The organism is Fulvivirga sp. M361 (assembly GCF_007097395.1).
Classification (GTDB): Bacteria; Bacteroidota; Bacteroidia; order Cytophagales; family Cyclobacteriaceae; genus Fulvivirga.
This window is the reverse complement of the sequence record NZ_VKDC01000001.1, coordinates 180,515-295,857: the sequence shown is the minus strand read 5'-3', so window position 1 is coordinate 295,857 and position 115,343 is coordinate 180,515. Positions and strand designations below refer to the sequence as shown.

The 115,343-nt window shown below is 42.0% G+C and carries 89 protein-coding genes and 1 pseudogene (2 of these 90 running past the window's edge); 37 read left to right on the top strand and 53 right to left on the bottom strand.

The features are described 5' to 3' along the window. Positions 1–401: the 3' portion of a GNAT family N-acetyltransferase gene (locus tag FNH22_RS01175; RefSeq protein WP_255517950.1), read on the top strand. 64 nt of this gene lie to the left of the window's left edge; only the last 401 of its 465 coding nucleotides appear in the window; its start codon lies beyond the left edge, outside the window; its stop codon occupies positions 399–401. 57 nt (positions 402–458) lie between these two features. On the opposite strand, the gene FNH22_RS01170 is transcribed toward FNH22_RS01175, so the two are convergent. From FNH22_RS01170 to FNH22_RS01150, 5 genes are all read right to left on the bottom strand, one after another. Further along, on the bottom strand, positions 459–803 hold the full coding sequence (locus tag FNH22_RS01170) for a hypothetical protein (protein ID WP_143396456.1): 345 nt from the start codon (positions 801–803) through the stop codon (positions 459–461). A gap of 5 nt (positions 804–808) precedes the next feature. Further along, positions 809–1,564 (bottom strand): MerR family transcriptional regulator, encoded by a 756-nt coding sequence (locus tag FNH22_RS01165; RefSeq protein WP_143396455.1) that lies wholly within the window; start codon positions 1,562–1,564, stop codon positions 809–811. Positions 1,565–1,719: 155 nt separating this feature from the next. Beyond that, positions 1,720–2,139: an MGMT family protein gene (locus tag FNH22_RS01160; RefSeq protein WP_143396454.1), complete on the bottom strand. Its 420-nt coding sequence runs from the start codon at positions 2,137–2,139 to the stop codon at positions 1,720–1,722. Beyond that, positions 2,140–2,535 carry an ester cyclase gene (locus FNH22_RS01155; RefSeq protein WP_143396453.1) on the bottom strand — a complete coding sequence of 132 codons (396 nt, stop codon included), beginning with the start codon at positions 2,533–2,535 and terminating at the stop codon, positions 2,140–2,142. 3 nt (positions 2,536–2,538) lie between these two features. Beyond that, positions 2,539–3,360, bottom strand: coding sequence for an RNA polymerase sigma factor (locus tag FNH22_RS01150; protein ID WP_143396452.1), 822 nt, complete (start codon positions 3,358–3,360; stop codon positions 2,539–2,541). Positions 3,361–3,533: 173 nt separating this feature from the next. On the opposite strand from FNH22_RS01150, the gene FNH22_RS01145 reads away from it, so the two are divergent. After that, on the top strand, positions 3,534–4,442 hold the full coding sequence (locus FNH22_RS01145) for an SMP-30/gluconolactonase/LRE family protein (RefSeq protein ID WP_143396451.1): 909 nt from the start codon (positions 3,534–3,536) through the stop codon (positions 4,440–4,442). 194 nt (positions 4,443–4,636) lie between these two features. Here the strand turns inward: FNH22_RS01145 and FNH22_RS01140 are convergent, their stop codons facing one another. Further along, on the bottom strand, positions 4,637–6,166 hold the full coding sequence (locus tag FNH22_RS01140; protein WP_143396450.1) for a SulP family inorganic anion transporter: 1,530 nt from the start codon (positions 6,164–6,166) through the stop codon (positions 4,637–4,639). Positions 6,167–6,501: 335 nt separating this feature from the next. On the opposite strand from FNH22_RS01140, the gene FNH22_RS31920 reads away from it, so the two are divergent. From FNH22_RS31920 to FNH22_RS01120, 5 genes are all read left to right on the top strand, one after another. Then, on the top strand, positions 6,502–6,648 hold the full coding sequence (locus FNH22_RS31920) for a hypothetical protein (RefSeq protein WP_185154032.1): 147 nt from the start codon (positions 6,502–6,504) through the stop codon (positions 6,646–6,648). Between the two features lie 21 nt (positions 6,649–6,669). After that, positions 6,670–7,398 carry a hypothetical protein gene (locus FNH22_RS01135; RefSeq protein ID WP_143396449.1) on the top strand — a complete coding sequence of 243 codons (729 nt, stop codon included), beginning with the start codon at positions 6,670–6,672 and terminating at the stop codon, positions 7,396–7,398. A 9-nt stretch (positions 7,399–7,407) separates the two neighbouring features. After that, positions 7,408–7,971: a Crp/Fnr family transcriptional regulator gene (locus FNH22_RS01130; protein WP_221420185.1), complete on the top strand. Its 564-nt coding sequence runs from the start codon at positions 7,408–7,410 to the stop codon at positions 7,969–7,971. 101 nt (positions 7,972–8,072) lie between these two features. Beyond that, positions 8,073–8,945 (top strand): alpha/beta fold hydrolase, encoded by an 873-nt coding sequence (locus tag FNH22_RS01125; RefSeq protein WP_143396448.1) that lies wholly within the window; start codon positions 8,073–8,075, stop codon positions 8,943–8,945. Positions 8,946–9,096: 151 nt separating this feature from the next. Beyond that, entirely contained in the window at positions 9,097–9,606 is a 510-nt protein-coding gene (locus FNH22_RS01120; protein WP_221420184.1) for a GNAT family N-acetyltransferase, read from the top strand. A gap of 224 nt (positions 9,607–9,830) precedes the next feature. On the opposite strand, the gene FNH22_RS01115 is transcribed toward FNH22_RS01120, so the two are convergent. Next, the gene (locus tag FNH22_RS01115; RefSeq protein WP_143396446.1) at positions 9,831–10,388 is read right to left on the bottom strand and encodes a DUF2911 domain-containing protein; all 558 of its coding nucleotides are present in this window, start codon (positions 10,386–10,388) and stop codon (positions 9,831–9,833) included. A 50-nt stretch (positions 10,389–10,438) separates the two neighbouring features. Beyond that, positions 10,439–11,926 carry a toxin-antitoxin system YwqK family antitoxin gene (locus tag FNH22_RS01110; RefSeq protein ID WP_185154031.1) on the bottom strand — a complete coding sequence of 496 codons (1,488 nt, stop codon included), beginning with the start codon at positions 11,924–11,926 and terminating at the stop codon, positions 10,439–10,441. 605 nt (positions 11,927–12,531) lie between these two features. Here FNH22_RS01110 and FNH22_RS01105 point away from each other — a divergent pair. Both FNH22_RS01105 and FNH22_RS01100 read left to right on the top strand, forming a co-directional pair. Continuing rightward, complete coding sequence (locus FNH22_RS01105; RefSeq protein ID WP_143396444.1) at positions 12,532–13,113, top strand: TIGR00730 family Rossman fold protein; 582 nt, start codon at positions 12,532–12,534, stop codon at positions 13,111–13,113. A gap of 138 nt (positions 13,114–13,251) precedes the next feature. Further along, on the top strand, positions 13,252–14,502 hold the full coding sequence (locus FNH22_RS01100; protein ID WP_143396443.1) for an aspartyl protease family protein: 1,251 nt from the start codon (positions 13,252–13,254) through the stop codon (positions 14,500–14,502). On the opposite strand, the gene FNH22_RS01095 is transcribed toward FNH22_RS01100, so the two are convergent. Beyond that, the gene (locus FNH22_RS01095) at positions 14,493–14,966 is read right to left on the bottom strand and encodes a hypothetical protein (RefSeq protein ID WP_143396442.1); all 474 of its coding nucleotides are present in this window, start codon (positions 14,964–14,966) and stop codon (positions 14,493–14,495) included. The genes FNH22_RS01100 and FNH22_RS01095 overlap by 10 nt on opposite strands. Before the next feature lie 99 nt (positions 14,967–15,065). Here FNH22_RS01095 and FNH22_RS01090 point away from each other — a divergent pair, with 99 nt between their 5' ends. Further along, complete coding sequence (locus FNH22_RS01090) at positions 15,066–16,181, top strand: NAD(P)/FAD-dependent oxidoreductase (RefSeq protein WP_143396441.1); 1,116 nt, start codon at positions 15,066–15,068, stop codon at positions 16,179–16,181. Positions 16,182–16,254: 73 nt separating this feature from the next. On the opposite strand, the gene FNH22_RS01085 is transcribed toward FNH22_RS01090, so the two are convergent. The 13 genes from FNH22_RS01085 to FNH22_RS01025 form a co-directional block, all read right to left on the bottom strand. After that, positions 16,255–16,572 (bottom strand): hypothetical protein, encoded by a 318-nt coding sequence (locus FNH22_RS01085; RefSeq protein ID WP_143396440.1) that lies wholly within the window; start codon positions 16,570–16,572, stop codon positions 16,255–16,257. 166 nt (positions 16,573–16,738) lie between these two features. Then, positions 16,739–17,260 carry a hypothetical protein gene (locus tag FNH22_RS01080; protein ID WP_143396439.1) on the bottom strand — a complete coding sequence of 174 codons (522 nt, stop codon included), beginning with the start codon at positions 17,258–17,260 and terminating at the stop codon, positions 16,739–16,741. A 466-nt stretch (positions 17,261–17,726) separates the two neighbouring features. Continuing rightward, a complete protein-coding gene (locus tag FNH22_RS01075; protein WP_143396438.1) occupies positions 17,727–18,938 on the bottom strand; it encodes a hypothetical protein in 1,212 nt (403 codons plus the stop codon). After that, positions 18,931–20,343, bottom strand: a complete 1,413-nt coding sequence (locus FNH22_RS01070) for a type IX secretion system membrane protein PorP/SprF (protein ID WP_185154029.1) — start codon at positions 20,341–20,343, stop codon at positions 18,931–18,933. The genes FNH22_RS01075 and FNH22_RS01070 overlap by 8 nt, the downstream gene beginning before the upstream one ends. 10 nt (positions 20,344–20,353) lie before the next feature. Continuing rightward, positions 20,354–23,335, bottom strand: coding sequence for a DUF2341 domain-containing protein (locus FNH22_RS01065; RefSeq protein ID WP_185154028.1), 2,982 nt, complete (start codon positions 23,333–23,335; stop codon positions 20,354–20,356). A 12-nt stretch (positions 23,336–23,347) separates the two neighbouring features. After that, positions 23,348–24,448 (bottom strand): M43 family zinc metalloprotease, encoded by a 1,101-nt coding sequence (locus tag FNH22_RS01060; protein ID WP_185154027.1) that lies wholly within the window; start codon positions 24,446–24,448, stop codon positions 23,348–23,350. Positions 24,449–24,456: 8 nt separating this feature from the next. Further along, positions 24,457–27,714: a PKD domain-containing protein gene (locus FNH22_RS01055; RefSeq protein WP_143396434.1), complete on the bottom strand. Its 3,258-nt coding sequence runs from the start codon at positions 27,712–27,714 to the stop codon at positions 24,457–24,459. Continuing rightward, on the bottom strand, positions 27,714–28,178 hold the full coding sequence (locus FNH22_RS01050) for a hypothetical protein (RefSeq protein ID WP_143396433.1): 465 nt from the start codon (positions 28,176–28,178) through the stop codon (positions 27,714–27,716). Before FNH22_RS01050 ends, FNH22_RS01055 begins: the two co-directional genes overlap by 1 nt. Next, positions 28,175–28,750, bottom strand: a complete 576-nt coding sequence (locus tag FNH22_RS01045) for a hypothetical protein (RefSeq protein ID WP_143396432.1) — start codon at positions 28,748–28,750, stop codon at positions 28,175–28,177. Before FNH22_RS01045 ends, FNH22_RS01050 begins: the two co-directional genes overlap by 4 nt. 10 nt (positions 28,751–28,760) lie before the next feature. Then, a complete protein-coding gene (locus FNH22_RS01040) occupies positions 28,761–29,900 on the bottom strand; it encodes a hypothetical protein (RefSeq protein ID WP_143396431.1) in 1,140 nt (379 codons plus the stop codon). Positions 29,901–29,923: 23 nt separating this feature from the next. Then, positions 29,924–31,915 carry a hypothetical protein gene (locus FNH22_RS01035; protein ID WP_143396430.1) on the bottom strand — a complete coding sequence of 664 codons (1,992 nt, stop codon included), beginning with the start codon at positions 31,913–31,915 and terminating at the stop codon, positions 29,924–29,926. A gap of 43 nt (positions 31,916–31,958) precedes the next feature. Further along, positions 31,959–38,615, bottom strand: coding sequence for a hypothetical protein (locus FNH22_RS01030; protein WP_143396429.1), 6,657 nt, complete (start codon positions 38,613–38,615; stop codon positions 31,959–31,961). Next, positions 38,615–40,288 carry a hypothetical protein gene (locus FNH22_RS01025; RefSeq protein ID WP_143396428.1) on the bottom strand — a complete coding sequence of 558 codons (1,674 nt, stop codon included), beginning with the start codon at positions 40,286–40,288 and terminating at the stop codon, positions 38,615–38,617. The genes FNH22_RS01030 and FNH22_RS01025 overlap by 1 nt, the downstream gene beginning before the upstream one ends. Positions 40,289–41,216: 928 nt before the next feature. Here FNH22_RS01025 and FNH22_RS01020 point away from each other — a divergent pair. Beyond that, the gene (locus FNH22_RS01020; RefSeq protein ID WP_185154026.1) at positions 41,217–41,690 is read left to right on the top strand and encodes a transposase; all 474 of its coding nucleotides are present in this window, start codon (positions 41,217–41,219) and stop codon (positions 41,688–41,690) included. A 317-nt stretch (positions 41,691–42,007) separates the two neighbouring features. Here the strand turns inward: FNH22_RS01020 and FNH22_RS01015 are convergent, their stop codons facing one another. Beyond that, complete coding sequence (locus FNH22_RS01015) at positions 42,008–42,889, bottom strand: UbiA family prenyltransferase (RefSeq protein ID WP_143396426.1); 882 nt, start codon at positions 42,887–42,889, stop codon at positions 42,008–42,010. Between the two features lie 53 nt (positions 42,890–42,942). On the opposite strand from FNH22_RS01015, the gene FNH22_RS01010 reads away from it, so the two are divergent. Then, entirely contained in the window at positions 42,943–44,037 is a 1,095-nt protein-coding gene (locus FNH22_RS01010) for a type III polyketide synthase (RefSeq protein ID WP_143396425.1), read from the top strand. Beyond that, the gene (locus FNH22_RS01005) at positions 44,037–44,747 is read left to right on the top strand and encodes a methyltransferase domain-containing protein (protein ID WP_185154025.1); all 711 of its coding nucleotides are present in this window, start codon (positions 44,037–44,039) and stop codon (positions 44,745–44,747) included. Before FNH22_RS01010 ends, FNH22_RS01005 begins: the two co-directional genes overlap by 1 nt. On the opposite strand, the gene FNH22_RS01000 is transcribed toward FNH22_RS01005, so the two are convergent. Continuing rightward, the gene (locus FNH22_RS01000) at positions 44,698–46,008 is read right to left on the bottom strand and encodes an ATP-binding protein (RefSeq protein WP_143396423.1); all 1,311 of its coding nucleotides are present in this window, start codon (positions 46,006–46,008) and stop codon (positions 44,698–44,700) included. The two genes, FNH22_RS01005 and FNH22_RS01000, sit on opposite strands and share 50 nt — an antisense overlap. 233 nt (positions 46,009–46,241) lie before the next feature. Between FNH22_RS01000 and FNH22_RS00995 the strand changes: the two genes are divergently transcribed. Next, positions 46,242–47,117 (top strand): pirin family protein, encoded by an 876-nt coding sequence (locus FNH22_RS00995; protein ID WP_143396422.1) that lies wholly within the window; start codon positions 46,242–46,244, stop codon positions 47,115–47,117. Between the two features lie 399 nt (positions 47,118–47,516). Continuing rightward, positions 47,517–49,034: a tail fiber domain-containing protein gene (locus tag FNH22_RS00990; RefSeq protein WP_185154024.1), complete on the top strand. Its 1,518-nt coding sequence runs from the start codon at positions 47,517–47,519 to the stop codon at positions 49,032–49,034. A 305-nt stretch (positions 49,035–49,339) separates the two neighbouring features. Here FNH22_RS00990 and FNH22_RS00985 read toward each other — a convergent pair whose 3' ends face one another. From FNH22_RS00985 to FNH22_RS00975, 3 genes are all read right to left on the bottom strand, one after another. Further along, entirely contained in the window at positions 49,340–50,116 is a 777-nt protein-coding gene (locus tag FNH22_RS00985; RefSeq protein ID WP_143396420.1) for a LytTR family DNA-binding domain-containing protein, read from the bottom strand. Further along, on the bottom strand, positions 50,113–51,129 hold the full coding sequence (locus tag FNH22_RS00980; RefSeq protein WP_143396419.1) for a sensor histidine kinase: 1,017 nt from the start codon (positions 51,127–51,129) through the stop codon (positions 50,113–50,115). Before FNH22_RS00980 ends, FNH22_RS00985 begins: the two co-directional genes overlap by 4 nt. 65 nt (positions 51,130–51,194) lie before the next feature. After that, positions 51,195–53,489, bottom strand: coding sequence for a fasciclin domain-containing protein (locus FNH22_RS00975; RefSeq protein ID WP_143396418.1), 2,295 nt, complete (start codon positions 53,487–53,489; stop codon positions 51,195–51,197). A gap of 174 nt (positions 53,490–53,663) precedes the next feature. Between FNH22_RS00975 and FNH22_RS00970 the strand changes: the two genes are divergently transcribed. The 5 genes from FNH22_RS00970 to FNH22_RS00950 all read left to right on the top strand — a co-directional run bounded on the left by FNH22_RS00970 (position 53,664) and on the right by FNH22_RS00950 (position 58,611). Then, the gene (locus tag FNH22_RS00970) at positions 53,664–54,614 is read left to right on the top strand and encodes an ABC transporter ATP-binding protein (RefSeq protein ID WP_185154023.1); all 951 of its coding nucleotides are present in this window, start codon (positions 53,664–53,666) and stop codon (positions 54,612–54,614) included. Further along, positions 54,611–56,161, top strand: a complete 1,551-nt coding sequence (locus FNH22_RS00965; protein ID WP_143396416.1) for an ABC transporter permease/substrate-binding protein — start codon at positions 54,611–54,613, stop codon at positions 56,159–56,161. The genes FNH22_RS00970 and FNH22_RS00965 overlap by 4 nt, the downstream gene beginning before the upstream one ends. Positions 56,162–56,230: 69 nt before the next feature. Further along, a complete protein-coding gene (locus FNH22_RS00960; protein WP_143396415.1) occupies positions 56,231–57,115 on the top strand; it encodes an AraC family transcriptional regulator in 885 nt (294 codons plus the stop codon). 74 nt (positions 57,116–57,189) lie between these two features. Next, complete coding sequence (locus tag FNH22_RS00955; protein ID WP_143396414.1) at positions 57,190–58,020, top strand: oxidoreductase; 831 nt, start codon at positions 57,190–57,192, stop codon at positions 58,018–58,020. Positions 58,021–58,158: 138 nt separating this feature from the next. Continuing rightward, complete coding sequence (locus FNH22_RS00950; RefSeq protein ID WP_143396413.1) at positions 58,159–58,611, top strand: hypothetical protein; 453 nt, start codon at positions 58,159–58,161, stop codon at positions 58,609–58,611. 3 nt (positions 58,612–58,614) lie between these two features. On the opposite strand, the gene FNH22_RS00945 is transcribed toward FNH22_RS00950, so the two are convergent. Beyond that, entirely contained in the window at positions 58,615–59,727 is a 1,113-nt protein-coding gene (locus tag FNH22_RS00945; protein WP_143396412.1) for a tetratricopeptide repeat protein, read from the bottom strand. Positions 59,728–60,041: 314 nt separating this feature from the next. Between FNH22_RS00945 and FNH22_RS00940 the strand changes: the two genes are divergently transcribed. The 6 genes from FNH22_RS00940 to plsY all read left to right on the top strand — a co-directional run bounded on the left by FNH22_RS00940 (position 60,042) and on the right by plsY (position 69,194). Further along, complete coding sequence (locus FNH22_RS00940; RefSeq protein WP_143396411.1) at positions 60,042–61,160, top strand: amidohydrolase family protein; 1,119 nt, start codon at positions 60,042–60,044, stop codon at positions 61,158–61,160. A 148-nt stretch (positions 61,161–61,308) separates the two neighbouring features. Further along, positions 61,309–61,761: an LEA type 2 family protein gene (locus tag FNH22_RS00935; RefSeq protein ID WP_143396410.1), complete on the top strand. Its 453-nt coding sequence runs from the start codon at positions 61,309–61,311 to the stop codon at positions 61,759–61,761. Positions 61,762–61,883: 122 nt separating this feature from the next. Then, complete coding sequence (gene tpiA, locus FNH22_RS00930; protein ID WP_143396409.1) at positions 61,884–62,645, top strand: triose-phosphate isomerase; 762 nt, start codon at positions 61,884–61,886, stop codon at positions 62,643–62,645. Positions 62,646–62,686: 41 nt separating this feature from the next. Next, positions 62,687–63,523: a 50S ribosomal protein L11 methyltransferase gene (gene prmA, locus FNH22_RS00925; RefSeq protein ID WP_143396408.1), complete on the top strand. Its 837-nt coding sequence runs from the start codon at positions 62,687–62,689 to the stop codon at positions 63,521–63,523. Positions 63,524–63,622: 99 nt separating this feature from the next. Further along, positions 63,623–68,452, top strand: a complete 4,830-nt coding sequence (locus FNH22_RS00920) for a hypothetical protein (protein ID WP_143396407.1) — start codon at positions 63,623–63,625, stop codon at positions 68,450–68,452. A gap of 94 nt (positions 68,453–68,546) precedes the next feature. Beyond that, positions 68,547–69,194, top strand: coding sequence for a glycerol-3-phosphate 1-O-acyltransferase PlsY (plsY, locus tag FNH22_RS00915; protein ID WP_143396406.1), 648 nt, complete (start codon positions 68,547–68,549; stop codon positions 69,192–69,194). Between the two features lie 407 nt (positions 69,195–69,601). Here the strand turns inward: plsY and FNH22_RS00910 are convergent, their stop codons facing one another. The 7 genes and pseudogenes from FNH22_RS00910 to FNH22_RS00875 all read right to left on the bottom strand — a co-directional run bounded on the left by FNH22_RS00910 (position 69,602) and on the right by FNH22_RS00875 (position 76,928). Continuing rightward, positions 69,602–70,012: a TolC family protein gene (locus FNH22_RS00910; protein WP_255517954.1), complete on the bottom strand. Its 411-nt coding sequence runs from the start codon at positions 70,010–70,012 to the stop codon at positions 69,602–69,604. Positions 70,013–70,043: 31 nt separating this feature from the next. After that, a pseudogene (locus FNH22_RS32830) lies at positions 70,044–70,752 on the bottom strand (TolC family protein). Between the two features lie 89 nt (positions 70,753–70,841). Continuing rightward, positions 70,842–73,985: an efflux RND transporter permease subunit gene (locus tag FNH22_RS00895; RefSeq protein WP_143396402.1), complete on the bottom strand. Its 3,144-nt coding sequence runs from the start codon at positions 73,983–73,985 to the stop codon at positions 70,842–70,844. A gap of 4 nt (positions 73,986–73,989) precedes the next feature. After that, complete coding sequence (locus tag FNH22_RS00890) at positions 73,990–74,523, bottom strand: efflux RND transporter periplasmic adaptor subunit (RefSeq protein ID WP_255517953.1); 534 nt, start codon at positions 74,521–74,523, stop codon at positions 73,990–73,992. Positions 74,524–74,534: 11 nt separating this feature from the next. Then, positions 74,535–75,152 carry a hypothetical protein gene (locus tag FNH22_RS00885; RefSeq protein ID WP_143396400.1) on the bottom strand — a complete coding sequence of 206 codons (618 nt, stop codon included), beginning with the start codon at positions 75,150–75,152 and terminating at the stop codon, positions 74,535–74,537. A 39-nt stretch (positions 75,153–75,191) separates the two neighbouring features. Further along, positions 75,192–76,283, bottom strand: coding sequence for an adenylate/guanylate cyclase domain-containing protein (locus FNH22_RS00880; protein WP_143396399.1), 1,092 nt, complete (start codon positions 76,281–76,283; stop codon positions 75,192–75,194). A 33-nt stretch (positions 76,284–76,316) separates the two neighbouring features. Then, entirely contained in the window at positions 76,317–76,928 is a 612-nt protein-coding gene (locus FNH22_RS00875; protein ID WP_143396398.1) for a TetR/AcrR family transcriptional regulator, read from the bottom strand. A gap of 385 nt (positions 76,929–77,313) precedes the next feature. Here FNH22_RS00875 and FNH22_RS00870 point away from each other — a divergent pair, with 385 nt between their 5' ends. Next, complete coding sequence (locus FNH22_RS00870) at positions 77,314–78,450, top strand: DUF2911 domain-containing protein (protein ID WP_143396397.1); 1,137 nt, start codon at positions 77,314–77,316, stop codon at positions 78,448–78,450. 72 nt (positions 78,451–78,522) lie between these two features. Here FNH22_RS00870 and FNH22_RS00865 read toward each other — a convergent pair whose 3' ends face one another. The 7 genes from FNH22_RS00865 to FNH22_RS00835 form a co-directional block, all read right to left on the bottom strand. Further along, on the bottom strand, positions 78,523–80,037 hold the full coding sequence (locus FNH22_RS00865; protein WP_185154021.1) for a GH3 auxin-responsive promoter family protein: 1,515 nt from the start codon (positions 80,035–80,037) through the stop codon (positions 78,523–78,525). A gap of 144 nt (positions 80,038–80,181) precedes the next feature. After that, the gene (gene lptB / locus FNH22_RS00860; RefSeq protein WP_143396395.1) at positions 80,182–80,913 is read right to left on the bottom strand and encodes an LPS export ABC transporter ATP-binding protein; all 732 of its coding nucleotides are present in this window, start codon (positions 80,911–80,913) and stop codon (positions 80,182–80,184) included. An 11-nt stretch (positions 80,914–80,924) separates the two neighbouring features. After that, on the bottom strand, positions 80,925–82,634 hold the full coding sequence (gene recJ, locus FNH22_RS00855) for a single-stranded-DNA-specific exonuclease RecJ (protein ID WP_143396515.1): 1,710 nt from the start codon (positions 82,632–82,634) through the stop codon (positions 80,925–80,927). Positions 82,635–82,708: 74 nt separating this feature from the next. Then, positions 82,709–83,353 (bottom strand): Ezrin/radixin/moesin family protein, encoded by a 645-nt coding sequence (locus FNH22_RS00850; protein WP_143396394.1) that lies wholly within the window; start codon positions 83,351–83,353, stop codon positions 82,709–82,711. 64 nt (positions 83,354–83,417) lie between these two features. Next, positions 83,418–84,818, bottom strand: a complete 1,401-nt coding sequence (gene fumC, locus FNH22_RS00845; protein WP_143396393.1) for a class II fumarate hydratase — start codon at positions 84,816–84,818, stop codon at positions 83,418–83,420. Positions 84,819–85,154: 336 nt separating this feature from the next. Beyond that, complete coding sequence (locus FNH22_RS00840) at positions 85,155–86,327, bottom strand: hypothetical protein (RefSeq protein WP_143396392.1); 1,173 nt, start codon at positions 86,325–86,327, stop codon at positions 85,155–85,157. Between the two features lie 138 nt (positions 86,328–86,465). Then, on the bottom strand, positions 86,466–86,825 hold the full coding sequence (locus FNH22_RS00835) for a transmembrane 220 family protein (RefSeq protein WP_143396391.1): 360 nt from the start codon (positions 86,823–86,825) through the stop codon (positions 86,466–86,468). Positions 86,826–87,011: 186 nt separating this feature from the next. Between FNH22_RS00835 and FNH22_RS00830 the strand changes: the two genes are divergently transcribed. Genes FNH22_RS00830 through FNH22_RS00820 form a run of 3 tightly spaced genes read left to right on the top strand, consistent with a single transcriptional unit; the run spans position 87,012 to position 89,561 of the window. Then, complete coding sequence (locus tag FNH22_RS00830) at positions 87,012–87,719, top strand: LiaI-LiaF-like domain-containing protein (protein ID WP_143396390.1); 708 nt, start codon at positions 87,012–87,014, stop codon at positions 87,717–87,719. Then, on the top strand, positions 87,720–88,799 hold the full coding sequence (locus FNH22_RS00825; RefSeq protein ID WP_143396389.1) for a sensor histidine kinase: 1,080 nt from the start codon (positions 87,720–87,722) through the stop codon (positions 88,797–88,799). Positions 88,800–88,814: 15 nt separating this feature from the next. Further along, positions 88,815–89,561, top strand: coding sequence for a LytTR family DNA-binding domain-containing protein (locus FNH22_RS00820; protein WP_143396388.1), 747 nt, complete (start codon positions 88,815–88,817; stop codon positions 89,559–89,561). Between the two features lie 672 nt (positions 89,562–90,233). On the opposite strand, the gene FNH22_RS00815 is transcribed toward FNH22_RS00820, so the two are convergent. Genes FNH22_RS00815 through FNH22_RS00800 form a run of 4 tightly spaced genes read right to left on the bottom strand, consistent with a single transcriptional unit; the run spans position 90,234 to position 100,699 of the window. Continuing rightward, the gene (locus FNH22_RS00815; RefSeq protein ID WP_143396387.1) at positions 90,234–90,587 is read right to left on the bottom strand and encodes a hypothetical protein; all 354 of its coding nucleotides are present in this window, start codon (positions 90,585–90,587) and stop codon (positions 90,234–90,236) included. Next, positions 90,571–91,038, bottom strand: coding sequence for a hypothetical protein (locus FNH22_RS00810; RefSeq protein ID WP_143396386.1), 468 nt, complete (start codon positions 91,036–91,038; stop codon positions 90,571–90,573). Before FNH22_RS00810 ends, FNH22_RS00815 begins: the two co-directional genes overlap by 17 nt. Further along, positions 91,039–97,401, bottom strand: a complete 6,363-nt coding sequence (locus FNH22_RS00805) for a DUF6443 domain-containing protein (protein WP_143396385.1) — start codon at positions 97,399–97,401, stop codon at positions 91,039–91,041. A gap of 10 nt (positions 97,402–97,411) precedes the next feature. Then, positions 97,412–100,699, bottom strand: coding sequence for a hypothetical protein (locus tag FNH22_RS00800; protein ID WP_143396384.1), 3,288 nt, complete (start codon positions 100,697–100,699; stop codon positions 97,412–97,414). Between the two features lie 1,334 nt (positions 100,700–102,033). Between FNH22_RS00800 and FNH22_RS00795 the strand changes: the two genes are divergently transcribed. After that, entirely contained in the window at positions 102,034–102,636 is a 603-nt protein-coding gene (locus FNH22_RS00795) for an HAD family phosphatase (RefSeq protein WP_143396383.1), read from the top strand. A 369-nt stretch (positions 102,637–103,005) separates the two neighbouring features. Here FNH22_RS00795 and FNH22_RS00790 read toward each other — a convergent pair whose 3' ends face one another. Next, positions 103,006–103,551, bottom strand: coding sequence for an RNA methyltransferase (locus FNH22_RS00790; protein ID WP_143396382.1), 546 nt, complete (start codon positions 103,549–103,551; stop codon positions 103,006–103,008). 102 nt (positions 103,552–103,653) lie between these two features. On the opposite strand from FNH22_RS00790, the gene FNH22_RS00785 reads away from it, so the two are divergent. Beyond that, the gene (locus FNH22_RS00785; protein ID WP_255517947.1) at positions 103,654–104,709 is read left to right on the top strand and encodes an MBL fold metallo-hydrolase; all 1,056 of its coding nucleotides are present in this window, start codon (positions 103,654–103,656) and stop codon (positions 104,707–104,709) included. 42 nt (positions 104,710–104,751) lie between these two features. Here the strand turns inward: FNH22_RS00785 and FNH22_RS00780 are convergent, their stop codons facing one another. The 4 genes from FNH22_RS00780 to FNH22_RS00765 form a co-directional block, all read right to left on the bottom strand. After that, entirely contained in the window at positions 104,752–105,354 is a 603-nt protein-coding gene (locus tag FNH22_RS00780) for a DinB family protein (RefSeq protein ID WP_143396381.1), read from the bottom strand. Between the two features lie 12 nt (positions 105,355–105,366). Next, the gene (locus FNH22_RS00775; protein WP_143396380.1) at positions 105,367–105,699 is read right to left on the bottom strand and encodes a helix-turn-helix transcriptional regulator; all 333 of its coding nucleotides are present in this window, start codon (positions 105,697–105,699) and stop codon (positions 105,367–105,369) included. Next, complete coding sequence (locus tag FNH22_RS00770) at positions 105,692–106,114, bottom strand: SRPBCC domain-containing protein (RefSeq protein WP_143396379.1); 423 nt, start codon at positions 106,112–106,114, stop codon at positions 105,692–105,694. Before FNH22_RS00770 ends, FNH22_RS00775 begins: the two co-directional genes overlap by 8 nt. Positions 106,115–106,263: 149 nt before the next feature. Then, a complete protein-coding gene (locus tag FNH22_RS00765) occupies positions 106,264–106,467 on the bottom strand; it encodes a hypothetical protein (protein WP_143396378.1) in 204 nt (67 codons plus the stop codon). A gap of 389 nt (positions 106,468–106,856) precedes the next feature. Here FNH22_RS00765 and FNH22_RS00760 point away from each other — a divergent pair, with 389 nt between their 5' ends. From FNH22_RS00760 to FNH22_RS00745, 4 genes are all read left to right on the top strand, one after another. Beyond that, positions 106,857–107,438, top strand: a complete 582-nt coding sequence (locus FNH22_RS00760; RefSeq protein ID WP_143396377.1) for a hypothetical protein — start codon at positions 106,857–106,859, stop codon at positions 107,436–107,438. A 486-nt stretch (positions 107,439–107,924) separates the two neighbouring features. Next, on the top strand, positions 107,925–111,173 hold the full coding sequence (locus FNH22_RS00755) for a S41 family peptidase (RefSeq protein WP_143396376.1): 3,249 nt from the start codon (positions 107,925–107,927) through the stop codon (positions 111,171–111,173). Positions 111,174–111,228: 55 nt separating this feature from the next. Then, positions 111,229–111,588, top strand: coding sequence for an MmcQ/YjbR family DNA-binding protein (locus tag FNH22_RS00750; protein ID WP_143396375.1), 360 nt, complete (start codon positions 111,229–111,231; stop codon positions 111,586–111,588). Between the two features lie 93 nt (positions 111,589–111,681). Continuing rightward, positions 111,682–112,284, top strand: coding sequence for a hypothetical protein (locus FNH22_RS00745; protein WP_143396374.1), 603 nt, complete (start codon positions 111,682–111,684; stop codon positions 112,282–112,284). On the opposite strand, the gene FNH22_RS00740 is transcribed toward FNH22_RS00745, so the two are convergent. Next, positions 112,285–113,931 (bottom strand): amidohydrolase family protein, encoded by a 1,647-nt coding sequence (locus tag FNH22_RS00740; protein WP_143396373.1) that lies wholly within the window; start codon positions 113,929–113,931, stop codon positions 112,285–112,287. Between the two features lie 217 nt (positions 113,932–114,148). After that, positions 114,149–114,319, bottom strand: coding sequence for a hypothetical protein (locus FNH22_RS31915; RefSeq protein ID WP_185154020.1), 171 nt, complete (start codon positions 114,317–114,319; stop codon positions 114,149–114,151). 145 nt (positions 114,320–114,464) lie between these two features. On the opposite strand from FNH22_RS31915, the gene FNH22_RS00735 reads away from it, so the two are divergent. After that, positions 114,465–115,343, top strand: partial view of an alkaline phosphatase gene (locus FNH22_RS00735; RefSeq protein WP_143396372.1) — the 5' portion only. 684 nt of this gene lie beyond the right edge of the window; only the first 879 of its 1,563 coding nucleotides appear in the window; it begins with the start codon at positions 114,465–114,467; the stop codon falls past the right edge of the window.

Here is a 115,343-nt window from a genome sequence, read left to right as displayed (position 1 = left end):
GTTATTTGCAAGAAGCAGAGATTTACAATGATTATAATATCCCGCCACTCCTTCAAACACTGGATTCGATCAGAAGTGATTTTGAAAAAGGAGTATTTCTTAAAATGAACCATAATCATCAGATCATAGGTTCGGTACGATCATACATAGCAGGTTCTACAGGTAACATTGGAAGGCTAGTCGTCCATCATAGATTTCAGAACCAAGGACTTGGTAAACAACTTATGCTGGCGATCGAATCCGAGTATAATAATGGTGTAAGCCGCTTTGAATTATTTACAGGGAGTAAGAGCACTAAAAACCTGTCATTCTATCAGAAATTGGGATACGTAGAATTTAAAAGGCAACCTGTGAATGACCGATTGGAGTTAGTTTTTCTCGAAAAAAAAGTGTTGATCTGAGATAATAAAACTGCTAACAGCAGTTTATCTGTTTAGCGCTTACGGGCATTCCATTCCTTACACAGGCTTGGGGTCCAATGGATATATGTTGACCTCAGAATATTCATGCTCTAATCCTGGGATCCCCTTTAGCAGCAGTTTTAGTTCTTCCATATTTTTTGCCTGAAGAATCATATAACCTTCTAACAGACTTGTTCGCTCATCGATGTTGACTTCTTCTTTTTTTGTCAAAATATGCACATTCTTGCCAATCGCACTTCCGCTAATAAATCTTTCATCTTCAGAAAATTGGCTCAGATAGCGACCCCAATTTTTGTAATGGTCAAACTTTTTCTTTTCGTCCGTTTCCAGGTGATCTCTAAGACTACCATTGTGTATTAAGACTAAATAGCTATTCATCATTTTTTTTAGTGTAGATCGTTATCACAAAATACCTGGATAGCTTCCATGATGAAATGCGCCAGACCCGGGGCATATTTTTCATAGTAGCTTTTGAAACGCTCATCTTCCGTATACATCTTGCCTAATCCAAGGTATCGTTCTTTCGATACTTCATAGAAGAAATTCAAATGTCTGAAGTGAAGTTCAATGGTCTGTTGTACATCAGTGTGAGCTGGCGGCAGGTAGCTCAGGTCCGCAAGGAGTTGGTTAATTTCCTCCCCTTTTTTTTGTAAATCCTTCCAGCCTCCCTTTCCTATTTTTTTGATACGATCTTCAGCTTTTATAAGCTCGTTCCGCCCCCATTTTTCAATGACTTCCTTTCGTTGGGACCTCACTTCTTGAACATTCAATCCTTTATAGATATCTTCATCTGTCATGGTACTTTCCTTTAGTTTTAAATCATGAATGGTTTTATCTACCGTGGCAATAAGGAGTTTTAAATTCCCTAATTTCTCTTCCAGTTTTTTCTTATGGGTTTCCAGAGTCACAGTCAGGTCAAAGGAGGGGTTGTAAATGATAGCATGAATATCACTCAATGGAAACTCCAGCTGCCGGTAAATCAATATTTGCTGTAGCAGTAATAGCTCTTTCCTCTCATAAAACCGATATCCTTTTTTGCTCCTGAAGGATGGCTTTAACAGACCGATATGATCATAATGGTGCAGCGTCCTAACACTCACACCTGCAAGAGATGACAATTGTTTGACCGAGTACTTTGTCATAGATTGAGTTTTTTATGTAAATGTAATCTATGACGTAACGTTAGAGTCAAGCAAAAAATGATGTTTTTTAAAGCCGGGTCAAATGAAGGAAATAAAAGTGGATCAGGGCAGAAAAGTACAGATTGTTCTTAGTGGTTAATTAGACATCCATTTTTTCAAAAGGAATAAAGTATTTCAGGGCCAGCATCTACCTTTATCTCACCTTTTTTGGTAAATGAAAAGCCGACACCTTCTTTTTCTAATTTTGTCGCACATTGCTCAACATGCTTAGAATTGATCATCAGTGAATTAGATCTAATTACTCGCCACACAGGGATAGTATGATCAATATCCGTGCTGAATAATGTTTCTGTGATCTTCTTTATACCATTTCCAGTGCGCATGGGACACGTGACATCCGTGCCAAAATCGTCGGATAACTTTATACATAGTGATTCGATGGTGGCTACTTTTCCTATTGGAATAATTTTGACAGCTTCTTCGATCATTTCTATAGAAGGATGAAGCATCTTAGCTGTACCATAAAACTTTTGCATCTTTTCAGGCACATTGACAATTACAGGGTCTTTCATCATCTATATTTTCATTTGAGTCATGAACTGATTACTATCGTAAAAACTTTTGATTTTGGTGATCCTTTCGTCTTTTGTCCGGATAAGATCAAGGCCGGTAATGGATACCGTTTTATTGGTAGGTTCAGCGCCATAGAAAGTACCCCTGTTTGTTCCTTGCATTAACCACTCCAGCACAAACAGTTCTTTGTCGGATGAACTTTCTATCAGGGAGATCACCTCGAAAGAAACATCGGGAAAGGCTTTCACGGTCGTTTCAATAGAGCTTGATATGATTTCCAAAGCGTTCCCTTTTTGTGTTGCATCTTCATAACTGGATGTGGAGGCTAATAGGTCAGCTAGTTTCTTAGGATCATGCGTGTCCCAGGCTTCAACATATTTTTCGATAAGTATTCTCATAGGTCAGGTAGTAATAGCATTAATGGTTTTTTTCACTTCGTGTAAAAGTGTTTCGGGGGTTTGCTGGTTTGGGACAGAGCGGAATACTGACACTGCTCTATCGAGTGAGTCGATTTTTTCTACCAGGTCAATACTTCTTTTTGTATGCTGAGCGAACCGCAGGTTTTTTGGGTCGATCATATTCTCTTCTATGAGAAAATCAATTTTCTTTTTACACCGGCAGGGGTTTTGCGGGTTAGTCAGCCCACATTTGGATTGCAGAAAATTCCTGATCTTTTCCCTTGATCTCGATAGCTGCTTTCTGAAATTTTCGGCAGATATTTCAAGAATATTGGCCCCTTCCACGCTGTTTATTTCCAGTATTTCACCCAGGATGTAGATGATCCTACCTTTTTTATTTAGACAGAGAAGCAGGCCATGTGTACAACTGACTTTTACTTCTTCTTCCAGTAGCAATAGTTCGCCTTCATTTTTTGCATGTAGAACAGCATTACTTTGCCCCCTGTCTATTAAGGAAGCATAATCTTCAATGGATGTATAAATGGCCCTGGATAACTTCTTTTTTTCTGTGAGAAGGTAATTAGAGGCAATACGATATACCCAGGTTTGAAACTGGCTTTCTCCTTTAAATGTACTCAGGTGAGTCACTATTTTAATCAATATTTCCTGTGTGGCGTCTTTAGCATCATCAGGAAACAATAACATTTTTAAAGACAGGTTATAGACCAGGTCTTTAGCCTCTGTAATGATATTTTCCAGGGCAGTCTTATCCCCGGAAAGCGCCTTTTCAATTATACTATTTGACGGAGCATTCATAATTTTCATTCTATAAGTTAGACGATAGTCATGAGCGTAGTGTGACACAAAAATTAAAAAAAGACCTGAATAACAGGGATATGCATCGTATGTACTTGTTCTTACTAAACGTTTATTCCCATTTTCGTTAGGTCTTTCTACACTCAGGTGCTAACTTTTCAAGTAAATTAAACTGACAAGTTATGTTGTTAAAAACAGTTCATTTATTATATTTTACTCTCATCGTTTTCGTTTTTACATCCTGTAGTAAGGCTCCGAAAGAAAAAGAAGTACAAAAAGACCCTGAAGAAAAAGTAGAGGTTGCTTTCGATCTGCTTTGGGCCACCGATACTATCTTCAAAACACCGGAATCTGCATTATATGATGCTGAACGTGATGTGATCTATGTCTCTAATATCAATCAAAATCCAAGGCAAAAGGATGGAAATGGATTCATCTCTAAAATTAGTAAGGATGGTCAGCCCATAGAAGTGGAGTGGGTCACCGGAATGAGTTCTCCCAAAGGGATGGGGCTCGTAGATACTACACTATATGTAACGGATGTAGATGAGGTGATTGCCATTAATGTTCTTTCTGCCGAGATCATTCAAAGATACCCGGTGTCCCCGGTAGGTATGCTGAATGACATAGCTATAGACGAAGCCGGGCGAGTGTTTATCACTGATATGGATTCCAGCAAGATCTTTGTGCTTGAAAACAATGAGATCAGTCTTTGGAAAGAAGGTTTGAACAAGCCCAATGGTATTTATGTAGAGGCTGACAGGATCTTAATTGCATCATCAGGAGATGGAACATTCAAGGCCTACGACCGGACTACAAAAGAAGCCACTTTACTTGGCGATGGTATGAGTAAAGGAGACGGCATTGTTAAAACTTCCTTGGGAGATTATGTGGTATCGGATTGGAATGGAGAAATATTCCTTGTACAGGGGGAGGAAGTTATTTCAATTTTTTCCAGCAAAGAACAGGAAATACAAACAGCAGATATCGGTATCATCGATGGCGAGGATATCATCATGGTACCCACTTTCTTTGACAATCGCGTGGTAGCCTATCGGTTGGCTATAAAAAATACTACTTCTGCTAAGTAGTAACTAGCTGTAAATGGGCTTAACGCCAAATACTAGGTTTACTTTTGCGGTTCTGTTCCTCCTCGTAGGTTAACACAGCATCTGATATCGTTGCTACATTAGCCGCTGGCCCTCATCGGTCATTCTGTGAAGGAGGGCTATATGTTTAAAGATCAATCAACAATGAAGGAAGAGGGCCAGGACCGTTAAAGTATTTAAATATCGTCTACGGCCAATTTATAAGTAGGGTCTTCCAGGATATTTACATCAATTATTTCTTCTGCATTTTTAAGCAATCCTTTGCAATCCTGACTTAGGTGTTTGAGATGGATCTTTTTCCCAACCTTTTGATATCGTTCGGTGATCTTGTTCAGTGCCTCAATGGCAGACATATCTACCACTCTGCTTTCTGCGAAATCAATGATCACTTCTTCAGGGTCATCCAACACATCAAATTTTGAATTAAATACGGTTACAGAGCCAAAAAATAACGGACCGTAGATCTCGTAATGCTTTATTCCATTATCATCAATGTATTTTCGGGCACGGATACGTTTTGCATTGTCCCAGGCAAATACGAGGGCGGCAATGATCACACCTATGACCACAGCAAGTGCCAGGTTGTGAAGTACCGCAGTTACCAGGGTGACCAGTACCATGACAAAGATGTCTGATCGGGGCATTTTATTAAATGTTTTTAAGCTGGCCCATTCAAATGTCCCGATGGATACCATGATCATAAGGCCTGTCAATGCTGCCATAGGCAATTTTTCGATGAGACCCGCACCAAACATGATGAAGACCAATAGCATAACAGCTGCTACTATTCCCGATAACCTCGCCCGTGCTCCGCTGGAGATATTGATCAGGCTCTGTCCTATCATAGCGCAGCCCCCCATCCCTGAAAATACTCCCGAGAGGATATTAGCCGTACCTTGTGCCACCGCTTCTTTGTTACCGTGCCCACGTGTTTCAGTGATTTCGTCAATGATGTTGAGCGTGAGTAAGCTTTCAATAAGCCCTACACCTGCCACTACAATGGCATAAGGAAAAATAAGTACCAATGTATCCCAGGTAAGTGGTATAGAAGGAAGGTGAAAAGGAGGGAACCCACCCTGGATAGAAGCAATGTCACCTACCGTTTTTGTGTCAATGTCAAAGAAAATCACGACGCCGAAGACCACCAGTATTGCTACCAAAGAGGCAGGGATAGCTTTACTTATTTTTGGGAGTCCCCAAATAATGAACATGGTAAAAATGACCAGCCCAAGTAATATGTATAGAGGAGTTCCTGTAAGCCATGCGCCGGTTTCATCTTTGAACTGGTCCAGTTGTGACATAAATATGATAATAGCCAGGCCATTTACAAAACCAAATATAACGGGATGGGGTACCAGGCGCATCAGCTTACCTAAACGTAATAAACCGGCGGCCACTTGAATAATACCTGCCAGTACCACTGTGGCCAGTACATATTCCACTCCATGCGAATGGGCCAGTGCAGCAATGACAACCGCCACCGCCCCGGTAGCTCCTGATATCATTCCGGGCCGACCACCCAGGATGGAGGTGACCAAACCCATCATAAAAGCGGCGTATAGTCCGGTAAGGGGTGAGAGCCCGGCTATCAGAGCAAAAGCCACAGCCTCAGGTACTAAGGCCAGGGCTACCGTAAGGCCGGAAAGCACTTCATTTTTATAGTCTACTTTCTGCGATAGGTCGAATAAATTGAAATATCTTTTCATTTGAGTTTGTATAAAGTCAAATAGCACTACTGAAAATAGTAGTTTCTATTCTCCAAGTATGGATCAATAAACCTTAGATTGTACTGTTTTACAGCTTCGTTTGGATCTGACGCGTTTAGCGTTACTTAATTTAAGGCTGCAAGGTTAGTGATTTTATTTGTATTCCCGGGAGTTTTGGTAATAAAACAGTCCCATTACATTGGTAATTATTGGGTTTACACGTTGAATGACAAGTTTTTTGTGGCTATCTTACCATTAAGTATCGAATACAAGTTAAATAAACCCGGAGTGGTTTTATTCGTAATGAGTACAGGGAATCGCTTAATCAGGCAATAATGGAATTACCGAATTATATTGAAAGTGATAGTAGTGGAAGGCTAAAATTGAATTTTTCCAAAGGGATCAAATCCGAAAAAGGAAAAGAACTATTAAAAAAGGTGGCAGCGTTTTCTGTCGAGCTGGATAGGTCCGATAAGGAATAGTATGCTATAGCATAGCCAATAATGCCTTGGAACGTATTCATTTTCCCCCTCGTAGCCGGATATTACTTTTTATCCACTTGTAAGCGTTACAAATACATCAACCAGCGGTTGGATCGGCAAAGACTTATTTTTAACTCTATTCTTTGTGGCATTCTATTATTCACCTTCTCTTATATTTCCTTGCACCTTGCCTACTACGCTTATGCCAAGCTGTCCTTTCACCTGGTTTTCTTTGACCGGTTAGGGTCGCATTTCAAGTACGAATACCTGGATGCGTCATTACTATCCCTTTTTCTATCCTGGTTCTTAGCTCAAATTATAAATACACGTTTGGATGATACCACAGAGCTTTACACCACCATCAAAAAGGTAGGTACAGATCTGGAGCGAATTATAGCCAAATCATACCTGGACTTTGAACTGATACAGTTTACTTTAACCAATAATAAGTTCTATATAGGCATTGCCACTGAAATACCACCGCCAGGAAGTTTGGCTTACCTTAGCATCAAGCCATTTTATAGTGGTTATCGTTCCGAAGATACTAAGCGGCTTGTGTTTACGAATAATTATTCCAATGCCTATGAATCTTACTTGGATAATGATCCGGAAAATGATATGTCAATGACAGTGATCATAAAAAGTGAAGATGTAACTACGGCTACTCCGTTTGATCTTGGTATTTACACTCATTTTAATAGTAAAAGCATCAAAAAAATGACTTCTGAAAAGCATGATAATAAAAGTTAATACTCTAAAATGATCAGATCGTTTTTAAATCAGATACACCCCGTAGAGCGTGAGATCCTGGATGAATACCTCAGTCATTGGCAAGAGTACTCCATTAAAAAGAGATCATTGATCACCACTGTCGGGCGAACCGAGCGGTGGATGTATCTCGTACAGGAAGGTATTCAAAAATCCTATTACCTGACCGATGAAAAGGAGCACGTAATTGCCTTCACATACAGCCCCTCTTTTTCGGGTATTTTAGAGTCATTTCTAACACAAACCCCTTCTAAATATTATTTGCAGTCTATTACGGATAGTAAGTTTCTCAGGCTTTCATTTCAACAGCACCAGGAATTAATGCAGGAATTCAGACCGATAGAGACATTATTTAGAAAAGCTGTGGAAATGTTTGCTATCGGCATGTTGGAAAGGCATTATGAGTTAATGGCGTATAACATAGAAAAGCGTTTTAAATCATTTGTTCTGAGGAGCCCACACCTGCTTAACAAAGTGCCACATAAAGACCTGGCTTCCTACCTGAGAATTGACGCTACTAACTTTAGTAAACTACTGGCTACTGTGAAAGTCTGAAATCTTGGTATGTACCAAGATTCTTAATGCTTGCACCAGGGATATTTGTATCAAAACTCATTATGAGATTTCTTTTCCTGGTACTAACCTTAATAAGTGTCATGCAAAACATTGTAAATGCACAAGATTGGCTGGATACGGTACAATATCCATTCAAAAGTAATTTTATTGATCTTGGATCCGGAAAAATGCATTACCTGGATGAAGGTGAGGGCGAGGTGATATTATTCGTTCATGGAACACCGACATGGTCTTTTCTCTATCGAAATTTTATCAAGGCCTTTTCTAATGGATATCGTTGTATAGCCCCCGACCACATTGGGTTTGGCTTGTCAGATAAACCGGGAGATTACATGGGTACCCCAAAGCAGCATGCTGAAAACCTGGCGGAATTCATTGAAAAGTTGAACCTGGATAATATCACTTTGGTAGTCCATGATTTTGGAGGGCCCATTGGCCTGGGGTGTGCCCGGCAACACGCAGATAAAATAAAACAAGTGGTGCTCTTCAATAGCTGGTTATGGGCAACGGAGATGAACCCCGAAGCCCGGAAAGTAGACAAGATAATTAATAGTGCGATGGGTAAATTTTTGTATTTAAGGATGAATTTTTCACCTCAGGTATTATTGAAAAAAGGGTTCCATGATAAGAAGAACCTTCCTAAAAAAGTGCATAAGCACTATATTAAACCCTTTCCCAACAGGACCTCCAGGCTTTCCCTATGGAATATCGGTAAAAGTCTGGTCGGTTCGTCGGATTGGTACCAGGAGCAATGGATTGGACTTTCAGCATTAAAAGAAAAGCCATGGTTAATTTTATGGGGGGTGAACGATCCTTTTTTTAACAGGGAATATCTGAATAAATGGAGGGACAGTTTGCCTGACGCAGTGGTAAAGGAGTTTGATTGTGGACATTTTGTGCAGGAAGAAGCTACGGAAGCTTCCATAGCTGCGATAGATGATTTTATCCGATAATGGGGGTAGGGGGTGTTAGTTGGCCCAAAAGACGTTCTTTTTGCCTAAAACAGGCCTTTCAATGTTACATTTTCTTATGGTGTAGTATCTTTAACCATCAGTAAAGATTACCATGAAGACATTTCCCCTTTTAAAATCAAAAAGGCTTCGATTGAATAAACCTGCCGTAGCAGATATTGCTGATATTATGAAATATGCCGGAAACAGCAAAGTAGCTGAGACGACGCTCAACATGCCGCATCCTTACCTGGAGGAACACGCTATATACTGGATCAATATGGCAAATGAAGGGTTTGTAAACAGGGACCAATTCGTGTTTGCTGTTCGATTAGCCGGAAGTGCACAGTTAATTGGTGGGATAGGTCTAAACCTGGAATCACGCTTTGATCGTGCTGAAATGGGCTACTGGATAGCCGAACCTTTCTGGGGTAATGGCTATGCCTCTGAAGCAACGAAGGCGGTTGTGAAATTTGGCTTTGAACAGCTAAAGCTCAATAAGATCTATGCTACCCACTTTTCCGGTAACCTTGCTTCCGGTAAGGTAATGCGTAACTGTGGCATGACGAAAGAGGCCGAGCTCAGTGAACATATAAAAAAAGGAGGAAAATACTTTGACCTCGTTCAGTATGGGCTTACGAAAAACGTATATACTTCATCGTGATTACTTGAGCTATTATCACGGGCTTTTTTCATCCTGGTTTACTATTTATATACTCTTATGGTAAGTTAAGCCGGAGATGGAAACGTTTTAAGAACAATGTTTTGGTAGCTTTTATGGTCAGGTTCCAGGATGGGATCCGTAAAAAATCCCCTGATGCGGATGGTATCTTTTGCATGTTTGTTACCTCTGAACCTTGTTAAGGTAATATAAGAAGGTCTTTGCTGTTATACCTTTTCCATAGCGGTTATAGGCACCACTACCAATGTTTTTTCCCACATTAATACCATGTGGATCTCTTCGCTCATCTGTTCCAGTGAAATAGTAAATTGTTCAAACAGGTCTTGCGTAGTTATAGCTGGCACTTCTACCGTGAGCACGTCGTTGGCTGCTGCCCGATTGGCTTTGCCGGAAAAAGGTTTGATACCCCACTGGCCAATCTCACTGTTAAAGATCACATCCCATCTGTCTTTGTGAGGGATGGTAAACAGACTGTAGGAGCCCGGTTGCAATATCTTACCTTCAATATTTAAAGATTGGTTTGTTGTGAAAACAGTGGCTTCGTTAGCTCCGGTTCTCCATACCTCATCATAAGGTACCAATTTTCCAAATACTTTGCGGTCGTGTTTATAAGGACGGCAATAGTCAACCTTTATATCTAATCCGCTTTGTTGATAATGGGCTATACCTGTCGGGCTGAATGTTTTGGTATAAAAGCGCATGGATACTGCTGCTATGGCAATAATTGCAACGGTCACCCCTCCAATAATGATTAATTTCCTCATAGATTGTGACTGATAGGATGGTCTGTTATACTCTGTTTTTAAGGCCAGGGTTACTGTTTATCGTGATCAATTTTTTCACGTAGCCGGCCATTTTTGTAATAATAGTGCCATATGCCTGATTTTTCACCTTTTTTATAAGATCCTTCCGCTTCTTTTTTTGCACCCTGGTAGAAAAATTTCCAATTGCCTTCCCTAAGACCCACTTTGAACTGACCCTTTTCCGCTATATCCCCATTCTCGAAGTAATAGATCCAGTTGCCTTCCGGTACGCCATTGGCAAAGTAACATTCTATTTCCTTTTGTCCACTCGAATAATAGTTGATTTTTAAACCGGTTCCATCTTTTAAATCACCGGGGTCGAGTGTATTCCCTTCCTGAGTATAGAATTTGGATATGTTCCAAAGCTTTCCTTTTTTCCAGATTTCTTCCTGCATCAGTTGTCCGTTAGGGTGAAAAACCCCCCAAAGTCCACTTTCAAGCCCTCCGATAAAACTGCCTACATTTTTTAATTTACCGTCGTTGTAATAGCTGAACCATTGACCTTGTTGTTCACCATTTAAATAGGTACCTTCTTCAGTGACGAATCCTTTTGAATTAAAAAACCTCCAGTTGCCAGTAAGAAGGCCGTTTTCATATTTTCCTTGTGACTTTAACTTTCCGTTGCTATGGTAGTCAAGGTAGGTGCTGTCCTGCCAGCCTTGCTTATAGAAGCTGATTTCTGCGATCTTGCCACTGTTGTAATATTTGACCCAGCGGCCTATGGCTATGCCCATTTTATAATGGCTTTCTGACATCAGACTCCCATCCCGGTGATATTCACGCCAGACACTGTCAGGGATACCTTTAACATAGTGCTCAATACTTGCCTTTCGGCCTATGTCATAATTCTCTCTCCATGTTTTATCTTTCAGACCCTGATGATATGTACCTGTTCGTAACACATTGCCGAAAGGATTATACTCAGTATACTCACCGTGTAGTGTATCATTCTCATAGGTCATCACAGCCAGCGGTTCACCATATGTATTAAAAGTACGTGTAACACCATTTTTTAGGCCATTATCATAGTATTCTACTTTTTCGGTTTGTCCGCCGATATATTTGTGTACCCATTTGCCTGATCGTTTTCCACCTTTAAACTGGCCTTTGACTTTTATTTCTTTAGAGGAGTAATATTCTGTGTATCGTTCGGGCAGGCCGTCTTGAAAGGTAATGCTTGATTTTACCTGACCCTGAAGGTAAAAAGTATACCAGGTGCCTATACGTTTTCCCTTCTCGAATAGCCCTTCTTCGATTTTAGTGTCTGATGAATTGTAATACTGCCATTTGCCTTGTTGGACCCCTCCTTCCATATCGCCAATAGCGTAAATGCTGCTATCCGATGAGAAAAGTGTAGAAGGCTGTCCTTTACTTACTACTGTAGTGAGAAAAATTAAGGCCGGGGTTAAGAAACATCGCATGAATGAATGTCTTTTTAAGATCAGGTTGCTGTTAGAATTATTTTTAAAATTAGCCAGCTCTTCTATATTTGCAAGCATACTTCTAAACTCGAATAACATGGAGGCATTATTTCTGGTTCTTGTATTGTTTGTTTTGGCTATTATTTCACCAATTATTTTCCCAAATAAAATGGTGAGTAATAACAAACATGATGTCGACGGCCACACGGACGGCGAATAACATTTGCCACTGTTATACGGGTTATAGCAGGGTTTGTTCATTCTTATCTATTAAGAGAGCACCTAAGGTATAAGGCGTGATTCCCATATCTCAAACTACCGGTGGATGCCTTGTCTACAACGAGAAAAGACTAATTTGAAGAATAGGAGTATTACCCGGCCTTTCCTACACCAGTCAATATACTTTCTTTCCATTTTTTATACTGTCATGAATGATATTCGAATAAAGAAGCAATCTGCTGGCGTCCGGGTTCAAACCAGGTTGGCTTCATAGTGCGATAGAGAAACTTCCATAATCGTAACCTTCTTCGTGACTAAAGTGTTTTAGTCTTTGTATGTGGCATAGAGAAATTATGAGCTTTCTGACAATATAAGTGAAAGGCCATTGAACTCTGATACTGGTTGTCCTGGTCATACTACCGGTTTTAATTACCTTTATCGGATTATCCTGTCAGGGACTAACTATGAAAAATATATGTGTCTTTTGCGGGTCAAGCAGTGGCCATAATGAACTATATCTGAGGACGGCTGAGAGGCTGGGCGAACTATTGTTCCAAAGGAGTATGCGTTTGATCTATGGGGGAGGTAATATAGGTCTGATGGGGGCCGTAGCAGATAAAATAATGTCTCTTGGGGGTGAGGCAATAGGTGTAATTCCGGACTTTCTCATGAAAGCGGAAGTGGGTCATGAAGGACTTACAGAGCTCATTGTGGTAAAGTCTATGCATGAGCGCAAACAAAGAATGGCAGAATTGGCGGATGCCTTTGTGGCAATGCCCGGTGGATTTGGTACACTTGAAGAACTGGCTGAAATACTTACCTGGGTACAACTGGAGTTAGTACGTAAACCTGTGGCAATATTGAATATTAATGGTTATTACGATCTGCTGATTTCACAGTTAGATCACATGGTGGCAGAGGGATTTTTGAAGCCACAGAACCGACGTTTACTTATTGACATATCTGAACCTCAAGATGTTCTTGACACGTTACATTCTTTTTCCTTTGGCGACCATTCCTTTTGGAATAAGTTGAATAAAACGTAACAGGTGCATTCCTCTGATTGTTATTTTTAAATATCCCCCAAATTAGGTTATTTGATGGTGGTGTTGGGGATTTACAACCCTGAGTAAGCTCATTTATCATGTAAATTCTTTAATTTTTGAACGGAGTAGTTTCCATATATGATTCTATTTTACCGATGTATTATACTTATAGCTTTGTTGTTCTGTTCAACGCTAACAGGCTTTTGCCAGACACAACCTTTGGGCTTTCATATTGTAGGGCCAAATAAGAAGGTCAAGATTCCTTTTGAGACATATAATAATCTGATTGTCATACCGGTAATACTGAATAACCAATTGCCATTAAAGTTTGTGCTGGACACCGGAGTTCGTACAACAATTCTTACCGAAAAAGCCTTTAGCGATATATTGAACCTTACCTATAATAAAAAATATTCTATAGCAGGGCTGGGAGGAGATCAAATGGTGGAGGCGTATGTTACTTCGGGAGTATCACTCACATTACCACCCGGTATAAAAGGCAATGGACATTCTATGTTGGTACTGGCCGAAGATTACCTTGAGTTGAGTAATTACCTGGGTATCCATGTTCAGGGGATACTTGGATATGAATTATTCAGTAGGTTCATTATCGAGATAAATTATGATTCGCGTATGCTTACCATCACTACGCCTGAACACTTTAAGCGAAAAAGGTCATATGATGAAATACCAATTACCGTAGAAGATACTAAACCCTATATAAATGCGCATCTCACCTATTATGATGGGAATGAGCTTCCGTTGAAACTGATGGTTGATTCCGGAGCCAGTCATGGGCTGTTTTTAGAGGAAAGTTCCGACCCGCGTTTATACATACCGGAAAAAAACATTAGTAGTTCCTTAGGCAGGGGCTTGGGTGGGGTACTGAAAGGGAAGATCACACGCCTGAAGAAACTTAAGCTGGGCAAAAGACATTGGACTGATCTTATCGCAACATTTCCGCAGGAAAATAGCTTGCTGGATAGTTTAAAAAGTAGCATGGCGTTTCGGAATGGATCCATTGGCGGGGAAATATTAAATCGCTTTAAAGTCGTCTTCAATTTCCCACAGGAAAAGATGTATTTGAAAAGGGGTAAAGCCTATAAAAAAGCCTTTAGCTACAATATGAGTGGATTGATCGTAAAGGCCAAGGGAAGTACGTTGAATACATTTGAGATAGTATCTGTAAGACCTAATTCATCCGGCGAACGGGCAGGTTTCAAAGAAGGTGACGTTATAAAATCAATCAATAACATTGGTGCACAGAGCATGTCACTGACTAATATAATTGCATTTTTAAATGCAAAAGAAAACAAAAAACTTCGTATCAGAGTACAGCGTGGAAAACAAGACTATTTTAATACTTTCAGGCTGAAACGTCAGATCTGATTTTTGAACAACTCATGAAGTTCTCCTTTACCTCTTTTATAAGTTTTGTAGAGATAAACCTGCATCCTTTTGAAGCGCATGGAATTGAATATAGACCGTTGCAGCGTATGCGGAGTGAGAGATTGCTTTAACAGGTAGTCCTGTACATCCCCCAGATGCGAGTCATGATAGTTGGAGTTCTTTATGATCGTTATAGGGATGTTTTTTGTTTTAGCATGAGAATTAAGCTTCTTTATGAGCTTAACAAGGTTGAACTTTTCCAGGTTGTCATCAATAAGAATACATGACGGCTTGAACCTCATGATCTTTCGGAAGATGCCTGAAAGGTTAAAGTCAATTTGTGTTTTATAACGAATATTCTTGACGGCTTTTAAGTTATCATAAATGTGACTTAATTCAAGAGGATTGTTACCTATCAAATATATATTCAGAGGGTCAGAAGTTTTTGAATTAATGGCAGCCATAATAATCAATCAACGGTCATAGTTTAACGATAAAGGCTTCAATTAGTTCAATATAATTAACATTTCTTTTTGTTAATTTTCAGTAATAAAAAGAAGAATTTGTCACAGATAACAGTTGTAGGAGGAGGACTGGCCGGATTGGTGTCCTCTATACTTTTGTGCAGGAAGGGATTACCCGTAACCTTGATCGAAAAGAAGCGTTATCCGTTTCACAGAGTATGCGGTGAATATATTTCCAATGAGGTATTACCATTCCTGATAGCGCATGATCTTTATCCTGAAAATATCAATCCTGCCAGTATTTCCAGCTTTATGCTCACCTCAGTAAATGGTAGTAAAGCTGACCTGCCGCTGGACCTTGGGGGTTTTGGGATAAGCCGTTATGCATTAGATCATTTTTTGTATGAGCAAGCATTGGCTGCCGGCGTAGAATTTTACCATGAGACGGTTACTGACATTACCCTTGAAAATAATGGTTTCAAGGTAATCACCGAACGTCAGGTCGTGGAGGGGCAGGTGGTTATAGGAGCTTATGGAAAACGCTCCCGGCTGGATAAAAAATTTGATCGGGATTTCATAAAAAAAAGATCACCTTATATTGGTGTAAAATATCATATCCGGTATGATGCGCACCCCCGTAATGCCGTAGCCCTGCATAATTTTAAGGGGGGGTACTGTGGTATTAGTCGTGTAGAAGATGAGGTATATAATTTATGTTACCTCAGTGAGCGCACTAGTCTGAAGGTGCACGGACAGATCGACGCTTTGGAGAAAGAAGTGCTTGCCGAAAATCCATTCCTAGAAGATATTTTTAACAATGCAGAGTTTCTATGGGATAAGCCTGAGGTGATCAATGAGATTTCCTTTGAAACGAAGCAGCCGGTAGAAAAGAATGTTTTAATGTGCGGAGATGCTGCGGGTATGATTACCCCTCTTTGCGGGAATGGCATGGCCATTGCTATCCATACAGCCAAACTAGTGGCTGAAATAGTGACCAAACATATTACTAAAAGTGATTTTTCAAGGGATGATATGGAAAGGGAATATGCACTCCGGTGGAATGCACTTTTTAAAAACCGTCTCAGAACGGGTCGACAAATACAGCATATGTTTGGAGCACCATGGCTTTCCAATACTGCCGTAGGCATTTGCCGGTATGCCAGGCCTGTGGCTAACTACCTGATGTCAAAAACACATGGCACGCCTTTTCATTGAATTCAGTTTGAAGCGCCTGATCGCCCCTGCCTGGAGACGTAGTGTCGTGTCACATCCCAATTGACGTTAAATACTAGAGGCTGAATTCTATTTCAATGTTGGGAAGTTCTTGACCTGTTAGCAATAGGCAAGGGGCATGTGACACTTTTTCAGGGTTGGTAAGCGTGTTTCGGCCTTTAGGGATAAAGTTAGTGAAGATTTTTCTGGCCGTGAGATAACGTCTGTTCTCATTGGTAGAGTAAATACGATCTGCCGAAAGTTGATGAAGGTGTCCAAAAAGTTGGTGATGTTTCAAAGCGCTTCTTTTTAAGCACTTACGCTTATTGAAAGCATTGAAGTCCATGCGATCAAAGTAAGTAATCCCTCCGGTTTGTAGCATGTGGGCTTTCATACCAAACCCTACCGCTTTGTTTTCCTTTCCCCTTACGATAGGCCTCAGGTAAGGCTTGTGGAGGGAGACGATACGATCAGCTACTTTGGCTCCGGGGTGTTAAACAGGTAATCTTGTTGCTGGTATATCTTTCTAATGGTTTTGATATAGCGGTATTGGAGATCCGTTAACAGGATATCCGGGTGACTATTGAGTAAGTGCTGAGTCCTTTATTCAATAAATGCAGCAAGCTTCTTTTTCTTACTTTGTCTTTCTTATAGCTTTTTCGTTTGAGTCTATAATAGGTGAGTTGTTTCCTTTTCTGATCAATGTACTTATTCCTGGGACGCTTCGTGTTGGTCAGAGCGCACAGTTTAAACAACAGCTTTTCATACACCCACTGATTAGCTTCCCAGAGTGGCTTGATATCGGTGGGAAAGCGGATGTAGCTTTCATAACAAGTAGCATCCACAAACAGGGCATTGGTGTTTTCAACGTCACCCTTCCAATGGGTGAGTAGCATAGCTTGTAATTGATTCAGGTTGGCATGCTCGGAGATATAGGAACGTATTCTGGAAGGCAGGTTCATATCTTTAATGTACTGATCAGCCCCTAATACTTTCTGACAGAAAAACTGGAAAGGCCAGTCGGTATTGAATCGTTCTATTAATTTCTTATCACTACAGTTAAGATAATGTTTGAGAAACATCAGCCCAAACATGTCCTGATTACTCAGCTATCGAGGCGCTCCCTGACTGCCTGGTGGGGGAAGATATTCCCCCAAGGCTGCTAGAGGGAGGCTGGAATATAATTTGCCGATTTCCAGTTTCTTGAAAATGTGCCATTTTGGATCTAAGATGTCTTGGGGTTAGAAAATCTCTTGCTGCATGCTAAACTCAGGTGTTTACTTTTGTTTAGACACCAGAAGTTAACAAAATGAAAACCCCGAAAAAAGCGATATAAAGCTTGTCTCAGGGTTTTTATGTCAACGCAAAAAGATAATAATCAATTAGTTAATACCTTCCGAGAGTAGCCCTGTTAAAAGTCCTCAAGAGGCCCTTAACTCTCAGAATATCTGTCTATTAATCAATCCAAAGCCTAATTTCACTTTTGAGGCCCATCAAAGTGCTCTACGAGGAACTTGGCAAGAAACTTACCAAAGAAAATCACCCTCTCTAAAACTTCAAATTAGTCAACTCCTGCTGTATCAACCTGGAAAGAATATGAAAATCCGACTTATCAAGCTTTTCATCAGTCATTTGAATAAGGATCTTATGCAGCAATTCGTCGTAGTGCTTCTCTTTAGTATCACGATCCATTTCTATGGACTCTTTTACCTTTAAAAAATCGATAAAATAGACGTCCACCTGGTCTTTCTTACGTTGGGCCAGGCGTTTTTTTGCGGCCTGAATGGCTCCGTAAATAATGGCCAGGATGGAGACGAACAGTGCAAGGGCATCGGAGTAACGTTCCAGGAAGGTAGGCTCATCTCGTCGCAGGTAAGCATCCGTTCCAGCGTGTAGCGGGTAGAGTAGAACCTCCTGGTCAAAATGTTCATTCACTGCCCGGTACATTCTGTCATAGCCCAGCAGTTTTAGTCTATGCTGAAAGATATACTGGCTTAGTTCATGGATAGTGTTTTCACCAAGGTTAGATGAGCCTACCAATAATGTTTCGGTAGCTACGGTGTTCAATATATGGTGGCTGTCCATGCCTGGTATACCGGGTAGTGTGAATTTTCGCAAAGCGGGGTTATTCAACAGCATGAATTCGATCCAATCATCGTCGAGGCTGATGCTTTCCCATCCTTCCTGTTCCAGCTTTTTCGCCCTTTCTCCGTAAAATGTTCCCCAGAAATGGATCAGATCGGATTGGGCATTATCCGAGAAGCTAACTGAATCAAAAGCGCCAAGCAGAAGCATCTCTTTCAGGTTGTTTTCAGTCTCGCCATCAGGCACTTCAATGCCGATAGTTTTGCTCTGGAACCGGTAACGAATGGATTGCTCTTCCAAACCGTCCTTCTCGAAGAAAAACATCAGTCTTGTGCAAAGCGGCAGGATGGTTCTGAGTTTACCTGAATGTTCACCTAATTCACCGGGGATAAACATACTGTGGTTCAACACAAACGTAAGATCTGCTTCGCCATTTGACACCATTTCACTAGCCTCTACAGCATTGTTCACTTTGATAATTTCAATCTCAAAATCACCCTGCTGCAGGAATTCCTTCAGGTGACCTGCGGCATAGTTATAGCTATAGTCTTTTTCAGGAACGGCCAGTCTGTATCTCTTTTTCGGTGCAATAAAATCACATCCATTGAACAATAGAGAAAGTACAACTACTACGATCCAGGGGGCAACATTTATTTCGGGTAATCCTCTAGTCATGCTTATAGATCCATGGAGTGCCTTGAATGATCGATGAGTTCAACTTTTTAACAAATTCAACTGCGTCGAGCAGTGTTTCTTTGTTATTGGATGAAAGTGTATAGACCAGGTAGTGTGTATCATCGTTATTTTGAATAATGGACGTTTGCAGCTCGTGTGTCCTGATCAGCAATTTTTGATAATTTTTAGCATTCGTAAGTTCATCAAATGAACCTACTACCACATAATAAGCAGATGAACTGTTTTCAAAATCCTCTTTCTCCGGATCTACCGATGTTCTTTGGATCAGCTGCAATGTTTCCATACGCTGGGCAGCAATAATTTTTTGCAATTCCTCTATTTTCTGCTGTTCGTACTGTATGATGGCCTCATCCTTTTTCATTTCATTTTCCAGACGGTCCACCTGCTGTGTCAGTTGGTCAATCTTCTCTTGTTGTAATTTGGCATAATCCGAATAATCAGGCTGGGTGCTAACGGGTGGTTGAACGACTACAGGCTCCTGTACCTTCTCCTTTTTCCCAAACCGATACCCTACCACGAACTCATGGGATTCTCCACTATTATCCCCAAAACTTCCAGTATTCATTTCATAGGAGTATCCTATGGTGATCTTATCATAGACAAATGTACCCAGCGAAAAAGCCCAGTTCTCTGTTTCACGATAGGTAGCACCAGCCCAGATATTGTTGTCATAGGTGAATATTGCATTGGCTTCAAGCTGGGAAGGAAGCCCTTGAGTGGCCCTTATTAGTACTTTTGGCTCTATGCTTATCTTCGGAAGTACGTCAAACCTGTAGGATGCTGAAGCGATGTATTGCCTGACCAATTCAAATGCCAGCGATTCCGTTCCGTCATTATTCTCATAGTCAAACCGGCTTGCGAATAAATCATGTGCGCCAAAACCTGCCCGCAGGCCTTTAAACTTGTATCGAATACCTGCGCTGGCTTCAGCCGATGAGTTGTTTTCACGTCCTGAAAACAGGCTGTTATCAAACACCTGCTGCTGTGAATTTACTTTGTCAAAATCGATCCTGTTTTGCAGTACGCCCAGCGAAATACCAAAAGCGATCCCATGGTCTTCACTTAACGGGACACTATAAGAGAATGTGCCCATAAAAGTAGTGCGTGAAAGGATGTTCTCGCTGTCATTGATCAAGATCATTCCTACTCCCACACGATCATTGATCGGACCATCTACCGTCAGGAACTGCGTCTGTGGGGCATTTTGAATACCTGTCCACTGCTGCCGGAACATTCCGAAGATCTGTGTATAATCGTTTTGTCCAAAATTGGCAGGGTTATGCAGGTTTCCATTAACAAAATGCTGGTTATACAATGGGAATTGCTGCCCGGTTGCTCCCAGGAAGTTCATACCTAGCAATATTGATAAAAGTATCTTTCTCATCATAACCCGTTTAATTTCCATTGTTTCTTATGATCGTCAATGCTCCCTTGAAAGCAGCTCCACTGCTTTCCGAGGTGATCACATAGTAATAGGTACCATCGGGAAGAATATCGCTACCTCTGGTTCCCTCCCAGTCATTATTGTAAGTAGTGCTGGAAAACACTTCTACACCATTCCGGTCAAATACCTGGACGACAGGATCCGGGATCACATCAATATTGGTGATGACCCAGAAGTCATTCGCCCCATCTCCGTTGGGGGTCAGGACGTTGCTGATGTCTACGTCAAAATTCTCATTGACAAAGATCGTAACACTATCCCGGTCAATGCATCCGAGAAAGTTAGTGCCCTCAACAGTATAGGTGGTAGTAACCGTTGGCGTAGCAATGGGATTGGCGATCAAAGCGTTCGTAAGTGTCTCTCCGGGAGACCATCGATAGGACTGCCCTCCGGAGGCGGTCAGTTGGACACTGGCACCACCTTCGATCGTCTGATCATTACCGGCAGATACCCCCTGAAAATCGATCACCGTAATGGATTTTGAGATCTGGTCAACACATCCCTGGTCAGACGTAGCCGCAAGGGTGACCTGGTATACACCGGAAACGCTATACGTAAAATTAGGATTGATCTGTGTACTGCTTTCACTATTACCAAAATCCCATTTATAACTGATCCGGCTTCCGTTAAAGAAGGTAGTATTATTAATAAGGACCGACTCCCCCAGACAGGCATCATTGACATCAAAATTGGCGACCGGCAATGGGTCCACTGTGACGGTTTGTGCAATAGTGTTCAGACAATCACTATCAGATGTTGCCTCAAGGATGACCATATAATTCCCCGGGTTAATGTATTGCTTCTGTGGATTCTCGCTAGTGGATGACGTACCATCACCAAAATTCCATAGATAGGAAATGATACTTCCTGTACCTAATGTACTTTCATTCGTGAACAGGGTGATCTCACCATCACATGTGGGAGTAGAACTAAAGGCAGGCTGCGGAACTTTATTGACGGTGACCGGAATGGTTACTGAACCACTGCATTGGTTATTACTCGTTACCGTAAGTGTAACATCAAAAATGCCTGAAGCATCAAAAACGATGGTCGGATCAGACACGGCCGAGTTCCGCCCGGGCGCAAACTCCCAGAAGTAGGATTGTATAAAGCCCGAGGTAACAAATGACTCATTCTGGAATTGAAGTGGGGAACCGGCACATACTTCATTTACGATAAAATCCGCCACCGGGATCTCATTGGCTTCCACCTGGAAAGGATCTGTGAAACGTGGATCACATACACCGTCCTGCACTTCCACCCTATATAAGGTATTGGTAGAAATGTCATTAAAATCAAGCGTAGTGGTAGTATTGGCCACATCCCTCCACGTGATGCCTCCATTCGTTGACGTTTGCCACCTTAGCACATCCCCGATATTATTGGAAAGGGTCAGGGTGCCTGAATTGGTACCTGTACATACATCGGCCGGGCCAGACAAAACGCCAGGATCTGTTTCAGTATCTACCGTTATCTTTACCCGGTTAGAGGTTGCGGATGGACATGACCCGTTGCTTACCCTCACACGATAATAGGTAGTGAGGATCAGGTTGGTATATTCTAAGGTTGACGTAGTGATATCCAATATGCTCCAGGGAGATTCACCGGTAAGCGATGATTCCCAAACAAAAGTGCTCCCTGTATTTCCTGATAGCGTAACCACTCCGTTATTGTCACCAAAGCACACCTCTGCATCACCGGTGATCGTTCCGGTTACACTCGTGGCATTAACCGTTACAGTAGTGCTAGCCACTGCTGAAGAGCATCCACCTAAGCCATTGACTATTACGGTATACAAATCGGTATCGGCAGGTGTGACGTTCGTTAGCACCAATTCCCTGGTACTCCCTACTACTCCCCCGCTGTTCTCCCATGTGTAGGTGGCTCCACTCACCTCTGTGGCAGAGAGCGTAACATTATTACCCTGGCAGGCAACTCCGCTGTTAGAAGCGGTAATATTGGTCACGGAAACGGTTTCACTCCCTAAAGAAACTGTAGGCGAGTTCGAAGTATATTGACGTACTCTTACCCAGCGAATATTAATGTTGGAATTAATGTCTATGTTACCAAGCGCTATGGAAGAAGATAATGGAAGTGTAAAGTCTGTATTCGCCCTGGAATAGGTCCCTCCCGGCCAGCTAAACTGTTGATTTCCTGCGCCAGGCCAGTTAAATGACCAGACCCCTGTGGTTTCACCTGCGCTCTGAGACAGGATAGAGCTTTCTTCTGTAAAAGAAAAGCAGGCTCCGGCAGCAAATTTTGTCAGCCTTAAAGACTGAAAAGGGCTGGCTTGCTGAAAGGTCATGGCATATCCCTCGCTGCCATTAAATTGCCCAAAGAGCATCTCACCGTTATCAAGGTTTCCGGGAAGGTCATTCAGCCACAATTCGATCACATGAGGATTGGGAAATGTACTATTGCTGATCAATTGATCACCCGAAGAAAGGGTAAGTTGATCATTGGCAGTGGTAGGCGTTCCGCAAATCGCCCAGATTGTGCCATTTACGGAAACATCCTTAAAATCGTCAAAAAAGTCAAACACAAAATTAGCTGAACTGGACAATCTTGCCGAAGGATTACCATAATAAAGATAGATGGTACCGGAAGAATTGGCAGCAATGGAAGGTATTTTCACCCAAATGCTTGAGGCGTTCGAATTGAATGTTTCTGTCTCGATCCAGTAAGGCAATGCGCTTCCTCCATTATCGAGCAAACGAATGTCATCTCCGTCGATCTGCATTTTACCGTCCAGGATCAACAACCTGGTATTCAGGACGATCTCCACCTGGTAATTATTCAGCAAGGCTCCTCCTGAATTGTCGATGGTTATGGGAACGGTATACTGCCAGCCACTGAGGCATGGCTGCGCTATGACCTGTAATCCAAAATTAAACGTGAACACAAGTGACAGGATGTAAATGTATTTTTTCATAGGCCTCATGTTCTAATTGTTAATCAATTTGGTAGTGATCAATTCTTTATGCTCTCTCCATTGAAGTATAAAGCTACCTGTTTGATGTATCGTAATTACTTTTCGATCGTTGGTCTGCCTTATCTGAAAAGGAACGGGCCTTCCCGAAAGGTCTACCAGTTTGATCGTGCTATTTTCAATAGTAGGTTCCAAAAAAAACTCACCGTTATAGGACGGATTAGGATAGACCTCCATTCTGTTTTCCGACCTCAGACTGATAGAGGTAATACGTCTGGGCCGTCCTTTGTCATTGGTGATAAGTTCGCTCCTGACCGTACTTAGCGCATCTCTCATAACTTCTTTTTGCCCTTCTGTGAAAAGGTTCAAACAATCGTCATCGGCCTGGTTCATAAAGTTCTGGGTCATGTCTGTCGATCCACATGAATTAGCGCCCAAATCACAGTTTCCATTGGAGGCACTTTGTAAAGGAGTATCCTCAATCCCGTCATCATCTTCACATCCGTCGATACGTCCGGAAGTGTGATCAAGCCCGAGGTAATGTCCCACCTCATGGGTCATGGTCCTTCCAAGGTGATGGGGAGGTTGTACGGTGCCAATGGTGCCAAAGCTTTCAAAATCAATTACTACCCCATCTTCCATTTCATTAGCCTGATCGGGAGTAGAAGCCAGGCCTGATATGGTTGGTGGAAGGTCACAAACCCACACGTTTAGATACTCCAATGGATTCCAGGCATCTGCCCCTCCCTGATCTGCGAAATGAATATCCTCATTCGCAAACACCCCATGTGTAGTCGAGGTCCTTGTTATCCCATTTGTGGGATTCCCCAAAGGATCAATGCGAGCCAGGTAAAATTGGATCCTTGTATTAGCCGCTAATGGCTTAAATGCCTCCAACGTCTGTTCCGCATCGCTGTTGGCTCTTGAATAATCCCTATTGATTAAATCGATCTGAGAAATGATCTGCGCGTCACTTATATTCTGACTTTCTTCGCTGTATACCACATGTACTACTACCGGCACATACAGCCATTCTTCCTGAAGCTTAAAGTACTTCGGTATTGCATCATTACCTATGAAATTCAACAGGAAATATATGACAGTATAGTTAACCATTGAGTACATCATTTCTTCATTACCCTTAGCATTCTGACGTCCTTCCCAACCTTTGCACGTAGCAGGTATACACCGTCGGCCACATTACTTAAATTGAAAGTGGTTTGCACTTCGGTTGCCTTGTCCCATTCACTGGAAAGCAGTACCTGGCCATTCAGATTCACAATATCTACATAAATATTGCTTTCACGGCTCGCTTCCAATTCAAGTACAAGGTTCCGTTCCACAGGGTTAGGAAATACTTTCAGAGACACGATCTTGGGAAGCACAAACGGCTCATCACCGACATCGGCATCTCTACGTAATGGCCTCACCGTTATAACCTTCGTCAGGGTATTGGTGCAAGTGCCATTGGTGACCGTAAGGTTCACATCATAAGACCCTTCGATAAGATATGTATGGGTAGGTTCAAAATCCGTAGAAGTGATGTTATCCCCAAAATCCCATACCTGTGCTGACGGTGTAGGAACAGACAGGTTAATGAACTGAATCGTGTCCCCAACATCCACGAGACTGCCGGCCAGGAAAAAAGCCTCGATCGTTTCGATAGATTCTTCCAAAAGCAGTGTATCAGCAGCCTGGCAGCCGTTGCTGTTGGTCACTGTGACCCAATATCTACCCGGAAGTTCAGCGACCACTTCTAGTGTATTTCCTGAAAAACCGGATGGTCCGCTCCATTCATAAGTAACATCATTCATACCGGCATCAATCATAACCGGACTCCCCTTGCATACAATACGATCAGGCCCAAGGTCTACTTCAAAATCATCGTAGATAAACACCTGAACATTGTCTCTCGTTGTGCAGCCGGTTGACGGCGACGTGACCTCCACCCAATATTCATTTGAAATACTGGTGGTCAGTGTCTGTCCGGTGGATCCGTCACTCCACAGGTAGTTGTTACCCGGATTTCCGGCATCCAGCGTAGCCTCTTCCCCCGGACACAGGAACTGATCTTCCCCCAGATCGACCACCAGGCTTTCATTAATGGTCACGTTCACTGTTTTAGAGGTTATGCAGTTATTTCTATCGGTCACTTCTATGGAATAAAGATCTGAACTTGTCACATCAATTGTTCTTGTGGTTTCTCCGGTAGACCAGCGATAAGTAGCTCCCGAAAAGAAGCCTGCATCCAGCGTTTCACTATCGCAACCCTGGATATTATCGGGTAACTCAATAACCACAGGTACATTTAGCCTGACAAATGTACTTCCAATAAGCTGGCAGGAAGGAGATCGGGTTACCATAACGGTATACACTCCGTTTGAAGTCACCTCAATGGAAGGCATGGTCTCCTGAGTAGACCAAAGAAAATCACTTCCGGCAAACACACCGTCAGGATCAGCATCGATGGTAAGGGACGTGCCACAGGTTATAATTTCAGGAGACAGAATAGGTTCGGGGACCAAAATATCTACATCTCTGGTAATGACATCCTGACAACCAAAGGGGTTGGTGATCGTCAATGTAACAGGGAAAGTTCCGGTTTCCTCAAACGTTACCGTAGGGCTTTCAAAAAGAGAAGTTTCTCCATTCCCAAAATCCCATAGAAAATCCAGCTCTGCAGTGGATGTACTCTGATTTGTAAATTCTATAACATTCGTTGAACAGACGGGCAATGCACTGAAGTCTGCAACAGGTTGTTCCCTCACGATCACATTTTTTGTGATCTGGTCAACACATCCTGCGTTTGAGATAACCCTTAATGCAGCGATATAGACCCCTTCCGTAGCATAGGTATGCTGAGGGCTTGAATCCCCTGAGCTATTTCCATCACCAAAAGTCCAAAGGTAATTGATGATCGAAAAGCCTGCGGGAACCGTCGACTGATCATGGAACTGCGTAGCCTCTCCTTCACAAACCTCAATAACTTCAAAGGCAGCCTCAGGAAGCGGTGCTATCACTACATCATCTTGAAATATATTTTCACAACCAAAGGTAGAAGTCGCCGTAAGCCTGACCGTGAAAATACCGTCGGTCTGATAGGCATGTGAAGGATTTACTTCCGTGCTTGTGATGCCATCTCCAAAATCCCACAGGAAAGTCATAGTTCCATCCAAGGAAGTCGAAGTATTGGTAAAGTTAACATTACTCAATACACATCCCGGCGGAACTGTAAAGTTGGCAACAGGTAATGCTTTCTCCTGGATCTCCACCTGATCTTCGGCAACACAACCATTAGAAGTAGTACCTACTACCCGGTATATACCCGGAGTATTGACATCCAGAAACTCAGTGGTCTCGGTGTCCAGCAACACCCCATCTTTGAACCATTGGTAAATAAGTCCTGTTCCGCCAGCATCGAGCCTGATCGAATTGCCGGTACATAATGCCTGAACGGGATCGCCTACCTGCACGGGGGGCAATGTATTACAATCCAATTCCGTTACCGTATAAATGGTATTGGTAGTAATATCTGCTACCTCTGCCCCTGAAACCGTATTGGCCACAGGATCTGCCGAATCCTGGTATTTTTCCCATACCACTCCCCTGTTGATACTTTTCCATACACCGAAATTCGCCTCATCCAGTCCTCCCACCTGGTATTGCTGGTAGCGTATCACTACCTGATCATTCGTTGAGGTATTTTCAAATTGAGGTTCAAAAAGGAAGTGGAGCTGAATACTACCATTTCCCGGGCTTTCCTGGACCTTATGTATGCGTGTGATGTTGGTCTGACCGTAGCTGTGTGCAGAACCAATAAACAACCCCATTCCAGCAATATCATTCATTACGGAAGGCGTGTTCAAAAATCTTCCTGTGGCAATTACTGATCCCGGAAAACCATAAATATTACTGGCATCACTCTCACCGACAATGGTACCGCCTGTACCCAGGTCTACGTTATGGGTATTCAGAAAAAGGCGTCCTGCGATGAACTCCAGTACGGATCGAATGCTGATGGGATTATCCAGTACCACCTGTCCCGTTAACTTATTTAAGGTTAAGTGATTGAATTCGACCTGGTCTATCCCGTTGATGCGCTGATCTCCTGCTCCCTGTACGATCACCTCGCCATCTGCATTCACAAACAAGACATTACCGCCATTATTGGTGATGTCCCCTTCAATTCTTAACTCACCTCCATTAATGAAAACTACATCCCCGCCCGTACGATTGATCAGATCAGCGTTCACGGTCACTGAACTTCCGTTAGTGATCGATAACCTTCCGTTCAGGTATAGGTTGGTTTGGGCATAAGATACCTCGTTCACATAGCTTATCGCTATGAGAAAAATAATAAGATATCGTACTTTTCCAATCATTAATTCACCCTTATAATGTACGCCAATGTATAATAAGGAGGGCGATTTTCATGTAATCCTCCTCCCTGGGAATTTATAGTATGAGAATGGTTTCCATCCGTGCTTGTGGTATGCGTAACTCTGGTCAGGTAATTCTCAACTCCTTGTCTGTCAAAATTAGATCCGTTCAAAAGTGTTGTGGGCCTGTATTGATCCGTAACAGTATGGGTGTGGTTTCCATCGGTAGAGGTAGACCCTCCATGATTGTGTGAGGGGATCTGGGAAACCGTCAATGTAACCGATGCTGCTCCACCCTGATCGCCTATATCATTGTAGGAACCGTTGCCGGGGTCATACCCTACATTAAATCGACCCCTCAGATCAGGTATGTTCCGGGTCACTCCCTGAAAGTCCAGATAGTTACCCGACCCATTGCACAGCGCCCAGCCCGGAGGCAAACTCAGCGGTGAACCACTCCACATCATGATAGAACCAATAGGAACTGTACCCCTTCTGCGACTTCTCCTGTAATGGTCATGTCACCGGTAAAATCCGAGGTGCCGTTGACGTCCAGTTTATGAGTACCCGGGTTTGTAGTACCCAGTCCTACATTTCCCTCTACAAGTAATCCGTCACTTGGAGCTGCATTTGAACCGGTATAGGAAGAACCGATGGCTGCATTTCCCCCTATACTTAACTTACTTTGCGGATTGAAAGAAGCTATTCCTGCATTGGTAGTAGCATTGGTGAAATTAACCACCAGATCCTCCTCATCCGCGGCGGTGCTTCCCTGTCGGTAATCCCACGGACTTAGCTCCTGCCATTCCGAACCATCGTAACAGTAAAACTTCCCTTCGGTAGTATTGTATATTAAAAGTCCTTCCGCAGGATTGGAGACCAGATCCTGACTGGTTAGCCGAGGTATTAATATCCCTTTATCCGACGAGACAACCTCCAGTTCCGCTGATGCATAAGGCGTTTGTATTCCTATCCCCATCTGGGCATACGCAACACTGCATAACAAAACAAATAATAGTATAGTTAACACTTTCTCCATAACCCTAAGATCAATTTGTTCTCATAATAAAGGCCAATACATAATAAGCTGGCCTGTTTTCGTGCGTTTCGTTACTCCCACTGGATCCTATAGATCCTGAATGACTGTGAGAGCCTTCAAATGTGGTAGGTAAAAACCCGTTAGCGACCGGGTTGTCATTACGTTGGCGACTTCCTGCGTCATCATCCATCCACATACTACCCCCCCCCCCGGGATCGGTTTCATAATCCCCTTCTCTTCCGGAATCGATCAATGCGTTATGCTGATGTCTTCCGCTATTACTTATAGTTAGTCTATGATTATGCGATGGCATTTCTCCAATGCTCAATTGATGAGTATCACTCCCTCCTGTATTTCCAACTGCTCCATAGTTGATCTGCTTACCACCGCCATTGACAGGAGTTGCAGAACCATTCTGATCATAGGCAACAATAAATCTTCCACTTAGATTGGGAGTATTGTTATTTCCATTGCATAGTGCCCATCCCTCATACTGGGTACCAGTCCTTCCCGAACCATTAGTTTCAAAGGAGGCAGTCACGTTTCCACTCCACATGATAATCCCTCCCTCCGGAACTGTGCCTATCCCGTCAATCGTACCGGTTACTGTCAAATTATTCTGGATGTTCACTGCTCCGTTTACAGAGAGTGCATTCGTTCCAGGGTTAGTTGTGCCAATTCCTACGTTTCCTTCAACGATCAATCCATTGGCTGGGGCAGCGTTATTATCAGAGTAAGTAGTACCAATAGAGACGTTACCGCCCACGCTTAATTTACTTTGTGGAGTGGATGAATCTATTCCTGCATTACTATCGTTATTAAAGTTCACGATCACATCATCCTCATCCGCTGCATTGCTCCCCTGCCGGTAATCCCACGGGCTAAGTTCCTGCCATTTTGTGCCATTGTAATAATAGAACTTCTCTTCTGTGGTATTATAGATCAAAAGACCTTCCGCAGGGTTAGTAACCAGGTCCTGACTGGAAAGTCGCGGGATCAGTATCCCCTTATCGGAAGAGCGGATCTCCAGTTCCGATGAAGTGTCGGGTGTTTGGGTTCCGATACCCACCTGGGCATAGCCCGTGCTTCCAATGACAGTAAGGATAACTACGATGATTAAATGACCATTTTTTCTTGCAATGCTTCTCATATTAATAGCAGTTATTGTGACACTTAGATTTCCTGGTTTAGAATTTCTGACCTGCTTATCCCTCCTTTGCCATCAAAAGCCCGGACCTGGTACCAGTAGGTCCGTCCGTCCTCCAAATTTTTATCCACAAAAGAACTTTCCTGTATCATCCCTGTAACAGGCAACAGGTGCTGATCGGAATTACCGCGATATACCACATATCCCTTATGACTTCCGTCCCCGTTCCATTCTATTGTTAATTGCTTCCTTCTTTTGTTATAATTCAACTTCACTCTATTTACCTGACGCAGTGCACCCGAAGCAGCGGTGCCCTTTACAATTGCATTAAATATATTAGAGGGTGATGACAGGTTCCCATTCTCATCTTCTGCTACAATGTAATAATTATATCGTACTCCCGGATTCACGCCCCTATCGATATAGCGATAGGAACCAGGCGGATACAATGCCTGGTTGACCTGTTGAAAGTTATTGGCATCTGAGCTGTCAGAGCGGTAAATATGGTACCCTTTAAGATCGGGCTCCGCATTGGCCAGCCACTCTACGGCCAGGCTTCCATCCTCATTGACCCGGATAGTTTTGATGAACGGGGCCTGAGGCGCATGAATATCCGGTAGCCTTACTCTGCCAACTTCGGAAAGTGCACTTCGGTTAAAAAGGGTGTCTTCCGCCGCTACGGCATAAACAAAACGATTTCGAACATTGGTGGGTAGTTCGTCAATATAGGTGTTGTTCAAAACAGGGTCTTTATTCACTACGACAAACTCAGTATTTCCTTTGACATCATCATGTAGTGCCCGATAGATAAAGTAGCCTTTGAGGTCCGGATCCGTATTTGCTGTCCAACTCAAAATCACTCTTCCGGTATCTGATATAACGGTAACATTTTGTGGGACCTGAGGCGGGGACACATCTCTTACCTCCATAAATATCAAACCGCTGGCATTTTCATTACCCGCAGCATCTACGGATGCCACCTTGTAATAATATCCTCCGGGTTCAGGCAACTGATCAGTATAAGTGAGTGAGTCACGGCTCACCGGCTGATCATTTACTTTGATAAATGTTTCGGTAAGGTTCTTACGCCGGTAAATATTAAAACCAATGTGATCGGCTTCGTGAACATACTGCCAGGTAAGTCGCGGTTGTAAAATGCGTATCGACGCTTTAAGGTTAAATGGCGGCGGCGGTGCATCAAAATCCTTGGGAGGAAGTTTTATTTCATTCGACAATGCACTTTCATTGCCAAAATAATCTACCGCCCCAACGATGTACAACAATTCAAGCGAATCAGGCAGGTTGGTGTCTGTATAAAAAACTTCCGGATAGCGTATGTCACCATTCTGATCCTCATACTGCTGAATAGCACGTGGCTGCGGGGTGATCTTTTGCCATCCCAGGTGACCTTCTTTGCGGTAGATATTAACTCCATAGTAACGTTTTTCTTCAGGTTTCCAATTTACCTGTACTGCACCTTTTATCCTTTTGAATTGAATTTCCTGTGGTGGATCGATCATTTTGTAATCGCCGCAGATAATAGGTTCCGAGATATTGATCAACTCTTCACGATTACCGATATGGCCGGTAACCCTGTAACGATAGGTAACGCCTTTCTCCGAATTTCGGTCTTTAAAGAAAATCCCCAATGTCTGAGCAAAGTCGTTGGAATGCAGCGCTTTCAACGCCACGATGACCTTCTGAATACCTTCCTGGAATTCCTCGTAAGGCCTTTCATTGACAATTCTCAATAATGGCACAAGATCGGGGTCTTCGGCCGCCAAAGCCGGTCGGACCTCTTTTCTTGGTCTTAGCCTGCTCTGCGTGAGTTTTTGCCAGTTATTGCTGGTTCCTACCGCCCTATACACATCAAATCCCCCAGGATAATAGACCTTATTGGCAAACCACTTAACGAATATTTCATTCGATCGATGATCCTCATAGTCGTTGGTAACAAACACCTCTCCATGTGTATTATTCCCTCTACTCTGTGCAACGCATACGACGGATTGTATCATTAACAACAGTGCTATAAGTACACCTCTTGCGATATGTTGAATATTACAGATCCTCATTAAAACCTAAGTCAAATCCTCCACTTATTCCCAATATTTTGATCCTTCCGGAGAGTTCCCCGGAAACATTCGTACCATTTTCAAAATTCACCAGTAGTGTTCCCTTCAACTCAGCCTCAGCAATAGTAAAGTTTCCACTGTCAATCCCAATGTCGTATTTCACTCCTAAGCCGGCATAGAGATACACCCATATCCCTACTTCATTGATCTTAAATACCGGTGTAATATCGGCATCAGCCCGAATGCCCAGCTCAGCCTGGATCTTAGCCCATATTTCTGCATATCCAATTCCCCAATCCAGCTTTACACTACCGCCTGCCTTGAACCCGGTAAAAACCCCTACATTGACACGACTGGGGGTCAGGTTAAGCCAACCTCCGCCTCCAAAACCGGAACAGGTAGGATAGACTTCAATACGTTGTTCTTCACTACCAATATCAATACTCCACGTTTGGGGGCTCGCTTCAATGGCAAAACTACCTTCCAGACACGGTGCTGTGCCTACAACAGATCCGTTAGCTATAAAATGCCTTTCGGCACTATTGAAATAAAGACTGGCATGTCCGGTGATCAGGCCGGTTGCACCATCTGTTACCTTACCAATGTATTGAGGCCCGGCCATTGGAGGCGTTTCAGTACCTACTTGTGGTGGCTCAGGGACGGGTTCATCGTTAGAATCAGAAAATGAAATACCGTCATTACCGGTGGTCGCTTTTATCGTCCGGTCTCCTTTAGTGAAAGTCGCTTCGAGGTTGCTGCTCCCGTTACCGGTAATAGCGATCTGGCCAAAGTCAGAACTATACGCCAGCGTGGCGTTAGAGAATTTGTACGTGCTAAGGCTTACATCTACGCCACTATAACCAACCGCCACACCATAACTTCCACCTCCGGCAATGAGTCCGGTGGAGATCTCATTATTCGAGTACTGAATGGGGCGCTCACCATCATTCAAAGTGATGATATGCTCTCCCTTTGAAGCAGAGATCACTTTATCAGAGTTCACGGAAATGGCAAGGTCGTCCTTCTTCAGCGTGACTTCTTTTTGCTTACTCACCGAGAACTGATCGCCCTCGTTGGCAAAAAAAATATAGTTGTCCCCACCGAAAGATATCTCTTTGTTACCTGTCTTAAAACCAATATAATCCGGGTCCAGCTCAATGGTCTTTCCCTGGTAGGTAGAGCTCAAATAATATTCTCCTCCAATGGCGAACGTATCATCACCATCCCGGTATTCAACCTGATCAGTTTTAAAACTTAGTGACTTATCGCCATCATTTATAATAAAGCCCTGATCCTGGCCATCGAAGTTAATGGCAGCCGACCGATCACCCTGCTGAATAGCCGCAGAAGAAGAAGTGAGTGACAGGCTGTATTCATCATAGGCATAGTTTAGTGTGCTGCTCTGTGCATTGAAGTAATGAGCTCCTTTTTCAATTGTAAGCCCAGTCGAGACTAATGAGATCTTAGGAGAACTTCCTTTTTCATAGATCAATGCACCTCCATCACCAAAAGAAAAACCAGTATTACCCAATGGAACACTTCCCGATCCGTTCAGGTCAACCGAAATATCCTCCAGGGCAAAAGTAAAAGCATCTCCTACGGCATAAGTTACTGAGAAATCGCCAAGGGTCAATCCATAGGAATCGGTTGATTTTGCCGCTATGATCTTTTCGCCAAACCCTTCAAATGCCACCATGGCTGCGCCACTCTCATCAAAACTAAACCCTGCGGTTACTCCATCCTGACTGTATATAATTGAGTAACGATTGCCCTGGTCTATCTCAAAGGACACCTCTACGTCATCGATCCTGATGGTCTCTCTTACATTTCCTACTCTATCTAACGAAAGGTCCAGCAAGTTTCCTGCATCTGTGATGTTAACACGATAACGCGCGTTCGGGTCAAAGACAAACTGGATCTCGTGTCCCTGCAGATCAAAAGTCACCTGTTTGTCCGTGTTGATGGTAAGTGTATTTTCCTGGTAGCTTACCGTCACGTCACGATTGCTTATGCTTACCAGCATTCCGTCATAGGTCAGTTCCGCCCGTTTTGTATTTGAGGCGCCATTTACTTCAAAGAACAGGCTTTTTTCACTTCCATTCGCCAGGCGAACTGCTCCTCCACCGGTAGCATATCGTTTCAATGCTCCCACATAACCTTTGCTGCCTACTTCAATGAATTGCCCGTCTCCGGCAACACCTATTCCAAACGAGTTCTCGCTATGTACCACCTGTAGCAGACTACTGTCGGGCGTTACATAGGCAAGTATACTGTCATTGCCATGCCGGATACCCAGAAGCTGATTATTCAGCTGACCATCATAGGCGATTCTGAGCTGTCCGATCTCTTCATTTTCAAAGTCAAAATCGAATTTCTTATCCGGTTTGCTGGTACTCAGCAAAAATGAGTTACCATCATAATCCAGGCCTATCTGCCCTTCATCGGAAGTATTCCCTTCTACCGAAAGTTTACGATCATCGCCATATCCAAAAGACAGCGCACCTTGCCCGGTGCTTTTGTCTATGGAAGTATAATAATCAAAGTTATTATAGCTGACATCGATCTCTCCTCCATTCTCATGACCGGAAAGTTTAATAGTGTTACTTCCCTCTTCCAGGTCAAACAGTCCGGTTTTGGTGTCCTTATCTAAAGCAGAGATCAGATCAAATTGGGGTGTTGACAGTTCGATCTTACCTTGCGTGGCTTCTTTATTGGCAGAAAGGGTAATGTCATAATCATCATAACCGAAGCCCACGGTACCTTTCCCTTCATCCAGCTCCAGGAGTGCATTCCAGTCTGTACCACTTATAAGGGCCAGTTTTTGATAACTCTCACTTTGATTGATAAGAAACTCAACGGAGTTTTGATCATACCCTGCCGTAAATCCGGCACTCCTTTCTTCAATGTCTATATTGGCGGAAAGTGCTACCTGGTCATAAGCAAAATCAAAGTCTCCCTTACCAGATGCTCCAACTTCGAGCCCAAGGCGATTGCTTCCATCTTCTAACAGCAAGGAACCATTGGCATCTACATCCCCTTTTACGGTGATCTTCTTTTGCCCTTTCTGAAAAGAAACACCCACAGCAGGAGTTTCCGCAATTTCTCCGAATACCTCAGCATTCAGGTCACCATCCGAGTACCCAAGGCTACCGCCATCTCCACTCACACCTACACTGAGCGTTTTACTTCCGATCGGAATGTCCACATTAATATTATCCACAACATCCAGTGCTGCATCCGTTGCGGCTTCGGCAACAGCTTCTGCCACTGCCTTTTTAAGGCTACCTGCAGCAGTCATGTCTCTTCCCTGGGTATTGAGCGCGGAGATATCCCCCTCCATCTGTACAATAAAGCCTTCATTACTCACCACCACTTCAGCACCGATGTCAACCATAAACGTCTTACCTCCGCTCTGGTCTATCAACTGGATGTACATACCTGCGCCAAATTCGATATCAGGATCTATGACGGGTTTAGCCTCGCCACCTTCATTGATGTCCAGTGACATATGCCGGTAGATCTTCCCTTCAAGTCCCACCAGGTTAAACATATTGAATACGCTGATCCCGGGTCCGTCATCTACGTAGTAGGCATCAAAATACCAGTATTTCAAATTGTCTTTGTTTCCAAGGATCATATGCGCGCCCATTCTTATTTCCGAAGGGATCTTAATGGCCCCGTCAATACCTCCCTGAAGACTGGTTCCCCATTCAGGATCATTTTTGGTCATGATAAGGTAGCCGGATAAAGACGCTATCGCTGACTCTACAGAGATCTGGATAGAGTCAATGGAAAGGTTCTTGGAATTGCCCGGAGTTACTCCTGTATTGCTGATGGGTGGCGCCATGGCAGCCTGATCAGCAGATGACCCCAGGGAAGCATTTTCCAATTCGTCACTTCCGGCAGATATACTATGGAACATTACTCTTGGAGGTCCTTCTTCTCCGCTGACCTCATCCCCTAATGGCATAGTAGCTCCATAACTAAACGCATACCTCCCCGCGATCAGTGACGCCCCGATCTGGTCGATGAACATCGGGAATGTTTCATATACTCCCTCCACATGATTGTCCAGATCCTTTGCCCCATTCCTCTCGCCAAAACCAATGGCATAATCGCCATAAAGCCTGAAATCGCTTATCGCCGGAATAGAAGCGTTGATATAGGGTATATCAATATCAAGTGTCATATCCAGACGTTCGTTGTCTCTGAAGACGGCCCTCAGGATGGTGATCTCCATCCTGTTTTCCTGGCCGTACGGATTATAGATAAATTGTGAGTCGTTCAGGTCATTATCCAGGTATCCTTCCATAAAACCTGAATCGGTAATAGGGATGGTGTAGGTATATGACTTGTCCGCATCAATTAAAGGAAGCCGGATGGAACCTTTAAAATCACTCTCACTAACAGAGCTATTCACCACCGTCAGTGAAAGTTCCCTGAGTACTGTAGGGAAGGAATTGAAAGTTGCCTCTTTCTCCTCCAGAAATTTATAAAGCACAGAAAGCGATAACCCATTGGCATCCACCCAGCCTTTGTTCGTATTGAACTGATCGAGCACAAACTCTTCCAAAGAAGTCTCTGTAAAAGCTATTTGATCCGAAGCATCAATGGCCGCATCCAGGCGTACGTTAAATGTTTCAAAATACGTTCCTTTCCAGGTAGGGATATTTTTCTTTTTCTCAGGTGATTCACTTTCACTGAAATCGAAAATTATACTTGTTGGTTCCAGTACAATTCCGGTATTGGCTACCAGCCTTATGTTATTGGCTAATTTATCAGGGCTGAAATCGAAGTAAAAAAGCTGGTCTGTAAGTTCAAAAGGCAGTACGATATCTCTTTCCTCCTCACCCATCACGAGCCCCTGAGGATAAGTGACTGTACCGTTCAGGGTCGGGGTAAAACTACTGTAATCGAGGTTGATCGAGGATGTCTCCAGCAGATCTATGATATAACCAAACGGGTCAAGGAGTTCAAAATTATTTTCCTCAGTCAGAGTGACTATTCCCTTTGGTAAAAATTTGTCAAAATTGACCCATCCTTCTTTTGACACAACATAGGCCAGGTCCGGTGAGGTTACCGGATGTGAGAAAGGCCATTCTACATAGCCTTTGACCTCTAGCCCATTCTTGGTAATTCGGATAGTTGAACCGTAAAAAGTGGCTTCACCATTAAGCTCGTTCTCCGTCGTGACCTTGATCTCCCTGATATTAGCCAATGTATGTTCCACTTCACCGGATCGCAGGTAGTATAATCCTCCGGCCTCTCCAATATCTAATCCTTCAAATTCAAATTCCACGGTTTCCGAGCCATCTTCCGAAATAGCCATGACACCGTTTCCATTCAAAGATGATAAGTCGTTGGTGGTAGTTTCAGTGACAGTTACGATATGGTCACCGGCTTCAAATTGCTCGATAAGCGGTGGTCCTTTGAACGTAAAGACCTCACTGGCAGCGGTAGTTTGGATACCGCTCCTGACCTGCACCTGCCATGCATACTCCTGGTTGGTTTCCAGTGATTGGGTCAATAAAATATTAGCTCCGGTACCACTTGCATAGGTTGGGGAGGTGTAATCATACCATATCGCATTACCTTCTATGGCTTCTTCCGGTTCCTGACCCTCTTCGAGTTCCACGATCTTCAGGTAGTAGACAAATTGTTGTCCTATTCCAAGATTATCTGGCGCTTCCCAACTAAAGCTCTGGGGGGTACCCAGCTTAAAGCTGCTTTCATTCTCCGGTGCCAAAAGTTCAACAGTCCCTCCCTCACTATATCCATAGGTAAAACTATTGACCTGGCTTATTCCATTGTTTTTATACAGTTCTCTTCCTTCCGTATCCCTGGCCTGTACATAATAGGCATAGGTCTCTCCCAGATCCAGTTGTGAGGCGCTGAGATCATAAATAAATTGCGTTTGTTGCACCCATTCAGACTGGAATATCTGCAAGGCATGACCATTGTTGATCGCTACGATCGGATCGCTGTTGGGGTCTTCAATCTCAAAAACCGTAAGCTGATACTCTGTGGTGAATATGCCATCCGGTGTATTGAGGTTATTCAACTGCCACTGGAACGGGACGTTAAGTGGTTCTGCTGGCGGGATGTTGGCCCCGTCTATCGGTGCGATCATAAAGGGAGGGTCTTTCAACAATACCCATACATTAGCACAGGACCTTCTGGATAAAACTCTGCCTGACTCAAGATCTACGATCTCAAAGCAAAACGAATAAAGCCCTTCGGAAAGCCGACCGTTCTGGTTGAGAAAATCCGAAGAAACGCCACTAAAATTAAGGTTACTGACATCAGCAAACTCCTGCAAGTCCGATGAGGTCACCATTGTTGGAACTCCCGGTACAAGTGTGAATGTCTGAGAAGGAACAAAATCCTGCTTACTACTTATGGTAATCCCATTTCCCTCCAACGTGAACCTCAGAAAAACATCCCGCGAAGGCTCATTGAAATCATTGAAAAGAAGGGTCAGGCGTAAACGTTCAGAACCTGTCGAAAAATAATCATGGAAATACACTGAATTGGGCGGAATGGATACCGCACTAACCGAAGCGGGAAATTGCTGGGCTTTCAACGTGGATGTTGTAAGCCACACCATAGTTACTAAAGCAATATGTACAAACTTATTCCCCATCAAAAACTATAACTATATCCAAACTGCCCCCTGAATTCGATGGTATTCTCCTCATTTTCACCAAATGTGGCCTTGTTCAACAATGTGCTGATAAGATTGATCTTGTGATTAGACTTCAATGTATAAGAACCATTCAGCCTGAAATTCACAAAACGACTTTGAAGGCCTCCATCCATGTAGGACTGCAAAAAGGTAGTTCCTATTTGTCCTTTCAATTTCTTGTCGAAAAACGACCTTGCCACTGACACGGTCGGACCATAGGAATCGTTGATCAACCCGGTAACGGCGTTATTGGTATAGGTCATGCCTGTATTCAATATCAGGCCAGAGGAAGGGTATAAAATCTGATATCCTGAAGTGACGTTATAAAATGTAGAGCTATTACCTGCAGGATCATCCACTCCCTGGTAGCTTGCGAATACATAAGCTGTACGATTGGTTTTGCCTCCTTTAAAAATGTAATTACCCCCAAGGCTGGCATTACGTGTCACCAGCAGATAGTTCAGCGAATCGAGAAATAAAGTAGGGTCATAAGTGGTAGAAGCGCCGAAGTTAGAGTAATTAGCGGTTAAACTCAGTTGGGGATTGAGAATATACACCACGTTGAACGCACCTATATCACGTTCTGCCTCTGAAACTTTGTCGCTATTCAAATTGTCACGCTGCCGCCCGTAACTTGTACTTATGTTGACCTTATTTTTAAGCATCACCCAACTGACCGTGGCGTTCACATTTTCAATATCATTCACCAGGAAGGTAGAACCCATAGTCCTGAACTCGGGATCTATACGTTTATAGGCAAGCTTGATATTGTAGGTTTTTCCTTTGTAAGAAAAATCACTGATGATGGCTTTATTGAACTGAGTAGAAGCGTTGGTTTCCAGAAATGGGTTCAGATTATTCCGAAAGCTGAAATCATTATTCACCGTTTCCGGCAGTCTGCGATCCTGGGTATATCCTGAAAAAGCGGTTTGGATATTAATACTTAATTTTTTGGCGATCCTTCGTTTAATATTCACTCCGATCAGCGCATTCTCCTCCGGGCTTATGTTCAGTGAATCAGGAATATCCACTGATGATTCATCGTCTGCGCCACGGAAGAAAATAAAGTCTACAATATTACCGTCTTTCTCATGTGTTATTTTCGTTCCGTAACCATTGCGCGCGTAAGCCGGCATTTTCCTGAAGCTGTCCTGTATATTTCCGGGCTGAATGGGCTTGATAAGCTGCCCGTACATGGCAGAATACCTGAGGTTGGAATTTTTTGGTGATACCTCCACTCCACCCCCCAGAAAGGTATTTCCGGCAAGAGTCAGGTCAGAAAAGCTTAGACTCCGGTATCCCAGGTGAAGTTTCAGCCACTTATATTCAGGGCTCATCCCCAATTGATTAAAAGGTTGAGCGAAAGTCCGTTGCTGTTGGCTAAAATTGAAGGACAACGGTATGGAGATCCCATTATAACTAATATTCACACTACCCGAAATAAGCCAATAGAATGGATCACGCTGCGACCTTCCCGTAGTACTATAGAACGTAGTAGTAGTATTCAATTTCCCAGAAACGGATACCGGGCTTTTGAATGAGAATTTGTCCAGTTCCTGGGCTATTAAAGGCGTACAAATGCCCAAAAGAAGTGCGCATGAGGATACTATTGTTTTAAATCTATTCTTCAATTTATTCCGGGTATTTTCCCTATTTGAAGGAATGAAAACTGAAGATCAAGTCAGCCAACCTGGTGTAATCATGTATACAATGACGGATCAACGCTAACGCTACATCCCTAAATCAGCACGCATGGCGCTATCGCTATATGCGCGCCAGGAGGAATATAATAAATCATCAAAAAGTCTCATATTGATTCAAAATTTACATTTAGAGAAAGATTTTTCGGAAATATGTCCATTTGAAATACTACGTAATTTCTGGTTTTACTTAAACCACATACACTTGAGATCCAAATATTCTTACATGGTGGTCATTATCATTGCCGTAATCGATTCGAAATTCAACAATGGATGCGTCTGCTGAAATAACATTGCTTGGGAAAGAAACCGAGGTAAATCCGGATATTCTTCCAGAACGATCGGGCTCAGATGTCATATCAATGGTCACTGTCTGAAAATTCACTCTTGTCTATAATTGTAAAATATTTAAATTTAGTTGGCTCAAAATTGAGAAGATAATGGGTAAAACATCTACGCGAAAAACATCAAACTTCATGCGAAAAACATCAAACTTGGCTTTTGGAGAAGTTGAATGAGGTCGAGGGGATATAATTTAGAATCGATTAATTGATAATTGTAGTCCCGAATGAAAACGGCTTCTAGAATCGAAAAAAATATGTGGTTAGAAAAACTAACCATGAACATAGACTGCATATATCCTGACCCGTCCTAAAATCTGGCGAAAGCTGTTCTTTTGATTAATATAAACAACTGGTACCTTGTTTGAGTCTTTGGAAAAACCCTGAGCTTAAATGGTACGATTGAGTCCTTCCTAAAATCTGGTTTACCCTCACGAAAGGTTACAAAGAAAAAAACTCATAAAAATGATCTAAGGTTTGACCTTAGATCCATTGCTCACCAAATCTTCGGTGTCGATTTGTATCAAATAAATGGCGTCAGTCATGGCACAGTGCTGTGTTTACTAAGTACAATTGGAGAGGGCATCCATAAATTTCCAAGTTCTAAACATTTTGTGAGTTGGATGAGGCTTGCACCCAATAATAAAATCACGGGTGGAAAATTGATTAGCAGTAGAACACCAAAAGGGAGGAATGAATTAAGCTTAGCGCTTAGACAAGCAGCTAATGCCATTGGTAATACAAAAGAACATCCTCTTAAGCAATTCTTCAACAGAGTTGCTTACAGAAAAGGAAGAGGTGCCGCCATTACAGCTACTGCCAGAAAATTAGCGGCCATTATATACCATATGCTCACTAATAAGGAGGAATTTAATCCTGATTATCTCGGCCATCATCAAGGCTATGAAAGGCAGAAGAAGATTATCTCTATCAAAAAAATGTTAGCCAAAGTCAGTTTATCAGAGCAGGAAAGAAATTATATTTTTACTTAAATCAAAAGATACCCTCTCGCTGGATTTCAGGACAAGACATACCCCTCTGGTTTAAGTTTGTAACCATAGTCCGTCAGTTTAAGGATCTATGGGTTCTCTAACATTGACCCTTAAACTGACGGCTATGGTCGAGAACTTCCCAAAATTGCAAATAGAGTTCATCATCCAACTCTACACGTCAATTGAGGAGGGACTGGACACCAGTCATAGTCTTGAGACCAGGGCAAAATAAAAACTGTGCGGTCTCAGAAATGAAGGAAATGATGGCATGCTCACCAAAGCTTCGGTATGCGTGATAACTGCACTCAGCTGAATGCTTATCCTATAAAATGCATAGAATGCAGAAAAAAGTATATGAAAAAGAAATTAAGACTACACGATGAAATAAAGTTCAGCCGCATGGTATTGGTATAATTTGCCTGGCTCAGATCTTTTCTGGTTTTAAAGTACCAGAATCCGAAAAAGGACACAACCGGAGACATGGCCACAAAAAAAACGATGGCGTAATAGATCTCATATACGGATATAAAGTACCATGCAAAAAATCCTGAAGCGAGCGTAAATGCGAAGGCTGTAAAATGGAAAGTGCCTAAAATGCCCAGCTTAAGACTCAATGTGACATCCCCTCTTTTTGCATCTTCTTCATGCTGATAGATCTGCGTCATGGGGTAAGAGCCCCAAAGAATGGCAGAAGAAAGTAAAGCCGCCCAGAGAAGCGTACTTTTTTGCAGTTGAGCAAAGTCAAAGTCATTCAACGCCAGATAGCTCATTAAAAAAGTGAAAAAACCTTGAAAAAGCCCCGCTATGAACCAACTGGTAAATGGATATTTTTTGATACGTACTATTGGATGACTATAAGCCTTGGACACCATGCCATAAATGAACAGCATTAGTGCAAACTGCCAGCTTATCATAAACCCAAGAAGTAGTGCAATCATATCGAATAGTAAAGCAGCCAGGTATAAATCCTTGGATACCTTTGGCGGATTCTTTAGCCCGCCTATACTTTTTTCGTCTTTATCGAAGTAGCTATTGTAACCATTGCTGGCAGGATACAAGAAAAAGTGTAATATCACGAAAACAATGACTATACGGTCCGCCTTAATATTAGGTGAAACGGATAAAGCGAAAAGAAATACAGGTAAGAGAAAAAATGAGAAAGGAATGCGGAGATGAAGCCATGTGGATTTTTTTAGCATAAACTGAGACCCGTTTACCACCAAGGTATAAATTTTTAAGTATTATTGATTCAATGAGCGCCTATATAACGTCGATTGGAACAGCTAATCCGGAGCACCAGGTAAGCCAGGGGGATGTCCTTGCCTTTATGGTGAAAGCACACCAATTGAACCCACAGGAAGCTGACCATTTAAAATTGCTTTACCGGGCTACCGGAATACATTCCCGGTATACTGTACTGGAAGATTATCTCCGTAAAGAAGGTTTTACTTTCTATCCTAATTCGGAGAACATGGAGCCATTTCCAAATACAGAAGAAAGAGGAGGTCAATTTATGTTGGCAGCCTGTGATTTAAGTGTTGCGGCGGTACGTGATTGTTTACCGGAGGATTTTGACATGCACACTATTACGCATCTGATAGTGGTGAGCTGTACGGGTATGTATGCACCCGGATTGGATATCGATTTGATCTATCAGCTAGGACTGAATAAAACGATAGAACGCACCGGTATTAATTTTATGGGTTGTTATGCCGCTTTTAATGCTTTAAAAACGGCTAATGCAATTTGCCTTTCACAGCCGGGATCAAAAGTACTTATAGTTTGCACGGAGCTGTGCAGTATTCACTTTCAGAAGGAGAAGACGGACGATAATCTGTTGGCTAATGCCCTGTTTGGGGATGGGTCGGCAGCTGTATTGGTAGAGTCCGAACCTGGTGAGAAAACAGCCTTCAAAATAAACGGTTTTATGTGCGACCTGCTGCCTGACGGACAAGATGAAATGGCCTGGAAAATTGGGAATTTTGGCTTTGAGATGAAACTAAGCTCTTACGTTCCTGGTATTATTAAGGATGGAATACAACAGCTACTGGTGAGACTCAGAGATAGCTACCAAAACCTGGATTTCCATCATTATATTATTCACCCTGGCGGTAAGAAGATACTCCAGGTGATTGAAGAACAACTGGATATTACCAAAGAGCAAAACCAAAGTGCTCATCACGTTCTTCGCCATTTTGGGAATATGTCCTCTCCTACCGTCCTGTTTGTATTGAAGGAGCTATCAGGACGGATAGTAGCCTCAGATGATGAGAAGTCAATTTTAGGCCTTGCTTTCGGACCTGGCCTTACGCTGGAAAGTATGACACTTGAAGTAGCGTACAAGTGATGCCTGACTTCTCTAAAAGATCGACAGAACAAGAATGGATGGATGACTTGAACAGTTCAGGCGAAGTGATTGACCAGACACTTCGGGAACTGGAGATCATTAACAGACTACTAGGAGGCAATGAAGTCACCACAAATGGGTTGAAAAAACTAATAGCAGGACTTAAAGAAAAGCCAAAAAGACTGAAAATTGTGGACCTGGGCTGTGGCGGTGGAGATATGTTAATCAGGATTGCCAAGTGGGGCCGTAAGTCTCGCATTGACCTGGAATTAATAGGTATAGATGCCAATCCCCATATAGTGGCGTATGCTGAACGGAATACGGCAAAGTATCCGGAAATAAGTTATAAGGCCTGGAATATATTTGGAGATAAGTTCAATAAGTTAGATTATGATGTGATGGTAAGCACGTTATTCACGCACCATTTTACAGATGAACAACTAGTAACTCTTTTCGATCAATGTTGTGACAAAGCGAAGAAAGGCATTGTCATAAATGATATACACCGCCATTGGTTTGCGTATTATTCCATTAAATGGCTCACTACATGGTTCTCCAAATCAGATATGGTAAAGAATGATGCGGCAGTTTCTGTACTAAGGTCTTTTCACAGGGAAGGATTGCGGAAGCTCTTCAGGAATGCACCGTATCGCACCTTGTCTATCCAATGGAAATGGGCCTTCCGGTGGCAGTTGGTTGTATGGAAATAGCTTCTTCCAGCGTTAAAGCCGGTTTTCTTTCCAGAGAAGATATTATCATACGCTCAGGAATCCTTATGTAAAACGTAGTTCCGACGTCAAGTTCAGATTCCAGTGATACATCAGAGCCCCATGTATCTACTATTTTTTTAACGACAGCTAACCCGATACCCGTGCTACCCTCTATTTCTTCTTCGTGGTCTAATGTTTGAAACATTTCAAAGATCTTGTGCTGGTACTTTTCTTCGATACCGTTTCCATTGTCTTTTACGAACAGGTGCCATTGGTCATTGAGTTTAGTCATGCCTACCTCCACTTTAATAAAAGGCTTGTGACTATATTTAAGCGCATTGTCTATCAGATTATAAAGTAATTGGTAGATCGTTAACTTACCCGCATTAAGAATAGGAAGGTTTTTGTTAGCCAGAATTTTGAATTGTTTAGGGGATGATATTGAATCTGCAATGGCCTTGACCATACTCTTAACATCAACGGACTCAGGAAGAATTTCTTTGCTGCTCATTTTAAGATAGGTCAGCATATCATCCAGGAGGTAATCTATTTTTCTAACCCTTGATTGCATTAATTCGAACAACTCTGTCCCCTGTCGGTCTAATTTATTGGTATAATCTCTGGCGAGCCATTCTGAAATATGACCGATCCCGCGTAGCGGGGCTTTCAGGTTATGAGATGTCACATATGCGAACTTCCTAAGTTCTTCCTGGTGTGATTCTATTTGTTTTTTGTTTTTGGTGATGATGTCTTGCTGCCTTTTTATCTCACCCATTTTAAGCCTGTCTTGTTTATGTTTTCTGAATATCAAAATGATCAATAAGACCAGGAGAAACGAAATAATCATCCATAAATAGGTCGCTTTTTTCTGTTGGTTCTGTTCAAATGTCTGAACGTTAGTTTCCATTTGTACAAGATCATTTTCCAACGTTGCGATTAAATGAAATGCATTGGAAAGTTGGGAATCTTCTTTATCGGCTGAGGCATCCCGGTATACGAATGGAAAAATATCATCAAGACCTTTCTCAACTACCTTTGCAGCTTGTGAAGTAACTTCACTTACCGGAATTCTACGAAAACGATGTTGCTCATGAGCGAAATCGCCTGAAGGTTCTGATGATACCCATACCCGGTACGGTATGGAGAGATACGCTTCCTTAGTGGCCTTCCCATCAAACCGGGACCCACTGTCAACAGCCACAGCCTGCACCCCCCAACACAAAAAAATCAACCCTGCTATTATTCTTTTACTCCAATCCATACCTTTAAATCTTCCTTACAAATCTAGAGTCAAAAGCGCTGTCACTCAATAGCATATAACAGGTATATTATATCTAGGCAAAAACACTTAGAACTGAAATAAATCATGTAATGTTCTGACAGCATGCGTGTTATAAAATTTTTAATTTTCCTGGCTTCATACCGTTACTACTGGCTGATATAAATGAAAAAATAACTTTAGATTGAGCTATCTTTATTGAAAGAAATCACAATATGTCTAACATCGGACTGATAATAGAAGAACGCAGCCGTGATATAGGCTCTTTCCTGGTAGGGCGCCTTATTCCTTTTAGAAAAAAGAGAATGATTGGCCCATTTATATTCATTGACCATATGGGCCCCTCTAAAGTTGGTCCAACACATTTCCTGGACATAGGCCAACATCCTCATATTGGTTTATCTACCCTTACTTACCTGTTTGAAGGGGAGATCATGCACCGGGACAGCATTGGTACAGCTCAAAAGATCACCCCTGGCTCGGTAAACTGGATGACTGCAGGTAAGGGCGTCGTACATACTGAAAGGACCCCCGGAGAGCTCAGATCAGGATCAGAACATGTGCTTCATGGCTTTCAGATATGGGTGGCGTTACCCAGGGAGCTGGAAAGCATGGAGCCGGAGTTTTTTCATGCCGAGCATACAGCATTGCCCCGCTGGAAGGATAATGAGGCTTCTTATACCCTTGTGGCAGGTGAGGCCTACGGTAAAAGATCACCTGTGCCGGTTCATTCAGAGCTGTTTATGGTAGAAATTAAATGCCAGGATAAGTATGAATTAGATACGACTCTGCTGAATTTAAAAGGTGAAATAGGAGTATGCATTGTGGAAGGATACATAGAAGCCTGTGGTGAGCGAATAGAACAAGGCAATTTACTGGTGTCAAAAGAAGAAGATGTTTGTCGTTTGGCAATGGGGGAGCATACACATGTCTTACTGTTTGGAGGTAAGCCATTCGAAGAAGAACGGTATATATTTTGGAATTTTGTGTCTTCCGATAAGGTAAAGATCGAAGAGGCGAAAAAAGCCTGGAAAGAGAAGCAATTTAAAATGGTAGATGGAGAGAAGGGGTATATTCCGTTGCCTGAATGATGTATAGCTACCTGGAACAGTTATAGACCCTGAAGCTATTGTCTCATTATGTTGATAATGATCACAAAAGGATTGAATTCTTTGATGAAGTGATTTAACCAAAGCTCTCGGTGTTCCATAGCAATGTTATGGTATTTGTCTGGTTCTCAATGCATATGCAAAGCAGGATAGAACAAACGCTTTTTTGATAAGAGGTGAGTATTGATTATCAGTGTATTAGAACAATTTCTCAATCTTTATAATGATTTATTTGTAATCATTTTTCATGAATTATTAAGTATTTTCATAGTATAAATCAATTTTTTATTAAAAAGTACTTATGAAGTAAACAGAAAAAATTACCAAAGTATGGTGCATTATATGGGCTTAACTTTAAGTTTAAAATTTAACCCCACTATTATGAAAACCAACAAATTACTACTGATGATTTTGTGTGTGTCGGCTCTTTCTATGGCCCAGGCCCAGGAATTCTGGTTCCCCAGCGCTCCCAAAAATCCGAACGTGACTACCGTACGACCCGGGCGAACAGGGGTCGGCATCCCCACAGCAAGTTTTAATGCATTCAATACCGGCACAGGACGTTATACCGTAGCTAACCGAGTAGGCTTCCTGGTGCAGGGAAGTAACTTTACGGATGTGTTTAACATTGGTCATTTGCTTACCGGTGACTTTGGAGAAGAGAAAGTTGGAGATGTATGGACCTCCGTTGGAGGGCCGGGCAGCCCCGGTATTTCCGGTTTGCCTCTTTATGGAACGAGACATCAGTTTGATCGTTATTCGGTGAATATGGCGCTGACCGACCGTAATATTATTACCGGCTCCCCGGGTACCAGTGGTATTAGGGATGCTATCCTGTTTTGGGATGCCAGCCCTGCCAACAATGGTCGCATGTATATTGGTAAGACATTGGGCTCTGGCAGGATCAGTCCTGATATTGTGATCAATCCAAATGGGAATGTTGGTATTGGAACGACTTCGGCATCTTCTCAACTTACAATTGGTGGTTCTATAAGGGCGCAAGGTGCAGGCAGATTTGAAACCTTTATTACTGTTAGCGACTTTGCCTCTTTTGGAGATGATGTGTTAGTGAATTCAGGAACAGTGCAAACACGTAGTATAACTGGAATTTTTGATCTTACATTTGGCAATGGCACAATACTATCAATTGGTAATATAATTCCTTCCGGAGGCAGAAGCCTCGGGGCTTCTTCCAGGGGTTGGCTTAATGTTTTTGCAAACAACTTCGTGAGTACGTCAGATATTCGTGCAAAGGATAAAATTAAACCTATCACCTATGGCTTAGCACATATCCAGGAACTGAATCCTGTTAGCTATCAATGGAAAAATAGTGACGAAAATGAGATTCATGTCGGATTAATTGCGCAGGAAGTGAGTAAAGTCATTCCGGAAATAGTGTATGACCCTACCAAAGAAATTCGTTATGATTCGGCCGGTCGGGCTTTACCTGCAGATTCTGATGCGCTATATGGTATACGCTATAACGAGCTAATCCCCGTAATGATCAAAGCCATACAGGAAATGAGCCTGAAAATGGAGGAACAGGAAAAAGTAATAGCACGTTTGACCAGGGAAAATACCCGGGTTATCGACGACGCACTTGGCCAAAGTCCGGATACCTCCACAGGCTCACTGAGCTCTCTTGAGTTGTATCAAAATACACCTAATCCATTTGATCAGTCTACCACTATTCGATACTACCTACCGGAAGATACACAGAAAGCCCAATTGTTTTTATATGATATTAACGGACAGCAGGTAAGGAATATCGAGCTATCTGAAAATGGCGCAGGGTCTATGACCATTACGGCAGGTGAATTGGGCGCCGGAATATATTTCTATACTTTGTACGCTGATGGAGAAGTAAGTCAAACCCGAAAAATGCTCTTGACGGATTGATTTGGCGATGATTTTATAAGAGATTCGCTTGTAGGAGCAATGGATAATGATCCTACAAGCGAATTGCTTTTTTAAGCTAAGCGTTTCATTTCATATAGGTTTACCTCCTGCAAGTCTTACCACAATGTCTTCTTTGCAAACCATTGTAAGTACCGGTACCTGTCCTTTCATTGAAAAAGTACATATTACTTTGAAAGGCAAGAAACTGTTGTATGATGAATAGACAAATAAGAAGAAATGAAAACGATGAAGAGAGGGACTTCAAGTAGTGACGATAGGAAAAGGAATTGGTAATGTAGAACCGATCAATTATTCAACCATTCTTTAAAATCCGCTGTCCGACTCCTGCTCACCACCAGTTTGCCTGAATAGGGAATATTCAAAAGTAATTCCAGCCTGTTGTTCTGATAACTCTTTACTTCCTGGATGGTGTCTATGTTTACAATATACTGGCGACTGATGCGGAAAAAATGCTGTGGGTCCAATAACTCGTTGGCCAATTCTTCCAGTGTATGATCGATCATGTATTTCTTACCTGTATGCTTTAAAATCAGGTAACAAATTTTGTCTTCAGCGTAAAAGTAGGCTGCTTCATTGGTATTTTTAAATTGGATCCGGCTACCAAATTTAACCAGGAAGCGTTGCTTGTATTTTTTTGGATTTTGGGATAGGATACGCTCTAACAGATCTCTGTCAACGGTAGGTTGTACCTCTCTGTTATTGGCGCTTATTGTTTTAAACTTATTCAGTGCAGTGCTCAACTCATCTTTTTTAATAGGCTTAAGAAGGTAATCCACGCTATTGAGCTTGAAGGCCTTTAGCGCATATTCGTCATAAGCGGTGGTGAAGATCACCGGCTTAGGATAGTTGATCTTATTGAAAATCTCAAAACTCTTGCCATCAGCGAGCTGTATGTCCAGAAAAACCAGGTCCAGCTCGTCCCGGCGACTGTCCATAAAGACGGCGGCATCTTTCACCGTGTCAATACTGTCCAATACTTCGATGGTATCATCGCAATGTATCAGCATTTGTTCCAGGCGCTCGCTCGCCAGCGCTTCATCTTCTACAATTAATACCTTCATAAGTCTTCTTTTATAATAGGCACTTTAACCGTAAACACATCATTGGCGTTGATAACCATCGCATCCTTACCACAAAGATAGTCGTATCGGTTTTTAATATTATTCAACCCCAGGTTAGTAGATTCTTCTTTTATTTCCTTCAGTTGGATCGTATTTTCTACAATTATATAAGACCCATTAGAAAAAATACGAATAGAAAGGGGACTATTTCTGGAAACCACATTGTGCTTGATAGCATTTTCTACCAATAGCTGTAACGTAGCCGGAGCAATGTATGTGTCTCTTAGATCTTTGGCAATATCTTTTTGAATCTCCAGATTATCCTGGAACCGGATTTTGAGTAAATAAATGTACGACTCTATGAAAGCCATCTCCTCGCTAAGTTTGACTAATTTATTTTGCTGATTGTAAAGTAGGTACCGATATACATTACTCAATTGATCAATAAACTTGGAAGAGGTGTCAGCATCTTTATATACCAATGAAGACAACACATTGAAACTATTGAACAGAAAATGTGGATTGATCTGATTTCTTAGCGCTTCAAAACGTGCTTCAGCATGTTGCTTTTTTAATGTTTCAGCTTCAAGCTGGGCATTTTTAAAACGCGTTATAAAGTAATAAATGGCATTGATAGAATGTAAGAATAGGTTAACCCTGAAAGCAAAACCCAAAGACAATTTAAAAGTGATCATGTTATGGGCCTCATCTTCATAGCTCAGGTAAAGTGCCCCTGTGACCAATAAAGAAATGAGCGTCACTGACAGCAGGCTGATCAGGAAAAAAGCTACCAGTGGATGTAGTTTCGCCTTCCATTCTGCTTTCTCTATTTGATATTGCACCAACCGGTTCGTTTCCCACAGAGCTAATACCATGAGCAGCAACGTGGTAAAGAACAGTATTGGATTGATGTCATAGCCAAATAACCGGTCTCCTTCCGTGAACAAAATGTTCAGGTAGGAGTAAGCTGCTAGCAGCAGGGTGAATAAGTATCGGTATTTGACCTTGAACATAATCTAAAAATAGTAAGAAAATACACAAACCTGCCGGAGGGGGCAGGCTTGTGCACGACATATCATTATTCTGTGGGAAGTAATACTTCGTTTACAACATGGATTACTCCGTTAGTTCCTTGAATGTCTGTTGCTACAATTGTAGCAGTAGAAGCGTTAGCTGTTACCGCCAGGGAGGTGCCGTTTACAACAAACGTTTCGAATCCTCCTGCACCATCCGATAACAGTGTGGTAACCGTGTTATCTTGAGGAGTAAGATTGCCTGATACTATATTACCATTTGAAACATGATATAAAAGTATATCCGTAAGAGCCTGACCCGTAGGCAGAGGAGCGACAGTTTCAATGGCGCCGTCTGTTGGAGCAAATACGGTAAACGGACCTGTTCCATTTAAAGTCTCTACCAAATTCGCATCACCTAGTGCGCCTGCAAGTAATCCGAAATTTCCATCACCAGCAGCAAGTTGAACTACAGTCGGTGGTACAAGCACACCATTTAATACATGTACTATTCCATTTCCGCCATCCAGGTCCACCAGGTCAGTATTGATGGCAACATCACCTGTTAACATGGCACCATCTTTTATTTGTAAAGAGACCGTAGTAGATCCTTCGGCTGCATCAGCTGGCCCTGGGCTTAAAGTAGGTAAATAGATCGTCGTAGTAGGGTTGTCATTGAGGCCGGGGAGTGCTGTGGAAAGAACTCTTTGTCCTAATACGTGATACAACAATATATCTGCCAAATTTGGCGCTGCTAAAAGATCGTCTGCGGAACTAAAGTCAGGAGAAGCAGTGATAAATGCCTCAAAAGCAGCATTCGTAGGAGCGAAGACGGTCAAGTCCATTCCACTCGTCAGGTCATCAATTAACATAGCTCTGTCAAGTGCTGCTATCAATGTAGTGAAATCTTTATTGAAATAAGCGATTTCCACAACAGTGCCTAATGTACTTAACTCCAAAGGTGGAACTAAAACAGCATTGATTATATGCACAACGCCATTACTTGCAGCTATATCTGCGCTTGATACCTGTGCAGCCCCATCATTAATAGTTACAGCATCTACGGTTTTACCAATCTCTACATCATCACCTAGTGCTGTAGTAATCGTTTGACCGTCTGTCAACTGTCCGGATCTTACACCTGCTGTAGCTACTACATGATATTGTAACACACGCTTAAGTACACCTTCAGGAATATCACTTATTCTATCTTTACCTAATGTTTCTAATAGTCCCCTAAAAGCCATATTGTCAGGAGCGAACACAGTAAATGTACCTTCCCCACCAAGTAAACTTACCAGGTCGTCGAATTTCGTTAATGCTACCACAAGAGAATCCAATCCTTCCGTTTCAGGAGCGGTGGCGATGGAAACGATGTCGTCAATACGTAAAGAAGGTGGAAGAAGTACCCTGTCGATGACATGTACCACACCATTACTAGCATCAACATTGCCTGTAACAACGTTTGTATTTCCGTTCAAAGTGATATCACCTGATTCATTTACCACAGCGATAGTTTCATCGTCTTGTAATGTAGTCTCAGTTGCAGCGGTTAGATCTGTAGATCTTTTTTCTCCGTTAAGTACGTGGTATTTCAAAACGGCAGTCAATACCTCAGTATTACTTACCAATTCTGCTAACGTTCCGAATCTGCCGTCTGCAGCAATAAAGTTTTCAAAAGCTTCATTCGTAGGTGCAAAAACGGTGAAGGGTCCGTCACCCGTCAGCGTAGTCACGAGGTCTGCAGCTGTTACGGCATCCACCAAAGTACTCAAGTCATCATTATCTTGGGCGAGTTCAACAATGTTTTGAGGTTGAACGGCCAGTGAAGGAGGAATCAACACCTGATTGATCACATGAACTACTCCATTACTTACATCATTATCTGCGCCTGTCACAGATGCATTTCCATTTAATACTACACCGTTATCTACATTCACACTAATAGGCTCTCCTTGAAGAGATGTAATGTTTCCATTATTCAGATCTGCTGCAAAACTTTCTCCGTTTACTACATGATATTGTAATACAGCAGTAAGTACCGTTTCGTCATCCAATAAATCTTGTATGGTAGAATATTGACTATTTGCCGCTATAAATGCGTCAAAAGCAGCATCAGTAGGAGCAAATATGGTAAAAGGCCCAGGCCCCTGTAATGTACCCACCAAATTGGCTTCCGTAAGGGCGGTTACTAAAGTGCTTAGGTCGTCATTTGATTGGGCTAATTGTACGGCGTCTTGTAGTCCCGGTCCGTCATCGTCATCCCCACAGCTGGAAAGCGACGCTATAAGAAAAGCCATTAAGACTACGAGCAGGTACGCTTTGACTCTACTCATTAATACTACAGATGTTTGTTGCATGATTTAAATGTTTGATTATAGTTCAGTTTAGTTGGTAATGTATCTATAACTGTCTCTCATGCCGTTTGTCCTTCGGTTTTAGAGTGAGCTGTCCGATTCGTGGAGTGAATGGCAGCTTTGCTTACGGTAATGGATTTTTTACTCCGCCTTACATTAGCTAGTTTTATAAAGTCCATGATTAAAGTCAAAAATCTGTCGAAAAGTTATGACGGCCGTCGGGTAGTTAATGATGTTTCTTTCAAAGTTGACCGTGGACAAACACTGGTTCTCCTGGGAACAAGCGGTAGTGGTAAAAGCACCACATTAAAAATGATCAACCGTCTCATCGAAAAAGACCAGGGAAATGTATGGGTGAATGATCAGGACATTGATGTATCGCCTTCGCACCTGTTAAGAAGGAAAATTGGCTATGTAATACAGCAAATAGGGTTATTTCCTCATTATTCTATTGCTCAAAATATTGCGCTTGTGCCTCAGCTTTTAGGTTGGCACAAAGCCCGGATCGATGGTAGAGTGAATGAATTGCTGAACCTGGTAGGACTGGAAGATACTATAAAGCACCGTACTCCGGATCAGCTCAGCGGAGGTCAGCAACAGCGTGTGGGCCTGGCCCGGGCATTGGCGTCGGACCCTGAGATCATTTTAATGGATGAGCCCTTTGGTGCATTGGACCCTATTACGCGTGCGGAGATACAATCGGAATTTAAGCTCCTGAAAAAATCGATGCATAAGACCGTGATCATCGTCACTCATGACAGTAAGGAGGCTTTTGAACTGGCTGACAGGGTGGCGTTGATGAATAACGGGCGGATCGAACAGATCGGTACACCAAAAGAATTGCTATTTCAGCCCGCCAGTGATTTTGTTGCACAGTTTTTTGCTTCACACTATGTAGAACTTGAGTTAACAGCTATTAAAATCAATGAACTGTTGCCTTTTTTAGCTCCTGTTGAAATGGATAAAAAAGTTTCCGGTCCATTGCCGGTGGATATTTCGGTGAGTGAAGCTGCTCAACATAATCGATCCGGGGCCATCTCATTTTCCGCGGACAAGAATGACTTCATTATTCCCGAAGGGCAATTATTACCTTTGTTTTATGCTAACCTTAACCATGTGGTGCCGTGAACGAACTCCACAAGTTCATAGCATTCATTGTAACTAACCAGCAGGAGTTACGGTCACAGATAAGTGAGCACTTATGGTTGACGCTTGTTTCGCTTTCATTGGCGGTTGTGGTAGGACTGTCTCTGGGTATCTTCATCACCAAAACACCAAAAGCTTCTCGACCGGTACTGGTGTTTGTCAATGCAGTGCAAACCATTCCCAGCATAGCACTTCTGGGCTTTTTACTCCCCTTTTTTGGCATAGGAGCTGTGCCGGCCATTATTGCGTTATTTCTCTATGGATTATTGCCGATAGTTCGTAATACCTATTCAGGTATCATCAATGTTAACCCGGCCACCAAAGAGGCTGCCATTGGTATGGGCCTGGACAGGCGACAGGTACTCTTAAAAGTGGAACTGCCATTGGCCATGCCCGTGATATTTGCCGGCATACGTACGGCTTTTGTGATCAATGTGGGGGTGGCTACTTTGTGCGCCCTGATTGCTGCCGGAGGACTTGGTGAGTTCATTTTTCGTGGTCTTAGTACGAATAATACCTATATGATCCTGGCGGGAGCTATACCCGCAGGCGTCATGGCACTTTTTTTTGATTGGGCCATGGGCCTCGTTCAGAAACACATTTACCAGCTCAAAAAGCCTTTGATGATGTTGGTTTTGCTGATAGCGGCGTTCTTGATATACAAGAGTTTGGGCCAAACCTCTTCTCATCAGTGGACTGCCGGTTTTCCATCTGAATTCATCGGCCGTAATGACGGATACATTGGTATGAAGGAACAGTATGACCTGGACCTGGAGGTGAAGGAAATGGAAATAGGACTGATGTACCTGGCGCTCAAAAATGGGAAGGTTGATCTGATCAGTGGATTTTCTACCGATGGGCGCATAGAGGCATTTGGTCTTACTATCCTGGAAGATGACAAAAACTATTTCCCCCCTTATCATGCGGCCCCTTTAGTAAGAAGAGATATGATACAACGTTATCCGGATGCGGCAAAAGCACTTGCTATGTTGTCAGATAAAATTAGTGACAGTGACATGTCTGCTATGAACTTCCTGGTAGATGAAAAACAGCAGAACATTAGAGAAGTCGCAAGGGATTTTTTGAAAAACCTTGGGTTAAATACCTCTGTTGAAAGAAAAGGGCAGGCAGATATCATCATTGGCTCGAAAAGCTTCACGGAAAATTTTCTTTTGGCAGAGATGTTCAAATTGGTGATAGAAAACTATACAGGTCTGACTGTTGAACTCAAATTGGGTTTTGGAGGTACTAAACTATTGTTCGATGCTATGAACGAGGGCCATATCGACCTATACCCTGAATATACCGGTACGGGTTTGCTGGTAATCCTTCAGCCGGAAGGAGCGGTATTGCAAAAAATACTGTATGAAAAACAGGAGGTATTGGATTATGTACAACAAAAATTTCAAGAGAAATATAATATGGAATGGCTCCCTCCTTTAGGGTTTAATAATACCCATGCTATCATGATGCGCAAAAAAGAAGCGGACAGGCTGGGTATTCAAAAGATCAGTGATCTGTCTAAATGAATGTCAGAGGTCGGACGATTGTAACAAAGTTATTACACATACATCTAAAATACTGTTGCCAGCATATCCATGAATAATCTCTTTCCTTACTACTCCATAGGTCATTTCATTAATCAGCCTGAAAGCAAAACTGAGTTTGAGATCACTCGTTTTGACGAAATGGAAGAACCTGAGGTAGATGATGTTCATCGACATACCTTTTATGAGATCTTATGGGTGGATGCAGGAGTCAGTAGACAAATCATCGATTATGTCGAGTATGATTTAAGTGAAAACAGTCTTTTTTTCATTTCGCCGGGTCAGTTGCATGAGTTTGAAGAATGGCAACCATTAAGAGGAGGTACGATTATGTTTACTTCTGATTTTTATTTGTTCAATCAGCAAAACCAGGAGATGCTTTTTGAGCTAAGTTTTCTTGATAATGTATATACCAACCCTGGTTTGAAGCTGAATAGGAAGGACTACGTTGACATAAGACGTACCATAGATCTATTGATAACGGAAAATAAAAGAACAGATCGCAGCGCGCCTATCCTGCAATCCTATTTACATGTTTTATTGACCCAGATACAGCGTAGTATAAATTTACAGTATGAACAGGTGCTACCGAAAAGATACAATGTACTGTACAAACAATTCCAAACCCTTATCGACGAAAGGTTCCTGGAGAATAAGACAGCGCGTGACTATGCCGCTATGCTCAATGTTACAGGTCATCATCTGAATCATATTATAAAACAAGTGACAGGAAAAACGGCCACTGAAGTCATTCGATCACGTACCATGCTCGAAGCTAAGCGTTTGTTGACATTTACCGATTTTACCGTTTCGGAAATAGCCGCCCGGCTGGGTTTGTACGATAGCTCTTATTTCGCACGACTTTTCAAAAAAGAAACGGGCAGTGCTCCCGTTGATTTCAAACATAAGATGTCCGAAAAGTACCGAACAAGATAGGTTTTATTCTAGCGTTACAGTGTTCAGATCGCACATTTTTGTATCATAATTTTTAATTCTTAACAGAAGGTATTATGACAAGTAAAATTTGGTTTATTACAGGTATATCCAGTGGCCTGGGAAAGGCGCTGGCTGAGACGGTTATTCAGAAAGGTGATTTTGTCATTGGGACATTTCGTCAACAACGGCAGGTAGATGATTTTAATGCTAAGCATTCCGAAAAAGCACTTGGTGTTTTGCTAGACGTGAGAGATTTCGATGCGATTAAAAGTACTTTTGAAATAATAGAAAAGCGGTTTGGAAGGTTGGATGTTTTGGTTAATAATGCTGGTTTTGGCGTGGCTGGTGCTGTCGAAGAAACAAGTGAAGAGGAAGTTCGTCAAGTATTTGAAGCAAATTTTTTCGCAGCGCTGGAAGTGACAAAAGGCGCGTTACCTCTTATGAGGAGGCAGGGCTCCGGTCATATTTTACAAATTTCGTCACACGGAGGGTTCAAGGCGTTTGCCGGGTTTGGCATATACAATGCCAGTAAGTTCGCCCTGGAAGGTTTTAGCGAAGCACTGGCAGCGGAGGTATTGCCTCTGGGAATAAACCTTACGATAGTGGAGCCCGGTCCGTACAGAACCGGTTTTGCAGGTAATGCTTTTCGATTGGCCCAGGATTACATTCCGGATTATAAGGGAACAGCCGGTGTGTTCCGCGAAAAGATCAAAGCTGTAGATGGGAAGCAGGAAGGAGATCCTCAAAAAGCGGCTGAAGCGATCTTGGGAATTACTCAAACTGAAACGCCTCCGTTGAGGTTACCATTGGGAAAAGTGGCCGTTGGTACATTAATGGCAAAATTGCAAAACGTACAACACGATCTTGACCAATACAGACTACTGGCCGAAAGTGCTGTTTTCTAATAGTTTTAGGTTTTTTCAGTGTATGATGTCTTATGCACTTTGAAAGTTACTGGTGAGAAATCCTATGATTATTTAATAATCGCCCCCAACGTTCGTTAATGAACCAGTGTCTTAAGGTTGGAGCTAGATAGAATAACAATGAGAGAGACACTTTTTATGAGTATTGTGCTATTGATGGTGGTGACGGGATGTAAGCAGCGCGCTTCTACATCAAAACTTAGTAATGAGGCTATTTATGTAAAAGCATCCGTATTACCTGAATATGAAATGCCCGCCTCTGACCCCTTCAGAATATTAAATGCAAATGTAGAGGAGGAATTCCTGAATATAAGAGTACAATATCCCGGGGGATGTACAGTGCATGAATTTGAATTGCACAGGCCAAGAGTCATTTCCTCTGAGCAGGCATCGCATTTGCAATTGGTGCTCGAACATGACGCTCGCGGCGATTTATGCGAATCTTTGCCTATTCAGCAGTTACAGTTTAATATCAATGATAAGTATCGACATTTTTCATTGCAGGAAATACAGCAGATGCACATAAGTGTGATCAATGCAAGTACGGGAACAGCAATGACGGTTCAAAAATAGTCTTCATTTGCAATGCTCACGTATGGAGGATTGGGCATCTTCGGAGCCCAGTTCTACAGCGGTATTGAGGTCCAGGCAACCATCATAGTTGTTGCCCAAGCTGATCTTCGCCAGGCCACGCTGATGAAACGTTTCGGGGTCATTAGGGAAAAGTTCTATGGAATAAGAATAATCTTGAACAGCGCCTTTAAAATCCTCCAATGAAGCCTTGGCCAGAGCACGATTATCATAATACACAGGATTATAAGCATCCAGCCCTATAGCTTTTCCATAGTCTTCTAACGCACCTTCATAGTTTTTGAGGTTAAATTTAATGACACCACGCAGATTATAGGTATCCGGGTCTTCGGGGAATAATTCCACACTCTTGTCATAATCAGTGAGTGCCCCCTCAAAGTCTTCCAAAGCACTTTTGGCGAGTGCCCGGTTTTCATATTTTACAGGGTCTTCACTATCCATTTCGATGGCCTTGTTATAATCAATCAAAGCTTCTTCTACCTGCCCCAGGTTATAACGTGCCACACCCCGGAAACTGTAGGCTTCCGGGTCTTTTCCATCCAGGGAAATGCACTTGTTATAATCATCAATGGCGCTGATGTATTCTTCCAGTTCTGCTTTTATAACTGCCCGGTTAAAATATTTGTCAGCATCATCAGCATCCAATTCTATAGCTTTTGAGAAGTCAAATAAAGCTCCTTGAAGGTCTTCTACATTGTATTTTGCAAAGCCCCGGTTATTATAGGCCTCAGCCATAGTATTATTGTGCCTTACGGCCCTGTCAAAATCTTCTATTGATCCATAATCGTCCCCAAGGTTGAATTTCGCCTCACCCCGGTTATTAAGTGCATCAGCAAAAGTCGAATCCAGGTCCACAGCAAAATTATAATCGCCAATAGCGCCATAAAAATCACCAAGCTGATTCTTGGCATAACCCCTTTGATTATAGGCCATTTTGTTTTTAGGGTCCGCTTCGATCACCTGGGCAAACCATTTCACAGCTTCTTCAAATTTTTCATTTTTAATACTTTCAAGTCCTTTGTTATAAGGTCCTTCTGTAGATTGAGCAGAAACAGTAGTATAAGCCAGAGCACAAACAATGATCAAAAAATTCTTCATAGCAGCAAGTTAGCAAACATGCCAAAGATAAAACCATTTCTAATAATTACTATACGGATCATAGCTAGTGTCAAATCACGCTTGCATTGTAATCGTCATTTACAACGAACATAACGGCTAACCGATACTATGGTCGGCAATAGGCAAGGGGCAGTAGGCTATAATTTGTCCTAAAACTTTGCCCACGGCTTGTTGGTGACTGCCAGCTCCTCGAATAATACAGAATACAAGTTTATGGACCTTTTCATAGTATGTTGCTGCAAGTGCCAACTTTAAAAGCAGTAAATCGTTAGATTGGCTAAAATTTATCCCATATGAAAAAAATTACCTGTGCGTTGTGTTTGTTATCATTCATCATATTCAATTGTCAGGGCCAAAATGGTACTGAGAACACCGGAGAACCCAGAATGGATTGGGAAAAATATGATCCTCCATCTACATTGATAGTACCTGAACATCAGGTGACACGAGCCAGGTATCCATTTATAGATGTTCATAACCATCAATTCAATATGCCTAACCAGGACCTGGATGACCTGGTAGAAGAAATGGATAAGCTGAATATGGCGGTGATGGTCAACCTCAGTGGAAGAGGAAGAGGGTCTGAAGAGCACCTGAAAGGTAGCCTGGATAATGTGAATAAAACTGCACCTAACCGATTCATTGTTTTTACCAATATTGACATTCAGTCCATTAATGAAAAAGGGTGGACGGAACGAACAGTGAAACAAATCGAAAGCGATGTAAAGCTTGGCGCTAATGGCCTTAAAATATATAAAAGTCAGACCATGGCAGTAGTAAACGGTCAGCGGGTGACGATCGATGATCCGAGAATTGATCCTGTATGGGCTAAGTGCGGTGAACTGGGTATACCGGTGCTTATTCATTCTGCAGACCCCAAACCTTTCTGGTCTCCACATGACGAAAACAACGAACGCTGGCTGGAACTTAAATTGCGCTCACGTAGAAAACGGAGTGATACTGACCCCGCACCCTGGGAGACCATTATTGCAGAACAGCATGATATTTTCAAAAAGCATCCCGGTACTACATTTATCAATGCACACCTGGGTTGGTATGGCAATGATCTTGGAAAGCTGGGGGAACTAATGGACAGGTATCCTAATATGTATTCAGAAATAGGTGCCGTGATTGCTGAGTTGGGACGGCAACCGAGAATGGCAAAGAAGTTTCTAACGACCTACCAGGACCGTGTGATGTTTGGAAAAGATTACTGGAATCCTGAAGAATACCATACTTATTTTCGGGTGCTGGAAACGGCAGACGAATACTTTCCATACTATAAAAGATATCATGCTTTCTGGAAAATGTATGGATTGGACCTGGAGGATGAAGTACTAAAAAAATTATACTTTAAAAATGCACTGAAAGTCATTCCAAATATTGATGCTTCGCTGTTTGAGGGGCTCTGACATTGACTTATTGTACTTTTCGTTTTTTAGTTTTAAGAATTACACATCTTTGGCATGATTATCGACATCATTCAGATGGCCAATTAAAAAATAAAAAATATTGATCACATCAAGTAACAAAGCTATTATACCGGGCGTCTACCTACAGATGAAAAGAATTGCAAGCCTGCTTTTATTGACTGTATTATTATTCGGTTGTACTCGCCCTAAAGAAGCTCCGGTTTTTAAACGGATAGGTAACGTTAAAGTAACAGAAATAACCGGCAGCCAGGCATTATTAAATGGGGATGCCTTTTTTTACAACCCAAATGATGTCAGTATGAAACTAAAAAAGGTAAATATTGATGTCACTCTTGCAGGAAAGAAGATAGGTTCGATTGAACATAAGTTGAAAACGAAAATACAAGCCTTGTCCGAGTTCAAAGTGCCTGTAGACGCCAAATTTAATATAGGAGATGTAGGGGTACTCAATAGTATCATGAGTATGATAGGGGGTAAAAAAATGAAGGTACGCTACACCGGAAATATTAAGATGTCTGTATATGGATTCCCTATATCTGTACCTGTTGATTATGAGGATGAGATCAGGCTTAAATTTTGAGGTAGCCTGTCATTTATCAAACCATCACGCGTTTTACAAGTGCCCGACAAAGCGTATCTTTGACGCTTAAAAGTAAGTCGCTGAAAGCGATGCACAATTGTTCAATATTCTAAGCGAAAAAAATGCGTAAAAAAATAGTAGCCGGTAACTGGAAAATGAATAATACCATTGATGAAGGATTACAACTTACCTCTGAAATAGCCAGTATGGTCGTCGATGAAGTTGCCAATGATGCAATCGTTGTTTTGGCCCCTCCATATATCCATTTAACCAAAGTAAAACAACTAATAGGAACAACCAAAAACATGTATTTGTCAGCCCAAAATTGCAATGAGCAAGCTTCCGGTGCTTACACTGGGGAGATATCAGTTCCCATGTTGGTTTCTGTTGGAGCTGAATACGTTATTTTAGGGCATAGTGAACGTCGTGAGTATTTTAATGAAAACAATAAACAGCTTGCTGCTAAAGTGGATGCCTGCCTCGCAAACGGGCTAACACCGATTTTCTGTTGTGGGGAGTCATTAGAAACACGTGAAGGAGGGGATTTCATTGCCTTTGTTTGCCAGCAAATAAAAGAGAGTTTATTTCACCTTTCTAAAGAAGACTTTTCAAAAATCGTTATCGCTTATGAACCTATTTGGGCTATTGGTACCGGCATGACGGCTTCATCAGATCAGGCACAGGAAATGCATGCGGCTTTACGTGGTTATATCGCTGAACAATACGGTAATGATATTGCAGATAATACTTCCATTCTGTACGGAGGTAGCTGTAAGCCTGATAATGCCGCTGAATTATTTGCATGTTCAGATGTGGATGGAGGTTTAATTGGTGGTGCGAGCCTTAAATCACGTGATTTCGTAGATATCGTTAAGTCCTTTTAATAACATGTAACGGGAGTTAATAACTGCCGTTAGATCTTTATATGGCAGATACTAACTTTTTGGCGATCAAACTTTATTGTTCGGAAGAGATCAAAGAAATACTTATCGCTGAGTTATCAGCGATAAGTTATGACTCTATGATGGAAACCGAGGATGGGTTAGAGGCTTATATTGAAGAAGAGCTATTTGATGATGTTGAGCTTAACGCTGTGCTGGGCAAATACTCAGGATTCAAATTGTCTTATGAGGTAATGCGGGTGGCGCCAAAAAACTGGAATGAAGAGTGGGAAAAAAACTATGATCCGATTGAGGTTGAAAAAGAGATATATGTTCATGCCACTTTTCATGAAACTCGTGAAGACTTCCAGTATAATATTGCTATTAATCCCCGGATGTCATTTGGTACGGGGCACCATGCTACTACCTATTTGATGTTAAAAAATCAACTGGGAGTCGATCATACAAATAAACATGTCCTTGATGCGGGTACAGGTACCGCCATTTTAGCGATAATGGCCGAGAAACTGGGAGCTTCTGAAGTCATAGCTTATGACAATAACTCCTGGAGTACGGAAAATGCACCTGAAAATGTTTCATTGAACCATTGCCGCCATGTGAAGGTATTGGAAGGCACCATTCGTACCCTTCAGCTTGATCGTAATTTTGATATCATTCTTGCAAATATCAATAAAAATGTACTTTTAGATGAAATGAAAGAATATGTCGGCCATTTGGTCACCGGTGGTAAGTTGCTATTGAGTGGGTTTTATGAAAATGATAATGACGACCTTATCGGGAAGGCCAGTTCATGCGGTCTTGGGCTAATGACATCTACAGAAAAAAATGGTTGGTCATCTTTGATTTTCCATAAAAAGTAGATAAAAACAATCCTCTTGGAAGATATTACGTTATCACTTAAGCCTTCTAATCTTCTATTTATTGGTTTATTCACAATAATTTAAGAATTTGACAGATTGATGAGGAGTGTTCTCACATATTTTTTGCTGTTTCTTGTCATAGGAACATGCGGTATCTCACTTACTGCTCAGGGTCAAATAACGGCCGATTCATTAAAAAATCGCCTGAATGACTCCCGATCGCAGCAAACGCTTACTATCCGCGATGATTTTCTGACGGCCTGGCCACGCCTGGGCCCTGAAATACAGGATAAGGCCATGCGACAGGTAGCAGCGATCATGAATAAGAAGTATAGTACACGTGGTATTATAGATCTTTATTTCAGGTCTATTGCTGCTGCCAAGGACATAGAATTTGCCAATGACCCTACTATTACACCCTATCTGAATGTGATGCAAAAGATGATTGATAATCATGACAAAGATGAGATCCTGACATTTCTGAGGGCATCTACACAGTTTTTTGAACACCATGCACTGTACTATGCCAACGCCAGCAAACTATATGTTCAAAACGATGCATATCAATTCCAATACATTGAAGCCCCTGAAATCGAAGAAGCACCCGTAGAGGAAGAGCCGGAAGAAGAAGTATTCGAAGAAGAGGAGTCAGAACGTTTTGAAGACTGGGACGAAGAAGAACCTGATGAGGACTGGGATACTGAATGGGATGATAGCTTTCCAGACGAAGATACCGGCCCCACCCAGGAAGAATTGCTTGCCCAGGCTATTACAGGGGGTAATGTACTGCCAGTCATAGAAGGCCCTGTGATCACATTTGATGAGGCAGAACTTAATTTCGTTTCACAATATGATTCTGTTTTCCTGAAAAATACATCTGGCAGCTACCTTTTATTATCACGGCAATTTGTTGGGAAAGAAGGACGCTTCAACTGGACAATGGCTGGATTAGGAGAGGATTCTGTCTACTGTGAATTAACGGATTATAGCCTGGATGTTACCAAGTCAAAATTAAGAGCTGAAGCCGCCAGGCTAACATACATAGGTAAGTTAGAGAGTAAAATAGACGGAGTTTTCGAATATAAAAGTAGTCGTCATGATTCTACCACAGATGCCAGTTATCCCAGATTTCAATCTTACTACAGCAATATACCGGTCAAAGGTCTGGGTGAGGGGTTCATTTATCGGGGTGGGTTTTCTTTGAAAGGGGCCAAGATAAATAGTTCATCAGTATTTGGCGACGGTTCGCTGATAGAGGTACAGGATGCCACTTCAAGAAAGTTTAGGGCCAGGGCTGATATTTTTGAATTTCAGGATTCATTGGTGAGCACCAAACGGGCCCGTGTTGTTATCTATCAAGGAAATGACTCGATATATCACCCCGCTGTAAGGCTGAATTATGATTTGAATAGCAAATATTTAACACTTCAAAAGGACAAAGGCGGTTATAGAAATACACCCTACACCGCTACGTATTTTAATATTGATTTTACAGCTGATATTATCCGTTGGGACCTAAATTCCGACAGCCTGGATGCTTCTATCTTGGAAGCTCGAAAGATCGTGCCGGCCTATTTTGAATCCAGTGATCATTACAACAAGGAAGATTATCGCTCACTGGGCGATAAATTGTATGATTTTAATCCGTTGGGTATTGTTACTTATTATGCTTCCAAGAAGAGGGTAGATGAATTTTATGTGAGCGACCTGGCTAAGTTTTATAAAAAAGATGAACTCCTTCTGCGCGGAGCAATGCTCTACCTGGCTCAAAAAGGATTGATCGGATATGACTATAATAACGGTCTGGTGACGGTAAAGAAAAAAGCCAGGCATCTTTTTAATTCTAAACGAGGCAAAAAAGACTTCGATAATATCATCATTGCGTCTGTAATCGATACAAGCCCAAATGCTACCCTGAATTTTGCCGAGCGACAATTGACAGTGCGTGGCGTAGAAAGTTTTAGAGTCAGTGATTCTTTGAATGTGATCATTGAGCCTGATAGTAGTGAAATAACATTACTCCGTGATCGGGACATACGGTTTGATGGTAAAATATACGCAGGTAATTTTGAATACATTGGACGTGACTTCACCTTTAAGTATGATAGTTTCCTTATCTATCTTAATCAAATAGACTCCATTGAGTTTTTTGTAAAAGACGAGAACAGCCGTGGCAACCAGGGAAGACGAAAAGTGAAGAATGCGTTAGTTTCTTCTGACTCTATTCAGGCCAGTAGCGGGGTGACAAACAATCTTCAAAGTGGTTCTGGAACACTGTTTATCAACAAGCCAAACAATAAATCAAGCAAAAAAAAATACTTGAATTATCCCCGTTTCAATTCTGAAAAAGGCCAGGTGGCCTATTTTGATAAGAACGATGTGCTGGATGGTGTCTATGATAAATCGTTATATTTTCTTGTTCCCCCCTTCGACCTGGACAGTTTAGGGGGTTCTGATCCGGCAGCTATTGGCTTTAAAGGCACTTTTGGCTCTAGTGGAATGTTCCCGGATTTCGAGGAGACACTGCGTATCCAGCCTGATTTTTCGTTAGGCTTTCAACATGATATACCTCCGGAAGGTTATGCATTATATGAAGGAGAAGGTAGACTCTTCAATAAGTTAAGCCTGGACAGTCGCGGCCTCAGGGGCACTGGTAGGATAGACTTTCTTACCACTTCACTGGAATCGGAAGATTTTATTTTTTACCCGGATTCAGTTACCGGAAGCGGTAATTATTTTGAGATCAGAGAGGCGGAATATAATGGCGTCATCTTTCCGCAGGCGAGTTTGGCTAACTACGAAATGCTATGGTTGCCTAAAAAGGACAGCATGTATATTAAGAGTGTAGAAGATCCTTTCCAGTTTTACAACGAAACAGCTTCGTTGGATGGTACTGCCATTGTGACCAATAATGGAGTTTATGGCTCAGGGCTCCTGGCTACCAGAGGTTCACATGCTAAATCAGACAAGATCACGCTCAAAAATGATCAGTTTTATGCAAGGCATGCCGAATTTGATCTTGAATCAAGCAATCCGGAAAAACCGGCATTGCATGGAGATGACGTACGCTTGAAATTCAACCTTAACGAAAATTATGCTGTGATAAGCCCTGAAGTGGAAGGTGAAGCTGCCATCGAGTTTCCCTATGCCCAATTCAAAACGTCTATTACGGAAGCACGCTGGGACCTTGAAGAGCAAAAAATTACTATGATAAAACCGGATGATGTGCCGATTGAGAGCTCCTATTTTTATACCACCAGGAAAGACCTGGACTCACTGAGGTTTAATGCCACCAAAGCAGAATATGATATTAATTCATTGGAATTAAAGGTGAGCGGAATACCCTATATCATTGTGGCGGATGCAAAGATAACTCCCGAAAACAATGAAGTACTTATCCTGGAAAACTCTCGTATTGGTCAATTGACGAATACTACCATTATCCTGGATACCCTTTATGGATACCATCGCTTGACGGAAGGAGTTATCGACATCAAATCCAGGAATGAATTTTCAGGCTATGCTACCTATCAGTTTATCAATGCCTTAAATGATACTATTCCCATAAAAATGGAAGATTTCCATCTGGAAGATATCCCGGCTCCGGGTACCAGACGTAAAGATGTATTGGAAAAACATACTGTAGCTAACGGGTCAGTTGCAGAGACCCAGAATGTGCTGGTTTCTCCGGGGATGTACTATAAAGGAGATTTGATACTTTATGCACACCAACCGGCTATGGAGCTTTCGGGTTATGTAAAACTGGACTTAGATGAACCAGGATATAATACCTGGATCAATCATAGCAGTAGCGCTGATCAGCAAGAAGTAATGATAGATTATGATAACTCCACCACGGAAGATGGCCGTCGTCTGGAAGCGGGGCTACATTTTGCTGCAGGAGATAACAGTCTTTATCATTCTTTTATAACCGAGAAATTTACGCCTGATGATGAGGACTTTTTTACTCCTTCAGGCCTGCTTTTTTATGATGAAAAAACCAATGAGTTTGTCATTGAAGACACCGTGAAAGGAAATGGCAATGCATTCGCAGGTAAAATTTTCAGGTACAACCAGGCCACTTCTGAGCTGAGGTTTGAAGGGCCGGCCACTTTTATTGCTCCCAGTAAAGATGCGGATATTAAGGCCGCGGTCATTGGTCATGCTAATATCAATGACGTAAAATACAAGATGAATTCCCTTTTTTCTATTGATTTTAAGCCAGTACCTACCCAGGCATTTGATATCATGGCAGTGGATATTCTTGATGTGGTAAATAACCTGGGTGCTCCGGAGGGGCTGGGTGACCAAACGGAGTTGTTGTATAAACTGGCGGATATCGCAGGCGAACGTGCTGCCAGGGAATATGAACAACGCTCTTTACAAGATTATGTGCCCCTGGCGGGTTTCACTAAAGAAACTTCAACTTCCATGGTGTTTGCCAATGTAGATATGATCTGGTCCGTTGACTTTAAAGCTTTTTATAGCGAAGGTAAACTAGGGTTATCTAATCTGCAGCGCAGCGATATTAATGGGGCCTTTGATGGCTTTATGGAAGCGAAAAGGAATGAAGACGGAGGGCCTGTTTTCAACCTGTTCCTGAAGGCCTCTGCTGATTCCTGGTATTACTTCAGTTACGAAGATAGCCGACTGCTGATCTATTCGTCCAATAATTCATTTAATACCGTAATTAGCAAAAAAAGTAATGGCGCCAAAGCCAAAATAGGAGATTTGGTTTTTGCTCCCGGAGACAAAGCAGAGACCCTGAATTTTATCAATAGATTCAGGCTTCAATATTATGGTATAGAGGAACCTTATCAGTTGGACTCTGACGTAGAAGAGGAAGAAACCAAGACCGATCCTGATGCCGATGGAGAGGAGGAAACTTCAGATGATGATGGTTTTGACGACGATGACGACGGGTTCTGAATTTTAAAAAACACTCTGAATTCATTATATTTGTATTTGTTATGTAAGGAGTAAGCCATCGCTTACTTCTTTTTTTATCTTAAAACATTACTATATGGAGGTGCTTCCCGTTGCTATTTCTTTGATATTATGTTACGTACTAGGCTCGATCCCTACTGCCGTTTGGTTTGGTAAAGCGGTATTTGGTATGGATGTCAGAGAGCACGGCAGCGGTAATCCTGGTGCAACGAATGCATTCAGAGTGTTGGGGAAAAGAGCTGGAACCATTGTAATGTTGGGAGACATCATCAAAGGGCTCGCAGCCACTTCCATTGCTACACTACTGGTGCGAAGCAACGTAATTGCAGCGCCTGATCTGGTAACATATAAATTGATCTTTGGGGTGGTTGCCGTTACAGGTCACATTTTTTCCGTATTTCTCAATTTTAAAGGAGGTAAAGGTGTTGCCACACTTCTGGGTATGATGATATCCATACATTACGAAGTGGCCATAGCCTGCGTGCTGGTATTCCTCATCTCTTTGATCATTACAAAGTACGTTTCGTTATCTTCTATTATCGGAGCACTTTCGTTTCCTTTTATGTTAATGTTCATCCCAAGGTTCAAAACAGGCGAGCCTCTGCTGATCATTTTCGGACTTTTCCTATTCATAGTGATCGTATGGACGCATAACAAAAACATCAAGCGTCTTGTACATGGTGATGAAAACAAAACCTACCTGATCAAAAGTAAAAAGGACTGACTTACCACCGTGCTCGCCGGAACCCGAAGTTTTACATCATTGATTATAGATCAATTTCGTTAACAGGTCAGACAATAATTTCGATTTCTACAATAAAGCATAGGGTTCTTCTGCTATACATTACCATGTTTCAACGTTGAGAATACAGGCCATCTGATTTCTTATTTAAGAGAAACCCTTAAACGATGGGTGTACTGTACTTGTTGGAGCACCTGATGTTTTCATTGGTAAATATAATAGTGTTGCCAGGTAACCGGAGCTCCATATTATTACTTCAGCCCTTATTCAATCAAATGTTAAGACCAATTTGGCTGAGGTGTCAGGAAAGGGTTCTTTGTTATCCTTTCGGGTACATATATGACGATGGTTAGCCCTTTTATCTTTTGGGCACGCCCACTAACTCTGTTCTAATTGTTTTGACCTATTAGTTTCCCTTTCAATGCTTCCAGGTGAAGGGAAGACCTCATAATATCAGCTTTAAGGTTATTGATCATGATCTCAGCATTCAAAAGCGCATTTTGTGCATCTCTCAAGTCCAAAGAGGTCACTTTGCCGTTGTAAAACCGTTCTTCTGTACGTACATAGCTTTCCTTGAAGGTCTTGATATTTTCTTCTTTGCGCTTGAGCTGGTCTTGTAGCAGTGTTAAATTGTTCTGCTGTTTTACGGCTTCAGCCAACAGGCGGTCCTCAGATTGTTGCTTTTGAAATTGACTTATTTCCTGGTTCAACCTGGCCCCCTGTATTCTGCGGCCTGTACGATCTCCATTAAACAGGTTGTAACGCAAACCTATACCTACCGTGTAGCCTAATGTCTCAATTTCCGCCAGTTGCTGAAGGTCATTCTCCTGATTAAAATAGCCATTTGTTGGCTGCCTGGACTCCGCTATTTCTTAGCTGAATTTCCGGGTTATTGACTACAACTTCACTCTTTAAAGCGTCTATACTAAGGGGTTGTGGTGGTTGATAACTTACTGATACGCGGTATTTCATTTCAGCTTCAAGACCAATCAGAAAGTTAAGATCCCGCTTCAGGTTATTTTTAACTACCAGTATATTATCCAGGGCGGAACGGTCTTGGTTCAGGTCTGTTTTAGCCCGAAGAACGTCTAGTCCCGTGACTTTACCAAATGCAAACTGATCCTCTACTTTTTCTAAACGCTCCTGACCAATTTTCACATTTTTGTCCAGGAGCTCTTCCTGACTTTGTAGTTTGGCTATTTCAAGGAAGAGATCAGAAATGGTAATAATCGTTTGATTGATAGCGTCCACTGAAGCCTCCAAGTAATGAATAATCTGCCTGGACCACCGCTGAGTAAGTGGTTGTTGCCGCTGCACCATCACTCACGGAAACTACTGGAGGACTTTTAGCGAAAGTCCGGATCACGACGTCAGTATCATTACGTTGATAGTCAGCATTAGCAATAAGGCTAATAGTGGGTACAAGCCCGGCATTTCCCGGAAATACGTTGTTAGCGGCAATGTCCACCTGACGTTGCCGGATCTTTAACCCCTGGTTATTTTCAAGTCCTAATGCAATGGCTTCTTCGAGGGTTAGCATATCGCTAACTTGTGCTGCCGCATTGAAAATAACACCTGCACCCAATATGAATATATATATATGGTCTTTTTCATTATTTTAAAGTTGAATTAAACGGACATCTCATTCCTAAGCTCCTTCATAACTACATCCAACTCTTCAGGTTGGGCACTTTGTCTTCGAATAGTGTTATGATAGAATACTTTTATTTTATTGAGGATCAGTAGAACAGAAGGCAAAAACGCCAGTGTTAATACTGTCCCGAAAATCAATCCATAAGCAATTGCAATGGCAGTAGGCTTGATGAATTGTGAACTCACGGAATTGTTTAGCAATAGAGGGAGCAGTCCAAAAACAGTAGTGATCGTTGTCAGAACAATGGGCCTGAACCTGGAAATTGCAGCAACCCGAATACTTTCCTTTACAGACATACCGGATTTTATGTTTTCATTATACGTAGAGATCAACACTAATCCATTATTGATGAGAATTCCCCACAGGGCGATCATCCCTAGTATAGAAAAAATATTTACCGGGAGTCCGTGTACAAATGTTCCCCAGGCTACGCCTATGTAAGCAAAAGGCAATAAAGCTAAAATGGCTATCGCTTTACTTAGTGATCTGTAGTTGATTAGCAGCACGGTGACCATCAGTATCATGACGATTGTACTTGGATCCTGGCTGGAGTTTTGCGTTTTCGATGAGAGTCTTGCCTCGCCTTCCAATGTATACCATAGATTGGGAAACTCTTCTGTAATTTCTTTTAGAACCGTGGCCTCTGCATCAGCAAGTACTGCCGGAACGGATACCAGGAGGTTAGCAATATCTGCTTCAACTCTAATCTCACGAATACCATTTTGGTGATTGATTTCGGTTACATTGGTCTTTTGCCGGAACGTGGCCAGTTCTTCGATTGGGTAAGAGGCCCCGCCGGGAGTTTGTAGCCGGACTCCTTTTAGATCGTTGATTGATCTCGTATCTTCTTCATCGTATCGGATCCAAACTTTCACTTCTTCATCCTTGCGTTGTAAGCTTTGTACTTCCAAACCAAAGAAGCCCTTTCGGACCTGGTCAAACACTTGTCCTTCAGTTAACCCAAGGAATTTTGCTTTATTTGTTAATTGCATCTCCACTTCAGGCATTCCTAATTTGTCCGTATCCGTGACGTCTTTGAGGTCTTCACGTGCGGAAAGAAAGGCCCTTAACCTGTTTTTTGCCATCCTTAGTTCATCAAGGTCCCTGCCTACCAAAGCGATAGAGACTGGTTTACCAAAGATGGGTATACTGCCGTAAGCAAGATTTGTAGCTTCCGGAACAGTCCCTACTTCTTCCCTGATACGGTCAGCTATATCAAAGGATTTGATGTTTCGGGTGTCACCTTCCATCATATAAATATTAAGCTTTCCTTCGTTGCTTGAAGGACCTATTACCCGCTCTACATAGTTGATGATGCTTTTACCGTCTTCGCGCTGCTCGCTGTAGTGCTCATTTACTTTCCAAACAGCTTTTTCCATCTCAGCGAGTTTGTTATTGATCATGGATTCGTCAGTACCTAAAGGAAGTTCTAACCGGGCGCTGATCACATCCTGGTCAATATTGGGGAAGAACGTGCCTTTGATTAAACCTGAAGCCCCGGCGGTAATCGTCAGGATCATGATCACAAGTACTCCGATAATCGGGATTGCAGGACTTTTGATAGAAAAATCAATAACTTTAGTATACACTTTGTCTCGAAATATGGAGAGCGACTTGTTTGTTTTCTGTGTTAGTTTCCAGGGTTTATCATCTTTTCCAAGTGCTTTTGACCGGGCAATGTGAACAGGAAGAAAAAATAAGCTTTCCAATAAGGCTACAAATAAGGTAGCACAAACCACAAAAGAGATCTCGGTGAAGTAGTCGCCCAGTTGGCCATCCAAAAAGAAAAACAATGAGAATGCCAAAGCAGTGGTTACCAACGAAGATATAATGGATGGAACTACTTCTAATGTTCCATCAATCGCTGATTGAAGAGCGTTCTTGCCATTTTTAAAATGTTGATAGATATTTTCGGCCACCACTACTCCGTCATCCACCAAAATTCCTAATACCACAATGGTTCCAAAAAGGGAGACTTGATTTAAAGTCAGATCATAAAAGTTGGAAATGATGAACATACCGAGTAATGCCACAGGGATCTTAAAGGCAACCCAAAAAGCAATTCTCGGATGTAAAAATAACCCCAGTACCACCAGGACAAGGAAGACACCTTGCCATGCGTTATTTTTCAACCGGTCAATAGTTTCGACCAGGGAAATAGTTTTGTCCTCGATGATTACAGCCTGGATCGAAGCATTGTTTTGATTGAATTTTTCGGCATAGTCAGCCACAATTTTGGCATTCTGTAAGATATCTTCTTTGCTCCGACTGAAAATTTTAAGGATTACCGAGGGCTTTCCATTCACGTAGGTGCGTTCCGGTTTGTCAGCAAAGATGTTTTCCACTTCAGCTACATCATTTAGGCGAATAATTTTTCCATCTGGTGTGGCTTTTATGACAGTACTCAGTAGTCCTTTTGCATAGTAGGATCGGTTGTCGAGCCTGATGAGGATTTTTTGGGAGCCTGTTTCCAATTCACCACCAGAGGCTTTCAAATTGGCAGATTGTATGGCTCTGCTGACTTCATCAAACGTCAGTTCATAAGCTCTCAGATCTTTTTCTCTTAGCCTGACTTCAATTTCTTCCTCCGGAAATCCGTTAATGAAGATCTGTGATAAATTCGGTGAGGCCAATAGATCATCTTTAATGTATTTTGCATGGTCTTTTAAACTACTTAGGCTTACGTCGCCCATAAGGCCTAACGTCATCGTGTAGTTAAGGATCTCTTCTTTCATGATCACCGGAGTGTCCATGCCTTTTGGGAAGGTAGTGATCCGGTCGACTGCATTATTTATATCTTGAAGAACCTCGCTCGGGTCTGCATTTTCCAGCATCTCTACCCGGATATCTGCGAAACTTTCTTTGGAAACGGAGGTAACGCGGTCGATTCCCTTGAGACCCTCCAGGTTATCTTCAATTTTATTTACCACTTCTTCTTCAATCTCTTGTGGAGAAGCCCCCCGATATACTATACTGATGGTGATAAAATTTTCAGGTTCAGGGGGCAAGAAGTTTGATCTGATCTTAGATAACGTCATTAACCCTACCAGGATGATCAGTCCAACGAATATATCTACGGTCCTTGGCTTTTGCGCCAGGAAACTAATTATCTTTTTCATGATATTACATTGAGAGTTTCAGGCCTTCCACAGGCACACTGAATTGATTAGCAATAAGCAAGTCCTGGTTTGAAAGCCCACGAACGAGGATAGAGTCCTGCATGAACTCCACCAGTTCTACTGGCTTTCCTATGATCACACCGTCCTTGAGTAACAGCACCTTGTCATCTCTGGTCAGTATAGAAGATGGAATAGTGAATACATTCCCGTAAGATATTCCCATAAATACACCTTCCAGGTACATGCCTGCTTTGAGGTTGGGGCCTTTGATATCGAAATAGATAGGTATGTTCTGTGTTTTGGTGTCAACTATTTCATTTATTCGGATTACTGTCCCTATCCAATCTCCTTCGATTTCGTTGCTTTGGAATTTAATTTGGTCCCCAACCTTCAGTTTAGACACTACTTCAATGCTGGCTGCTGCTTCCAGTTCGAAATGCTGATTGTTTATGATCGTACCTACCATTTGTCCCGGAGACACCAAACTTCCTTTGTCTGCCAGGGCTTCAGTTACCAGCCCGTTGTAGGGAGCTACAATGGTATACTTAGCTAATCGCTCTTCTTGTGCTTTAATGGTGTAGAAGGTGCTGTAGACCCTATTAGAGGTGACAAAATACTTTTCCCGTCAGATTTTGTAGTGGGTAGAGCGGCAAGTAACTGACCATTTTCATAGCTCTGAATGTAATTCAGCCAGTTCTGATAGTTATCAGGGTAATCTGCCTTTAAATCTGGCATCATTCCGGTCAAAATATTAAGAAAGGCACTTCTTTGTGACTCTAATTGAAGAGTAAATTCCTGTGAGTCAAGTTGAAGTAATGGCTCACCTGCACGAAACTGGAGGCCGGCTTTAAGTTTAAACCCTTCATTTAATACCTTACCCTGGACCTCTGAAAAAACGTGTGTAGTATTTTTCGGTGCCACTCGTCCACTAATGGACCAGGCGAGTGATTGATTAGAGTTTTTAACCCGGATTAACTCCAGATCTTTTCTGGATAATGTAAATGTACCTGTAACATTAGCTGGTTTCTCCCCTTGCGCGGCTTGTTTATCTTTTATTGCATTAACTGCTCCTTCGGGTTCTTCTTTCTTTACCTGGTAAGATATCAGCCCCATGCTTACAATTACGCCTATCATCAGAAGGATTATCGTTTTTGTCTTTTGCTTCATTGTTTTCATTCTGTTTAATTATTGACTGCTGGTCATTTTCTATTCGTAAAATTTATTGTCTTGCTTTTTGGTCCCATAAAACGGTTTGTATACGGTCAGCTTGTGAAGTTTTCCATTCAATATGACATCGTTGATTTTTTCATATTTCTGTTTCAGTTCAAGCTTTTTCAACCGCATAAAATAAGATTCACTCATTAAGAAGTCGGTCTGAAGTTTATGACAAATACTGAGTATGCGGGAGGTCGTATTCACAACATCTCCATGAAAAGCAGTATGAATTACTTTTTGTCCAATTTCAGACTGCGTGACCGTTCCACCGTGGAGAGCGCTTTTGAATGTAGGCATTACATTATATCGAACGAGAAAGTAGTTCATTTTTTTTGATAACCTTTCTTTAAATGAATGGAAGAGACGTATGGCCTCTCTACATCTGTACAGGTCATTATAATCCCAATACAGCACAGCCTCATCGCCTACATACTGATAAATGTCAATTCCGTCTTTTTCAGCCACAGCCTTATCCAGTAGATTAAAGCAATCTCTTAGCAAGGCGCTATAGTCATCGCTTGTCAGTTTCTCAGCAATACCGGTTGAATCATTCAGGTCTAAAAACATAAAACCCATTTCGACCTGGCGTGGCGGGTAGATCCATTTAAAAAAATAGTTGAAAACTTTTCGTATGCCCCCTAAGCGAAGGTTGAGATTGAGAACAGATATGATCACGATAACCAGCATCATGTGATAAATTGATATTGACAGGAATCCTGATGTACCTATGTAGCTAAATGCATTTTGAAAATGAAACCCGCTGATGCTGCCGCAGAAGAGAAATATCATTCCAATGAAAAAGAGTATTCCGAACAGACATTTGAAGAGGAACTCCGTGGTTCCGGAATTTAATCCGGATGTGGAGGTTGAGATAGCTAAAAACTGCTTGTTAAGTACTATTAGGCTCCCCATGGTGGAAACGACTGCCAGATTTGCGCTAACCCATACAATATAAAAAGTGATCTCTTTGTGTGACCACCTTATCGCATCTCCATCACTTCCCAGGTACCAGAAGCAAAAGTACAGGTCCATGCCTATGAGGTAAATGGATAGAATAGAAACGTATGTAGGTAGCAATTTCATTAGTGACTATTAGTCATTTATTGTTAAAATTTTTTACTTTTTAATTCCTTCTGTAATCATGTCCGCAAAAACATCCAGCATATGCTCTGTATTTATTTCATGGTGGTTTTTAAGTAGTTTTTTTTTGGTTTCTACGAATTGAACCACTCCAACTGTGCATGCCCAGATAATATAAGTAATCATCTGGGGCTGTAGTGACGGCTTAATTTCACCTTTTTCATGTCCCTTTATCAATACCTTATTGACCATTTGAGTGATATCGTCACTTAATTTTAGATAATCCACTACAGCTATATTAAAATCAGGCCGCTCCATGTAAGAGATCAGATCGAAGTATTGCGGGTACATTTTATAATAGGTGTAAGTAGTTTTACAAATTGCTTTAACTTGTGCTATACTGCTACTATGTTGCTCAATAGCGGTATTAAAATGCTGATATAATAGCGCTAAAGCCTTGTAACCGAGTTCAGCGAGCATTCCGTCTTTATCGTGATAGTAATTATATACCGTTCCTTTGGCGATTTTAGCTTTACCAATGACCTGGTCTACAGTAAATCGTTCAATGCCTACCTCAAGTAATACCAAATCAGCTGCTGCTATAATTTGGTTTTTTCTAAATTCCGGTGTTGCTCGCTTTCTTACCATTTAAATGACTATTGGTCATTAATTAGAACTATAAACCCGTAGAGTTTCTGATTGTTTAAAAAAATGAAAAATTTTCTATTCAAAGATTACATAAAGTTGGTTAAAGATAAAATAACCTCGTAATGCTGAAGTAGATGAAGACTGAAAAATACTCAGTTCCACAAAAGGCTTTTCAATATTGTATGAGGAATGCCTCTCTTAATTTATGTAAATAGCAATAGTTAGCTTTTGATCCGGTTTACGTGAAAATACATCCACCCGCTATATTCACCACTTATCCTCGGTAGCTTTTATGTTATGTAATAGTAAAATGCATAAGATATAGATCTCGTAATACTTACTGAATCGGTCAGAGCCTATCTTTTCAATCACTTAAACTACTATTATGCAATTCAAACCATTACTTATGATGATGTCATTGGTAACCGGAGGTATTTTAAGCCTTCAGCAAGCCGTGGCACAAGGTGTAACACTTCCGCGTACCAGCGGAGCTGCTGAGGTATCTCAGACTATCGGGATCACTAAGGTGACCGTCAATTATTCCAGGCCTAGTGTGGTAAGCCCTCAGGGTCAGGATAGAACAGGTAACATTTGGGGACAGGTGGTACCTTATGGGTTTACTAACCTTGGTTTTGGTACCTCAAAATCAGCGCCCTGGCGTGGCGGAGCTAATGAAAATACGGTAATTACCTTTTCCCATGATGTGAAAATAGAAGGTAAAGACCTGCAAGCCGGCACGTATGGACTTCATTATGGAGTATTTGAAGACGGGAAAGCCACGGTGATATTCTCTAAAAGTACTCAGGCCTGGGGAAGCTATTTCTATAAGGAAAGTGATGATGCGCTCAGAGTAGATGTTCAAAGCACTGAAATACCCCAAACAAATGTATTGACATATCATTTTCCTGAAGTTTCTACAAGTAAAGCAACACTTGCCCTGGACTGGGAGAAAAAGAGAATACCTTTTACCATCGAAGTAAATACTCCTGAACTGGTATATCAAAATATAAAACATGAATTGGAAAGCAGTCCGGGCTTTCAGCTTAACAGTTGGACATCTGCTGCTAACTACTTGATTCAGAATAATATTCACCTTGACGACGCTCTTACCTGGGCCAACGCGGCTATAGAAGGACAGTTTTTTAGTCAGAGAAACTTTCAGACCTTATCTACCAAGGCGTCTGTGCTGAACGCTATGGGTAAGGAAGCAGAGGCGCTTACCATTATGGAAGAGGCTTTGGAAGATCCTGCAGCTACTGTCAATGATTATTACGGATACGGACGGAGCCTGATTGCGGCAGATAAAGATGCTAAAGCCCTTGAAATTTTTAAAAAGGCAAGCAAGAAATGGCCTGAACACTGGTTGGCCCCACATGGATTAGCGAGAGGATACTCTGCCATGGGCGAATATCAGAAAGCACTGAAGTACGAAAAAACAGCACTGGAAAAGGCCCCTGACGGAAGTAAAACATTCCTGGAAGGGTATGTGAAATCTCTTACAGAGGGAAAAGACTTTAATTAGGACGTAGTAATATACATCGAATAATGGGCCCTTAACCAGTTGTGAGGGCTCATTATTGAAATGTCACAGCGTTTATTGATTAGACTGGACGAGTAATGATTCTTTATACACCATCTCAAGCAGGTCTTCTACATATTCGCGGGTATTAGACAGCCTTGGTACCTTGTTTTGACCTCCCAGTTTCCCTCTTTTTTTCATCCACCGGTAGAATGTACCTTCTCTTACCGCATGAATTACAGGAGATTTCAGGGCTATATCCATATACCTTTTGGCGTCATAATCTGAGTTGATCTCACGTAACTTCTGGTCCAATGACATTTTGAACGTGTCCAGGTCAGTAGGAGCGTGCTTAAATTCCACGATCCATTCGTGACCCCCTGAGTTGCTTTCATTGAAGTAGATAGGTGCTGCCGTAAAGTTGTCAATTATGGCTCCGGTACGGTCACAGGCTTCGGTGATAGCGTGTTCTGCATTTTCAATGATCAACTCTTCGCCAAAAGCATTGATAAAGTGTTTGGTGCGACCACTGATCCTGATCCTGTAAGGACTAGTAGAAGTAAATTTGACAGTATCACCAATACTATAGCGCCATAATCCGGAATTGGTGGAAATCAGCATGGCATAATTCTCCCCTATCTTTACCTCTGAAAGTCCGATGGTTTGTGGGTGTTCGTTGCCAATTTCATCAAAAGGTATGAACTCATAGTATATGCCATAGTCCAGCATTAATAAAAGCTCATCACTATCTCGTTGATCCTGGATACCGAAAAACCCTTCGGAAGCATTGTATGTTTCACAATACTGCATCTTGTCTGATGGTATCAGTTTTTCAAATAGCTTGCGGTAGGGAGTAAAAGCTACTGCTCCATGAAAGAATACCTCAAGGTTTGGCCATACGTCCATTAAGTTATCGGTGGACTTTATCTCCATTATTTTCTGGAGTAGAAGTATGGTCCATGTAGGTACTCCGGAAAGGTTGCTTACGTTTTGTTCGGCAGTGATCCGGGCCATTTTTTCAATTTTCTCTTCCCACCGGTCCATCAGGGCTACTTCCAGGCTGGGTGTACGGATAACCTGTGCCCAAAGGGGTAGGTTTTGCATGATTACGGCAGATACATCACCATAATATGAACTACCCTTAGGGTCGTACTCATTGATCTGGTGACTTCCCCCTATGGCTAGTCCTTTACCGGCGAACATGCGTGAGTCAGGATGACTATTCACATAAATGGAGATCAGGTCCTTTCCACCTTTAAAGTGACAATCTTCCAGGGCTTCAGTGGAAACCGGAATAAACTTGCTACGGGCATTCGTAGTTCCCGATGATTTAGCGAACCAGGTGATCTCAGTGGGCCACAGGACATTTTGCTCGCCTTTCATTATCCTGTCTATATAAGGGAAAAGCTGCTCATACGACTGTACCGGAACGTTGTTCTTGAAGTTGTCATAGGACCGTACAGACTCAAAACCGAATTTCTTACCAAACTCGGTGTTTTTGGCTTTTCGTATTAATTCATGGAGTATATCCTCCTGTACCTCATGTGGATATTTTATGAAGAGCTCGATATCATGTATCCGCTTCTTCATGACCCAGGTTAGTATTGAATTTAGGATGTCCAGAAGTAGTAGGTGCGTTTATTGTCTTGTTAAAGTAACGAATGAATGAACATACTAATAAATAAAACGCATTAAAAATAGATTATTTATTATGCATGTTGTGAAACGGGTTATTTAGATCTTACGTTTTAGCTCAAAATGCTGACCCAGGTAAACCCTACGTACCTGTTCATCGGCAGCCAGTTCTTCTGCTGATCCGGCCTTTAGGAGTTTTCCTTCAAACATAAGGTAAGCCCTGTCGGTGATTGATAAGGTTTCATTTACGTTATGGTCTGTGATCAGGATACCAATATTTTTGTCTTTTAACTGGGCTACGATGCTCTGAATTTCTTCCACCGCTATAGGGTCTACACCTGCAAAGGGTTCATCTAATAATACAAAACTGGGGTCGACTGCCAGTGCCCTGGCAATTTCTGTTCTTCTGCGTTCACCTCCCGAGAGCACTATGCCCAGGTTTTTACGTACGTGCGTAAGGCTGAACTCCTCCAGCAAAGCTTCTGTTTTCTCCTTTTGGTCTTTTTTAGGAATATTGCGCATTTCTAACACCGCACGAATATTTTCTTCCACGCTAAGCTTTCTAAACACCGATGCTTCTTGTGCCAGGTAGCCAATTCCTCTTTTAGCCCTGCGATACATAGGTAAGCTCGTAATATTCTCATCATCCAGGAAAATCTCGCCTTCATTCGGCTTGATCAGTCCTACTATCATGTAAAATGTAGTGGTTTTGCCGGCTCCGTTAGGTCCTAATAACCCAACAATTTCCCCTTGTCTGACCGTAACGGATACGTCGTTTACTACTGTTCTTTTTTTATATTTCTTTACTAAGTTGTCTGCCTTAAGAATCATGTTGTTAAAAATTACTGATCAAAACGTAGATCTTTGACGTTCAGTTGTATCGATTTTAATCCCTTATATTCATTTTCTTCTACCGTATAGGCCAGCCGGAACGGTTTCCCACTGCATAGCAAATCATACCTGGTGGCCTGTTTGAATGCGATAGCTTCCCACTTTTTTACGCCACCTTTTCTCTTTACCGTGAATTTCAGGTGTTCTTCTTTAAGTATTCTCACTGATCCGACGATCTCGCAATTAGTGCTAGCAAAAACCGGGCGAAGATTTTCAGGGCCGAATGGAGCCATTCTTTCCAGTACTTTTAGAAACTTATCTGTGATGTGGTCCGGGTCCAGTGTGCAGTCAATGTCTATCCGGGGAATAAGCTGTTCGTCAGTAATGGTACGGGAGACCTCTTCCTCAAACCGTTGCTGAAATTCAGCTATTTTGTCAATCTCAAGCGTGAGCCCTGCCGCATATTTGTGGCCACCGTATTGCTCAAGTACCTCGCTGCACGATGAGATGGCATTGTATACATCAAAACCAGGTACAGACCGTGCAGACCCTGTCGCCTTGTTATTAGATGCAGTCAAAATAATGGTGGGGCGATGGTACTTTTCGATACAACGGGACGCCACAATGCCAATAACCCCTTTATGCCAGTCTTCTTTGTATAACACCGTACTTTTTGATAGCCGTAGTTCATCGTTTTGTTCAATCATGGCCAGCGCTTCCTGCGTGATTCCGGCGTCAAAATCTTTTCTAGTATTATTTTTGATGTTAAGCTTGGAAGCTAATTGACCCGCCTCTTCTATAGAATCTGCCAGTAGCAGGTTTACTGCCATTTTAGCATGAGAGATGCGTCCCGCGGCATTAATGCGAGGGGCCAGCCCGAATACAATACCCGTAACGGTAATGCCCCGGTGGATGCCGGCCAGGTCCATGAGTGCCTTGAGCCCGGGTCTTGGTTCAGCATTCAGTCTCTTAAGCCCGTAGTATGCAAGCACCCTATTCTCACCGCTAACCGGCACAATATCTGAGGCAATACTCACGGCTACCAGGTCAAGGAAGTCCAGGGGGTCAATATCGAGCTCGGGTTTCTGGTCCAGCAAGGCTTGCATAAGTTTGAAGCCTATACCACAACCGGATAGTTCTTTAAAAGGATAAGAGCAATCCTCTCTTTTGGGATCCAGGATAGCCACAGCAGGAGGTAAAATGTCTCCGGGTCTGTGGTGATCACAGATAATGAGATCTATACCCTTGTCTTTAGCATATGTGGTAAGTTCTACTGACTTTATACCGCAATCCAGAGCTATGATCAATGCAACGTTATTTTCATATGCCCAGTCTATGCCTTGTTGCGAGATCCCATATCCCTCGCTGTATCGGTCAGGTATGTAAAAATCACATGAAGTATAAAATGAATTGAGAAAGCCAAAAAATAACGCCACAGAAGTGGTACCATCTACATCATAATCACCATAGATCAGAACCTTCTCCTGTTTTTCTATCGCATCCCATATCCTGTGTACTGCCCGGTCCATGTCCTTCATCAGGAAAGGGTCATGCAGTTGATCCAGGGAAGGGTTAAAGAAAGTTTTAGCCTCATTAAACGTGGTAATGTTGCGCTGACAAAGTATAGTCGCCAGCGGAGCAGATGTATTAATGGCTTTTGATAATTGGCTTATGAGCTCCGGGTCAGGGGTAGGTTCAAATGCCCAACGCTTCTCAATCATAGTAGCATAAGTGGTATTAAAAAATAAAAGCAGCACAAAAGTACTGCTTTTAAAAACCGTTTATAATGAGGTGGTTATTCGGAATCAACTGTTTCTTCCGCGGTGACCCCTTCCAAAACATCTTTGATGGGCACACGTGTACCATCTTTGTAAGGTACGATCCAGGCGTCCTTCACACCCATCTCCCTTAAATACTTTTTAAAGGTATCTGCTTCCCAGTAGTCCCTGAATTGCCCGAGTGTAATTTTTTGAAGATCGCCACTATCTTCTCCTCCAAAGTTTTCATTGTTCTCAAAGTATTTGGAAAGATCTTTATTCCTGAATGCCCCTATCTGAACCTTGAATACAACTCCGTCTATCATAGGCCCTGAAGATGGAGCGGAAGGAGTAGAAGGCGCTGCTTTTGCATCTCTTAATTGCTTTCTGGCAGTAGACAGGTCGCTCCTAAGCTTGGCCAGGTCATCTTGCAGCTCACTAACCTTAGCGTCTTTATCATTCATCCGAGATTTTAATTGAGTGCTCTCAGCTCTAAGACTACTTACCTGGCCCTGCAATGCTTCACTTTCTTCGATCAGAGTTTTCAAGGACTCTGGATTTTTAGCGTATTCTTTGGCTTTCTTTTTCCACTCTTTCTTTTCCTGCTTTGACAGTTGCCCGTAAGAATTAAACGAGAATAAAGCCACTAAAAGAATACTCAATACCGGAGTTAATTTTTTCATTATTGTATTATTAAAGAATATAAATTGCTGAAATATAGTTAATATAATCAAATAAATGAAAAGATTAGCTTTTTAAGCTACCTACCATATCTCCGGGTACTACCCATTTTTCAAACTGGCTTTCAGTCAAAAAACCTGATTTTAAAGTTTCTTCTTTGAGCGTGGTACCATTTTCATGCGCTGCCTTGGCGATCTTAGCCGCTTTTTCGTAGCCTATATGCGGATTAAGGGCTGTTACCAGCATTAAGCTTTTGTTCAGGTTGGCTTCCAGGTTGTTGTGGTTTGGTTCGATGCCTATAGCGCAATGGTCGTTGAAAGAAACACATGCATCACCTATCAAACGAGCGGACTGCAGGAAGTTATATGCCATTACAGGCTTAAATACATTGAGTTCATAGTGCCCCTGGGCACCTCCCACCGTGATGGATACGTCATTACCCATAACCTGAGCACAAACCATGGTAAGCGCTTCGCATTGTGTAGGATTCACCTTGCCGGGCATAATAGATGAGCCTGGTTCGTTAGCCGGGATATTGATTTCACCAATGCCTGCTCTGGGTCCTGAAGCAAGTAAACGGATGTCATTGCCTATTTTGTTGAGCGAAACAGCGAGTTGTTTAAGGGCGCCATGCGATTCTACTATGGCATCATGAGCTGCCAGGGCTTCGAATTTGTTTTCAGCACTTTTAAATGGAAGTTTACTGAATTCTGCAATCTTTTGAGCTACCAGCTCTGAATAACCCTCAGGTGTGTTGATGCCTGTACCTACTGCTGTACCACCAAGGGCAAGTTCACTTAAATGGTCCAGCGTGTTTTTCAATGCCTTTAATCCATGATCCAGCTGTGAAACATATCCTGAAAATTCCTGACCTAATGTGAGAGGTGTGGCGTCCATGAGGTGTGTGCGGCCTATCTTCACTACATTCATGAAAGCCTTAGACTTTGCCTTCAGTGTATCTCTTAATTTTTCGACACCCGGGATGGTCGTTTCTAAAACCATTTTATAGCAGGCGATGTGCATGCCGGTGGGATAGGTATCATTAGAAGACTGCGATTTGTTAACATCGTCATTAGGGTGGATCAGACATTTCCCTTCGCCCAGTACATTGCCTTCCAGTACGTGTGATCGGTTTGATACTACTTCATTGACATTCATATTGGATTGTGTACCAGAACCTGTTTGCCATACCACTAATGGGAACTGATCATCTAGTTTACCATCAAGGATCTCATCACAAACCTGCGAAATAAGATCTCTTTTTTCTTCTGAAAGTACCCCCAGCTCACAGTTGGTGTGGGCGGCGGCCTTTTTAAGGTAAGCAAAGCCATAAACTACTTCCAGCGGCATGCTGGCAGCTTCACCTATTTTGAAGTTATTTCTTGATCTTTCTGTTTGCGCACCCCAGTATTTGTCTGCTGGTACGTGCACCTCACCCATGGTATCTTTTTCTATTCTGTAATCCATTTTTAATTGGCTTTTAATGCGTGTTTTTTTGCAGCGCAAAGTTAAAAAATAGATTGCTGTTTATGTCGTATTTACCAGAGATTAGCACTGGAATTATGCGTAAAAAAGAGCTTAGGTAGAAGCTTAGGGACAAGGGGAGTTTTTCAGGAGTTTTAGCGAACTTTAAATTGAGTAAATAACTACAAAGGAGTCAGTTATGGGAGCAATTACATTGGTGAATGAAAGTCATTCATAATGTTTTTTGACTCCTTCGTAGTTAAGATCTTAATGGCCGTTCATAAAATGGAGACTTGTGTATAGTTTAAGTCTGTATTCAAGATCATTTTATTCAGAAAATCACTTCACAAACCGAATGATGGGGCCGTCTGATTCAGGGGAATCAGAAAGTACCAACACACCTGATTCAAACCTTAGATCGTAGGTCATCTTGTTCACTGTAAGCTTTCCGGTATTGGTTACATAATCAAAGTTACCGTCAGTGGTAATTGGCAATGGACTGTTCTCAGGCAACGCTATGTTGATAGCCACTTTCACTGTGCCGTCAGGCAGGAATTCCCAAACGATCTGATCTCTGCTAAAGCTTTCCTGGCTGAGTAAGCAACATTCATGACTGAGCATATGCCACTTTCCCTGAAGGTTTTCGGTAGTTACATTATCCCAGATCACAAGCTCGCCGGTAGCCTGTTCGAAAAAGTCCGGGCAAGTATTTATACCGGCAATACCTCCGAATTCGCAGATCTTTTCTTTTTGGTAATTATATACCGTTTGTAAGCCGTCCTCGCATTGGTAGCACAGGTCGACCAGGAAAACACATTCTTCATTGTATTGGTATTGTGTAATGCGCGTTCCTGCCGGTTGCGTGGAAGCCAGTAACTGACCTTGTAGTTCGTTTAACCAACTCACATTTTCCATAGGATTTCGGGTGGTACAGGCGCTGGCGATAAATCCCAGATCGGTGGCTTTATCCAGGTCATCGGCAAAAATTCTTACGTAAATACGTTTGCCGCTATGACAGGAGCAGGCAGCACAGAATGCTTTGCCATCTGCATAGTCTACAAAGTTGATGCTGAAGACATCAATATTGCGTTCGGCCAGGTAATCAGCCAGTGCTTCGGCAGTGCCTTTATCCGACCCTATTCCTTTATCGGTATTCCAGGGATCGGCACATTGTGTCTGGTCCCAGAAAACTTCTACCGTATTATCATTGGGTAGCTTTTGGATATTTACGCGTTGAGGACCGTTCTGATTTAATCCGCAAGCTTCTCGTTCTGAAAGTATGTTAAACGTCGATACTATGAATAATCCATCGTTCTCAAAAATTTCAGGAAGGTTCGTCGGTTTGTAGGATACCGAATCCATAGCAAGAAGCCAACCACAGCCATCGGCAGCTATCGCTCCCGAATAGTGTACCATGGCCAGGGCAGACCGGGTCAGTTTGGTTGACCCCGCATCGTCGTCGTCACATGAAAAGGCTATCAGAGCCAAAACATATAAAAAGGTCTTTTTCATTTGTTTTTTGTTAAATACCATATCCTATTGACACTTTATTTAACCCGGAAGTTGGAAAACGTCGGAGAAGGGAAGAACAACTTAGTAAGATGCTAACTTGGAGACTATGCTATTTGGAATGTATTACGGGAAAGGTAGTTATCTGCCGCTCCGTAGCAGGTAAAGTAAAGCTACTCCACCGATCATGAGTCCAAGAAATTCTCTTGTGGTTTCTACGTAAGGACGGTCATGGGTCATTTCTCCAAACAGCGCTTCCTTGTCAGGAGAATATAAATAAGTAATGAACCCGGGAAGATGCCAGAGTGCTGCCCCCAAAACCAGTAACATAATACCGGCAACTATTTCTTTTCGGTATTTGCCCAGAGCACTTAACAAAAATGCTATGGCTATGCTACCATAGATGGCTATCCAACCATATGGGTCCGGATCATTGTACTGTAAGGCGGCAAAGGATAGGAATAGTAAGAATAATATCACCTGTATGATCTTGTGTATCATAAAAACAGTGTTTCCCGGGCTTTACATACATTCAATGAACTGCAAATAACGGTTTAATTTTATCATCGTGAATCTCCTGACCTGAAATTTTTCGTCATTCCCCGATGTCGGTCCGGTGTTTACCGATAACCTGTAACGAATCATGTTGATCTGCAGTAAAATTGAATAACAAAAACACAAAATATCATGGGAGAAAATCATACAAGCGACAAAAGGATCTGGTTAGGAGGTTTATTCATACTGATAGGGTCTGTATGGTTGTTGGATAACCTGGACATTATTCCATACTACTATTCACGTTACCTCTTTAACTGGAAAACCTTTCTGATCGCGCTGGGTACTTACTTTATTTTTGGACGGAAGAAACCGGAGCCGGGTATCATTATGATCGCTATTGGCGGGGTCTTTCTGCTGGAAGAATTCTATTATTTTGATTTCCGGGATATCTTACGGGTCTTCTGGCCGGTTGTTATCATCGTTATTGGTGTTTCGCTGATATTAAGACGTAATAAGAAGTCTAAATGGGATGCTGAAAAAAAAAATGACCTGGACTACATAGATGACTTTGCGATCTTCGGAGGGAGAGAACGAGTGGTCGATTCGCAAAACTTCAAAGGAGGTAAGATAACGGCCTTATTTGGAGGGTCGGAGATAAGCCTCACCAATGCCCAGCTTGCAGAAGGCGTTAATGAACTGGACGTATTCGTAATGTTCGGGGGAACTGAAATTCGTGTGCCGGCAGATTGGTCCGTGCGTGTAGAAGTGTTTTCCATCCTGGGAGGATTTACCGATAAACGTAAATCAAGTGTTCAGGTGGTGCCCAACCCTGACAAAGTATTAATAGTAAAAGGTTTCGTAATGTTTGGTGGAGGTGAAGTTAAATTTAGCCGATAAGTGAAGCATCCTTTCTCCGGTAAAATATTATTCATCTACCTGACAGTGTGGGCAGCGATCATAGCTGCTTACACTGCTTTTTTGTATATAGGTTTCGATTTTAATCTCATGGTATCCCTTACCGACAGCGCAGTGCATAACATTCCGCTCATTGGCCTGGGGTTAGGCTTTTGGTATATCGTGCAATACCTGTCGCCTAAAGATGATGGTGGAATTACTACACTGATCCTCAATCTCAGTCTGGCAGTGTTGATTTCTGTCGCTCTCTTCAGCTATGGTAGCTACGGTCTTCTGGACAATATTTTGACGAAAGGGGTGGAATATCATGAGTTTCTCTTGAACACACTCCCCTGGCGCATATTAATAGGCTCCTTGATACTGGCTGTGATCGTTATGATCTATTACCTGCTTAAATACAATCAAAACCTACGACAAAAGGAAGCGGAAGAACTGGAGCTGCAATCACTTTTGAAGCAGTCTGAGCTTGACATGCTTAAATTTCAGATCAATCCACATTTTATATTCAACAGTTTGAATTCTATAAGCTCATTAACGATCACGGAGCCGGAAAAAGCACGTGAAATGGTCATTAAGTTATCCGAATTTTTACGGTCATCATTAGGTAAAAATAATGAGGAGTTACTTACAGTTAGCCAGGAGTTGGAACGTATGGAGTTATACCTGGATATTGAAAAAGTAAGGTTTGGAGAACGACTCGAGATATCTACTGATATAGACGATAAGTGCATGCAGATGACGTTACCCAATATGATCTTGCAACCTTTATATGAAAATGCCATTAAATATGGGGTGTATGAACAACTGGATGGTGTCTCCATGAGGATAGAATGCCATTGTGGTTCCGGTAATTTGCATGTGAGTGTGATCAATAATTATGATTGCAGGGCCATACCTCAAAAGGGAAAAGGTATCGGGCTGAAAAATGTGCGGAACAGACTGGAATTGATTTACGGAATACCTGACCTGGTGACAATAGAAAAGGATAAAACAAATTTTGCTGTGCATCTGTTGATCCCTCAAAATGAATATCTCATGGATGCTTCGGATAATGTTTCGTAGTTTATAGCTCATTTTATGATCAAAGTTTTAATTATCGACGATGAGAAATTGGCCCGGGATGTGGTCAAAGCATATTTGAAAGAGCATGCAGACCTTCAGGTAACCGGTGAATGTGCTAATGGCTTCGAAGGAGTGAAGTATATTCATGAGCACAAGCCGGACCTGCTTTTTCTGGACATACAAATGCCTAAACTTACCGGGTTTGAACTACTGGAACTCCTGGAGGACCCACCCGCCATTATTTTCAGTACGGCTTACGATGAGTTTGCGATTAGAGCATTTGAGAAAAATGCTGCCGACTATCTCCTTAAACCTTATTCACAGATCCGTTTTAATGAGGCGCTAAAAAAGGCCAGGTTGAAAATAGGATCAGATAACAACGAGCTCTCACCAGTCAATGGTCTGGTAGAATCACATCGGGAAACGACGGACCAGCTGGATCGAATCGTCATCCGTACCGGTAGCAAGATCGTTATTCTCGGAGTAGATCAAATTGAATATTTTGAAGCCCAGGATGACTATGTGGCTATCTACAGTGAGGGTAAAAAATACCTGAAGCAGGTTCGTATGAAATACCTGGAATCTTCCTTACCCACCCATAGGTTTGTGCGGGTACACCGGTCCTACATCATAGCAGTGGAACAGATCGACAAAATAGAAGCCTACACAAAAGACAGCTATCTGGCAATGTTAAAAGATGGGAAGAAAATACCTGTGAGCCGTTCCGGGTATCAGGTGCTTAAAGAGGTGTTAAAGTTTTGAGGGTAGTGGGGTCAAAATGGTAGTTGAACAAAACTGGAACCGATCAGTCTCTTGCTAGCACAGAGACATTATGTCATCGCCACCAATCAGGGAGTGGGCTGTGTAGAAGATAATTAAAAATGTCAAATTACACATTTTATCAGGTACCCACCTTACATGGTCGTTTTAGAATACTTGACTTTAAAGTTTTGTTTTTTGTCCACCCTTAAGGCTTCCCCAACCTTTCAGACAAAAACCTCACAATCTCCGGACAGAGCAGCTTGGTATAACCAAATTGTTTGAGATCATCCAGATACATATGGATACAGGCAGAGAAGGTTTTGGTGCAGACGTTGTACATCTCAGCCAGTTCATACTTATAGTAAGGTTTAATTTTCGGTAATTCCTCATCCTTAAACTCTACAGGAAGTAATTTAGTCTTTGGTTGATTAGTGTTATAAGTTGGCTGTTACATCAATACTTCAGAATTTTCAACCGCGACTTTTTCCAACCCCGTTCCAATTTTTCCTTCAGGGCTTTTTCAGCTTCCTTTCGTGTGCCATAGACCATTGGTTGAATATTTGTAGTCAATAATTTTATACTTTGATTGTATCACCTTCTTCATTGAGTCTAATCCACTCTCCAACTTTTTTGATCATTTAGATAGAAGCCATTATGTAAGTTAATAGACCCTCACCTTGTCCAGGCAAAAGCAATAATTGTTATAATAATATATCCAAAAGCCAACATCTTTGCTGTAGAGCTTAAAGGCCTATCCTGATAAGCCAAAACGATCTTAGCATAGTTCTTATTAATATAAAACAAAGCAAAATTCACTAATGAAATTAAGATTGCAGGTACAATGATCTGATCTCCAACTATCTTGTTTGGAAAGAAGGTCATTACATTAAGTAGCTCAAGTACTGAGAGGATTAAAACTGTGGTAAATGTCCTGGTTTCAGTTGACTGATAGGGAAAGCCACCACCATCAATCGACTTTAAAAGGATATAAATAAAATAAAAGAGCTTACTATATATTGACTTCATCAGAGTTCGACAATGTTTTTAATATGTCATTCACTTCTGACGAACTTGGCTTCAATTCTAACGCCTTGTTGAGGTAATAATGAGCTAGAGAATCGTTTCTCAAAATCGTGGCATGATAAAGGCCCAAAGTATAATACGAGTCATACCTTCTATAATCTAATTCAATGGATTTTAAGTAATCTGGCACCGATGTTTCATGATAATTCAATTGTGCTAAACTATAACCTCTACGATACCAAAATTCTCCAACAGATGAATCTTGATAGATCAAATCAGTATATAATTTGAGGGCATTTTCGTAATCATCAGCTTGATAATATTTATCTGCTTTAATCTTTAAGTCTTCAAACGACATACTTACTGCCACTTCTTTTTTTTGATCCACTTTGGAGCAACCGATTATTGAGATATTCAATATCAAAATAAATAAGCGTACTACTGACTGATTCATTTATTTCCTCGTATTCTGTTTCAACAAATTATTCATTATTTTCCGGGCGGATTGTTCTTGCTGTATCGCTCGTTCCATATAAGTTTTGGATAATTTACTTAATCCTCGTCTATCTAGTTGGACTGCTTTTATATAATTTGCTTGTGAACTAATTAATAAATCCTGTGCAACTTCCGGCATTTTAGACTTGCCGATTTCAGCAAAAGCCTCTCCTAGAAGTAGTAAAGAACCCCCATGTGGAGTACGACTAAAGCCCCATTTTGCAGCTTCTAATGCCGCCATATCATATTTCCCATCGATCGCTGCATCAGCAATATTGTAAAGTGAGAGAATGTTTCCAATTTTTCCAGTTGCTTTCTTAACGCCAAAATTACGATATTGAAAATCAGTTGTAGAAAGTTCATAACCAAGCTGAGTAATATCATTGCCTTTTGATAATAGGTTAAAAAATATCTCACCCGGAGACTTTTCCTTTCTTTTTGCCGATTCACCAAATAATTTAATCTTCGCATCACTCAGGGCATCCTGATTTACTCCGTCCTGTGCAGTATATATGGTAATCAGATTACCATTCTCTTTGGCTTCTTGAAGTAGTTTCTCTAATTGAGCTTTCTGTTCTTCCTGCTGCTTCTTCTCACAATCCGGATCACCTTCACAGCCATCGGAAGCATCTTCAGAACTCATCCCCGTTTTGTCGATATAGCGCATCGGGTTACTGTGAGCATAATGATAAGGCGTCCAGCTCTCAAAGGCATCCGCCAATGGATCTACACTAGTATAGCCCACCGTCCACCAGGGATCATAGAACCGCGCCAAGTGATCGTACAACTCCACACCATAATCATCCACTAACTCGCGATCGATGTATTTAAACCGGTTGACAGGTGAACTCGGCCGTTGGAAGCTGAGCGCATCTATCTGCCCGCCATTGGGGAAGAACGTGTTGGTGCCCACAATCGGCCCCTCGGCATAGGTCACTTTCATATCATCAAAGAACGTCCGGCCGTTCTGCGATTCATGCGAAGCATAGATGTAGAGCAAACCTTCGTGTTTCATGATCAGATCCTCAAAGGCCAGGCGTTCATGGTTCATATTGGCTGCGCTGCTGATTTGAGTAAAACCCGAAGCTTTGTAGTTCAAATGTTTGTCAAACAGGATGTAGTTCAGGTAGGCTGCTGGTATAGTGTCACTGATGGTGCCCCCGAAGCCTAATGTACCCAGGGCATTGTCAAACGCGTCAAAGGTCGCTTGTTGCCCGGCTTCTGTGCCACCATTCACGCCCCCAAAGGCTCCGGCCACGGCTCCGATGAAGGTACCTAAAGCAGCCGCACTGCTGTAGCTATTGCCGCCCTCGTAATAGGCATAGACTTCCATGCTAATCGTATCGCCTGGGAACACATGTAAGCTTAACGCAGGCCCAATCGGTTGACTGCTTTTTAACTCGGCCACTTCGTTGCCTCCGGGGGTGTGGTTCGCGCTGCTGAACGTGGCTCGCGTTTCCTGAACATTACTGAAAAGCGCTTCTTCATCCCCGGCATCCTCACTTTCCATGGAGGCCTCAAACACCCAGGTATCGGTTTTCGTGGTAAAACTTAGCCAGCCGTTTTGTAACCGATCATTAATGGTGTACTCGTAGGTAGCTGAACCCTCGGTTTCCATCACTACACGGCCTTCCTCATGGCTGATGTAGCGCAGCGTATCATTTTCATAGAAAAACTCCCCAATGTAGTCCCTGCGTTTCACCAACGCCCCATTTTCGTAGTTCAGTTGGGCTAGTTTGATCCCATAGGCATCGTAAATAAATTTCACCAGGCGATTGTTTGTTAAGATGATGCTGTCCGGCAAATTCAAGTGGTTGTAGCTGTAGCGGATGATGTCTTTGTTTTCGTCTTTTTTCAAATTTCCATTGTCATCGAAACTATAATCGTTGATCCCGGTACTCGCATGGATATTCCCATCTTTAAAGCCTCCTTCAATGTCCCCGGCATCCGTAATGTTCACCGGCTGGTTGCCTTCATACACATATGACAAACGATCTAAATCCTGGCCAAGCAGATCTTTTCGGATCACTTCAGTAGGTGACCCATTTAAATTATAATTAATGTTGCTCACGCTGTGAGCGATTGAGTTTTGCCAGGTACCGAGCTGGTATTTATGATTTGTGGATTTCAAGCGGTTCATCACATCGTAAGTGTACGTGTTCGCCCGTTGATCAATATCGGCCAAGCCCAGATCAGTGCTCCACTTGATCCCGGACACGTCCCCGTTGTACCGAGGTTGATTACCGATCCCGATGTCTTCATTATATCCAAAGTTCATCCCGAAGTAGTCTCTCGGCTGCCCGGTATCATCGTTGTGTGGCAGGCCACCATTCAATGTAGCATCATTGATGGAGGTGAGCCAGCCGCGTATATTATATCTATAGTCCATGCTCTGTGCAAATGTAGCCCCTTGATCTTCGGAGTGAAGGTTTTTTTCAATAAGTTCGCCTACCTCGTTGTAGACGCTGTGGGCCAGTAATACCGTAGGCTCATCATTGATTTGGTGCCAGGTATTGATTAACCTGTCTACATGGTCATAATCAAAGGTTTTTGTGAGTGTACTTTCTTCGGCTGTGATTGTCTCATGGTTTGTAATATTAACTGATTCCAATGTATAACCAGGCGTATGTACTGAAATATCGACTAGCAATGCACTGCCAGGTGCCGCTATCGTTCGCATTAAAGTAGTATTATGATAGTATTTAATTTCGCTGCTATCACGCTCTATCTTAAAATTGTCTCCTATGGCATACGGGAAGGAAGTTGTGAGTCTATTTAAAGATCCGCTTTCTCTGATTTGATAGGTACCGTCCTGTAAGAGGTAAAAAGCAAAACCTATGGTATTCCAATTACCATCTGCATCCGTTGTAGATAAACCAATCATGCGTTTGGTGTTGTCAGCTATAGGGGAGAATGTGATGGAACCGTCAGAATTTTGTGCGATTGTTTGTAGAGAGGATGCACCGGCATTCCATGAATAGCCTACAGCATCTTTGGTAAGTAGACCGCCATTATCAGTCATATTAACCAGGCTAACCCAATTCACTGTTTCTGCACCTGCACTCACCTTGGTATGTGTAGTTTTAGTCTGTAAAACATTTCCTACAAAATCATACCGGTTTGAGACCCTGTCTACGCCACCTAGTAAGGTTTGGGTTTGACTTTGAATAACTCTGTATCTATCATCATAATAGGTTACTCCTTCCAGCCAGGTATTGCTGCCATCCAAAGTTTTGACCTTAGTACCTGTGACCTGACCCTTTACACGATCAAAGGTAGCAATATGTCCTAGCTCAGGTACAAAAGGATAGGTGGGAGCATGGGGAAAGGTGTAATCGTCATAGTAGGTGACGGTGAGTATCTCATCCGTGGTGATATTTTTTGGAAGACTATTGGAGGTATAGCCAAATTTATCTCCTCCCAGCGTTTCGTAAGCTGCATAATTTTGCAGCCAGTCAGATCCATCTAACAGATCTCGTAAGGTAGCTTCAGAGGTGGGGATCACTTTTTCTCCTGTCATGATGGGTCTGTTTAACACGTCATATTTAGTGAATAGCCACTTGTTGTTGTTCCGTTGTGCACCATCCTGTGTCAATACTAACCGATCTCTATCATCATAGATCATCTTTATCGGTTCGGCCCCAGGTACTTTCTTTTCTACCATCCGCCTGCGGCCATCGTACTTATATTGGAAAGCCCACCTGGCAAGGAGTGTAGGGCTTGGAGTGTATGGAAATGACAGGGTTAAGGTTTGTATTTCTTTAATGGCTTCAGGGGGCAGCACATACCTCAAATCCCCGAAGTCATCATAGACATAGTAGGTGTCTGCCCATTCTCCGGAGGTATAGGTGGCCATATTTGGGTTCACAGCTACCTGGACACGTTTCAGTACCGTCTTCCCTAGTTTATCTACAAACTCTACCACCGCATGGCCTTCTTCATTAGTGGTCACGGTTTTGGTAAGTTCACCATCGGAAAAATAGTCATCATCTAATATTAAATCATCAGTGGCCAAGATTATCCCAAAAAGGAATATCTTATCAGCCTCAGTGTTAACTTCATAACTGTAATGGATCACTTTATCAGTGGTCACAGTTTGGTCAGGAATGGGCTGCCAGGCAGAGCCAGGGGCGCCTTGTTTAAAGGTTCTATCCAAATGAGAAGGCTCAAAGATATTTTGGCTATAAGGGGCTTCATCACTGGCAATTCCTTCTGTTTCATTATAAAAATTAAATTGGGGACTACTTTCATATTCCAAATCTCGTACACCTTTAAAAGTATTTTCATATAAACCTGTGGTTCCGTTTACATAGGGCAGGTAGTTATATTCAACCCTTCCAAATTCATCATAATCTATTGGCTGGATGATACTCTTTCCATCGGGAGATGCCCGCCACATAATGGTCTGTATAGGCCTTCCTAACCCATCGAAGTAATCTATTTTTCTATTAACCTTTTTTTGATCATCAGGTATATTTTCTAGATCCATCCCGGCTCGCTTAAATGTCCATGCTATAATATGGTTTTCACTATCCGTGGCCCATTCACTAACAGTTACAGTAAGGCTTGCGGCTTTAGGAGATGAACACCCATTGGCAGTCACTGTTATGGTTGCAGTACCGTAAAAATTCGCATTCCAGGTGACTAATCCTGATGAAGAATTGATACCCCCTGCCTCAGATGGGTCAATTTGCCAGTAATAGCTAGTCGCATTTAGCGCTTCAGCATTGTAATCTGTCGTACCTGCCCCCTGGCATCTGGTTGTCTCTCCGGCTGAAAAGTTTACTACTCCTACAACGGACGTAAGGCCGGTGATCGTTGTACTCGTGTTCAATAGTACAGAACAGCCATCCTTATTAGCAGTGACTGTATACACCCCTGTGGTTCCTTTATATGCATCTGTGGTACCCGGATAGTTAAACTCTAATTCTGAACTACTGTTATTTACCTTGAGCCTTTCCGCTACGTAATTACCATCTTTATATAACTTGAACAACGTGTTATCAGGCACGCTTCCGGGGTAATCCATGCTAAGTACCATCTCAGCGCCTGGATCACAATAAGTGCTACTACCACTACTAGTAGATAAAAAGATATCCTCGTCTGGAGCAAGGTCTAATTCACCGGAAATAGTTACATAAGGAGATCTGCCTGAGCCATTACTCCAAATTCCACTACTATTATTTCTAGCCCGGATATAATAGTAGCCTGAACCAGTTGATGTATTTGGCTCATAATATTCACCAGAACCTAAAGAAGTACTCGTTCCATTAGGGTTTTTTCCTTGCCAATACCAGGTCACTCCCGGGAGTGGACTGCCCACTCGTTTAAGACTGGCCTGTTCTCCGCATATTCCATTAGTTATCAGTTCCGGGGAGGGAGGATTTGAAGCGCCTTGTCCAGCATTGACCGTTACTGCCAATTGTCCTGCAAAGTCAGTATATTCGGTTTCACCCTCGTAGTAAATGGTATATACTCCGGGAGTGATCCATTTTATTTGAACATAAGTTTCATTTCCAGAAAGGATTTGACGTGCCCCGGATGAACCGGGTACACTCCAATAATATTCCTCAATATCACCTTCGTCAATTTGCTCATCATCCAGCCAATCTTCTATGTCATAGCTCCTGATATTGTTTGCCACAACTGTCGTTGGCCCCTCTATTTCCAGGTTATTAGCACTTGCACCTGTGACTATTACTGTTAACTCCCCTTCAAAGTCATCATCATCCGTTTCACCCTCGTAGTAAATGGTATATGTTCCTGAAGCCTTCCATTTTATTTGAACATAAGCTTCATTTTCAGAGAGTATTTGGCGTGCCCCGGATGAACCGGATACACTCCAATCATACGTTTCAATGTCATTTTGATCAATGTGCCTATCTTCCAACCAATCTTCGATATCATAGGTCTTGGTATTATTTACATTAACAATCGTTAGCCCTTCTATTTCCAGATCAGAAGGGCTCGATACGGCATTGACCCTAACCGATAATTGTCCTTCGAAGGTGGTATACTCCGTTTCACCCTCATAGTAAATAGTATAAGTACCTGGATTGATCCACTTTATTGAAACGTAAGTCTCATTTCCATGGATGATTTGATACCCTGCGGATGAACCGGATACGCTCCAGTCATATGCTTCAATCTCATCCTCAGGAATTCCTGCCACTACCAGCCAATCTTCTATGTTATAGCTCCTGTTATTATTTGTATCGACATTCGTTGAACCCTTTATTTCTACGTCAGTTTGACCATAACAATAGATACTCATAAATATGAGCAAAGAGATACGCATCATTTTTGACAAAATCCTATTCATTTTTTTGTCTTTATTGTTCAGAATTCGATTGACGTTTATAATGATAGTTGTAGGCATTGATTACATTACCATCATGATCTTCTACATGCTTTAGCCTGCCAAATTCATCATAAATGTATTCGACCTTCTGTCCATTGGGGTCAATGATAGAAGAGACACCCTTCCCGCGGTCGTAAGTATAGGTGGTGACCTGTGCATTTGGGAGGCTATTTCTGAGCGTTTCTTCCTGAGTTGGTGACAAGGTGCCCGATCCTAAATTAAAATTGCTACCAAAACCAGGCAGGGCTTCTATATCCGCATAAGTAGCGTTGACAACCTGCGCCACCGGGTAGGTTTGATCGTAACCCCAGATATAACAGGTATGAACATCTCCTTCCTTGGAAAACTCTAAGACATTGCCCTTGTTATCGTACCTGTAAAATCGTGTTTCAGGAGTATAATCATTTTCCCTACTTTCAACCGTAGTATTATGCGTGAATTCAGATTTGTAATAAACCGAAGGTAGTAGTAAGCCATCATAGCTGTCATAATCAACTTTAAAGCCACCGGTTAACGTATTAGAAGGCCTTACATAAGTATATTGTTCAACGGGTTCGTTGTACCTGTGGTCCGTTTCCAAATATTTGAAGGTCTTTTTTAAGGTGCCATTGGTCACATCCCATTCATACTCTTCGCTATCTGTATCGTCGGTCCATCTTAGTTTACTTCCTATTGATTCGGTAATGGTTGAGATCTGATAATTTTGATTGTAAGTATAGGAAGTACTTTTTTCTATGTATTTAGCGGGATTGTTCTGATCATAAGTTCTTTGAACGCTACTTTTAAGCATAAAAACTTCCGAGAGCTCATAAAAAATATTCTCCACAAACTCTTTGTTAGGACAGCCAATACAACCCGTTAGAATAGTCGCCCCCACTGCTTCGCCCCTGATTAATGTGCTTGGGAAATCCAAATAGAAGTCACTGTAAGTATTGAATTTTTCGCTGACCTTTACCCATTCATCGTTCTCGTACTTAAAGTCAGATACAGTAAGTGGAAAACCATTCTTATAGGCATTGGATATATTAGGGACAAATGGAAAATCAAGCGTTATTCCATCTATAGTGTTTGTATAGGTATATACCGTTTTACCATTTAGGTCTCCCTCTTCTATAGCAAAATAGTCATCAACATCTCCCTGAACCACAGTAACTGTATCATAGCCTACATAGGCTCCCTGGGTTTGCCCTAATGAAACCTGACTTCTTGACGTTTGAGCAAGTAAAGTCCCTTCTTTCTTTAATTCATCATCAGCAGATCTACAAGTATAAGCAGAAAGGATGGTGCCAGGAAGAAGTGCAGGATGGACACCATTGTTTGATTTAACTAAATAGTCATATTTAGGCTCTGCCATAATTCTACCGCTGGATAAATGAGAGCCTGGCTGATTGTAAAAAAAGGATTTCGTTATACCCTCTGAATTCCAAACTTTCTTTATCCGTAAGCCGCCACCTTGTTTGGTATCTATAGTATAAAAGCGGTCCTCATCCTCATCATAATCAAAATAACTTAATTCAATGAACCCTCCCGGTCCAAATTCACCTACATGCCCTGTTTGCCATGCCAGTGTGTATTCTCCGGGCTCTAATTGAAATACATTAGGATAGTCATCACTTTCAAACAATTTCAAATAACCGTTTGGCCCGGTTAAGCGTACCCAACAAGTTTCATCCGTACACGGTATAGTAAAATCTGGAGTTACATCAACGGTAGTTTCCCAAATTCTGAATGTTTTTTGAACGTTAGTCCCTTCTTGCGGCTCAACTCTTACACTGGCATTATCAGGTTTTACATGTTGCTCCGGCGTAAAATTGGAGTAAGTATTTAGCTCGTATTCAAACCTTGTGAATCCTCCGGTTGGGTAGGTTATTTTGTTAAGTGTACCTTTTTGTGCGTATGTAAGAGAACTATTTCTGTTTCCATATAGGTTTCCAAATAGTATACCATCAGGTGAAGGAATGAGGCTTCGATTTCCATTGTGTCCATTGTAAAACCCCCAATGGTCTTGTGCTTTACTTGACCGGAGTGGGAAAGTGTTGCCATTATATTCAAAAATATGCCCTGGCAATGCCCCTCCTTCATCACCTACAGGATAAATACTTTTTAACAACAGCCTGTTCGAAGTATCATCGTAAGTAAATTTGATTCGTTTGAGCTCAATACTTTTTGTTCTAATGACCACTTCATCTAATTGATGTCCTCCTATGATATCTGACCTCCCCTCTGAAGACGCATTAAAAACAATCTCATCTCCACGACTAGTGGTGATTCTCGTTAAGCGTCTACTCACCACGGTCTCCTCCAAATCCAAATTATAGCCATTAGGAACCGGGACACCCGGTGGGGCACTAATAGGACTGTAATGTATTTGACTTGCATACCTTGTATACTCCAAACTATCTGTGGTGTAGTAAAACTTAATATAATCTTCTCCATTAGGTGAAATCATTTTCAATAAGTGCCAGGTGGACTGAGCTCTCAAATGAGGTATTGGTTGTTCATCATGTGGAGGGGTAATTTCCGGACGAGGCTTATCTTCTACTCTTTCTACAGAGGTCCCCCCATCATCATCTCTACCAAAAATATACACGATACCGCCAGGGTCAGTTAACTTCCAATGATATGGTGAATGAAAATTGTAAATAAACGATACATCAAAAGGGTGATCAATACTTACCATTTTTTGTGGAATCAAATGAACAGTTTTGTTTCGATCAAATACGAATTTCCCTTTAGTAGTAGGAGTTGAATAAATAAATAAATCCGGTTGGAGATCTAATCCTCCTCTTGCAGCATAATTAGCCTCTGTATACCCGGGGAGAGATTGGTCACCGGGATTATCTCCAGCACAATCTGGTATACCTTCCATAAAATCAAATACCCGTTGGCTAAAAAATCCTCTATCTGGTAGTTCATCATCTAACCCACGAATGGTTCGGGTGATCATGCCCCCGGCATTTAGTGCCCATCCGGCACCTACCCAGGAAGCGATATCTTCTACTTTAATGCCTGAAGCATGATAGCTTAATGAAATAGGAACAGAAATACTGCCAGCCTTTAGCTCATATATGGGAATATTGATTTCAGGTGTTCCGGTATATGGGGATACAGGTTGATCTACAAACTTTCCTAAAGACACCACACTAGGAGAAGGTGGGGTCACATTTTGATATGGAAGATTGAATGTTGGCTGTTCCTGGAAGCCATATACATTTATCAGAAGAAACGTTAAAAATATTAGAAATGTAAAGTGCTTCATGTTAAGAACGTTTGGTTTTTAAGGTGCTGATTTAGCTAATTCAATAAAACATTAATCCCTCGATTCTCTTCCGTTATTACATTTAACCCTACCGTTATTAATTCCTATATGGCGATAGTTAACCTAAACCACTTACAGTCAATCTTATCTTCGCCTCAATTGTCTAATCTCTCATGTCGTAGAGATTGGTCTAATTTTACTTTTAAATCTTGAGAAATGATAAAATGTGTAAAATCGAATTGAACTATGATAGTTTTAGTAGTTTATAGATCTATTTAAAGGTAAATGTAATGCAATCACGGTATTGAAAAAATATGATTAAAATCAGGTGGGGAATTATCTGGTCTTAGTGTCAGCTTACCAAACCCTATAGATAGCAGGATCAGATACTGCGAATATGTTTAAAACATCAGGTCTAGAATTGAAAAAGTTGGCAACAAGACCCTCAATGATATTAAGACTACGACGTGGATCGCCATTTCACTATAAGACCGATAACAGGATCTTTGATGAGATGTATCGTGTTTTTAAAGAAGATTGTGCCTTATCACTAGAAAATCCTAAACACGACTTGAACAATTCAACCTTTTCTATCAAGGACACACCGTTTAACAAGGACTGGCCGTATGGCCAATTACATTGTAAGTGCTAAATAATCTAAAGATTGTCTTTGTTGATTACTCTGCTCGCAGCTAAATGCACAACTCTAAGTTTACTGTAATGGAAACTCTATGAATTGAAGCAGATCATTGCGTTTATGATAGTAGCAATAATAGAAGGCTTATTTGAATTTGAAAACCGTAGAAATTACTGGTGAAGGATCAAGGGCATTTTCGAAAACTCTAATGCGTTCAAAGGGACCTAACCGAACCGCTTCATCTTTCTTATGTTCAACAGGTTCTAGCGTCTAAAATTGTGCTAAAACAGGTGGATTTGTCCCATGAAGATGATTTATACGATCCATAAGTAGGTGAATATGAATATGTACCCGGGGTAGTTACTGTACCATAAGGCGTAGCTATAGAAGTTCCCGGGGAAAAACTGCCGACACCGCCGCCGTTAACAGGGCATTTATAAGCACTTTTTTTTGTTCTTAAATACATAATACGCTGATTGACAATAAGTTTTATATATCGAAATTAGCGAGTAAAATAGAATAAAAAAGTGAGTTTTATCATGTTAGATGAGTACAGTACAAATTCAATTTATTGTGATAAAATGTAGTGAGAAATAAAATAAATTTACAGCCACATTTTACTTGCTTTATATAGTATGAATACACAGCTTTTATTATACCGCAGATTTAATGGGAAGTGCAGAAAAACCGTACTAAGATGAAGATAGATAACATCATTTTTGATTTTGGAGGAGTGCTGGTGGATTGGAATCCCAGGTATTTATTCGATAGTTTGTTTGAAGATAAAGAAGCATTGGAATATTTTCTTTCGGAAGTTTGTACACATGATTGGAATATACAGCAAGATGCCGGCCGTTCACTGGCCGAGGGGACAAGATTACTTCAGGAAATACATCCAGAACATGCAACCATGATCCAACGCTTTTATGACGATTGGGAAGTCATGTTGAAAGATGAGATTGTTGAAAATACAAAGCTCATCCCTGTATTGAAGAGAAGTTACAGACTTTTCGGGCTCACCAATTGGTCGGCTGAAACATTTCCCATAGCCCTCAAGAGATTTCCTTTTTTCTCAGAACTTGAAGGTATTGTTGTTTCAGGCGAAGAGAAAATGATTAAGCCAAATAAGGAAATTTATCTTCTTCTGCTTGATCGCTATAAGCTAAAAGCTGAGAACTCCATTTTTATTGATGACAATCTGGAAAACATCCTCGCTGCCCAAAAAATAGGGTTTCATACCGTTCATTTTAACGGGGATCTGAACCTGGAGCACGAACTTGAGAGGATCGGAGTTTTGTGATTTGAGGGGCTTCAATACAAACCTGAATTTTGGTCTGATCATGATCGGATGATAATAATGTCCTGGAAACCCCTAAAAGCAAAAAATCCCCCGAAGACCTGGCTCCGGAGGATAATTCGTTGTCTATAGTTGGCTTTATGACTGTAAATGTAGGCCGCCAACTTAATATGATGAAGCCTGTATCGACCAATACCAAATTGGCCCGATGAATGACGGATAAGCAGGATGATATTATATTGGCAATGATCAAAACGATGATGTTGATGGGACAAAAGAGGCAAGCAGCCTGTCCAGCCTCATATTTTATTCGGTAGGTTATGGGTTATTTATTTTAACTGTTGCAAGGATAAAACATCGCGGCAGTTATGATCAGCCTGTTTCTACGGAGGGGGCCAGTTTATTCCAGAATTCCCACACAACGATCCCAAGACTCACTGATATGTTCAGCGAATGTTTAGTGCCTTCCTGTGGTATTTCAATGCTATGGTCAGAAGCAGCTATAACTTGTTCATTGACTCCGAATACCTCATTCCCGAATACGAGGCAATACTTCACGGATTTATCGACCTGGAACTCATTCAAGGGGGTACTTTTGTCTACCTGCTCTACACTGATGATGATATATCCTTCCTTTTTTAATTGTACGATCAGGTCGGTTATGTGACTGACATGTTCCCAAATGACAGATTCGGTGGATCCTAATGCCGTTTTATTTATTTCCCTGTGGGGAGGTGAACCGGTGATTCCGGCCAGGTAGAGCTTTTCGATAAGAAAGGCATCACATGTACGAAAAGTAGACCCGACATTATGAAGGCTTCTGACATCATCCAGTATCACTACTACAGGGATTTTGTCTGCTGCTTTGAACTCGTCAATGGATTTACGGTCCAGCTCTTCGTTAGCCAGTTTTCTCATCTGGCAAAAGTACTATAATTGTAAAAAAAAGATTGGCTTGTACGTGCTGTCTTTGAGGGAAAGATAATGAACATTTTCTTTCTTCCGGGTATTATTAAAGTCATGCAACTCGTTAAAAGAATTATGCTCTGGACCATTATGATCGTTTTTACATTCCTTCTCTGCAGTCTGGGTGTAGGTGTATATATATCGGCGCCAAAATATACTGGTGTTCTTTCCTATCACTTTAATGGAAGGCAGTTTAAAACTCCCGGTGGAGTTAAGGCCAAAGGTTTTTGGGATGTACTTAAATGGTCGTTTAACCGGAACCGGGGTTCGTGGAAAACCCGGAGTGCTTACAACTATGGTGACCCACCACCTCAAGAGTCAGACTCACTGCGGGTGACGTTCATAAATCATTCGACTTTTTTGTTACAGATGGATGGAATAAATATACTTACTGACCCGGTATACAGTAAGAGAACAAGCCCATTTCAGTGGGCAGGTCCCAAACGTATGCGGCCGCCGGGTATCCGCTTTGAAGACCTACCCCCTATTCACTATGTCATCATTAGTCATAATCACTATGATCATTTGGATGTGGCTACAGTAAAAAGATTGCAAGAAGCCCACAAGCCGACTTTTATCTCTCCGCTGGGAGTAGGGCAATATATGCAAAGGCTGGGCCTGGAAAAAACGCATGACCTGGATTGGTGGCAAGAATATGAAGTCAACGAGTATGTTCAGATTCAATCCGTGCCGGCGCAGCATTTTTCCGGCAGGGGAATGTTAGACCGGGATGCTACATTATGGTGCGGATACGTGATTAAGCGATCTCAGGGCAATGTCTATTTTGCTGGTGATACAGGTTACAACCCAAAAATGTTTGTTGAAATTGGTCAAAGGTCCGGGCCCTTTCGGCTGGCCCTGATCCCTATCGGTGCTTACCTGCCGAGGTGGTTTATGTCGCCGATCCATACGTCACCGCGTGAGGCTGTTATGATCCATAAAGATGTGCAGTCCCAGCAGAGCATCGGCATCCATTATGGCACATTTGCGCTGGCAGATGAGGGTGAAGAACAGCCCATTGATGATTTAAAAAAAGCGCTCAGTGCACAACAAGTTCCTGAAGATGCATTTTGGACAATGACAGAAGGGGAAGGGCGAACAATAAAGTAAAGACGGCACACAGACTGGTCCCTGTGATACCGTCTCATTTGTTTAGGATGGAAAATCAGCTTGTGCCTTGATCTCTTTGATCTGGTTCACATGTCGCATACTATGCCCTGACATGAATAAAACCACCTGGTAGGTATCCGTCATGCCAAAGGGAAATTCATAATAATGACCACGCAGATCTTCTTTTGTTCTTTTTATGAAGCTGATATGCTCCTTACGCAGTTTTTTATATTCTTTCAACGTGGCTTGATAGGATCCAAAGCTTTTTTTAGGTTCAAACTCTGGCCGTGTTTTTACTTTGTTCGTTCGGTCTACTATAAAACCCATGATCTGCTCATCGGTCATGGCCGGGTTTTCCTTTTTAGCAGGGGTAGCCTGAAGTGCGCTCTCTACTATTCCGAAGATAAGCTTTTCAGATATGGCAATGTGTTCAACACATTCAGCGATCGACCAGTTTTCTTCACTTGATTTGTAGTTAAGCTGTTCGGAGGTGAGCCCTTTTATTGCCTCATAAAGTTCTGATTCAGTATTTTTCAAATAGTCAATGGCTTTGGTGCGTTCATCGTCTGATAAGCTGCCATTTTGGGTGTTGAAAGCGCTGGAAGAGATCAATACGGTAAAAAGAAATGTTGCTATAGTTTTCATTTATGTTGTGTTTTAATTCGTAGTATATTTTTTATTCAGGAAGTCATCCAGGTCGTTGAGCTTATCTGTCCAGAACTGTTCGTAGCTGGTGAGCCAGTCATAAACTACTTTAAGTTGTATCGGTGTAGCTGAACAATATTTTTCACGACCTTCGCTGGAGATACTGATCAGCCCGGCATCCTCCAGCGATTTGATATGCTTGGTTATGCCCTGACGACTGATGTCAAACTTTTCGGTGATCTGTGTTATGGACAGAGAAGTAGCTGCAACCACCAGCAGGTTGATAATCTCCCTGCGAGTAGGGTCAGCAATGGCTTTAAATATTCTGTCAACCTGCTCAGGCATGTGCTACTTCCTTGAGGTATTTTTCAAGTTCTGAGATACAATTGATCCAACCTTTTGAGAAGTTATCGAACATAGTAGTAGCCAGTCCCTCTTCAGGGTAGTTACTGATGCCGGAATGTTCTAAGGTCAGGTGTGTGCCTTCAGGTATCGGAGACAACTGCCAGCTTACGGTGGTTTCCACATCTCCTGTTCCGCTCACATTCCAGGTATATACCAGTTTAGTGACAGGTGACACCTCCAGCACTTTCCCTTTGATAATAGTTTGTTCATGTTGAAAGGTGTAGTCATAACCTACTTCAGCCTTAAAGTTGGCCTTGATAAACCAAGCTGTGATTTGAGCAGGATCTGTTATGGCTGCCCAGACACGGTCAATACTGTGAGCGTAAGTGTGGTCTTTTTTAATGAGATCTTTCATAGTTGTAATAGGGTTTGAGTAAATAATACGCAACTAATAGGTTGCTAATTTAAACAAAACGTAATGAGCAACAAAATGGTTGCATTATTTTTATGATAAGCTGTCAGTAGTGCCTGGAATAAATGAAAAAGGTGGCTACGTATACACTTTTACAATTCAAATTGATCTCTGGTTAGCAAATAGGCTTTGTTTCTGTAAATGGTACCATCTTTTTTATACAACCAACATTCGTATCGGATCATTGATCCTGTGTTAAGGATCATTTCCAGTGGTATAAGGTACCAATCCTTGTAGATATCCCGGGCTTGAACGTGTGTGTCTTTGAATTCTTCCGGAATTTTTAAAGACGTCATAATAGTTAATTTTTGGCAATAATCGCTGGTCGTTGTAATCGACCTAAACGGGATTTTCTTGGAGGGGAATCGTAAATATACTTAAACAGAAAAAAATCTCCCTCGTTATGGGGCATAAACCTTTTTGATGAAGTCATATAAACTTGAAAGGTACCTATAGCCCATTCCGGGAAGTCGGGTCAAAGACACTTTTTCATTGTATTCATGGAGATCACCGGTTCATATCCTGGTGTGGCAATTTGATCGCTCTGTAGTTTATTTTTCTTTTTACGTGAACAAATTCCTTATTCACGGTTTATATTAATTAAAAATATTTTGTCAGTAAACCATTAATAATAAAGGTGTTGGCCTTTGGTTTTAACTGTTGTTCAATTTGATAACTTAATATTATGGCGGAATTCATTGCAGAAAACAAGAGTGTAGAGGTAAGCAAACATGGTATTGGGTCTTTGGCAAATTCTATGGAAAGAGGCAGAGATACACGATTGAAAATTTTATTGGACAATGGTATCGACCCCGAGAATGGAGAGTGGCACGAGTTACAAAAATACCTGAATGCTTTCAAAGATATTGCTCAAAAAATAGGTGAGATGAATCTCTTTATAATCGGGAAAGCGGTTATGAATAATGCAGAATTTCCGCCCATGAAAGATTTGGAAGAAGCCCTGAATTCAATGGATATTGCCTATCACATGAATCATCGATTAAACGGGGAGATTATGTTTAACCCCTCTAACGGGAAAATGATAGAGGGAATCGGGCACTACAAACTGGCTAAGTTTGATGCTCAAAGCAAACAGGCTGTCATGATTTGTACTAATCCCTATCCAAGTAAATTTGATGAAGGCATTCTTACAGAAGTAGTGAGGAGATTCAAGCCAACAGGTGCCAGAGAAAAAATTGAACTTGACCTCTCGAAAGAAAGCCGAAAAACCGGAGGAGAAAGCTGTACTTTTTTGATTAGCTGGTAGAAGGAAATCTCTCTCGATTATACCTGGGATAAGAGAAAGACGTGCATGTTTTTAACGATACTCATGGAGATATTAAAAAAAAACCATTGTCCTGATTGTTGCTTTTATACATAGTAAGTCCTGTTTGTCACATATTAACAGGAAGTTACTTTTGATTAGCTGTACTTTTCAGGTGGTATGAGACGTTATCGGATCCACTTAAGCTATATGCATAGTCCGGTAATCACTTTTTTCACTTAGCCTATAAGGTTATTTATATAACTTTCAATTTGTTTTGAATAATATTCTAACTATGTAATTAAACATGTCGCAGAGAGTATATACTTGATCAGAGATTTTGGCATATTTACTGTGTCTGGGAAACAATGATTTGAGCCAGAGGTAAATTTGCAGATCAAAACGATCTGATTTTACTCTTGCCTGTGCCAACTATTGAGGCTAACTCATTGAAAAGCAGAAATAACCTTTGACTAACTCAATGATGAAATGAAATATACCTCAATTATAAGTTCGATTTTATTCGCTGTCCTCCAGTTTACGCATGATCGTACCTCAGCACAAAATACAATAGATACTCGATTGATGAGTAGCCCTGCGGTAAGTTCTGCTCATATCGCATTCATTTATTCTGAAGACCTTTGGGTGGCCAATAAAGATGGCTCCAACCCTCGCCGCCTTACCATCGACGAAGGGGTAGAGTCAAACCCTGTGTTTTCTCCTGATGGGTCTATCGTAGCATTTAGTGCAGAGTACGATGGTAATACAGATGTTTATGTGGTGCCGGCTACCGGAGGAGTACCACAAAGGCTGACCTGGCATCCTACCTGGGACATAGCGCAGGGTTTTACACCGGATGGGAAGGATGTGCTGTTCACTTCAAGCCGGACTACTTACACGAACAGGCACGCCAAACTATACACTATTCCTGTTTCGGGTGGGCGTCCTGAAGAATTACCCATCCCTACGGCGTTTAAAGGGTCTTATTCTTCTGATGGCCAATATATAGCTTACAGTCCATTATATGAGGTTTTTAATCAGTGGAAGAATTACAGAGGGGGTACACATTCCAGGATATGGATATACAATACATCAAGTCATGAAGTGAGCGAAATACCTAAACCCCCTTCGGGAAGTAATGATGCTAATCCGCAATGGATGGGAAACACCGTATATTTTCGAAGTGACCGGAATGGTGAGTTTAACTTGTTTGCTTATGATCTGAAGGAACAAACGGTGACCCAGCTTACGGATTATGATGATTTCCCCGTTCTTAGCCTGTCTGCTAATGGGAATGACCTGATCTATGAACGAGCAGGATACCTGTATTTCTTTGATACAGCGCTAAAAAGTAGTAAAAAGCTCACCATAGGCATTGCTACGGACCTGTTGGAAATGAGACCCAGGTATGTGTCAGGAAACTCTTATATCAGAAGTGCAGCTATCTCGCCGTCAGGAGCAAGGGCCGTATTTGACTACCGCGGTGAAATAGTGACTGTACCTGCTAAAAAAGGTGATGTGGTTAACATTACCCAATCACCGGGGACACATGAGAAATACCCGCAGTGGTCGCCGGACGGTAAGCATATTGCCTATTTTTCTGACCAATCGGGAGAATACCAATTACACATAAAGTCTTTGAAAGGGACCAACATTAAAACAATTCCGGTGGATGGCGCAGGATTTTACGCTTTTCTGCACTGGTCGCCGGATAGTAAAAGGTTATGTTTTGTGGACAATGGAAGGAACTTATACCTGGCAGATGTTTCTTCTGGCAAGATCACTAAAATCGGATCGGATGAACTTTATATCCCCGGTGCATTCCGGGAGCTTTTCGGTTCATGGTCTCATGATTCGAAGTGGGTGACTTACACCGTTATTACAAGTACGCATTTCGAAAAAGCCTACGTTTATTCGGTGGATCAAGGTAAGTCATATGCACTTTCTGACGGATTATCCAATGTGTCATCGCCCATTTTCGATCCGGGTGGCAAGTATATCTATATGCTGGCTTCAACGGATGCCGGCCCGGTCATTAACTGGTTTGATCAGTCTAACCTGGATATGGAACTAAGCCATTCTATTTATCTGGTTACACTACAAAAGGAGTTGGTTTCTCCACTGGCAAAAGAGAATGATGAAGAAAAGGGCACACAGGAGGATACAGATCCTGAGAAAAACAGTGATCCGGAAGCAGTCAGCATTGATTGGGAAAATATTGAGCAGCGTATCATCGACCTGCCTATTTCTCCGGGCATATATTCAAACCTAAGCTGCGCTGAAGAAGGAAAACTGTTTTACTTATCCAGGACGCCTCACAATGACTTTAGTCATCCCCGGTCATTAAGAATGTACGATTTTAAGGAAAGGGAAGATAAGGAGATCATGCAAGCGGACTGGTTTGAGATCGCTGCAGGTGGTAAGAAAATGTTGTTTCGAAAAGGCAGGTCCTGGGGCATAACAGAAGTAGGGAAAAAACCTGAGAACGGAGATATGAACCTCAATGCCATTCAGGTAAAAATTGAACCCGTAAGAGAATGGAAGAATATTTTTCATGAAGCCTGGCGTGTCAATAGAGACTATTTTTATGACCCCGGCATGCATGGGCTGGACTGGGATGCTATGAAAGAAAAATATAGGGTGTTCCTGCCGGACGTGACCTGCCGGAGTGATCTTTATCGGGTAATGCAGTGGATGTTCAGTGAATTGGCGGTAGGCCATCACCGTTTTAGTAGCAGAGGTGATAAAATGAATAATCCTGCTCGTGTGAGTGGCGGATTATTGGGAGCAGACTATGAAATAGTCAATAACCGGTATCGCCTTAAAAAGATCTACGGAGGACTGAACTGGACGCCCGAGCTACGTTCTCCTTTAACGGAGCCTGGCGTGAATGTGAAAGCGGGAGAATACCTTCTGGCAGTGAATGGAGGTTACGTAACGGCGGATCAAAATCTCTACAGCTTTTTCGAAAATACGGCAGGTAAAATAATAGAGCTGACGGTGGGCCCAAATGCCAATGGCTCAGGTTCACGCACTGTGCGGGTAGTGCCGGTTTCCAATGAGCGTGCTCTCCGTAACAGGGATTGGATAGAAGGAAATATTAGGAAGGTGGATGAGGCTACGGATGGACAAGTGGCCTATGTATACGTTCCTAACACCACTGTGGCAGGGCATGAATATTTTAAGCGATACTTCTTCCCCCAGGTGAACAAAAAAGCGGTGATCATCGATGAACGTTATAACGGAGGAGGGCAACTCGCAGATTACTATATAGACCTGCTAAAAAAGCCCTACCAGTCACATTGGAATTTCAGATATGGAAATGACTTAAAAGCACCGAGTGGTTCGATCCAGGGACCCAAAGTTATGCTGATAGATGAAACGGCCGGATCGGGAGGTGATTACCTACCCTGGATGTTTAGAAAATTTAAGGTGGGCAAGTTAATTGGCAAAAGAACCTGGGGGGGGCTGGTAGGTGTCTTGGGTTATCCTGAGTTCATTGATGGAGGATCGGTAACGGCGCCTAACGTGGCTTTTTGGAATGAGGACGGTTTCAGGATCGAGAATGAAGGTATAGCGCCGGATATTGAGGTAGAACAATGGCCTGAAGAAGTTATTGACGGTCGTGACCCTCAGCTGGAAAAGGCCATAGAAGTGGTGTTGGAGGAATTAAAAAATAACCCTCCGACAGAACCTGAAAGGCCGGATTACCCAGTGAGGGTCAGGAAATCCAACTAGTGTTATCTTTGAATGAAATGAAGGACAAAACTATCCATTCTACAAGATAAGTACCATGAACATCGAGGAGTATAGATCATACTGCCTTTCCAAGAAAGGTGTTACAGAATCCATCCCTTTTTCCAAGCTTCCGGATATTTTGGTTTTTAAGGTGAAAGGAAAAATGTTCACGGCAACAGATCTTACTACTTTTGATAGCTTCAGTATCAAATGTTACCCGGATACGATTGAGGAGCTCAGGTCTGAATATCCTGCTTTGCAGGAGCCTTCCTACTTCAGCAAAAAGCATTGGAGCCGGGTGGTGATGGATGGAACCATTCCTGATAGTATGCTTTACGACTGTCTGGACACATCCTATAATTTGGTGGTGGCTAATCTTCCGAAAAAAGTTCGGTTACAGCTTGCTGATATGTAAATTCAACAGAAACAGACGGTTGGACGGCCTTCTACCTCCTTAAAAATTTACCTGGTGAATACTTTTAGGCATTAATTTTGTTTTACCTGTACCATGAAGCTTTTCAAACTCGCAGTACTTAACCTTTTCTTTTTCCTGGTCACCCAAGATGTATACGGTCAGGAGGGCTATTTTCCCGGACATATTGTTACGCTTGAAGGAGACACACTATCCGGTCAGGTGATGGATCGAAAATCACCTCCTTTCAGCAGGATCTACGAAAAGATAAAATTTGTCGATGCCCGGGGGAAACGAAAAAAGTATAAACCCACACAAATAGCAGCGTATAGGGTAGAGGACAGGTTTTTTGAAAGTGTATGGGTGGAACAAACTACCCGAGGGTTTTCCAGTTTTTATCAAATACGCCCCGGTGTTGGTGAGAAAATTTTTTTAAAAGTAGTCACGAAAGGAACGCTGACGCATTATCAATTGGAATTTCAGGAACAGGGAACGGAAGATGTGGATGATATCGATTTTTTCAAAAGAAAGGATGACGACTACATGGTGCGTGCCACACAAGGGTTGTTAGGCCTGAAAAGAAAGAAGTTAATAGAATATTTCAATGATTGCCCCTCGCTACAATCCAAAATTCAAACCAAAGCCTTCAAATATCCAGGACCTGTGGTTGATTACTACAATACAACATGTTCAGAATAATCAATTAATAGCTTTCCTAAATCCCGGACCTTTTACAAATCTTCCGGGTTTGGCATTTGTATGCTGTCCGTTCTTAAGGACCTGAACGCCATTGACAAATACATGTAAAACCCCTTCAGCATACTGATGAGGAGCTTCAAAGGTGGCCACGTCATTCACTCTTTCAGGATCGAAAATGACTATATCTGCGAAATAACCTGTTTGCAGGCGTCCTCTTTTTTTGATTTTGAGATTTTCAGCAGGGAGCGAGGTCAGTCGTCTTATGCCTTCTTCGAGGGGAAAGAGCTTCATGTCTCTCGAATATTTCCCCAATACCCGTACAAATGATCCATAGGCCCTTGGGTGTGTACTTTGCTTCAGGAAGATACCATCTGCTGTCATGCTTCCCGCATCTGAGCAAAAACTCATCCAGGGCCGGACAATTTTTTTTGCAATGTTTTCATCAGACATAGAAAAGTAGACCACCTGTATCCTGCTGTCATCTTCTACAATAAGATCAATCATCGTTTCTTCTGCCGACTTGCCCAATTTCTGTGCTATTTCAGATAATCTTTTCCCTGCATGGACCCTTAGATCAGGGTTTTTAAAACCGACTAATAAGATCTTATCGGGACTATGCTGAAATTCAATGTCACTTAAGATCCTCTCGCGTAAGCCGACATTGGCAAGTCGCTCGATGGTTGCTTCTACACCTCCTTCCCGTACCCAGGCCGGAAGTTGAACGTGTAGCCCGGTAGAGCTGGCCGGATAAGTGTACATATCTGCTGTAATGGACAATCCTTCTGAGCGGGCATTTTTGATCATGGAAAGAACCGAATCCATTTTCCACCAGTTATTCTCTCCGGATGCCTTCAAGTGATAAATTTCAGCAGGAAGATTGGCTTTGCGGCTTATGGTTATGAGCTCCCTGATGGATTCGAATAGTTCATCTCCTTCGCTTCTAATGTGAGAGATGTACATGCCATCATAGTCAGAGGCCACTTTTGCCAACTCGATCAGTTCCGTTGTACTGGCCGAACTGCTGGGCGCATAGAGTAACGAAGAGGAGATACCTACTGCGCCTTCTTTCATGCTTGCTGCCAGCAATTCCTTCATTTGTTCTATTTCTGCGTCCGTAGCTACTCTATCTTCATATCCTATGACATGTTGTCTGAGTGTGCCATTTCCTACAAAAGAAGTAACGTTAGTGGATACTCCACGATTTTCTAAATAACTTAAATACTCCCCCAGGGTGGTCCATTCTATGTCATATTTAATGTCTCCCTGGTTTTCCCTGGCTTCCTGTTTCATCCGGTTATTCCATGGTCCCATAGAACGTCCCTCGCCCATTACCTCCAGGGTTACTCCCTGACGGATATCACTTTGAGAACAGCCATCTTCAATCAGTGAGACATTGGCCCAGCTTAACATGTTTATAAAACCAGGAGCCACGGCCAGGCCTCTTGCATCTATCTCTGCTTTTGCCCGTTCTGCGGATAGATCACCAATAGCAGAAATGGTATCTGCGTTCACTCCAATGTCGCCTGTTACAGGAGTATTTCCGGAACCATCATAGATGGTCCCGTTTCGAAGAATAAGATCATACTTTACGGATTCTGCACAGGAGAGTATAACCATGGACAGAGCAATCAAGGAAATTTTTTTCATAGACCCGGCTTTTAAGCAATATAGTGGTTTGCTTTGATATATGACGTTTGAGCCTGTTGACTTTTAGTGATGGTTATGACACAGTATTGGCCACCGCTTGATACTTACTGCTTATCTTATTACCTGGTTAACCGTTATGCTCATTGTAAATGATTGAAAAAAAGACAATGTAAACATGTTTATTAAGGCATAGTATGTCAAGTGTCGCCAAAAAACCTTATTCCACTGAAAGATGTATAAACAAAGCCGGCCCGAAAGGTAAGGCAAATGGGTTTTCCTTTGTACGAACTACCTGACCCTCTCCATCAAGCCCCGCATTCCGGTCGAACAGATCATTTGTAAAGGCAATGGAATTATCTGCCGGTTTGAAATCACACAAATTCTTCACAAAGCCTTTATTTTAAATTAATGATATAATAATCCCATCACCTTTTATTTGCGGTTCTATTTAGCGTTTGTCTTTTCAATTTTGACATGACTGATCCATTACCCATATTTCAAACTATATCATTTCAACTATCAACGTGAATTATATGAGATCTCTTTCTTTCCTTATCATGGCCATTTTCCTTTGGAAATGTGCCCCAACGGATAAAACCGAATTACCCTCACTTCCGGAGGACGGCATTGCCGATTTCTATGATGCTTCGTTAATGCCATTCTATCATGGGGTGGCATCCGGTGACCCGTTGGCGGATGCAGTGATCATCTGGACAAGGATAACGCCTAAAGATTCACTGAAAAGTATTGATGTGACCTGGGAGATTGCTGAATCGGATGATTTTCAAACAGTATTACAGTCCGGAATTTTCACGACAGATGCGTCGCGGGATTATACTGTAAAAGTAGATGTCAAAGATTTAAAGGCGAATACTAATTATTACTACAGGTTTAAAGGGCTTGATAATACTTCTTCCACCGGCCGTACACGTACAGCGCCTGATGACACTATCGATAATTTGAAGTTTGGGATTGTAAGCTGTAGCAATTACGAATGGGGTTACTTTAATGCTTATGGGCGAATTGCTGAACGTGAGGACCTTCATGCCGTGTTGCACTTAGGTGATTATATTTATGAATACGGACCGGGAAAATATGGGGATACTACCATACAACGTATCAACTATCCTGCACATGAGATCATCACGTTGCAGGATTATCGCTTGCGTTATTCTCAATACCGCCTGGATAAAGACTTGAGAACAGTACATGAGCGACACCCTTTTATCACTATTTGGGATGATCACGAAATTGCCAATAACTCATATACTGAGGGCGCTCAAAACCACCAACCGGATGAAGGTGACTATATGACCCGGAAAGAGGCTGCCAGGAAGGCATATTATGAATGGCTGCCGGTACGTGAAACAAAACCGCAAAACCTGTACCGTCAGTTTTCTTATGGATCGCTG

Bases quoted from the DNA above. Each gene is read 5' to 3' on its own strand.
- FNH22_RS01135 (WP_143396449.1), top strand. From the start codon at position 6,670: ATGCCTTGGAACGTATTCATTTTCCCCCTCGTAGCCGGATATTACTTT.
- FNH22_RS00995 (WP_143396422.1), top strand. From the start codon at position 46,242: ATGTCTAACATCGGACTGATAATAGAAGAACGCAGCCGTGATATAGGC.
- FNH22_RS00795 (WP_143396383.1), top strand. From the start codon at position 102,034: ATGAAGATAGATAACATCATTTTTGATTTTGGAGGAGTGCTGGTGGAT.
- FNH22_RS00805 (WP_143396385.1), bottom strand. From the start codon at position 97,401: ATGAATAGGATTTTGTCAAAAATGATGCGTATCTCTTTGCTCATATTT.
- tpiA (WP_143396409.1), top strand. From the start codon at position 61,884: ATGCGTAAAAAAATAGTAGCCGGTAACTGGAAAATGAATAATACCATT.
- FNH22_RS01130 (WP_221420185.1), top strand. From the start codon at position 7,408: ATGATCAGATCGTTTTTAAATCAGATACACCCCGTAGAGCGTGAGATC.
- FNH22_RS01045 (WP_143396432.1), bottom strand. From the start codon at position 28,750: ATGGAGAAAGTGTTAACTATACTATTATTTGTTTTGTTATGCAGTGTT.
- FNH22_RS00815 (WP_143396387.1), bottom strand. From the start codon at position 90,587: ATGAAGTCAATATATAGTAAGCTCTTTTATTTTATTTATATCCTTTTA.
- FNH22_RS00765 (WP_143396378.1), bottom strand. From the start codon at position 106,467: ATGACGTCTTTAAAAATTCCGGAAGAATTCAAAGACACACACGTTCAA.
- FNH22_RS00865 (WP_185154021.1), bottom strand. From the start codon at position 80,037: ATGAAGAAGCGGATACATGATATCGAGCTCTTCATAAAATATCCACAT.
- FNH22_RS01000 (WP_143396423.1), bottom strand. From the start codon at position 46,008: ATGGATTGGAGTAAAAGAATAATAGCAGGGTTGATTTTTTTGTGTTGG.
- FNH22_RS01065 (WP_185154028.1), bottom strand. From the start codon at position 23,335: ATGAAAAAATACATTTACATCCTGTCACTTGTGTTCACGTTTAATTTT.
- FNH22_RS00740 (WP_143396373.1), bottom strand. From the start codon at position 113,931: ATGAAAAAAATTTCCTTGATTGCTCTGTCCATGGTTATACTCTCCTGT.
- FNH22_RS00830 (WP_143396390.1), top strand. From the start codon at position 87,012: ATGGGAGAAAATCATACAAGCGACAAAAGGATCTGGTTAGGAGGTTTA.
- FNH22_RS00990 (WP_185154024.1), top strand. From the start codon at position 47,517: ATGAAAACCAACAAATTACTACTGATGATTTTGTGTGTGTCGGCTCTT.
- FNH22_RS00835 (WP_143396391.1), bottom strand. From the start codon at position 86,825: ATGATACACAAGATCATACAGGTGATATTATTCTTACTATTCCTATCC.
- FNH22_RS01035 (WP_143396430.1), bottom strand. From the start codon at position 31,915: ATGATACAATCCGTCGTATGCGTTGCACAGAGTAGAGGGAATAATACA.
- FNH22_RS01085 (WP_143396440.1), bottom strand. From the start codon at position 16,572: ATGAAAGCCCACATGCTACAAACCGGAGGGATTACTTACTTTGATCGC.
- FNH22_RS01060 (WP_185154027.1), bottom strand. From the start codon at position 24,448: ATGGTTAACTATACTGTCATATATTTCCTGTTGAATTTCATAGGTAAT.
- FNH22_RS00895 (WP_143396402.1), bottom strand. From the start codon at position 73,985: ATGAAAAAGATAATTAGTTTCCTGGCGCAAAAGCCAAGGACCGTAGAT.
- FNH22_RS01170 (WP_143396456.1), bottom strand. From the start codon at position 803: ATGATGAATAGCTATTTAGTCTTAATACACAATGGTAGTCTTAGAGAT.
- FNH22_RS00785 (WP_255517947.1), top strand. From the start codon at position 103,654: ATGCAACTCGTTAAAAGAATTATGCTCTGGACCATTATGATCGTTTTT.
- FNH22_RS00985 (WP_143396420.1), bottom strand. From the start codon at position 50,116: ATGAAGGTATTAATTGTAGAAGATGAAGCGCTGGCGAGCGAGCGCCTG.
- FNH22_RS01105 (WP_143396444.1), top strand. From the start codon at position 12,532: ATGAAAAATATATGTGTCTTTTGCGGGTCAAGCAGTGGCCATAATGAA.
- FNH22_RS00840 (WP_143396392.1), bottom strand. From the start codon at position 86,327: ATGAAAAAGACCTTTTTATATGTTTTGGCTCTGATAGCCTTTTCATGT.
- FNH22_RS00980 (WP_143396419.1), bottom strand. From the start codon at position 51,129: ATGTTCAAGGTCAAATACCGATACTTATTCACCCTGCTGCTAGCAGCT.
- FNH22_RS01015 (WP_143396426.1), bottom strand. From the start codon at position 42,889: ATGCTAAAAAAATCCACATGGCTTCATCTCCGCATTCCTTTCTCATTT.
- FNH22_RS00745 (WP_143396374.1), top strand. From the start codon at position 111,682: ATGAAGCTTTTCAAACTCGCAGTACTTAACCTTTTCTTTTTCCTGGTC.
- FNH22_RS01145 (WP_143396451.1), top strand. From the start codon at position 3,534: ATGTTGTTAAAAACAGTTCATTTATTATATTTTACTCTCATCGTTTTC.
- FNH22_RS00870 (WP_143396397.1), top strand. From the start codon at position 77,314: ATGCAATTCAAACCATTACTTATGATGATGTCATTGGTAACCGGAGGT.
- FNH22_RS00970 (WP_185154023.1), top strand. From the start codon at position 53,664: ATGATTAAAGTCAAAAATCTGTCGAAAAGTTATGACGGCCGTCGGGTA.
- FNH22_RS31920 (WP_185154032.1), top strand. From the start codon at position 6,502: ATGGAATTACCGAATTATATTGAAAGTGATAGTAGTGGAAGGCTAAAA.
- FNH22_RS00760 (WP_143396377.1), top strand. From the start codon at position 106,857: ATGGCGGAATTCATTGCAGAAAACAAGAGTGTAGAGGTAAGCAAACAT.
- plsY (WP_143396406.1), top strand. From the start codon at position 68,547: ATGGAGGTGCTTCCCGTTGCTATTTCTTTGATATTATGTTACGTACTA.
- FNH22_RS00920 (WP_143396407.1), top strand. From the start codon at position 63,623: ATGAGGAGTGTTCTCACATATTTTTTGCTGTTTCTTGTCATAGGAACA.
- FNH22_RS00775 (WP_143396380.1), bottom strand. From the start codon at position 105,699: ATGCCTGAGCAGGTTGACAGAATATTTAAAGCCATTGCTGACCCTACT.
- FNH22_RS00950 (WP_143396413.1), top strand. From the start codon at position 58,159: ATGAGAGAGACACTTTTTATGAGTATTGTGCTATTGATGGTGGTGACG.
- FNH22_RS00770 (WP_143396379.1), bottom strand. From the start codon at position 106,114: ATGAAAGATCTCATTAAAAAAGACCACACTTACGCTCACAGTATTGAC.
- FNH22_RS01055 (WP_143396434.1), bottom strand. From the start codon at position 27,714: ATGATTGGAAAAGTACGATATCTTATTATTTTTCTCATAGCGATAAGC.
- FNH22_RS00955 (WP_143396414.1), top strand. From the start codon at position 57,190: ATGACAAGTAAAATTTGGTTTATTACAGGTATATCCAGTGGCCTGGGA.
- FNH22_RS00820 (WP_143396388.1), top strand. From the start codon at position 88,815: ATGATCAAAGTTTTAATTATCGACGATGAGAAATTGGCCCGGGATGTG.
- FNH22_RS00800 (WP_143396384.1), bottom strand. From the start codon at position 100,699: ATGAAGCACTTTACATTTCTAATATTTTTAACGTTTCTTCTGATAAAT.
- FNH22_RS00880 (WP_143396399.1), bottom strand. From the start codon at position 76,283: ATGAAATTGCTACCTACATACGTTTCTATTCTATCCATTTACCTCATA.
- FNH22_RS01100 (WP_143396443.1), top strand. From the start codon at position 13,252: ATGATTCTATTTTACCGATGTATTATACTTATAGCTTTGTTGTTCTGT.
- FNH22_RS01115 (WP_143396446.1), bottom strand. From the start codon at position 10,388: ATGAGGAAATTAATCATTATTGGAGGGGTGACCGTTGCAATTATTGCC.
- FNH22_RS00850 (WP_143396394.1), bottom strand. From the start codon at position 83,353: ATGAAAAAATTAACTCCGGTATTGAGTATTCTTTTAGTGGCTTTATTC.
- FNH22_RS01125 (WP_143396448.1), top strand. From the start codon at position 8,073: ATGCAAAACATTGTAAATGCACAAGATTGGCTGGATACGGTACAATAT.
- FNH22_RS01075 (WP_143396438.1), bottom strand. From the start codon at position 18,938: ATGACTAGAGGATTACCCGAAATAAATGTTGCCCCCTGGATCGTAGTA.
- FNH22_RS00885 (WP_143396400.1), bottom strand. From the start codon at position 75,152: ATGAAGCAAAAGACAAAAACGATAATCCTTCTGATGATAGGCGTAATT.
- FNH22_RS00790 (WP_143396382.1), bottom strand. From the start codon at position 103,551: ATGAGAAAACTGGCTAACGAAGAGCTGGACCGTAAATCCATTGACGAG.
- FNH22_RS01140 (WP_143396450.1), bottom strand. From the start codon at position 6,166: ATGAAAAGATATTTCAATTTATTCGACCTATCGCAGAAAGTAGACTAT.
- FNH22_RS00945 (WP_143396412.1), bottom strand. From the start codon at position 59,727: ATGAAGAATTTTTTGATCATTGTTTGTGCTCTGGCTTATACTACTGTT.
- FNH22_RS00875 (WP_143396398.1), bottom strand. From the start codon at position 76,928: ATGGTAAGAAAGCGAGCAACACCGGAATTTAGAAAAAACCAAATTATA.
- FNH22_RS01005 (WP_185154025.1), top strand. From the start codon at position 44,037: ATGCCTGACTTCTCTAAAAGATCGACAGAACAAGAATGGATGGATGAC.
- prmA (WP_143396408.1), top strand. From the start codon at position 62,687: ATGGCAGATACTAACTTTTTGGCGATCAAACTTTATTGTTCGGAAGAG.
- recJ (WP_143396515.1), bottom strand. From the start codon at position 82,634: ATGATTGAGAAGCGTTGGGCATTTGAACCTACCCCTGACCCGGAGCTC.
- FNH22_RS01110 (WP_185154031.1), bottom strand. From the start codon at position 11,926: ATGCTTGCAAATATAGAAGAGCTGGCTAATTTTAAAAATAATTCTAAC.
- FNH22_RS01070 (WP_185154029.1), bottom strand. From the start codon at position 20,343: ATGAGAAAGATACTTTTATCAATATTGCTAGGTATGAACTTCCTGGGA.
- FNH22_RS00755 (WP_143396376.1), top strand. From the start codon at position 107,925: ATGAAATATACCTCAATTATAAGTTCGATTTTATTCGCTGTCCTCCAG.
- FNH22_RS00935 (WP_143396410.1), top strand. From the start codon at position 61,309: ATGAAAAGAATTGCAAGCCTGCTTTTATTGACTGTATTATTATTCGGT.
- FNH22_RS01030 (WP_143396429.1), bottom strand. From the start codon at position 38,615: ATGGGGAATAAGTTTGTACATATTGCTTTAGTAACTATGGTGTGGCTT.
- FNH22_RS01040 (WP_143396431.1), bottom strand. From the start codon at position 29,900: ATGAGAAGCATTGCAAGAAAAAATGGTCATTTAATCATCGTAGTTATC.
- FNH22_RS01010 (WP_143396425.1), top strand. From the start codon at position 42,943: ATGAGCGCCTATATAACGTCGATTGGAACAGCTAATCCGGAGCACCAG.
- FNH22_RS00940 (WP_143396411.1), top strand. From the start codon at position 60,042: ATGAAAAAAATTACCTGTGCGTTGTGTTTGTTATCATTCATCATATTC.
- FNH22_RS00810 (WP_143396386.1), bottom strand. From the start codon at position 91,038: ATGAATCAGTCAGTAGTACGCTTATTTATTTTGATATTGAATATCTCA.
- FNH22_RS00780 (WP_143396381.1), bottom strand. From the start codon at position 105,354: ATGAAAACTATAGCAACATTTCTTTTTACCGTATTGATCTCTTCCAGC.
- FNH22_RS01155 (WP_143396453.1), bottom strand. From the start codon at position 2,535: ATGAGAATACTTATCGAAAAATATGTTGAAGCCTGGGACACGCATGAT.
- FNH22_RS01150 (WP_143396452.1), bottom strand. From the start codon at position 3,360: ATGAAAATTATGAATGCTCCGTCAAATAGTATAATTGAAAAGGCGCTT.
- FNH22_RS01160 (WP_143396454.1), bottom strand. From the start codon at position 2,139: ATGATGAAAGACCCTGTAATTGTCAATGTGCCTGAAAAGATGCAAAAG.
- FNH22_RS01095 (WP_143396442.1), bottom strand. From the start codon at position 14,966: ATGGCTGCCATTAATTCAAAAACTTCTGACCCTCTGAATATATATTTG.
- FNH22_RS00975 (WP_143396418.1), bottom strand. From the start codon at position 53,489: ATGCAACAAACATCTGTAGTATTAATGAGTAGAGTCAAAGCGTACCTG.
- FNH22_RS01050 (WP_143396433.1), bottom strand. From the start codon at position 28,178: ATGATGTGGAGTGGTTCACCGCTGAGTTTGCCTCCGGGCTGGGCGCTG.
- FNH22_RS00960 (WP_143396415.1), top strand. From the start codon at position 56,231: ATGAATAATCTCTTTCCTTACTACTCCATAGGTCATTTCATTAATCAG.
- lptB (WP_143396395.1), bottom strand. From the start codon at position 80,913: ATGATTCTTAAGGCAGACAACTTAGTAAAGAAATATAAAAAAAGAACA.
- fumC (WP_143396393.1), bottom strand. From the start codon at position 84,818: ATGGATTACAGAATAGAAAAAGATACCATGGGTGAGGTGCACGTACCA.
- FNH22_RS00750 (WP_143396375.1), top strand. From the start codon at position 111,229: ATGAACATCGAGGAGTATAGATCATACTGCCTTTCCAAGAAAGGTGTT.
- FNH22_RS01080 (WP_143396439.1), bottom strand. From the start codon at position 17,260: ATGTTTCTCAAACATTATCTTAACTGTAGTGATAAGAAATTAATAGAA.
- FNH22_RS01165 (WP_143396455.1), bottom strand. From the start codon at position 1,564: ATGACAAAGTACTCGGTCAAACAATTGTCATCTCTTGCAGGTGTGAGT.